The following is a 114,812-nucleotide window of genomic DNA, read 5'->3' as shown; positions in this document are numbered from 1 at the left end:
TCAGCAGGTTGTTCAGGTGCTGTCCCCAGGCCGGCGGCGCATAGACATAGACGAATTCGGCCGAGCGATACCCCAGCACCATCAGGACGATGGCAAGGACGGCGGCGACCGCGACCACCCCCTTGGCGGTGCCCTCGGACATCCCGGCGCGCAGGCCGGGGGTGTATTCCTTCATTACGTGGGGCCAGGTCCACAGGATCAGGCCGAGCAGGATGAGTGCCATGAAAGGTGCCTCTTGGTAGTGCATTCGACGCCCACACTGGTCTGCCCCGCCCGCCGGCGCAATGGCTGCTATGCGAGAGCCGGCTGTGCGATCGCCTCTGCCTTGGCCAGGGTCTTGCGTGCGGTCTCCACATGCAGGTTCTCGACGATCTTGCCGTCGACCACGGCGACCCCCTGGCCGGTCTCCAGCACCTCCTCGTAGGCGGCGATCTGCCGCCGGGCCAGGTCGACCTCGGCCTCCGACGGGGCAAAGACGCGGTTGGCGACTTCCAGCTGGGCGGGGTGGATCAGCGTCTTGCCGTCGAAACCCAGATCGCGGCCCTGCTCGCATTCGGCTTCCAGCCCGGCGTCGTCCTTGAACTGGTTGTAGACCCCGTCGGCGGCGATCACGTCATGGGCGCGGGCGGCCATCAGGATGGTCTGCAGCGCCATCTGCATCGGCAGACGGTCGGGCCGCGTGCGGCAGTTCAGCTCCTTCGCCAGATCGTTGGTGCCGGCGACGAAGCCCTGCACACGGGGGTGCGCCGCGATCTCCAGCGCGTTGAAGATAGCCCGCGGGGTTTCCATCATCGCCCAGATCGGCACGTCGCAGAGCGCGGCCAGCGCGTCGATGTCGGCGGCGGAATTGACCTTGGGCAGCAGGATCGCGTCGATGTCGGCGCCCTCCAGCGCGGCCACGTCCCCGCGCCCCCATTCGGTGTCCAGCCCGTTGACCCGCACGATCTTCGCCCGCGGGCCGTAGCCCCCTTCGGCCAGTGCAGCGGTGAGCGTGTCACGCGCGCCCACCTTGGCCTCGGGCATCACGGCATCTTCCAGATCGAACAGGATCGCGTCGACCGGAAGGCTCCGCGCCTTCTCCAGCGCACGGTCTTTCGAACCTGGAATATAGAGAAGGGAACGGTAGGGGCGCAGGGTGGCTTCCATGGGGACAACCTCGGCTGAGTAATTTTCTTGCGCAGAGGTGACACAAAGGGACCGATTGCTTCAAGCCCAAACCGCACCCTGCGGTGATTTTTCGCCGCAACGCCGCATCAGGGCGCCGCGGGCGGGGATCTTGTGACCAGGATAACGCCTTCGGCCGCGCTGTTAACCAGATTTCAGGATCTTCTCCCGCAGGCTGAACGCGCGACGGGCCGGAACGGGACCGCGCCGACAGGTGAGAGACGCCGGGGGCCAGGCCACCCGCGTGTCACCTGTCCGCGACCTGCCGGCGCCCGCCCGGGACCGGCTCCAGCTTGAAAGGGTCAGAATGCGCCATTCCCCGACCTGTCTCCGCCGTGCGCCCGGGCGCCGGGCCCTCACCCATCCCCCCCTGCACGCCCTTGTTGCGCTGCTGTGCCTGCTGCCGATGCTGCGCCCCGCCGCCGTCACGGCCCAGACCGCCACCAGCGGCGCCCGCGCCTGCGCGCCGCGTGACGTCGTGGTGGACCGGCTGGCCGAAGGCTATGGCGAGACCCGCAAGTCCATCGGCCTTGGCGCCAACAACGCGGTGATCGAGGTTTTCGCCTCCGACGACAGCGGCACCTGGACGATCACCGCCACCTCGCCCCAGGGGATCACCTGCCTGATCGCCAGCGGCCAGGCCTTCGAGCGGCTGAACGATGTCCTGCCCGTCGATGACCAGGACGCCTGACCCGATCCTGAAAGGACCTTGCCGCAGACAAAACGGAGCCGTGCGCAAGGTCCACCCCCGAACGCGGCCGCCGACCTGCGTCATGTTCCGAAAGAATCGCGCCGGGTGCCCTCCCCGGGCTGACCTGGCGCGCATCCTGCGACCGCTAACATGCCCGCAGAGGCAGCAAGCCGCACGCGGACAGGCTGTGCAGTCGCGCTCGGCCGCGCGTGAAGCGCATTGAATTCAGGCGATATTTCACCATTCCTTGACCGGCGGCACCCGCGTCACGCCCCCCTGCACCCTTGCGTCCTGACAGCAAAGGGCCTACGCCATCCCCGACGTTTCAACCGGACCGGAGACAGAAACAATGGCCAGACCCAAGATTGCCCTCATCGGCGCAGGGCAGATCGGTGGCACGCTTGCTCACCTCGCAGCCCTGAAAGAACTGGGTGACGTTGTCCTTTTCGACATCGCGGAAGGCACCCCCGAGGGCAAGGCGCTCGACATCGCCGAATCCGGCCCCTCGGAAGGCTTTGACGCCAAGCTGAAGGGCACCCAGTCCTACGCGGACATCGCAGGCGCCGACGTCTGCATCGTGACCGCCGGCGTGCCGCGCAAGCCGGGCATGAGCCGCGACGACCTGCTGGGCATCAACCTGAAGGTCATGAAGGCCGTGGGTGAAGGCATCAAGGAAAACGCCCCCGATGCCTTCGTCATCTGCATCACCAACCCGCTGGACGCGATGGTCTGGGCCCTGCAGAAGTTCTCGGGCCTGCCCGCGAACAAGGTCTGCGGCATGGCCGGCGTTCTGGACAGCGCCCGTTTCCGCCACTTCCTGTCGACCGAATTCGACGTCTCGATGAAGGACGTCACCGCCTTCGTGCTGGGCGGCCACGGCGACACCATGGTGCCCTGCGTGCGCTACTCGACCGTCGCCGGCATCCCGCTGCCCGACCTGGTCGACATGGGCTGGACCACCCAGGAGAAGCTGGACGCCATCGTGCAGCGCACCCGTGACGGCGGCGCCGAGATCGTCGGCCTGCTGAAGACCGGCTCGGCCTTCTACGCGCCCGCCACCTCCGCCATCGAGATGGCCGAGGCCTACCTCAAGGACCAGAAGCGCGTCCTGCCCTGCGCCGCCGCCTGCAGCGGCGAGTTCGGCCTGAAGGACATGTACGTGGGCGTGCCCACCGTCATCGGCGCCGGCGGCATCGAGCGGATCGTCAACATCAAGCTCAACAAGGAAGAGCAGGAGATGTTCGACAAGTCCGTGGACGCCGTGAAGGGCCTGGTCGAGGCCTGCAAGGGCATCGACAGCTCGCTGGCCTGATCCGGCCACGCCAACCACAGTTTCGGAAACGGGCCGTGCACCTGCGCGGCCCGTTTTCTTTTGCGCCCCAGCCTAACGCCGCGCGCCCGCGTCGGCGGCGTGACGTCCGGCAAAAGCTCTCCTCATTTGCGCGAACCCGCGATTTGAGACTAGGTTCAACAGGCAAACCGCCGACCTAGACGCCCCGCGATTCCCTGTGAAGCATGCGGCAAGGAGCGGTTTTGCCCCCTCCGCCGAACGTTGTGATCACAGCTTTTCCACGCGTGATCACAAACTCAAGAAAATAGGCAGAATTTCTCCCACCCCTGCAAAAATAGGTTCATCGGCGGGTAAGACTGTGCCACTACCGATGGCAATCGTAGCAAACGAGGGACGGAGTTCATGAATATCCATGAATATCAGGCGAAGGCGATCCTTCGCGAATATGGCGCCCCGGTTTCGGAAGGTCGCGCGGTTCTGAAGGCTGATGAAGCCAAGACCGCCGCCGGCGAACTGGACGGCCCGCTGTGGGTCGTGAAGGCACAGATCCACGCAGGCGGTCGCGGCAAGGGCCATTTCGTGGAAGAGAGCGCCGGCGAAAAGGGCGGTGTCCGCCTGGCGAAATCGGTCGAAGAGGCCGAAGCCGAAGCCAAGAAGATGCTGGGCAAGACCCTGGTGACGCACCAGACCGGCCCCGCCGGCAAGCAGGTCAACCGCATCTACATCGAAGCCGGCTCCGACATCGAGCGTGAGCTGTACCTGGCCCTGCTGGTCGACCGCGTGACCTCCTCCGTCTCCGTGGTCTGCTCCACCGAGGGCGGCATGGACATCGAGGAAGTGGCGGCATCGACCCCCGAGAAAATCCTCAGCTTCTCCATCGACCCGGCCACCGGCTACGCGCCGTTCCACGGCCGCAAGGTCGCCTTCGCCCTCGGGCTGAAGGGCCCGGCGATGAAGCAGTGCGTGAAGCTGATCGGCGACCTGTACCGTGCCTTCATGGAGAAGGACATGGAACAGCTGGAGATCAACCCGCTGATCGTCATGCCCGACGGCAACCTGAAGGTCCTGGACGCCAAGGTCGGCTTCGACGGCAACGCCGTCTACCGCCACGCGGACATCGGTGCCCTGCGCGATGAGACCGAGGAAGACGCCAAGGAACTGGCGGCCTCCAAGTACGACCTGAACTACATCGCGCTGGACGGTGAAATCGGCTGCATGGTGAACGGCGCAGGCCTGGCCATGGCGACGATGGACATCATCAAGCTCTATGGTGCGGAACCCGCCAACTTCCTCGACGTCGGCGGCGGCGCCACCAAGGAAAAGGTGACCGAGGCCTTCAAGATCATCACGTCCGACAAGAACGTGAAGGGCATCCTCGTCAACATCTTCGGCGGCATCATGCGCTGCGACGTCATCGCCGAAGGCGTGATCGCGGCCGTGAAGGAAGTCGGCCTGGAAGTGCCGCTGGTCGTCCGCCTGGAAGGCACCAACGTCGACCAGGGCAAGGAGATCATCGCATCCTCCGGCCTGAACGTCATCGCGGCAGACAACCTGTCCGACGGCGCCGAGAAAATCGTGAAAGCAGTGAAGGGCTAAGACAATGGCAGTTCTCGTTGACGAAAACACCAAGGTCATCTGCCAGGGCTTCACCGGCTCGCAGGGTACCTTCCACTCCGAACAGGCGATCGCCTACGGCACCAAGATGGTCGGCGGCGTGACCCCCGGCAAGGGCGGCACCACGCACCTCGACCTGCCCGTCTTCGACGGCGTGGCCGAGGCGGTCGAGAAGACCGGCGCCAATGCCTCCGTGATCTACGTCCCGCCGCCCTTCGCGGCCGACTCGATCCTGGAAGCCATCGACGCGGAGATTCCGCTGATCGTCTGCATCACCGAGGGCATCCCCGTCCTCGACATGATGAAGGTGAAGGCCGCGCTGAAGAACTCCAACTCGCGCCTGATCGGCCCGAACTGCCCGGGTGTCATCACCCCCGGCGCCTGCAAGATCGGCATCATGCCCGGCCATATCCACCAGCGTGGCTCGGTCGGCGTCGTGTCCCGTTCGGGCACCCTGACCTACGAGGCGGTCAAGCAGACCACCGACGCAGGTCTCGGCCAGTCCTCGGCCGTCGGCATCGGCGGTGACCCGATCAAGGGCACCGAGCACCTGGAAGTGCTGGAAATGTTCCTCAAGGACCCGGAAACCGAGTCGATCATCATGATCGGTGAAATCGGTGGTTCGGCCGAAGAGGAAGCCGCGCAGTTCCTGGCCGACGAGAAGAAGAAGGGCCGCTGGAAGCCGACCGCCGGTTTCATCGCCGGCCGCACCGCGCCTCCGGGCCGCCGCATGGGCCACGCAGGCGCCATCGTCGCCGGTGGCAAGGGCGGTGCCGAAGACAAGATCGAGGCCATGAAGTCGGCTGGTATCGTTGTCGCGGACAGCCCTGCCGGTCTCGGCGAGGCCGTGCTGAAGGCCATCAAGGGCTGATGCCCGACCGCGGGCATAGCCTGCGTCACGCCGGATAAAGGCGTGGGCCGCATCGCGTTTGCGTGATGCGGCCCTTGCCACCTGATGCTGAACCCCCAAGTGGTACGGGGGAAACGAGAAAACCGATGTCACGAGACCAAGCAGAACCGGATCCGTGCCTGCCCCGGGAGCTCCTGTCATGAGCTTCACCGAGGCCGTCCGCACCTGCCTGCGCAACTACGTGACCTTCTCGGGCCGGGCGTCTCGTCCGGAATACTGGTGGTTCGTCCTGTTCAATGTGGTCGCGTCGATCCTCCTTGGGATTGTCGACGGCATCCTGTTCGGCACCGCCGAGATCACCACGGGGCCGGGCAGCGTCAGCGCCTCTTCCGATGGCCCCCTGTCCTCGCTGTTCAGCCTGGCCATGCTGCTGCCCTGGCTCGCCGCCGGCTGGCGCCGGATGCATGACACGGGCCGCAGCGGGATCTTCCTGCTCTACCCCTTCATCGCCATCCTCGGCACGATCACCTACGCGGGCTTCATCGGCGCCTTCAACTTCGCCGACCCCTTCGGCGCCGGCATCGGCGCCGGGCAGCTGGAAGGGCTGGCCGGGATCGTCCTGGTGATCGCCCTGATCGTCTGCGTGCTGTCGCCCCTGATCGTGATCTGGTGGCTGACCCGGCCCAGCGACCCGCAGGACAACCGCTGGGGTCCGGCCCCCGCGCCGCGAGGTGCCGCATGAGACCGCTCGACTGCCACAGCCCGCCTTCCGCCGCCCCGCCCGGGGCCCCACCCCAGGCCCCCGCCCGCCACCAGATGACCCTCCGTTTCGTCCCGCAGGTGACATGATGAACGACCAGAGCCCCAACGACCTTTTCCACGCCTCCAGCTTCATGCAGGGGCACAACGCCGCCTACCTCGAACAGCTTTACGCCCGCTGGGCCAACGATCCCTCCGCGGTCGATGACGCCTGGGCCGAGTTCTTCGCCACCCTGGGCGACAGCGGCAGCGATGCCACGAAAGAGGCCGAAGGCCCCTCCTGGTCGCGCAAGGACTGGCCGCCGACGCCGAACGACGACCTGACCGCGGCGCTGGACGGCATGTGGCCCGCCCCGGCGGAAAGCAAGGACGCCGGCAAGAAGATCCAGGAAAAGGCCGCCGAAAAGGGCGTCGAGGTTTCCGACGATGCCGTGAAGCGGGCCGTTCTGGACAGCATCCGCGCCATCATGCTGATCCGTGCCTACCGGATCCGTGGCCACCTGGCCGCCGACCTGGACCCGCTGGGCATGAAGGACCCGGTCGAGCACCCCGAGCTGGACCCGAAGTCCTACGGCTTCACCGATGCCGACATGGATCGTCCGATCTTCATCGACAACGTTCTGGGCCTGCAGATCGCCTCGATGCGCCAGATTCTGGACATCGTGAAGCGCACCTACTGCGGCACCTTCGCGCTGCAGTACATGCACATCTCCGACCCGGAACAATCCGCCTGGCTGAAGGAACGGATCGAGGGCTTCGGCAAGGAGATCAAGTTCACCCGTGAGGGCCGCCGCGCCATCCTGAACAAGCTGGTCGAGGCCGAGGGCTTCGAGAAGTTCCTGCATGTGAAATACATGGGCACCAAGCGGTTCGGTCTCGACGGTGGCGAGGCGCTGATCCCCGCGATGGAACAGATCATCAAGCGCGGCGGCAACCTGGGCGCCAAGGAAGTGGTGATCGGCATGCCGCACCGCGGCCGCCTGTCGGTGCTGGCCAACGTGATGTCCAAGCCCTACCGCGCCATCTTCAACGAATTCCAGGGCGGTTCGTTCAAGCCCGAGGATGTCGACGGCTCCGGCGACGTGAAGTATCACCTCGGCGCCTCCTCGGACCGAGAGTTCGACGGCAACACCGTCCACCTGTCGCTGACCGCCAACCCCTCCCACCTCGAAGCCGTGAACCCGGTGGTGCTGGGCAAGGCGCGCGCCAAGCAGGCACAGCTGAACGATGCCGAGCGCACCTCGACCATCCCCGTCCTGCTGCACGGCGACGCGGCCTTCGCGGGCCAGGGCGTCGTGGCGGAATGCTTCGGCCTGTCGGGCCTGGTCGGTCACCGCACCGGCGGCACGATCCACATCGTCGTGAACAACCAGATCGGTTTCACCACCGCGCCGCACTTCTCGCGCAGCTCCCCCTACCCCACCGACATCGCCCTGATGGTCGAGGCGCCGATCTTCCACGTCAACGGCGATGACCCCGAGGCCGTGGTCCACGCCGCCAAGGTGGCCACCGAGTACCGCCAGAAGTTCCACAAGGACGTCGTGATCGACATCTTCTGCTACCGCCGGTTTGGTCACAACGAAGGCGACGAGCCGATGTTCACCAACCCGATCATGTACAAGAACATCAAGGGTCACAAAACGACCCTCTCGCTCTACACGGATCGCCTGGTCAAGGACGGCCTGATCCCCGAGGGCGAGATCGAGGACATGAAGGCCGCCTTCCAGGCCCATCTGAACGAGGAGTTCGAGGCCGGCAAGGAATACAAGCCGAACAAGGCCGACTGGCTGGACGGCAAGTGGTCGGGCCTGGAGCGCGAGAAAGAAGATTACCAGCGCGGCGAGACCGCGATCAGCGAAGAGCTTATGGCCGAGGTCGGCAAGTCGCTGACCACCGCGCCCGAGGGCTATCCGCTCCACCGCACCGTCGGCCGCCTGCTGGAAACGAAGGCCAAGATGTTCGAGACCGGCGAAGGTTTCGACTGGGCCACCGGTGAGGCCCTGGCCTTCGGCTCGCTGCTGACGGAAGGCTACCCGGTTCGTCTGGCGGGCCAGGACAGTACCCGTGGCACCTTCTCGCAGCGGCACTCGGCCCTGATCAACCAGGAGACCGAGGAGCGCTACTACCCGCTGAACAACATCAAGCCCGGTCAGGCCCGTTACGAGGTCATCGACTCGATGCTGTCGGAATACGCGGTGCTGGGCTTCGAATACGGCTACTCGCTGGCAGAGCCGAACGCCCTGGTGATGTGGGAAGCCCAGTTCGGCGACTTCGCCAACGGCGCGCAGATCATGTTCGACCAGTTCATCAGCTCGGGCGAATCCAAATGGCTGCGGATGTCCGGCCTGGTGATGCTGCTGCCCCATGGCTACGAAGGCCAGGGCCCGGAACACTCCTCCGCCCGCCTGGAACGCTTCCTGCAGATGTGCGGGGGCGACAACTGGATCGTGGCCAACTGCTCCACGCCGGCCAACTACTTCCACATCCTGCGCCGTCAGCTGCACCGCTCCTTCCGCAAGCCGCTGGTGCTGATGACGCCGAAGTCGCTGCTGCGCCACAAGCTGGCAGTCAGCAAGGCCGAGGATTTCACCACCGGCTCCAGCTTCCACCGGGTGCTGTGGGATGACGCAGAACGCGGCCATTCCGACACCAAGCTGGCCGCGGACGACAAGATCAAGCGCGTCGTGATGTGCTCGGGCAAGGTTTACTACGACCTGCTGGAAGAGCGCGATGCCCGCGGCATCGACGACATCTATCTGATGCGGATCGAACAGTTCTATCCCTTCCCGGCGATCTCGCTGGTGAAGGAGCTGGAACGCTTCAAGGGCGCCGAGATGATCTGGTGCCAGGAAGAGCCCAAGAACCAGGGTGCCTGGCACTTCATCGAGCCCAACATCGAATGGTGTCTGAACCGCATCGGCGCCACCCATCAGCGCCCGCGCTACGTGGGCCGTCTCGCCTCCGCTTCGCCCGCAACGGGCCTGGCGAAACAGCATAAAGCTCAGCAGGAGTCGATCGTCGACGAAGCGCTGACCATCGAAGGAAAGTAAGGACATGAGCACCGAGATCCGCGTCCCCACCCTGGGCGAATCCGTTACCGAAGCCACCGTCGCCACCTGGTTCAAGAAACCCGGCGACAGCGTGGCCGTCGACGAGATGCTGTGCGAACTGGAAACCGACAAGGTGACCGTCGAAGTGCCCGCGCCCGCCGCCGGCACCCTGGCCGACATCGTGGCCAACGAAGGGGAAACCGTGGGCGTCGATGCCCTGCTGGGCATGATCGCCGAAGAAGGCAACGCCGGCTCCGAGGAACCCGCCCCGCGCCACACCGAGGCCCCCGCCGAGGAACCCGAGGCGGCCGATGCCGGCGGCGAGACCATGCCCGTCATGGTCCCCACCCTGGGCGAATCCGTCTCCGAGGCCACCGTGGCCACCTGGTTCAAGAAGGAAGGCGACAGCTTCGAGGCTGACGAGATGCTCTGCGAGCTGGAAACCGACAAGGTCTCCGTCGAGGTCCCGGCGCCGGCCGCCGGCACCCTGACCAAGATCCTGGCGAAGGAAGGCGAAACCGTCGAGGCCGGCGGCCAGCTGGCCGAGATGACCTCGGGCAAGGGGGGCGCCGCCAAGCCCGCCAAGTCCGAAGAGGCGCCCGCCGCCTCCGCGCCCGCGTCGTCGGGTGGCAAGGACGTCGAGGACGCGCCCTCGGCCAAGAAGGCCATGGCAGAGGCCGGCCTCTCCGCCGATCAGGTCACCGGCACCGGCAAGGATGGCCGCATCATGAAGGACGACGTGGCCAAGGCCTTGTCGGCCGCCAAGTCGGCCCCCTCCGCACCGGCCGCCGCGCCGCGCGCCCCCAGCCCGGCCGATGACGCCGCCCGCGAGGAACGCGTGAAGATGACGCGCCTGCGGCAGACCATCGCCAAGCGCCTGAAGGACAGCCAGAACACCGCGGCCATGCTGACCACCTACAACGAGGTGGACATGACCGAGGTCATGGCCCTGCGTAAGCAGTACAAGGACGAGTTCGAAAAGAAGCACGGCGCCCGCCTGGGCTTCATGTCCTTCTTCACCAAGGCCTGCGTCCACGCCCTGAAGGAAGTGCCGGACGTCAACGCCGAGATCGACGGCACCGACGTGGTCTACAAGAACTACGTCCACATGGGCATCGCCGCTGGCACGCCACAGGGCCTGGTGGTTCCGGTCATCCGCGACGTCGACAGCATGTCCTTCGCCGAGATCGAGAAGGCGATCGCCGAGAAGGGCAAGCGCGCCCGTGACGGCAAGCTCAGCATGGCGGAAATGCAGGGCGGCACCTTCACCATCTCCAACGGCGGTGTCTACGGCTCGCTGATGTCCTCGCCGATCCTGAACCCCCCGCAGTCGGGCATCCTCGGCATGCACAAGATCCAGGACCGTCCGATGGTCGTCAACGGCGAGATCAAGATCCGCCCGATGATGTACCTGGCGCTCAGCTACGACCACCGCATCGTCGACGGCAAGGGCGCCGTGACCTTCCTGGTGCGCGTGAAAGAGGCGCTGGAAGATCCCCGTCGCCTGCTGATGGATCTGTAAGACACGACCGATGCGCCCGGGTCACACCCTGGGCGCATCCTTTCACTTCGGAACCTGTCCGATGAAACTTGCCCGCCTCTCCTTCTGGCTGATCCTGACCACCGGCGCCGTGCATTTCGTGCTGACCGGCGCGCGGATCGGTGCGGGGCGGTCCGACCTGATGGACATGGGACGCCTGCTGGTGGAAATGGCGCTGTGCGGCGGACTGCTCCTTGCCCTCTATCGCACGCCGCAGAGACGGGGCATCCGCGCGATGACCTTGACCCTCGGCGCCGCGCTCTACCTCTACGCCATCTCCGGCGGGTTCCTGTGGAGCAATATCGGGCAGCTGCTGATCGGCGTTCTCGCCTGCGTCGCCGTGCTTGATGCGCTGATCGGGCCACGCCGGGCCTCGCAACAGAAGGTGCCGTCATGACCCCCGAACTCATCGCCCTGGCCATCGTGGCCCTGGAACACGTCGTCCTGGTCTTCTGGTCGCAGATGCTGCTGACCCGCGATGTCGGCCCCGAAGGCAATGCCGGCCCCCGCGACGACCTGCCGGACTTCTCGCAACAGACCGGCCGCCTGCGCCGGGCGCTCGCGAACCACACCGAGAATTTTCCCTTCTTCATCGGCGCCGTCGCCGTCGTGCTGCTGTCGGACAGCGCCAACGGCGTGACCGCCACCTGCGCGCTGATCTATGCCGCGGCGCGGGCGGTCTACATCCCCGCCTATGCCTTCGGCTGGACCCCCTGGCGGTCCGTCATCTTCATGTGCGGCTTCCTGGCGACCTGCGTCATGTACGTCGCAGCCTTCTTCTGAGGTCCGCCCGATGACAACCCTGCCCATCGAAGCAACGATCCTCGGCCTCGCCGGCCTGCTGCAGGTGATCCAGATCGCCCTGATGGCGATCCCGGCCAATCTGGAACTGGGCCCGGGCAAGACGCTGGGCCCGCGCGACCCTGACCGGCTGGGCACGCCGCTGGATCAGCAGGTCTCGCCCATCACGGGCCGGCTGCACCGCGCCATGTCGAACCATTTCGAGGGGCTGATCCTGTTCACCATCGCCGTGGCGCTGGTGGTCTGGGCCGACGCCTCCTCGCCGCTCACCGCCGGCTGCGCCTGGACCTACCTCGCCGCCCGCGTCCTCTACATCCCGGCCTATGCCTTCGGATGGGTGCCCTGGCGCTCCGTCCTCTGGGCCATCGGCCTTCTCGCCACCGTTATCCTGATCTGCGCCGCACTCGTCTGATCATACGTTGGCCCGAAATACTCCGGGGGTGCCGCGACAGCGGCGGGGGCAGAGCCCCCTCCCCGACCCGAAACGAAGCACTCCCGGCGCCCGCGCGCGCCCCACGAAAAAAGGAGACCACCCATGGCCCAATATGACGTCATCATCATCGGCGCTGGCCCCGGCGGCTACGTGTCCGCGATCCGCTGTGCACAGCTCGGCCTGAAGACCGCCTGTGTCGAGGGCCGCGAGACCCTGGGCGGCACCTGCCTGAACGTCGGCTGCATCCCCTCCAAGGCGCTGCTGCACGCCACGCACCAGCTGCACGAGGCAGAGCACAACTTCGCCACCATGGGTTTGAAGGGCAAGTCGCCCTCCGTCGACTGGGACCAGATGAAGGCCTACAAGCAGGACGTGGTGAACTCCAACACCGGCGGGATCGAATTCCTGTTCAAGAAGAACAAGGTCGACTGGATCAAGGGCTACGGCTCCATCCCCGAGGCCGGCAAGGTCAAGGTCGGGGATGAGGTCCACGAGGCCAAGAACATCATCGTCGCCACCGGCTCCGTCCCCGCTTCGCTGCCGGGCCTGGAGATCGACAACGAGAAGGGCATCATCGTCGACAGCACCGGCGCGCTGGACCTGCCGAAGGTGCCGAAGAAGATGGTCGTCGTCGGCGCCGGCGTGATCGGCCTGGAAATGGGCTCTGTCTACGCGCGTCTGGGCGCCGAGGTGACCGTGGTCGAATTCCTCGACACCATCACGCCCACCATGGACGGTGAAGTGCAGAAGAACCTGCAGAAGATCCTCAAGAAGCAGGGCATGAATTTCATCCTGGGCGCCGCCGTGCAGGGCGCAGAGACCACCAAGACCAAGGCGAAGTTGACCTACAAGCTGAAGAAGGACGACAGCGAGCATCAGCTGGACGCCGATGTCGTGCTGGTCGCCACCGGCCGCCGCGCCTTCACCGACGGCCTGGGCCTGAAGGAGCTGGGCGTCGAGATGACCGAGCGCGGCGTGGTGAAGACCGACGGCCACTGGGCGACCAACGTCAAGGGCGTCTATGCCATCGGCGACGCCATCGACGGCCCGATGCTGGCCCACAAGGCCGAGGACGAAGGCATGGCCGTGGCCGAGGTGATCGCCGGCAAGGCGGGCCACGTGAACTACGACGTGATCCCCAGCGTGATCTACACCCACCCCGAGGTCGCCGCCGTCGGCAAGACCGAGGAAGAGCTGAAGAAGGAAGGCCGCGCCTACAAGGTCGGCAAGTTCTCCTTCATGGGCAACGCCCGCGCCAAGGCCGTCTTCGCCGCCGAGGGCTTCGTGAAGATCATCACCGACAAGGAAACCGACCGGATCCTGGGCTGCTCGATCATCGGCCCGGCGGCCGGCGACCTGATCCACGAGGTCTGCGTGACCATGGAATACGGCGGCTCCGCCGAGGACCTGGCCCTGACCTGCCACGCGCACCCGACCTTCTCCGAGGCCGTGCGCGAAGCGGCGCTGGCCTGCGGCGACGGCCCGATCCACATGTGATCCCGCTCTCGCGCTGATCTGGAGAAGCCCGTCGCCCCGCGCGGCGGGCTTCGTCGTTTCCGGCCCGCCCCGGTCCGCGTTAGGCGCCTGACCGTCGCACCGGCTTTCCTTGATCGGCGCGCAGGCTACATTCCTTCGGGTAGCCGCACAGCCGAAGGGAGGCCGCACCATGGCCCGCCCCACTGTCTCCGTCATCATCCCGGCCTTTCGCGCCGAGGCCAGCCTGCCCGGCGCCGTGGCCTCCATCGGGGCCTGCGGCCTGCCGCCGGAGGACGTGGAGATCGTGGTGGCCTCCGACGATGGGCAGGACTACCGCGCCCTGCTGACCGTGGGGCCGCGCTATGCCTTCCCGCCCGTCGGAGCGGTGCAAAGCGGCGCCGGCCCCGCCCGCAACCGGGCCCTTGCCGAGGCGCGCGGGCACTACATCGCCTTCCTGGACGCGGATGACAGCTGGGAACCGGACTACCTGACCTACCTGCTGCCCCTGGCACAGCGCCACGGCGCCGCCTTCGGGCGCACGGCGGTGATCGAGGACGGGACGGAAATCCTGCGCCTGCCCCCCGGACCCGGCGACGTGTTGCGGCTGGAGGATCTGGGCCGCACCGGCGCCTCCTTCCATCCCGTGCTGGCGCGACGCCTGGCGCGGGCCTTCACCACCCACCTCAGCCAGGACGTGCGCCACGCGGCCGAACTTCTGGCCCGGGTGGGTGGCACCGCGCCGCTGGGACGCGCCGCCTACCGTCTGCATCTCTCGGGGCGCTCCACCACCGCCAGTGACGACTTCTCCGCCCGTGTCGCCCGCGCCTATGACAGCCACCTGGCCGAGATCGAGGCCGGCAGCCCGGGCAACGCGGGCCTGACGCCACGACTGCGCGCGCGGCTGGCGGAGGTGTTCCGCGACAAGGCGCGGTTGAACGCGGCCTACGGCCGGGACGCCTCGCCGGGGCAGAGCTTCTACGCCTTCATCGCTGAACGGCTGGCGGCCGAGGCAGAGCGCGGCCGGGGCTGATCACCACATGGTCTGCGCGGCGCGCTCGGGCCAGGCGCGGTCATACTCGGTCCCGCCCACTTCGCCCTCGGTCATCGCCGCCAGGATCTCTCCCGGGGTCGGCAGACCAGCACTGTCGTCGCGCCCGTCCCAGAGGCCTGCGCGCATCACGGCGCGGGCGCATTGAAAATAGATCTCGTCGATCTGCATCACCACGACGCTACGCGGCTGCTTGCCCTTGAACGTGAATCGCGCGCGCAGTTCGGCATCCGCCGTCACCCGACCCCGGCCATTGACCCGCACTACGTTCATCGACCCCGGCACCATGAACATCAGCGCCATGCGCGGATCGCGGACGATGTTGCGCAGGGTGTCGATGCGGTTGTTGCCGTGCCAGTCGGGCAGCGCCAGGTGGCTTTCATCCAACTCGCGCACCACGGGGCCGTCATCGCCGCGCGGGCTGCCGTCGACGCCCTCGGGGCCGACAGTGGAAACGACGCAGAACCGCGACGCGGCGATCCAACGGCGATAGTCGGGGGTCATGCGTTGCGCCACCTTGCGCAGCGAGGCGGCGCCGGGGCTGTTGCCGTAGATCTCCTCGAGATCCTCAATCCGGTCGAGATACTCCATCGGGGTCGAACCCTCCTTCCCTCATCAGCGCATTCGAGGCGCTTTCCACCTCCTGCTGCAGCCGCGCGCGGAATTCCTCGCGCGGCAGATCCGCGGGGATCGGCGGCAGGAATTCCAGCACCGCCAGGCCCGGCTTGCGCAGCAGGCCACTGCGCGGCCAGAAGAGACCCACGTTGGTGGCCGCCGGCACGCAGGGCTGGTGCGTCTGTTCGTAGATCGCCGCCACGCCCACCTTGTAATCGGCCCGCTGGCCCGGGGCGACGCGGGTGCCCTGCGGATAGATGATCAGCTGCCCCGCCGGCGCATCGCCCGAGGTCACGCTGGCCATCATGTCGCGGATTGCCTCGGCCCGGCGGCCGCGTTTGACCGGCACGCAGCCGATGCGCAGGGCGTAGAACCCGACGATGGGGGTGAACCGCAGGATGTCCTTCATGATGAACTTCGGCTCGCGCACCGCCGAGACGATCAGGATCACGTCGAAGAAGCTCTGGTGTTTCGAGCCGATCAGCACCTGGCCCTGAGGCACGTCGCCCCGGATCTCGCTTTTCAGCCCGCAGATCCAGCGTACCGACCAGCGCACCCAGTGGCAGAAGACCCAGGCACCGGTATAGGCGCCACGCCGGCTGACCGCCGCCCAGGGCAGGAAGGCGATGCCCATCAGGGTCATCATCGCGAACATCTGAACCACAAAGATCAGGGAGCGGAGGTAGCCGAAGGTGGTTTTCATGCGAGGTTCCCCAACATGCGCCGGGCCGCGGCGCGGGTGGCGGCAAAGGACACGGCGGCGGCGACAGGCGGCAGGACGAAGGGCCAGATCCAGTGCCAGCCACGCAGGCCCAGGCCCGTCAGGAAGCCGCCCTCGGCCTGCGCCTGCGGCAGGGCCAGCAGCGCGGCGAGGCCAAGAGCCATGCCAAGCGCCGCGCCCCAGAAGGCCCGGAAGGTGAAGCGGCGGACGAAGGCACGGGCGATGAATTCATCCCGGGCGCCGACAAGCCGCAGCACGGCGATGACCTGGGCGTTGGCGGCCAGCGCCGAATTGGCGGCAAGGGTAATCATGGCCGCCATCACCCCCCCGATCAGCAGCAGCGACAGGAGGCCCAGGGCACGGATCCGCTCGGCGGCGCGCACCAGCGGCCGGCGCCAGCGTGCGTGATCGTCCAACACGGCGCCCGGCACCTCGGCCTGCAGGCGCAGGCGCAGGCCCGCGGCGTCGTAGCCCTCGCCGTCCTCGACGATCTCCACCAGTTGCGGGATCGGCAGGCTGTCCACCGGCAGGTCGGGGCCGAACCAGGGTTCCAGCAGGCCCTGCTGTTCTTCCGCCGTCAGGGCGCGCGCCCGCGCCACGCCGCGCGTGGTCTCCAGCACCTGCAGCGCCGCCTCGGTCTGGGCTGCGATCTGGTCCGCAGGCGCCGAGATCCGCAGGGTGGAGCTGCGCGCCAGTTCCTGCGACCAGTTGGCGGCCATGCGGCCCGTGGCCAGCGACAGCGCCAGGGCGAAGACGGCGAGGAAGGTCATGGCGGCGGCAGCGAAGAGGGTCAGTCGGGCGGTGAACCCGGTTGGCGGCACCACGCGGTCCGCCTGCGGTTCGCCCTTCAGCAGTGCCAGCGGGGAGATGGCGGCCAGGGCGCGGGGCGACAGGCGCTTGTTCACAGGTCCGCCCCCGCCAATTGCAGCCGCCGCTTGGCGATACGCAGGACGCGGGCCTGCACCCGGCTTTTGGCGGCGCGGATCAGACCCAGATCATGGGTGGCGATCATCACCGTCTTGCCCATGCGGTTCAGTTCCACCAACAGGGCCAGCAGGCGCTGCGACATCTCCCAGTCGACGTTGCCCGTGGGTTCGTCCGCCAGGATGACCTCCGGGCTCATGATCACGGCGCGGGCCAGGGCCGCGCGCTGACGTTCGCCACCCGACAGCTCCGGTGGCAAGGCGCCGGCCCGCTGGGTCAGCCCGCACCAGGCAATCAGCTCTTCCAGGTTCTGCTGCTCCGCCTCGACGTCTTGGCCCGAGACCATCAGCGGTAGGGCGATGTTTTCCGCCACCGTCAGGTGGTCCAGGAACTGGCAATCCTGGTGCACCACGCCGATGCGACGGCGGATCGTGGCCACGTCGTCGCGGCTCATCTCGCGCACGTCCTGGCCGAACAGCACCGCCTGCCCCGCCGTGGGGATCAGCGCGCCGTAGCAAAGTTTGAGGAAGGTCGTCTTCCCCGCGCCCGAGGGGCCGGTCAGGAAATGGAACGAGCCCGGGGTAAGCCTGAGGGAGATGTCGCTCAGCAACTCTCCGCCGCCATAGGAATAGGCGAGATTGTCCAGTTCGATCACGTAGAGCCCCCGCGTGTGCTGGTTCCTTTTGCAGGATCGCGGGGTCTGTTGCAATCGCGCTGCCCGGCGGAAATAGCACTTTTCCGCCATTGCCGAACCACATATGGTAGCCGCAAGAGCCAGCCGGCGCTGCCCCCGCAGCGATCCGGCCTGACCTGTCGAATGGGGCCTCATGCGGTTAACCTGCCCGAATTGCGGAGCGCAGTACGAAGTGCCTGACGCGGTGATCCCGGCGGCAGGTCGCGACGTGCAATGCTCCAACTGCGGTGACACCTGGTTCCAGGGTCCCGTTGACACCTCCGACGACGGCCAGGCCGCCGGGCGCCCGATCGGCGCGGCCGCGCCCCCCGCCCCGCGCGTGTCGCCCCGCCGGCCGCGCAGCGACAGCACGCGAGACGTCGAGGCGAGTGGTCCCGAAGCAGCCACGGCGCCAGAGGCCGCCGCCGAGCCGGAGCCCCTGCCCGAAAGCGAGGCCGAAACCGGTACCGAAAGCGCCCTGACCGGCGATGGCACCGGGTTCGAGAGCACCGATCCCTATGGCGCCGAGCCGACCGACACCGCCCGGCCCGAGCGCGACGAGGAGCCCGGATCGGAGCCCATGTCCTGGCCCGCCCCCCATGACGAGGCCGTCGAAGAGACCACGCCATCGCCCGACCACCTGCCCCGAACCGAACCCGCTGCCCCCCCGCAGAGCTGGACCGATGAGGACGTGGAAGAGGACGAAGACGATCTCGGCCCCGCCCCGATGAGCGGCGCCCGGCGGCGCGAGCTTGACCCCTCGGTGCGGGACGTCCTGCGCGAGGAGGCCGAACACGAGGCCAAAGTCCGCGCCAGGGAAGGCGGAGGGCTGGAAAGTCAGCCCGAGCTGGGTCTGAGCGACCCCGAAAGCGAAACCGACCGCCGCGAGCGCGAGGCCCGGGCCCGCATGGCCCGGCTGCGCGGCAAACCCGCCCCTGCCGAGGACAGCGGTGACGACGAGGCCCATGCCGCCTCGCGACGGGATCTCCTGCCCGACATCGAGGAAATCAACTCCTCCCTGCGCAGCCGCAACCAGCGGGTCGAGGACGAGGCCGAGTACGAGGAAGAAGATCCGGCCGTTCGCCGCAATTTCCGTCGTGCCTTCACGCTGCCTATCTTCCTCGCCGCCATCGGCGTGCTGCTTTACATAAACGCGCCGCGCATCGCCACGCAGATCCCCCAGGCCGCGCCGATCCTGCGCAGCTACGTGGGCGGCGTCGATCAGGGGCGCATCTGGCTCGACGCCAACGTGCGTGAGCTGATCGCCTGGATCGAAAACCGGACGGCCAGCTGAGGGGACGGTCTCGTCGCGCTGGTAAAGGGGGAGGTCCTGCAGGCTCCATCGTCCGGAACGAATGCCAATCGCTGAGCAAAGGCAAGCCCCTGGACGAGACCTATGTTTTGGCAAGGTCACCGCTGGAAAAGTCGCCCGCGGCCTGTGAGCCTGCCTTTGAGACAGCTCGCCGTCCCCAGATAGTTGACCGGGAAGTTCAGCCGGGCACCGAGATCAATGCCCCGTGATCGGCAGCTCGCCAGCTGGAGCGGGACATGGATGTTCTGCGAGGTCGGGCGATCCGGCTTACCGTGTCCCGGCGGGTCGGGGGGGCAAGCCACGGCGATCGGGTTCACCTTGTCGAAAAGCCTCACGCAATCAAGGGATGGGAGACCGACCCCTGCTCCCCTTCAGAACCGGTCGAGCAGGCGCCGCAGGTAGTCGAGTTCTTCTGCGCTGCGCTCCGCCTCGCCGGAGCGGCGGCGGATCTCATCCAGAAGATCGCGGGCGCGGCGCTGCACGTCGGGGTCCTGCAGCATCTCGCGGTCGTTGCCGAGCGCCCCGTTGGTGCCGGCGTTGCGGCCCAGCGGATCATTGCGTTGCCCCGGGTTGTCCCCCTCGGCCTCGCCCTGCTGTCCGGCCAGATCACGTTCCTGCTGCGACATGGCCTCGCCCAGGTTGCGCATGCCCTCGCGCAGGGCGTCCATGGCTTGGGATTGCTGGTCGATGGCCTCGGCCAAGTCGCCCTCGCCCAGGGCCTCCTCGGCCCCGCGCATCGCCTCGTCGGCCCGGTCAAGCGAGTCGCGCGCCGCGCGCCCCGCCTCGGTCCCGGCGCCGGGAAGGTTGCCGCGCTGCCGGTCCAGTTCCTCGCGCAGTTGCCGCTGACGGTCGGCAAGGTCCCCGGCGTCGGGGGCGCCTTCGCCCGCCTGGCCCTGCTGTTGGCCCTGGGACTGGCCACCGCCACCGCCCTGGCTCTGGCCGGGTTGCTGGCCCTGCTGTTGTCCCTGGCCACCTTGCTGCTGCTGGCCCTGGTTCTCCCCCTGCTGACCCTGCTGGCCGCGCTGGCCAGAGTTCCCATCCGGGTTGAACTGATCCTGAAGGTCACGGAAGGCCTCGTCAGACAACTCCTGCTGGTCGCGCAGGGTCTCTCCCAGTCCTTCCATCGCCTGTTCGCCCGGGCTTTGCTGGCCTTCGCCGCCGCCCTGACCCTCGGTCATCTGCATGTTCTCCAGCATCTGCTGAAGCTCTTCCAGCGCCTGCTGGGCCTCGGCCATGCGGCCTTCCTCCATCAGCTCCTGGATGCGGTCCATCATGCGCTGAATGTCGTCCTGGGTCATCCGCATGGCATTTTCCATGTCCATCGGCGGCTGGTTCGGATCATTGGCGCGGTCGCGGGCCTGCTGTTGCGCCAGCTGGCGCATGTAATCCTGGGTGGCGTCGCGCAACTCCTGCATCAGTCGGGCGATTTCCTCGTCCGAGGCGCCGTTGCGCATCGCTTCCTGCAGGCGGTCGCGGGCGCGCTCCATGCGGGCGCGGGCGTCATCCAGATCCCCATCCTCGATCTCCACCGCCATGTCCCAGAGCGCGGCGGTGACCTCGCTCACCTGCTCATCGGTCATCGGGCGGAAGCGCACGATCGTCTCCACCTTGCGCACCAGGCGCATCAGGCGCAGTTCCAGCGTCTCGGAGGGGAAGAACCGGTCGCCCTGCCAGCGCACGGCGCGCAGGACCTGGGCCACCCGCTCGGCATTGTCGCGGTTCCACAGCAGATCGCGGCGCATCTCGATCAGCGCAGCGGCCAGGGGATCGAAGAAACGGCGCGCATCCAGCAGCATGTCGTAGCCGTCGCTGCGCCCCGATTGCGCCGCCGCATCCTCCACCGTCAGGGAGACTGTGACGGGCATGTTGGCCCAGGGGTGCTGCGAGAAATTCTCCACCAGCGCCTCGGAAAACTCGGCGCGAGAGCCGGAGATCGGCATTGGCAGGGGCACCCGGATCGCCTCGCGCGGCTCGGGATCCATGGCCAAGCCATAGCGGCGGTCGACCGCGTCGAGGTCGAGGGCGATCACCGCCTCGCCCGCCACCACGCCGTAGTCATCCCTGGCAGAGAAGGGCATGGTCATCTGCCCTTCGACATCGGCCTCGCCCGGGCCGTCGACGGTGACGGCGGGCGCCTGGTCCGGCACCAGGACGACGCGCCATTCACGGCCCCCCGGGCCTTCGACGGCCAGCCGCCCATCCTGTTCGATGATGAAATCCTGTGCAGAGGCATCCGCCGGCGGCAGGTCCCCGACCCGACCCGAGACGGTCTCGCTGAGTTCCAGCCGGCCTTCGGGACCGTAGAATCGCACTGTCACCTCGGACCCGCGCGGCGCCGAAAGCTCCTCCCCCGCGATGTCGCCGAGGTAGAGCGTGGGCAGGCCGGTGTAGGGCGGCGGTGCCACCCAGCCTTCCCAGGAGGGACCGATGGCCGCCTGCGCGCCGCCCGGCGTCATGTCGCCCAGATCACCCAACCGCCAGAAGGAGCCGAAGAACAGCGCCACGACGACGCCCAGAAGGGCGACATAGCGCAGGCCGAAGGGGTCGCGGGACGAGAGCCGCAGATCAGGGTCCACCGCCCGCGCCTGACGTGCCCGGACCACCATCCGCGCCTGGTGGGCCTCCCACAGCGCACGGGTGCCCGGATCGCTGTCGCCGATGGCCGGGCTGTCGCGAAGGGCCTGCAAAGGCTGGCCTTTCAGCGTCGCATCCAGCCGTCGAAAGGCATCTTCGCGGGAGGGAAACCGCAGGCGCCGCAGCCCGAGGACCAGCAGCGCCAGAGCAACGACACCCGCCAGGGCGCCCAGGGTCCAGATCGCCTCCACCGGCAGGGCCGCGACGACCCCCAGCATCACCAGTGCCAGCCCGGTCAGCAGGAAGGTCCACAGCGGCCACAGCGCACGCACCACGCTCTCCGCCAGAATCCCGGCCCGTGTCAGGGCCAGCCGCCAGCGCAGCCGGTGCATCAATCGGGTGTATCGCGTCGGCTCAACCATGCTCCGTCCCGAAGGGGCAGCGCGGGGATCGCACTACATCCACTCGGGTAGCGTATCGCGGTTAATGATCTCCTCAAAGGAGGGTCTTTTCCGGATGACGGCGAATTGATCCCCCTTGACCAGCACCTCGGGGATCAGGGGGCGGGTGTTGTACTCGCTGGACATCACCGCGCCGTAGGCCCCCGCGGAACGGAAGGCGACCAGATCGCCCGCTGCCAGCTTGGGCATGTTGCGGCCCTTGGCAAAGGTGTCACCGGATTCGCAGACCGGGCCGACGATGTCGTAGGGGGTCTGTTCGCCGCCCGCTTCGGGTTCGACCACGGGCACGATGTCGTGGTGCGCCTCGTACATCGCGGGGCGGATCAGGTCGTTCATCGCGCCGTCGATGATCAGGAAATCACGGCCCTCGCCGTGCTTCACGTAGATCACCTCCGACAGCATGATGCCCGCGTTGCCGGCAATCAGGCGGCCCGGCTCGATCTCGATCTCGCAGCCGGTGTCGCCCAGCACTTCCTGGACCAGGGCACCATATTCGACGGGCAGCGGCGGGGCGGAGTTGCCGCGCTCGTAAGGAATGCCCAGACCGCCGCCCAGGTCGAGGCGGATGATGTCGTGGCCTGCGGCGCGCAGGGTCTCGGTCAACTCCTTCACCTTGGTGAAGGCGGCACGGTAGGGTTCCAGATCAGTCAGCTGGGAGCCGATATGCACGTCGATGCCCACGGCGCGAAGACCCGGCAGTTCCGCAATGCGGGCATAGACCTCGGGCGCGCGGGTGATCGGAATGCCGAACTTGTTCTCCGACTTGCCGGTGGCGATCTTGGCATGGGTCTTCGCGTCCACGTCTGGGTTCACCCGCACGGTGACAGGGGCCACGACGCCCAGGGACAGGGCGACCTCGTTCAGCACCTCCATCTCCGGCTCGGATTCGAGGTTGAACTGGCGCACGCCGCCTTCCAGCGCCGCGCGCATCTCTTCCCGGGTCTTGCCGACGCCGGAGAAGACGATCTTGTCACCCGGCACGCCGGCGGCCTTGGCACGGGCGTATTCCCCGCCCGACACCACGTCCATGCCGGCGCCCAGATCAGCCATGACCTTCAGGATCGCCTGGTTCGAGGCGGCCTTCATCGCGTAACAGACCAGGTGGTCCATGCCCGCCAGGGCCTCGTCGAACAGGCGGAAATGCCGTTCCAGCGTCGCGGTGGAATAGATGTAGCAGGGCGTGCCGACCTGGGCCGCGATCTCGGCCACGGGGACATCCTCGGCGTATAGGGCGCCGTCACGATAGAGAAAATGATCCATGGAAACCTCCGTTGGCCGCAAGGGATGCGCCAAGCGGCGCCGAGGCCCGCCTTACACCGGGCGGGCGCGCAGGAAAAGATAGAGAGGCAGACCGCAGCTGACCCCGATGCAGAAGGTGGCCGGGATCGCCAGCAGACCCAGCCGGTCGCCGCGCGCCCGGCTATCGGTCACGATCCACACGGTCAGCGCGATGGCAGAGATCACCAGATCCCAGAACAGTGCCGCCGGTGCCCATCCGGCCCGCCAGGCGGCGATCAGCCCGGTCAGGCTGACGCCGTTTTCGGCAAACCAGGTGAAGATCAGACCCAAGGGATGCAGGGTGCCCCAGACGGCCAGCGCGAGGAACAGCAGGCGCAGCGGCGGCATCCGCTCAGACCTCGGTCTCGGATCCGTAGATCGTGCCGCCCGTCGCGCCGATGCCGGTGGTGCCCATATCGCTGCGGTCGAGGCCGCTCGGCCCCTGCTCCGCCCCGGCCGGCGGGATCGGCGCGCCATCGACGCCGCAGCCGGCCAAGAGGCCGGTCAGCGCCGCCGCGGCGATCAGTTTCAGTCGTCCAGCCGTGCTTTCCATGCCGCCACCTGTTCGCGAACCCGTTCGGGCGCCGTGCCCCCGTAAGACATACGGGAGGCCACCGAATTGTGCACCCCCAGAACGCCGAAGACCTCCTCGGTGATGCGCGGCTCGACCGCCTGCATGTCCGCCAGTGTCAGGTCGGGCAGATCACAGCCCTGGCCCTCGGCCTTGGCCACCAGCGAGCCGGTCACGTGGTGCGCATCGCGGAAGGGCATGCCCAGCACCCGCACCAGCCAGTCGGCCAGATCCGTCGCGGTGGAGAAGCCGGCACCTGCCGCCGCTTCCAGCGCGGGCACGTTGGCCTTCATGTCCGACACCATGCCGGTCATCGCGGCCAGCGCCAGCATCAGGTTGTCGGCAGCGTCGAAGACCTGTTCCTTGTCTTCCTGCATGTCCTTGGAATAGGCCAGCGGCAGACCCTTCATCACCGTCATCAGCGCCACGTTGGCCCCGAAGATCCGGCCGATCTTGGCGCGGATCAGCTCCGCCGCATCGGGGTTCTTCTTCTGCGGCATGATCGACGAACCGGTGGAGAAGCGATCCGACAGAGCGACGAAGCGGAACTGGGCGGAGGACCAGATCACCAGCTCTTCGGCGAAACGCGACAGGTGCATGGCGCAGATCGAGGCGGCGCCGAGGAACTCCAGCGCGAAATCGCGATCCGACACCGCGTCCAGAGAGTTGGCGCAGGGCCGGTCGAAGCCGAGCGCCTCTGCCGTCATCTGCCGGTCCAGCGGGAAGGAGGTGCCAGCCAGCGCGGCGGCGCCCAGGGGGGATTCGTTCATCCGCTTGCGGGCATCGGTGAAGCGGCCCAGGTCGCGGCTGAACATCTCCACATAGGCCATCATGTGATGGCCCCAGGTCACGGGCTGCGCCGTCTGCAGGTGGGTGAAGCCGGGCATGACCCACTCGGCGCCCGCCTCGGCCTGCGCCAGCAGCGCCTGGATCAGGGCCTTCAGGCCGCCGATGGCCGCATCGGCCTGGTCACGGACCCACAGGCGGAAGTCGGTGGCGACCTGGTCATTGCGCGAGCGCCCGGTGTGCAGACGGCCCGCGGGCTCGCCGATGACCTCCTTCAGGCGGGCCTCGACGTTCATGTGGATGTCTTCCAGCGCGGTGGAGAACTGGAAGCTGCCGCCCTCGATCTCTGACAAGACCGTGAGAAGGCCTTCACGGATGGCCTCGGCATCTTTATCGGTGATGATGCCCTGTGCGGCCAGCATGGCGGCATGGGCGCGCGAGCCCTCGATATCCTGGCGGGCGAGCCGTTGGTCGAAACCGATCGAGGCATTGATCGCCTCCATGATCGCATCAGGGCCTTCGGCGAAACGGCCGCCCCACATCTGGTTCGCTTGGCTATCGGTCATCGGGACCCTCGGAGGAAGAATGAGAAAACTGCTGTCCGCGCTGGTTTATACGTCGCTGATGCTGGGCGCAATCGTCCGCCCGACCCTCGCCGCCCCGGACGGCATCGAGGATCTGCTGACCGGAGAGATGCGCAAGCTTCAGGTGCTCGACACGCCCAAGGCGCTGGACACCTCGCTGGAGTGGGTCGACGTGGACGGCTCCGCCGTGTCGCTGGGCGATTACGCCGGCAAATGGGTGGTGCTGAACTTCTGGGCCGTCTGGTGCGCGCCCTGCCGCGAGGAGATGCCGACGCTGGCCGCCCTGCAGCAGGACCGCGCGGGCGAGGATTTCGCCGTGGTCACCCTGGCCTCAGGCCCGAACGCGCCGGAAAAGGTCGCCCAGTTCCTGGAAGAGGAAGACGCCGCCACCCTGCCCCAGTACCGCGACCCGAAAAGCGCCCAGGCGCGGGCGGCCGCCGTGTTCGGCCTGCCGGTGACTCTGCTGGTCGATCCCGAGGGCCGCGAAGTGGCTCGCCTGGTAGGCGGCGCCGACTGGAACGCGCCCGAGGCCCATGCGGTCTACGATGCCTTCCTGGCCGAGGATGGCAGCTAAGACCGCGATCAGGCGGCGACCACGTCCACGCCCTGGCTGGTGCGCTGGCCCCCGGCCAGACGCATGGATCCCTTCACCGGCGCCACGTCGAAATAATCCCGCCCGCGCGCGATGACGATGTGATCGCTGCCTGCCAGCATGTCGTTGGTGGGATCGAACTCGACCCAGCCCATGTCCTTACCGCACCACGCCCGTACCCAGGCGTGCATGGCGTCCGCCCCTTCCAGGCGCGGCTGCCCCTCGGGCGGCAGGGTACGCAGGAAGCCCGAGACATAGCCCGCCGGAATGCCAAGTGACCGCAGGGCGCAGATCTGGATATGGGTGAAGTCCTGACAGACCCCGCGCCGCAGCGAGAACGCCTCATCCAGGGGCGTGTCGACCATGGTGGCCGTCGCGTCAAAGGTCATGTCGCGGTGCAACGCGCGGGTAAGCGCCATGGCGGCCCCGAAGGCGGTATCGGCCGGGCGCGCGACCTCTTCGGCCCAGGCGGCGATCTCGGCATTCACGGGCACGCGGGGCGAGGCCGGCAGGTAGGTCTGCGGCGCCTCCCCCAGGACCGAAGGCTGCGCCGCGATCTCGCGCATGAACTTCGCCCGGTCGGGCGACACGTCGAGACCCGGCTCCACGTCCAGTCGATCGACCTTCGCCTCCATCAGGAACTCGGTCGAGGGCAGCGGGTCGCGATAGGCGATCTCGGTGCAGATATTGCCGAAGAAATCCCGCCGCGACAGCTGTTCGGCGGGCAGCGGGCGGCAGGTCAGCCGCGCCTCCTGCACCTGCTGGACCCCGGGAATGCTGGGCGGCGTGACACGCAGCAGGTGACGGCCCACGTCGGCGGGGCTGTCGTACTGGTAGAGAATGCGCAGGCGAACCGAATAGAGCATTGCTACCTCAGGTAGGTATCGGCCAACAGGCCGGAAAAGGCTGCCGTGGCGTTGGAAATTTCAACCAGACGGGCCAGGGTTATCTGCTCCGCCGGGGTCGTGGCCAGCTCGGTCCGCAGTTTCATCACCTCGGCGCGGATCGGCGTCGGCTTGCCTGACAGGTCATGGGTCAGCTTCTCCAGCCAGTCGAGGTGGCCGAGGATGTCATCCAGTTGCGCCAGCACCGAGCGCGGGTAGTTTTCATCCAGCAGCAGCAGGTCCAGCACGGTTTCGCGGGTGAAGGCGGCGGAGAAGCGCATCCGGTGCGTCATCACCGCGTCCCCGGCCTCGATCGCGATCTCGTAGGTGCCATGCGGCGTGTCGGGCTGGGTGAAGCCGACCAGCATGGAGGCGGTGGACCAGGCGCGTTCGATCGCCCGCCCCAGCGACAGGAAGCGCCAGCCGGTTGCGTGGTACATATTCTCGTGCACCAGACCGGAGAAGCCGGAAATCTTGCGCAGCAGCACCGACAGGGCGCGGGCGGCGTCATCGCCGGGCTTCAGGCGCGGAGCGAGCTTGGTGGCCGTACGGCGCAGATCCGTCAGGGCATTCCAGCCATCGGTGGAGAAGCGGTCGCGGATGCGCCCCGCCGATCCCATGGCGGCATCGAGGTCGGCCATCAGCCCCGGCGGGAAGGGCTGCGTCGCATCCACCCCCTGCCCGGCCAGGTACTGGCCCAGGTATTGCACCAGCGGCAGGTCATCCCGTCCCGTCTCCGCCAGGCGCAGGTGATAGGCCCGTTGCAGACGGATCTTCTGTTCGACCCGTTCCGAATAGCGGCCCAGCCAGAACAGGTTGTCCGCGGCCCGCGTTGGCAGCGCCGCCAGCTGCGGCAGCGAGGGCCGCGCGCCGGTGGCCCCGGCCAGCAGCGTGTCGTCGGGCGTGGGCTGCGATCCCACGACCCAGATGTCGCAGACCGACCCGCCTCGCTGCACCGAAATATCGGCAGAGGCATCAGAATGCCCCACCCGGGCGAAGCCGCCGGGCATCACCTGCCACCCCTGCGAGGTCCGCGCCAGGATCACCCGCATCGAGAAGGGGCGCGCCACCAGCCGCCCGTCGTCCAGCGCGGGCGCGGTGGACAGCGACACGATCTGCTGCGCCGCCAGCGCCCCCGCCTCCTGCTCGATCATCGCCGGGTCGAAGGGCTGGCCGTCGGCCCTCTTGCCGCCGATCACCACCTCGGGGGAATGATCGAAAGGCAGGCTTGTCGACAGGGCCCGGTCGATCGTCATCCGCGACGCATTGGCCTTCACGTAGTCGCGGGCCGAGGCCGATCCGCACCACCAGGTGGCGATGTTGGGCAGCTTCAGCTCCCGCCCCAGAAGGCGCCGGGCGATGGCGGGGATGAAGGCCATCAGGGCGCGGGTTTCCAGCACCCCCGACCCGGGCGCATTGACCATTGTCAGCTGCCCCGAGCGCAGCGCCGACAGGATGCCGGGCGTGCCGATCTGGCTGTCCTCGTTCAGTTCCAGCGGGTCCAGCCAGGCGCTGTCCAGCCGCCGCCACAGCACCGAGATCGGCTTCAGCCCGCCCACGGTATGCACCATCAGCCGGCCATCGCGCACCACCAGATCCTCACCCTGCACCAGCAGGAAACCGAGATAGCGGGCAATGTAGGCATGTTCGAAATAAGTGTCGTTCAGCGGCCCCGGGGTCAGGATCGCCACGCGGCTGTCCTCCTCCGCGCGCAGGGCCAGCAGGGCATCACGGAAGCCGCGGAAGAACCCCGCCAGCCGCGCCACGTTGGCCTGGGTCACCTGTCCGGGGAAGCTGCGCGCGGCGGCCATGCGGGTTTCCAGCGCGAAGCCCGCGCCCGAGGGCGCCTGCGCCCGGTCCCCCAGCACCCACCAATGCCCTTCCGGGCCGCGCCCGATGTCGAAGGCCAGCATGTGCAGGTGATGGCCCGACCGCGGCGCCACGCCCACCATCGGGCGTAGCCATTCCGGGTTCGAGGTCAGCAGATCCGCCGGCAAGAGCCCGTCCGACACCAGCTGGTTGGGCCCATAGAGATCGGCCATGATCCGTTCCAGCAGGTCCGCACGCTCGATCAGCCCGGCGGCGATCCCGTCCCATTCCGACTGCTCGATCAAGAGCGGCAGATGCGCCAGCGGCCATTCCCGCTCTTCCTGGCTGTCGGGACCGTAGTGGCGGAAGAATACGCCGGCATCGCGCAGGTACTGGCTGCCCCGCGCACAGGCCAGGTCCAACTCCTCGCGCGGCATGGCGGCGATCTGATCCAGGAAGCCCTTCCAGACCGGGCGCACGACGCCGTTGCCGTCCAGCAACTCATCCGGCACGCCCTTCAACGGGGCATAATCGGCCAGCAGCGCGGCCAGCGGATCGGCCTGCGGCGCCGGTCCGGCCGCTTGGGCGGGGGCCGTCCCCGGACCTTGCGACTGGGATTGCGTTTGAGGCGGCGGCGGACCTGGCCGGGACGAACCGCCCCCGTTCCCGGGATCGGACGGGATCATCGCGAAGCCTCCTCGCGATGTCGCCTGCCGAACTGGGGCTGGCCGGTCATGCTGTCTCCTCCCGGGGCCTGGCTGCCCGGGCGAGCATCGCCCGGGTCAGGCCCCTCTAGATGCCCGGACCGCGCCGCAAATCAAGGGTCATCGGGAATTCGCGGTGATAAATTTCCTGCGGTGGCAGGTAGGCGCCGGGGTTGTGACCGAAGGGTTCGAAGCGGGCCAGGCGGCGCGCCTCGGCCTCGTTCGCGTTCACCGGGAAGGTATCATAGTTGCGCCCGCCGGGGTGCGCGACGTGGTAGGTGCAGCCGCCGATGGCGCGGCCCGACCAGGTGTCGAAGATGTCCAGCGTCAGCGGCGCATGCACCGGGATCACCGGATGCATCGCCTCGGGCGGCTGCCAGGCCTTGTAGCGCAGCCCGGCGACCGACACGCCCGCGCTGTCGGTCTTGGTCATCGGCAGGCGGCGGCCGTTGCAGGTCACCGCGTACCGCCCGGGATCGGCGCCCGACAGCTTCACCTGCAACCGCTCGGTCGAGCTGTCGGTGTAGCGCACCGTGCCGCCGATGGCGCCGGTCTCGCCCAGGACATGCCAGGGCTCCAGCGCCTGACGCAGCTCCAGGTGGACGCCCTCGTATTCGACCTCGCCACAGAAGGGGAAACGGAACTCCTGCTGGGCCACGTACCAGTCGGGGCGGAAGTCGAAGCCGTGGCGGCGCAGGTCGCCCAGCACGTCCATGAAATCCTCCCAGACGAAATGCGGCAGCATGAAGCGGTCATGCAGGGTGGTGCCCCAGCGGGTGAAATCCCCCCCCATGGGCGCATTCCAGTAGCGCACCAGCAGCGCCCGGATCAGCAGTTGCTGGGCCAGGGACATGCGCGGATCGGGCGGCATCTCGAAGCCGCGGAACTCGACCAACCCGAGGCGCCCCGTGGGGCCGTCGGGCGAGAACAGCTTGTCGATGCAGATCTCGGCCCGGTGGGTGTTGCCGGTGACATCGGTCAGCAGGTTGCGCAGCAGCCGGTCGGTCAGCCAGGGCAGCGGTTGCACCCCCTGCCCCGGCGCCGGGATCTGGGACAGCGCGATCTCCAGTTCGTAGAGGTTGTCGGCACGGCCCTCGTCCACGCGGGGCGCCTGGCTGGTCGGACCGATGAAGAGGCCGGAGAAGAGGTAGGACATCGCCGGATGCCGTTGCCAGTGCAGCACGAGACTGCGCAGCAGGTCCGGGCGGCGCAGGAAGGGGCTGTCGTTGGTGGTGGCGCCACCGACGACGACGTGGTTTCCGCCCCCGGTGCCAGTGTGTTTGCCGTCGATCATGAACTTGTCGGCGCCCAGCCGGGTCTGGCGGGCCTCTTCATAGACCGCCTCGGTGATTGACCGGCATTCATCCCAGTTGGCCGCGGGATGCACGTTCACCTCGATCACACCAGGATCGGGGGCCACGCGGATCACGTTCAGACGCGGATCATGGGGCGGTGCGTAACCCTCGATGTGCACCGGCAGGTCCAGCTCCTCCGCCGCGGCCTCGGCGGCGGCCAGAAGCTCCAGGTAATCTTCGACCGTGGTCACGGGGGGCATGAAGACGCACAGGCGCCCGTCGCGCGGCTCCACCGCCAGGGCGGTGCGCACGGCGCCGGCCCCGGATTCGCCCACCATCTGCTGTTCGCTGACCGATTGCTGTTCCGCGTCGGGGCGGAAGCTGGCGCGCGCCTGGTCGCTGTCGGCGCGCCCTTCCAGCCGGGCCTGGATCGCGGCGCGGGCCTCGACCCGGGCCTCGGCGCCCGAAGGGTGACCCTCTTCGCGCGCGTCCCGCTCAAAGTCCCCCTCCTCCGGCGTCTCCGTGGCCTCCTCGGCATCGAAATCGGGCAGTTCGCCCCGCTCGACCGTGGGATCGGCGGGATTGATGTAGGGATAGCGCGACTCCGGCACATGCGGCAGCGAGTCGAGCGGCATGCGGTAGCCCACCGGGCTGTCGCCGGGGATCAGGAAAATGTGGCCGCGCCGGAACTGCCACAGCTCCGTCTGCCAGCGGCCCGAGCTGGAGCGCCCCTGCCAGCGCTGGATCGGCAGGACGTGCCCCGAGGGTTTCGTCAGCCCCCGCTCGAAGACCCGCGCGATGCGGTTGCGCTCTTCCGGGTTCTTCAGCTTGGAGTTCTGCGGAGTGACGTTGTCGGGCAGCTGCGCCTCTTTCAGGATCCATTCCGCCGGATCCTCATAGGCGGGCTGCACGCAGTCCTCCTCGACCCCCAGAACCTTGGCCATGGCCTTCAGGAAGGCATCGCCCTTCTCGGGTGGCAGGTCCTGGTCGTCCTTTTCCCTGGCGATCAGGTCGGCGTTCTTCCACACCGGCTTGCCGTCCTGGCGCCAGTAGAGGGAGAAGGTCCAGCGCGGCAGGGTCTCGCCCGGATACCACTTGCCCTGGCCATAATGCAGGAAGCCGCCCGGCGCGAAACGGTCACGAAGCCGCCGGATCAGCCCGTCGGCCAGCCCGCGTTTCATCGGGCCCACGGCGGCGGTGTTCCATTCGGCGCTTTCGAAATCGTCGATGGACACGAAGGTCGGCTCGCCGCCCATGGTCAGGCGCATGTCGGCGGCGGCAATTGCCTCGTCCACCTTGCCGCCCAGGTCGTTCAGCGCGTCCCAGGCCTCCTCCGAGAAGGGTTTGGAGATGCGCGGATGTTCCGCCACGCGGGTAACGGTCATGTCGAAGTCGAAATCGACCTCCGGCGCGCCATCCGAGGAAAAGCCCCCGGCGATCGGGGCCGCGTTGGAATAATGCGGCGTGGCGGCCAGGGGGATATGGCTTTCCCCGGTCAGCAGGCCAGAGGTCGGGTCCAGGCCGATCCAGCCCGCACCGGGCAGATAGACCTCGGCCCAGGCGTGCAGGTCGGTGAAATCGTGATCGGTGCCCGAGGGGCCATCCAGCGCCTCCAGGTCCGGTTTCAACTGTATCAGGTAGCCCGACACAAATCGTGCCGCGAAACCGAGGTGCCGCAAGATGTCGATCAACAGCCACGACGTATCTCGGCAGGACCCCTTGCCGATCTTCAGGGTCTCTTCGGGGGTCTGCACCCCTGGCTCCATGCGGATGACGTAGCCGATCATCTCGGCCAGGTGGGCGTTCAACCCGACCAGCATGTCGACGGTGCGCTGCTCGCTGCGGTCGATGGTGGCCAGAAGCGCCTTCATCCGTTTTCCAGGGCGCAGCGGCTTGCGATAAACCTTCAGGTCGCCCTTGATGTCGTCGGGGTAGTCGAAGGGCCAGACCTCGGCCACTTCCTCGACGAAGAAATCGAAGGGGTTGTAGACCGACATATCGGCCACAAGATCGACCTCGATCTTGAACTCGCGCACCGGCTCGGGGAAGACGTAGCGCGCCATCCAGTTGCCGTAGACGTCCTGTTGCAGGTTCACGAAGTGCTTCTCGGGCGTGACCTTCAGCGAATGGGAAATGACCCGGGTGCGCGAATGCGGTGCCGGTCGCAGACGGATGATCTGTGGCCCCAGCGTGACCGGACGGTCGTACTTGTAATGGGTCAGGTGATGAATGGCCGCCTTGATCGACATGGGTCCGCCTTCTGGCAATTGCGTCCTGGAATGCTCCCGCTCAGGCTTCCATGCTTTACCGTCCGCTGGCAACGGATTGTGCGGGGTGCGCGCGGGTGACGTGGCAACCGTGGCGGATCTGCCCGCCCGCGAGGCAGCCCGGCAGGGCGCCGCCGGGGCGGGCAAATCCCCTTGGCGGTGCCCCGGCGCGCGGCTAGAAAGACGGTCCCACCAGACGAGGTCCCATCCGTGAGCACTGCCGCCCCCACCGACGCCGCCCCCCGTATCGCCCGCCTGATCGCGACAGAGATCAGCGCCCGGCCCGAACAGGTCAGCGCCGCCGTCACCCTGCTGGACGAAGGCGCCACGGTGCCCTTCGTCGCCCGCTACCGGAAGGAAGTCACCGGGGGCCTCGACGACACGCAGCTGCGCACCCTGGCCGACCGCCTGGCCTACCTGCGGGAGTTGGAGGACCGGCGCGGCGCCATCCTCAAGTCCATCGAATCACAGGACAAGCTGACGGATGAGCTGGCCCTGTCCATTGCCCGGGCCGAGACCAAGGCTCAGCTGGAAGACATCTACCTGCCCTACAAGCCCAAGCGCCGCACCAAGGCGATGATTGCCAAGGAGAACGGGCTGGAGCCGCTGGCCGAGGCGATCCTGGCCGATCACGCCGCCGACCCGGAGGCCCTGGCCGCCGCTTACGTCACCGAGGCCGTGCCGGACACCAAGGCCGCGCTGAACGGCGCGCGGGACATCCTGACCGAACGGCTGGCCGAGGATGCCGAGCTGGTCGGGTCACTGCGTGACTTCATGCAGCGCGCCGCCGTCATCCGCGCCCGCGTGGTCGAGGGCAAGGAACAGGAAGGCGCCAAGTTCTCCGACTACTTCGATCACACCGAAAGCTGGGCCAAGGTGCCTTCGCACCGGGCGCTGGCGATGCTGCGCGCCTCGAACGAGGGCGTGGTGACGGTGGAAATCGTCCCGGCCGAGGATCAGGCCGACCGCCCCGTCGACATGATCGCGGCCAAGCTGGGCGCCTCGGGCACCGGGCCGGGTGATGCCTGGCTGCGCAAGGTCGCCGGTTGGACCTGGCGGGTGAAACTGTCGCTGTCGATGACGCTGGATCTGCTGTCGGACATGCGCACCCGCGCCCATGACGAGGCGATCGGTGTCTTTGCCCGCAACCTCAAGGATCTGCTGCTGGCCGCGCCCGCGGGCGCCAAGGCGACCCTGGGTCTCGACCCGGGCATCCGGACGGGCGTCAAGGCCGCCGTGGTGGATGAGACGGGCAAGCTTCTGGCCACCGACACGCTTTACCCCTTCCAGCCGAAGAAGGACGTGGAGGGCGCCAGCCGCGCCATCCTGGCCATGGTCGCGAAACACAACGTCGGCCTGATCGCCATTGGCAACGGCACCGCCAGCCGCGAAACCGAACGGCTGGTGGCCGACACCCTGAAACGCCTGCCCGACAGCGTGGAAAAGCCCACCAAGGTCGTGGTCAGCGAGGCCGGCGCCTCGGTCTACTCGGCCTCGGAACTGGCGGCGCGGGAGTTTCCCGATCTCGACGTCAGCTTGCGCGGCGCGGTCTCCATCGCGCGGCGCCTGCAGGATCCGCTGGCCGAGCTGGTGAAGATCGAACCCAAAAGCATCGGGGTCGGCCAGTACCAGCACGACGTCGACCAGCACCGACTGGCCAAGTCGCTGGAAGCGGTGGTCGAGGATGCGGTGAACGCCGTGGGCGTCGACCTGAACACCGCCTCGGCGGCGCTTCTGTCTCATGTCTCGGGCCTCGGCCCGGGCCTGGCCGAGGCCATCGTGGCGCATCGCGAGATGGAGGGCGCCTTCCGCTCGCGCAAGGATCTGCTGAAGGTGGCGCGCCTCGGCCCCCGCGCGTTTGAGCAATGCGCGGGCTTCCTGCGCATCCGCGACGGGGCGGAGCCGCTGGATGCTTCCGCCGTCCACCCCGAAGCCTATGACGTCGCGCGCAAGATCGTCTCGGCCTGTGGTCGCGACCTGCGGCAGATCATGGGCAACGAACAGGCGTTGAAGGGGCTGCGGGCGGAGCAGTTCGTCGATGACCGCTTCGGCCTGCCCACGGTGCGCGACATCCTGTCGGAGCTGGAGAAACCGGGCCGCGACCCGCGTCCCAGCTTCAAGACCGCCAGCTTTGCCGACGGGATCGAGGAAATCTCGGACCTGCGCCCCGGCATGGTGCTGGAAGGCACGGTGACCAACGTCGCGGCCTTCGGCGCCTTCGTCGACATAGGCGTGCACCAGGACGGGCTGGTCCACGTCAGCCAGCTGGCCGACCGCTTCGTCAAGGATCCGCATGAGGTGGTGAAGGCCGGCGACGTGGTGAAGGTCACGGTGACCGAGGTGGACGCGCCGCGCAAGCGCATCGGCCTGTCGATGAAGAAGGACGGCGGCGCCTCGGCCCGCGATGCGAAACGCGAACGCGACGCCGGCCCCGCGGCTCCGCGCGGCAACGGTGGCGGGCGCGGTGGCCCCAAGGGGCGCGGCGGGGGCGGTGGCGCCCCGCGTGGCGGCCAGAGCGGACCGAAGAGCGACGCGCCCGGCGCCCTGGGCGCGGCCCTGATGGACGCGATGAAGAAACGCTGAGGCCCTGCCTCAGCCCTGCGGGAAGAAGCCGGTCATCAGCGGATCGGCGTAGTCGCGGATCAGCGCCGCGCGCGAGGGCCAGCGCCCGGCGCGCGCAGTCATGTCCACCGCCGAATTGATCAGCCCCATCACGCATTGCGAGGCGATGGCGGGATCGACGGCCCGGATCGTGCCCTCGGCGATCCCGTCCGAAATCATCCCGGCGAAACGCCGCGCCAGCCGGTCCGATCGGGCGATGGCCACGGGCCGGATCTCCTCCGGCAGGGCCAGCAGCGCCGTATCACGCAGAAGCGGTTCCTCCCCGCCCAGCTGGGCCTCCAGCAGCGTCGAGACGGCGGCGCCCAGCTTGTCCCATTCGCTCAACGGCAGGGCTGCGGCGCGGTGCTGGGCCGCCGTGACCCGGCTGAAGGAGCGGTCGAAACAGGCGCGCACCAGGTCGTCCTTGCCAGAGAGATGGTGGTAGAAACTGCCCTTCGACAGTTGCAGCTCGCCGGCGATACGCTCGACCGAGGCGCCGCGATAGCCCCGGTCGTTGATCAGCCGCGTGGCGACGCGCAGGTAGGCCTCGGGCGAGGCGCCCGGCGGCGGCGCCTCCTCTTCTTCGACCAGCAGGGGGGTGACCTGCCACCCCTGCCCCGAAGGCGCCAGCCCATACACCAGCAGATCCGCCAGCCGGGCCTCGACGCGGGGAAAATCCTCCACCGCGTAGAGGCGCTGCCAGGTCCGCGACCAGTGCAGCACATCGCAAAGCAGCTGCGCCCGGGCCAACGCGCGGCCCTTGCCGCCTGTCCCGCCCGCTTCCGACTCGGCCTCGCAAGGGCCGATCCGTTCGGCCACGCGGGCGACCAGCCCGAAATAGCGCGAGATCAGCCGACTGCGCGCCGGTTCCTCCAGCGCGCGCATGTCCGACAACACGGTCAGCGGCGCCTCTTCGTCCCGGCGGATCGCGGCGGCCAGGGCAAAGTTGCGGGCCAGCACCGCCTGCAGGTAGGCCCGCGGGCCCAGTTCCGGCGCGTCATCCGGGGCCAGGACACGGGCGAAACGGGCCAGCGCATCCTCGACCGCGGCCTCGGCCAGCAGCTCCTTCTTGCGGAAGTAGTAGGTGACGGAATTGGTGTTCAGCCCGACCATCGCGGCGACGCCCACAAGGGTCAGCCCCTTCAGGCCCCGTCCGGCGATCTGGCGGGCGGCGGCGGCGATGATCGCCTCGCGCTTCAATCGGTAGCGGTCGGTTTCGCCCTGGGCCTCGGCGGCAGGGCGTGGAAGGTCAGAGGCGTCCATCCCCCTCGATAGCAGCCGCCACGCGGGCTGTCATCCTGGCGTCACCGGCAACCGCCAGCGACACCTGCCTGTCCGGCTGCGCGACGCGGCGGTGGCGAAGACACCCCTGCCCCTGCTGATCAGGCCCTGTCCGAGGCGGCCCCGGTGACAGACGGGGCGCTGTAACGGTCGCGGCGGCGACCTTGCCAGCGCAGCCAGCCCGCGCCAGCCAGAAGCGCCAGCACCGGCGCCCCGATCAACCACACCAACGCCGCAAGCCCGAGCGGCGCCCCCAGAGAGAGCGCACCACCGGCGAGCCCCAGGGCCGCGGCACCGCCGAGCACCGTCAGGACGATCCCACCCCCGTCGGGCATCTGCGCGACGCCTTCGATATGCTGTTCAGCCATTTGACCCTCTCCTGTTGTCCACACGCGGACAGGATGGGCCAAAGGTCTTAATGCATGGTAACGCACCTCAGGCGTGATCGGGCGCCTGCGGGAAGAACCCCGAGACCCGGCGACCGAGCGCATCCATGTAGGTCAGGATCACCGGCACCACGACCAGCGTCAGCACCGAGGAGGAGATCAGCCCGCCGATCACCGCATGAGCCATGGGTGCGTTCTGCCCGGATCCGCCGTGCAGGTTCAGCGCCAGGGGCATCATGCCGAAGATCATCGCCAGCGTCGTCATCACGATGGGCCGGAACCGCGTCGCGCCCGCCTCGACCAGCGCATCGAACAGGTGCCAGCCCGCGCGCACGTGCTGGTTGGCATTGTCCACCAGCAGGATGGCGTTCTTCACCACCAGGCCCATCAGCATGATGAACCCGATCGCCGAGAACATGTTCAGCGTGGATCCCCCGACCAGCAGCCCCAGCATCACCCCGATCAGCGCCAGCGGCAGCGAGGACATGATGGCGAAGGGTTGCAGGAAGGACCCGAACTGCGAGGCCAGCACCAGGTAGATGAAGATCACCGCCAGCAGCAGGGCCGACCCCGCGGAGGAGGTGGTTTCGGCTATGTCCTCGGCGTCGCCCCCCATGGTGGCGCGGTAGCCCGGCGGCGTGGCCAGGGCGTCGATCTTCTCCTGCACCCCGGGGGTCACCTCGCCCGTGGTCAGCCCGTCGAGGTTCGCCGTGACCTGCACCGAGCGTTGCCGGTCCTCGCGGTTGATCTCGCCCGGTCCCTCGGTCCGCTCCACCTCGGCCAGCTGGTCCAGGCGGATCACCCCGCTGCCATCCGGCGCGGCGGCCACCGGCAGCGCGCCCAGGGCCGAGACATCGTCGCGGAACGCCTCGGGCAGGCGGATCGTCACGTCCACGGAATTGCCCTGCGGGTCGGTCCAGTCGGACACGGTGGAGCCGCTGAGCATCGGGTTCAGCGCATCGCCTACCTGGCGCAGCGACACGCCCAGGTCCGAGGCCGCGTCGCGGTCGATCCGGATGCCCACGGTGGGCTGCGGATCGTCGAGCGAGGTGCGCACGTCCACCAGCCCCTCGACCTCGCGCATGTCACGCGCCAGGTCTGCCGCCAGCCGTTCCAGCACATCGAGGTTGTCGCCGAAGATCTTCACCTGGATCGGCGCCTCGACCCCGCCCAGGCCACCGGCGGCGGAGACGATGTAGTCCGCCCCCGGCACGGCCTTCAGGCTCTCCCGTACGGGACCGGCCAGGTCATCTGGGGTCCTCTCCCGCTCCAGCGGGGGCGACATGCGGGCGTAGATCGTGGCGATGTTGCTGCCTGAGGCGGTGCCGGAGTTGACCGTGGCATAGGTGTCGATGATCTCCGGGAAGTCATCGCGCAGGACACGGTCGACCTGGGCGATCTTGCGCGCCGTGCGGTCGATGGTGGCGCCCACGGGCAGGGTCATCTCGATCTGGATTTCCGAATTGTCCGCAGGTGGCACGAACTCCGCCCCGACCATGGGGAAGGTCGCCAGCCCTGCCACGAAGGCCAGCACCGCCGACAGCAGGGTCATCTTGCGCCAGCGCAGGCAGATCCGCAGAAGCGCCACGTAGCGCCGCCCGATCCATTCGAAGAAGCGGTCGAACTGCGCCACCGCGCGTCCGACGATCCCACGTTTCGCATCCGGCGCCGCCGAGGGGTCGTACCAGACCGAGGACAGCATCGGGTCGAGCGTGAAGGAGACGAAAAGCGAGATCAGCACCGCGACCGACACCGTGACCCCGAACTGCAGGAAGAACCGGCCCAGGATGCCTTCCATGAAGGCCACGGGCAGGAAGACGGCGACGATCGACAGGGTGGTGGCCAGCACCGCCAGGCCGATCTCGTTGGTGCCGTCCAGCGCCGCGTCATGGTGCGTCTTGCCCATGTGCAGGTGGCGCATGATGTTTTCGCGCACCACGATGGCGTCGTCGATCAGGATGCCGACGGCCAGCGACAGCGCCATCATCGACATCATGTTCAGGGTGAAACCGAGGAAGTAGATCACCGCCATGGTGCCGATGATCGAGATCGGCAGGGTCAGCCCGGTGATCACGGTGGACCGCCAGGAGTTTAGGAACAGGAAGACGATGGCCGTGGCCAGCAGGGCGCCTTCGATCAGCATCGACTGCACCGACTCGAAGCTTTCCTCCACCGGCTTGGCGTTGTCGCGGATGACCTCCAGCGTGACACCCTCGAACTGGCTTTCGCGCGACATGCGCTCCAGCTCGGCGCGCACCTCCTCGGCCACGGCGACGGTGTTGGACCCTTGGGTTTTCACCACGTCCACGGCCAGCGCGCGGCGACCGTCCAGCATGGCCAGGCTTTCCTCGTCGGCCAAGTCCAGACCGATGTCGGCCACGTCGCCCAGGCGCACGGGCTGGCCGCCCCGCCGGGCGATGATGATGTCGCGGAAATCGCGCAGCTCGGGGATGCGGCCCTGCACCTGCACCGACTGCGCGCTGGCGCCGCCGGTCACCTCGCCCGCGGGCAGGTCGGTGTTGTCGGCACGCAGGGCGGCGATCACCTCGGACACGCCCAGCCCCAGGGCCGCCTGGCGATCCGGGTCGATCTCGATCTGCACCTCACGCGGCAGGCCGCCGACGACCGAGGCCCGCCCCACGCCAGAGATATTGGCCAGCCGGGTCGCGATCACGTCCTCGGCCAGCCGCGTCATCGTGCCTTGGGACATCTCGTCGGAGGAGATCCCGATGGACAGCACCGGCAGCTCGTTCGGGTCGAAGCGCAGGATCTGTGGCTCATCCGCGGCATCCGGGAACTCGCCCTCGATCTGGGCCAGCTTGTCGCGCACCTCCTGCGCGGCGGTGGCGCTGTCGACCTCCAGGTCGAACATCATCAGCACGAAGGAGGCGCTGGTCTGGGCGGTGGACTGGATGCTGTCGAGGCCGGAGATGGTGGACACCGCGTCCTCGATCGGTTCCACGATGTCGGCCTCCACCGCCTCCGGCGTGGCACCGGGGTAGGAGGTGACCACGGCGACCACCGGGAAATCCACGTCCGGCAGCTGTTCCACCGGCAGGCGCTGGTAGGAAAAGAGACCGATCACCAGCATGGCCACCATCACCATGGTGGCAAAGACCGGCTGGCCGACCGAGATGCGGGTGAGGATCATTGGTCCTCTCCCACCACCAGGATGCGGCTGCCGGCGCGCAGCTGATCCAGCGGTTGCGCGACGATCACGTCACCCGGTAGCAGGCCCCCGGCAATCTCCGCCACGGCGCCGGCCTCCCAGGTGCGGGCGACCTCGACGGGCTGGCGGACCACCCGGTCGCCCTCGCGTTTCAGGACGAAGGGGCCCTCGTCATCCTCGCGCAGGGCGTCGGCGGGGATGCCCAGGGCGTCCTCCTTTTCCTCCAGCACGACACGACCGGCGGCGAACATGCCGCCACGCAGCAGGGTCTCGGGGTTCTCGATCACCACGTAGACGGGCAGCATGCGAGTACCCTCGATCGCCACCGGGCTGATCCGGTCGACGGTGCCGGTGAAATCCCGGCCCGCAACCCCTTCGACCGACAGTTCGACCACCTGGCCCGGCGCCAGCTCGGGCGTGTAGCGGACGGGCACGGCGGCCTCGAATTCCAGCGTCGACAGGTCCACCAGCGACAGCAGCGCGGTGCCGGTGGCGACATAGGCGCCCGGATCGACCTCCCGCGCGGAGATCACACCGGCGAAGGGCGCCATGACGCGGGCGTGTTTCAGGCTTTCCTCGGCGTTTGCGACGGATTTCTCCTGCGCGGCCAGCGAAGCCGCAAGTTGATCCACCTCGGCCTGGCCGGCGTCCAGCTGGCTTTCGGGCGACAGGCCGCGACCGACCAGGGATTGCGTGCGCTCCAGCTGGGTCTGCGCCAGACGCAGCTGCGCGCGGGTGGCCTCTGCCGTGGCGCGCTGCTGGTCCAGCTGGTTGCGCAGGGTTTCCACGTCCAGCTGCACCAGGAGCTGGCCGGCCTCGACCGCGTCGCCCGCGCGCACCAGAACCTCGGTCACCCGGGCGGAAACCTCCGCCGGGATCGCCAGTTGCCGCGACGGCGACAGGGAGCCGGTGGCCTTCACCGTCTCGCGCAGGCGGGCGGGCTGTACCTCGGCCAGTTCGGAGGGCAGCAGTTGCATGACCTGATCGGCCGAGTCGGCGGCCTCCGTCGGCGCAGCCTCGCTCGCGACACCGTCTTCCGCGCTTTCTTCGCCGCGCAAGCTGGCCAGGGTCTCGGCCCCGCCGGAGATGTACCAGGCCGCGCCACCCGCCAGCGCCACGATCACCACCAGCCAGAGGATCCAGCCGCGCCGCTTCCGCGGCGGCTCGCCCGCTGCGGCCCGCGCCTTGGCGCGGCGCTCGCGGCGGCTCAGCGCCCAGTCGGGCTTCTCGGTTGCGTCCCGCGTCCCGGGCGCATCGCCGGTGCCGTCAGTCTTCGCCATCTGTCTTGCTCTCCCCCGGCTCGGCCTGGCAATCCTGCCCGACCCGCGCCGCCCATTCGTCCATGAAATCCGCCGAGCGGCGGTAGAAATCGGCGAAATCCTCGACCCGGCCCTGCGCCGCCGCCATGCCCTCCGGGAAGGCCCCGGCCAGCCGGGTGATCGCATCCGCGCTGGTGCGGAATCGCCGGGTCACCGTCTGCAACAGGGCCAGGCTGGGGTTCGGCACCGCCAGCCAGGCGTCCTGCCGCGCGCCCAGCGGGCGCACGCGGCGCAGCGCCCCGGTGTCTTCCAGCAGCCGTGCGTTGGTGGAGGCCGATCCCTTGGAGATCTGCAGCGCGTCGCACATCTGTTGCAGGCTGCGCGGCTCTCCGGCGACGATCAGGTAGGCCAGGACCTGCCCCGCGATGCGCGGACGCCCTTCGGAGTGCCAGAGCTGGCCCATGGCCTGGATGAATTCGTCAATCGCCGTATCGTTCATGCCGCCCGTGGTGACACGAGCGGCGATTCCGTTCAATCAGGAATGAACGCACTGAACGCAATGTGAACTCGCCTGGGCGGAGACCTGCCCCTAGTGGTGGGCGTCGCTGCTTGCGGCGCGGATCGTCTCGGCCCGGGCGATCAGGGTATCGGGGGCGGCGGCCAACGCCGCGCCCTCCACCTGCGACAGCGCCTCCGCCTCGTCGCGCGGCACGCCGAAACTGCGCAGCACGGCGGCGACGGACAGGCAATCATCGCCCGGCTGGTCGACCCCGGTTTCCTCGCGGATCAGCACCGATAGCACGGCGGTCTTCAGGATATTCTTCACCAGCCAGTCCGGCAGTGCGCAGAACCGCCCCGAGGCCGTGCCCTCCGCCAGGTAGCGCGGCAAGGGCTCCTCCAGCAGCTCGGCCGGGCCCAACCCCGTGCGGGTGGAGAAACAGCCGATGATCCGGTAGCGGCGACAGGTCTGGATGAACCGCTTGATGTCATGGGCCAGCGCCCGTGCCGGATCCTCGGAGACGCGCGGCTCCTGCAGCACCATCTCCAGAATCTCGTGGCCCATGGTGATCTTCGCGGCCTGCAGCAGCGCCTCCACCGTATCGAAATACTTGTAGAAGGTGCCCCGCGCCACGCCGGCCTCGGCGACGATGTCCTCGATCACCACGTCGCCATGGGGCTTGGCCGCGAAGACCAGCACCGCCGCCTCGATCAGGCGGTGGCGCATCTTCTCGCGGCGCTGCGCGGCGACGACCTTCCTGTGGTCCCCGGCCTTCCTGTGCTCTCCGGTCATGTCGCGCGCGCCTTCGTGGTGTCGTCACCCGCCTCGGGGCGCTTCACCCCGAAGACGGCGCAGTAGAGCGCTGGCGCGAACAGCAGGGTGATCAGCGTCCCGGCGATGATGCCGCCCATCATGGCGTAGGCCATCGGCCCCCAGAACACCTGGCGCGAGATCGGGATCAGCGCCAGCGAGGCCGCGGCCGCCGTCAGCAGGATCGGCCGGGCGCGACTGTCGGAGGCCTCGAACACCGCTTCCCAGCGGGTGCGGCCGCGATCCAGCAGGTCCTTCACCTCCTGGAAGAGGATGATCGAGTTGCGGATCAGGATGCCGATCAGGGCCAGGACGCCCAGGATCGCGACGAAGCCCAGGGGCGCGCCGGCGGGCAGCAGGGCCGCCACCACGCCGATCATCCCCAGGGGTGCCACGGCAAGCACCACGAACATCAGGCGGAAGCTCTGCATCTGGACCATCACCAGGGTCAGCATGATCAGCACCATGATCGGCACGATCGCCGCGATCGGCTCCTGGCTCTCGGCCGAGCTTTCGACAGAGCCACCCACCTCGACGCTGTAGGCCGCGGGCAGATCGGCGGCGAAGGCGTCGATGGCCGGGGCCAGGTCGGCAACCACCGTGGCGGGCTGATCGCCGTTGGTGATCGCGGCCTTGACGGTGATCGTCGGCACCCGGTCTTCCTGGTGGATGACGGGCTGTTCGGTGGTCCATTCCAGCCGGGCAAAGGCCGACAGCGGGATGGGCGTGCCCTGTGCATTGCCCAGCTGCAGGTTTTCCAGCGATTCCAGCGTCGTCCGATCCGCCTCCACGCCCCGTGCCAGCACCGAGATCAGCTTCGTCCCGCTGCGCAGGTCGGTGATCGGCGCCCCCTCGAAGAGGGAATAGAGGGCCTGGCCGACGTCCTGCTGGGTCAGCCCCAGCTGGCGCAACCGCGCTTGGTCCAGCACCACGCGCACGACGCGGGCCGGTTCGTTCCAGTCCAGAGAGATCGCCGTCAGGCGCGGGTCCTCGGACAGCGTCGCGGCCAGGTCGCGGGCGTGATCGCGCAGGGTTTCATAGTCCGGCCCGGCGACCCGGTATTGCACCGGCTTGCCCACGGGCGGGCCCATCTCGACGAACTTGGGGAAATACTCCGCCGCCGGGCGCGTCTTGTCGAAGGCCGCGATCTTGTCGCGCAGCCTGTCCCGTGCCTCGTTGGTCTCGGTCATCAGGATGATCTGGCCGATGTTGGGCGTCGCGGTCAGCGCATCCAGCGTCAGCAGGAAGCGCGGCGCGCCCCGGCCCACGTAGGTCGACCAGTACTGCGCCTCGGGCTGCTCGGCCAGCCAGGCCTCGAAGACCTTGATCTCGGCATTGGTGGCGTCGAAATCCGCGTTCTGGCGCAGGGTCACGTCCACCATGATCTCGTTACGGTCCGAGGTCGGGAAGAACTGCTGTTCCACCTTTTGCAGCCCGACGATGGAGACGCCGAAGGCCGCGACGGTCAGCACGATGGTCAGCCACTTGAACCGCATCGCCCCGCGCAGCACCACGTGGAAGGTCCGGCGGATGCGGCCCGCCTTGTGTTCCTCGTGCTTCATCTTGCGGGGCAGGAAGGTTGCCCCCAGCACCGGCGCGAACAGCACCGCCACCACCCAGGAGATGACCAGCGAAATGGCGATCACGTAGAACAGCGACCGGGTGTATTCCCCCGCCTGGCTGGCATTCAGCCCGATCGGGATGAAGCCCGCCACGGTGACCAGCGTGCCGGTCAGCATCGGGAAGGCGATGGAGGTCCAGGCATAGCTGGCGGCCTTGCCCAGGCTTTCGCCCAGTTCAAGACGGCTGATCATGGTCTCGATGGCGATCATCGCGTCATCCACCAGCAGGCCAAGCGCGATGATCAGCGCCCCCAGCGAGATCCGCTGCAGGGTAATCCCCATGGCATCCAGGATGACGAAGGTGATCGCCAGCACCAGCGGAATCGACAGCGACACCACCAGCCCCGCACGCAGGCCCAGCGACACGAAGGAGACGGCCAGAACGATCACCACCGCCTCGACCAGCGCCTTGACGAAGTGGTTGATCGATTCCTCCACCACATGCGGCTGGTCGGCCACCTTGTGCATCTCAATCCCCACGGGCAGCTCCTCGGCGATCCGGTCCATCAGACCGTGCAGATCCTCGCCGAAATCGAGGATGTTCTCGCCCTCGCGCATGCCGGTGATCAGCGCGATCCCCTCATCTCCGTTGAAGCGGAAGAGGGAGGACGGCGGATCCTCGTAGCCTGCGGTCACATCCGCCACGTCGGCCAGGGTGAAGAAGGTCTCGCCCGCGCGCAGCGGCGCATAGGCCAGGTCCTCGGCGGAGGTGAACTGGCCGGTGACCCGCACCAGGATCTGCTCCTCCCCGGTGTGGATGAAGCCCGAGGGCACGATGGCGTTCTGCGCCGCCAGGGTGTTCATCACCGTCTGTTTGTCGAGGCCAAGCGCGGCCAGCCGCGCGGTGGAGAACTCGACATGCACCACCGGGTCGCGCACGCCCAGAAGCTCCACCTTGCCGGCGGCATCCAGTTGCAGCACGGCGGAGCGCACCTCCTCCACCCGCTGTTCCAGTTCACGCGGGCTGAAGCCGTCGGCGGTGAAGGCGTAGATCGACCCGTAGACGTCGCCAAAGTCGTCGTTGAAGAAGAAGCCGCCGAATTCCTCCGGCATGTCGCCGCGGATGTCGGACATCATGTTGCGCACCTTCAGCCAGTTGGCCTCCACCGCCGGCCCGCGCACCTCGGGCAGCAGGTCGACGTAGACTACGGTCTGGCCCGGGTAGGTGACGGAGCGGGTGGTATCGAGAGTGTCCAGCTCCTGTAGCTTCTTCTCGATCCGGTCGGTGACCTGGGTCACGGTTTCCTCGGCCGTGGCGCCGGGCAGCGCGGCGGAGACGACCATGGTCTTGATGGTGAAGCTGGGATCCTCCTCGCGGCCCATGGAGGCGTAGGCGAAGGCGCCCGCGGCAAGGCTGATGATCATCAGGAACCACACGAAGGAGCGGTGGTTCAGCGCCCAGTCGGACAGGTTGAAGCCCTTTTTCATTGCTCACGCTCCCCGACCGGCTGGCCGTCTTCCAAGGACTGTGCCCCACGCACGATGATTTCGTCGCCCACGGCGATGCCGCTGCGAATCTCGACCCGGTCGCCGATCACGGCGCCCAGGGTGACCGGCACGCGATGCACCCGCCGGGCCCCCGGGCCCACGCGCCAGACCGCCGGATCGCCGTCGGCACCGATGACGGCGGCGCGCGGCAGGGTCATCACCGCCTCCGCCTCGGCCTCGTAGGTGGCGGAGATCAGGCTGCCGATGCGAAAGACGCTTTCGTCGCCGGTGATGGTCAGACGCAGGCGGCGCGCGCGCAGGGCCTCGTCGGCCACGGGTTCCACCAGGCGCAGGCGGGCCGGCACGGCGCGCTCGCCGCCTTCGTGGCGGCGCAGTTCGAATCGGGCGTCCTCCGGCAGCAGCGTCAGGAAATCGCCGGGCACGTCGATCACCGCCTCGCGGTCGGTCAGCCCCGCCAGCACGACGACCGTGGTGCCGGCCGACACGACGGTGCCGGTCTCGACGGGGGTGTCCAGCACAACGCCGTCCATCGGCGCGGTGAGGCTGCCGTAGGTCAGCGCCTCTTGGGCGGCGGCCAGATCGGCCTCCGCGGCGGCGACCTGGGCGGCGGTGGCATCACGGTTGGCCAGCGCCTGTTCCACCTGCGCCTGGGCGGCGATGTCGCGATCCGCCAGGGCGCGGACGCGGGAATAGCTCTGCTCGGCGAAATCGGCCTCGGCCTGCGCCGAGGACAGGGCGGCCTCGGCGGCGCGCAGGTCTTCCTGCAGGCTGACCCGGTCGAGCACCGCCAGCACCTCGTCCCGGGCCACGACATCGCCCGGCGCCACATCCAGCCGCGCGATGCGCCCGATGGTCTGGAAGGCCAACTCGGCCTGGTGCTTGGCCTCGATGGTGCCGGGGAAGGCACGCTGCCGGGTCGGGTCGGCGGAGACGATTTCGGTCACCACCGGACGCGGGGCACGGGCCTCTGCCGCCCCATCGGCAGCCTCCTCGGCGGCGCGGGATGGCAGGGGGGCGATCAGCAGAAGCAGCGCCGCCAGCAGCAGGGCCACCGGGGCGCGCCGGACATTAGCTTGATGGGTCATTGCGCATCCTCCAGCACGATCACCTGGCGCCCGGGGAACAGCGCATGCGACCCTTCGGCCACCACGCGATCCCCGCCGGTCAGCCCCGAGGCGACCTCGACCCGGTCCCGGGTGAAGCCCTCGATCTCGATCCGTTGCAATGCCACTTGGTCCGATCCCTCCGGCAAGCGCCAGACGGCCGGCGCGCCCCCTGCGGAGGTCAGCGCCGTCCAGGGCACCGAAATCACGGGCCGTCCGGTCAGGCGCAGCTCTCCGATGACGGCCTCGCCGATGGTGAATCCATGGGCCACCTCGCCGGTGATCGCGGCCTTGGCCGTCACCGTGCCGGTCTCGGCCACCACGGGGGAGACCTCGGTCACCGGCACGCGCAGGCGCACCTCGCCTTCAAGCGGGCGGATGGCGACCTCCTGGCCGAGGATATCCGACAGGCGCGGATCATCCGGCGTCAGGAACACCGCCTCGCGCCCTTCCAGCGAAGCAAGGGTGACGATCGGCTGCCCCTCCCCCACGACCTGGCCGGGTTCGGCGCTGCGGTCGGTGACGATGGCATCGTCCACGGCGGTCAGAATGGTATCCTCGAAGGCGCGGCGCGCGGTGGCCAGTTGCGCCTCGGCCTGGTCACGGGCGGCGCGGGCGGTCAGGTAGGCCTCGGTCGCGCTGTCCAGGTCCGCCTGGGTGCCCGAGCCGCGCTCCAGCAGGCTTTCGGCGCGGGTGCGGGCCTGATCTGCCTGGTCCAGCGCGGCCTGCGTGGCATCGACGGAGGCGCGGGCGGCGCGCAGGGCCGCCTCGGTGCGGGTCGGGTCGACCCGGGCGATCTCATCCCCCTTCTGCACCTCGTCGCCCACGTCGACGGCAACGGAAATCACCCGCCCGCCATCGCGGAACCCGGCCGGATAGCTGTCCAGCGCCTCGATGGTGCCGGTCAGGCGGATGCTGCGTTCGGGCGCGGTCATGCGGGCATCGACGACGGTCACCGGCAGGGCCGAGGCCGGGGTCGAAGCCTGGGTCGCCTCCTCCGCCGCGCGGGCGACGGGCGGCAGGGCCAGGGTGATGAGAGCAGGCAGGGCAAGCAGGGCCAGTGCCCCGCGCCGGGTCGGTGTTCCTGTCATGCAGGCCTCCTGAAACGCGCCGGTTCGAGGCGAAGGGATTCACCGAAATGACACGAATGTCAAGATGACATCAGTGTCACCGTTCTGTCGTACGCCGGTGCGGCCCCCTTCCCCCGCCCTGTACGAAAAGGGCCCCGCGCGATGGCGGGGCCCAGGCTGGCCCGAACGGTTCGGGCCGATGTGGTCTGATGATGCGGCGATCAGAAGGTCTTCGCCAGCGTGACCTTGAAGGTGCGGCCGGCAGCGTTGCGGGCCGACAGGCGGGGCCCGTAGGTTTCATCCGACAGGTTTTCCACGCCGAAACGCACCTCGGTGCCGTCGAAACCGCCCATCTGCGGCTTGTAGGTGGCCCGCAGGTTGTAGAGCGTGTAGCCGTCCGCCTCGGTGCCACGATCGATGTCATCGACGAAGACGGTTTCCAGCGACATGTCCAGCGTCTCGCCGAACTTCTGCCCGAGGGTCAGGCGCAGCTCGTCTGCCGGCGCCATGTCCGACCAGCCGCGCGTGCCATCGTCATACTGCGAACGAGAGCGCATCATGTTGGCGTTGGCGTCGACGTAGAAGCCGCTGTCCATCGAATAGGCCGCTTCCAGTTCCAGACCCCAGGTGTCGCCGCCGACCTTGCTGGCAAGGAAGGAGGTCATGTCCCAGAAATGCTGGTTGTAGGCGGTGGCCTTCAGCGCCAGCGCATCGCCCGGGGCAAAAACGTCGAAGCCGTCGTAGCTGACGCCCAGCTGGACCTCGGTCGCCTTCTCTTCCTGCACGATGTAATCCGCGTCATCCAGGTCGTCGATGATGGGCAGGGCCTCGCCGTAATAGGCCGAGCCGAAGACCGACACGCCATTGTCGAAGCTGTAGAGGGCCCCGATACCGGCGCTGTAGGAGACGTTGTCGTACTCGCCGTAGCCGCCGGCAGTGAAACGATCCTCGCTGCCGTCGATGGTCTGGGTCTCGATCCGAAGTTCCGGGGTCAGGGTCAGCCGGCCGATCTCCATCTCGTCGGACAGGAACAGGGCCGCGACGGTTTCCTTGCCCTCGGGCGCAGATTCCACGACATCATCGGTGGTCCGGTGGGCACGCGAGTATTCAACGCCCATCTGCAGCGTATGATCCACGCCGCCGGAGGCGAATTCCGCCGTGTTCTTCAGCACCAGCTTGGTGGTCCGGGTCCGGTAGCCGGTGTCGGTGAAGGCCAGGTTGCCGGGCACCGGACGCGCCAGCGCATAGTTGTCGATGTAGAGCTCGGAATAGGACAGGTCTGCCTCGAAGTGGATCAGGTCCGAGGTCGGGCTGTCGTAGTCATAGGACAGGACGATGGTGTCGTCTTCGGTGTCGCGGTCGACATAGCCGAAGATGAAATCGAAGAACTGTTGGCCCACCTGGTTGAAAGGCACGTTCTTTTCCGAGGCCTCGGTGTGCTGCAGCAGCACGCCGACCTGGTGTTCATCGCTGTCACCGAAGGTCAGGCGCCCGTTGATCACCCAGGACGGTTCCTCGTAGCCCTCGTCGTTGATCGGCTCACCGTCCCCGTCCTCGATGATGTCCACCTCGCGGTAGGTATAGTTGCCGAGGATCTCGATGTTCTCGGTCGGCTGCCAGGCCAGGGTCGTGGAGGAGGCCCAGTAGTCGTTGGAGGAGAACTCCAGCATCTGGCGGACCTTGAACCCGGGTTCGCCGCCGGTCATGTCGGCGGCCTGGATCGGCTCCATTTCCAGCAAGCCACCGAAGAGGCCGGAGCCGAACGACAGCGTGCCGGCCAGGCCACGGGTCACCGCAACCTCGCGGAAGAGGGCGGGGTCGGTGAACAACTGGGTGCCCATGCGGTAAAGCTCATCCGCGCCCTTGGTGGAGCCGCCGATGCTGACACCGATATGGCTGGAGGCGCCGTAGGATCCGTTGGGCCCGTAACCGCGGATGTTGATGCCCGAGCTGAGCGGCGTGCGCGCGCCGTAGACGCTGACGCCGGGGGCGGATTCCACCAGTTCGGCCACGGTGGAGGCCTGGCGGTCGCGGATCTCTTCCTGATCGACGACGGTCACGGAATTGGCGGTATCGGTCTGCACTTCACGTTTCGAGTCGACGGTGATCGGCGCCAGGACGATGCCGGTATCGGCGGTCTGGGCGTGAAGCGGGGTGGATAGCAGAGTGGTCGCGGCACTGCACAGAAGCAGCGCGCGCACGGAGGGTCGTGCGGGCATGGGGTGTCCCCTTGGCTGAGTGAATACGGGAGGCTGGCCAAGAGGCTGGCTGATCTTTTTTTCGGGCTTGCGTCGGACTCCCCTCCGACGAGCTCTTGCGCCGCCTAGGATATCTTATTAATTCTGTCAACTAACCTGAGAGACGCCAGCCGGCCCCTGTTGCCAATGCGCCAGCCCCTCACCTTTCCCACCGGGACACCGAGAGGACACCGCATGACAGAAGTCGCCGCCGCGCCCGCACGCGCCGAAACCGGCACGCCGCCCAGCCCCGAAACAATCCGCCAGGCCCTGGCCGACAGCACCCTGCGTCCGCGCGACCTGGCAGAAAGCCTCGGGATCGGCGAAGCCAGCCTGCTGGCCGCGCAGGTCGACGGCGAGCGTGTCACCCGCATCGACGCCGATCCGGACACCCTGCTGGCCGCGATCCCCGAGCTGGGCGAGGTCATGGGCCTGACCCGCAACGAAAGCGTGGTCAGCGAGATCAACGGCGTCTACGGCGGTTATCGCCGGTCCGAACGGGCCGGGCTGGTGCTGAACGGGCGGATCGACCTGCGCTTCTTCCCCTCCCACTGGGTCTATGGCTTTGCCGTGGTGGCCGAAACCAAGGCCGGACCGCGCCACAGCTTCCAGGTCTTCGATGCCGCCGGCGACGCGGTGCACAAGATCTACCTGGCCAAGGGTGCCGATCCGGCCCCCTGGGTCGCCCTGCGTGACAAGCTGGCGCTGGAGGACCAGAGCCGGGACCTGCCCGTCGGCCCCCGCGACACCGTGGAGCCCGCGCAGGAAGCGCCGGAGAAGGCCGAGGCCATGCGCGCCGCCTGGGCCGAGCTGGGCGACACGCACAAGTTTCCGGCAATGTGCAGGACCTTCGGCGTGAACCGCCTGGGCGCCTACCGCACCGTCGGCGCCCCCCACGCCCGCAAGCTGGAGCCCGCGTCGGTCGGACGCATCCTGAACCGGCTGGCCGAAACGGGCACGCCGTCGATGATCTTCGTCGGCAACGCCGGCTGCATCCAGATCGTGTCGGGCCCCATCGGGCCGATCAAGGAAATGGGCCCCTGGCTGAACGTGCTGGACGATGATTTCAACCTGCACCTGCGCGGCGATCACATCGCCGAGGTCTGGGTCGCCAACAAGCCCTCGCGCCGCGGCCCCGCCGTCTCGGTCGACTTCTTCGATGCGCGCGGCGGGCTGATCGCCCAGATCTTCGGGCACCGCACGTCGGAGGTGGATCACAATGCCGCCTGGATGGAGCTGGTCGAGGAAGAGATTGCCCGCTGCGCAGATGAGGTGCCGGCATGACCCTGACGCGCCGCACCCTGATCGCCGCGGCCCTGGCCCTGCCGATGGCCGCCGCCCTGCCCCTGACCGCCACAGCCCAGCCGGCAGAGCGTATCGTCTCCATCGGCGGCGCGGTGACCGAGATTGTCTTCGCCCTGGGACAGGAACACCGCCTGGTGGCCCGTGACACGACCTCCGTCTTTCCGGCAGAGGCACAACTGCTGCCTGACGTGGGCTACATCCGCCAGCTGTCGCCCGAAGGCGTGCTGTCGGTCGGCCCCGACATGATCCTGACCGAGGAGGGCGCCGGCCCGCCCGAGGCGGTGGCGCTGCTGGAAAACGCCGGCCTGCCCTTCACCGTGGTGCCCAACGGGTTCGACACCGAGGCGCTGAAGACCAAGGTCCGCACAGTGGGCCACGCCCTGGGTGTCGAGGCTGAGGCGGAAGCCCTGGCCGAGGATCTGGGGCAACGCATGGCGGAGGCCCGGGCCGAGGCCGGCGCCGACGGGATCCGCGTGCTCTTCGTGCTGTCGGCCCAGGGCGGGCGCGTCATGGCCTCAGGCTCCGGCACGGCGGCGGATGCCATGATCGGCCTGGTGGGCGCCGAGAATGCCGTCAGCGGCTTCGAGGGCTACAAGCCCCTGACCGACGAGGCGATCACCCAGGCGGCGCCGGACGTGATCCTGCGCATGTCGGGCGGCGGCGCGGATCACAGCACCGGCCCCAACACCCTGCTGGAAAACCCGGCGGTGGCCGCGACACCTGCCGGGCAGGACAATGCCTTCGTCACCATGGACGGCATGTACATGCTGGGCTTCTCCATCCGGACACCGGAAGCGATGCACGACCTGGCCGCCGCCCTGCGCGCCGCCGCCGCGGGCGAGGCACAGCCCGCGTCCCACGACACGGACGACAGCGCCGAGGAGGGCTAAGCCATGGCCGCGATGACCAGCGCGGAGGGCGCCCCCGGCGCCCCGTCGCACGCGCGATCCGACATCGGCGAGGTGCTGCATGCCGGCGACCGGCGCCAGCGCGCCCGGCGCCTGCGGCTGATTCTGGTGGCCGTCCTGCTGTGCTGCATCGCGGCCAGCCTCGCCACCGGCGCGGCGGGCACAAGCCTCTGGGCCGCGCTCTGGGACGGTCTGCGCGGGCAGGAGGTGGCCCTGTCGGACCGGATCGTGCTGTGGCAGATCCGCCTGCCCCGCACCCTGATGGGCATGGGCGTGGGCGCCGCGTTGGCCGTCTCGGGGGCGCTGATGCAGGGGCTGTTCCGCAACCCGCTGGCCGATCCCGGCATCGTCGGCGTCAGCGCCGGCGCGGGGCTGGGGGCCATTGCGGCCATCGTCCTGGGCGGGCTCCTGCCCGCCGCGCTGGCGGTGCCCCTGGGCATCTACACCGTGCCGGTCGCGGCCTTCGTCGGGAGCTGGGCCAGCACCATGCTGCTTTACCGCGTGGCCACGCGGGCGGGACGCACCTCGGTCGCGGTGATGCTGCTGGCGGGCATCGCCCTGGGCGCGCTGACCGGCGCGGCCTCGGGCGTGCTGGTCTACCTGGCCGATGACAACCAGCTGCGCGACCTCACCTTCTGGGGCATGGGATCTCTGGCCGGCGCCACCTGGACCAAGGTGGGAGCGGGCATGGCCATCATCCTGCCGGCGCTGATTGCCGCCCCCTTCCTGGCACGCGGATTGAACGCCCTCGCCCTGGGCGAGGCCGCCGCCTATCACCTCGGGATCCGCATCCAGCGGGTGAAGAACCTGGCGATCCTGGCCGTGGCCGCCGCCACCGGCGCCGCCGTCGCCATGTCCGGCGGCATCGGCTTCATCGGGATCGTGGTGCCGCACCTGCTGCGCCTGGCCTCCGGGCCCGATCACCGCGACCTGCTGCCCAATGCGGCCCTGCTGGGGGCCTCGCTGCTTCTGCTGGCGGACATCATCAGCCGCGTGGTCATCGCGCCCTCGGAACTGCCCATCGGCATCGTCACCGCCATCCTGGGCGGCCCCTTCTTCCTGTGGATCCTGCTGCGGCAGAGAGGAGTGCTGGACCTGTGACCCTGTCTGCAAGCCTGAGCGCCACCGACATCACCCTGCGCCTGCGCCGCACCACCATCCTCGACCAAGTGGATTTCACGGCAGATCCGGGGGAGGTGACCGCCATCGTCGGTCCCAACGGGTCGGGCAAGACAACCCTGCTGCGCGTGCTGACCGGCGAGATCGCGGGCCAGATGGCGCCTGGCGGCCAGGTGCGCATGGGCGGGCTGGACGTGGTGGATGCCGATCCCTGGGTTCTGGCCCGCCGCCGCGCCGTCCTGGCCCAGCAGACCGCGCTGAGCTTTCCCTTCACCGTGCTGGAGGTCGTCCGCCTGGGCGCCGAGGGCCCCGGTGGCGCCGCCCGCGCCCTGGCCGCGCTGGCGCGGGTCGACCTGGCGCACTACGGCGGGCGCCTCTACCAGGAACTGTCGGGCGGTGAACAGCAGCGGGTGCAGCTGGCCCGCGTGCTGGCGCAGTTGGACGAACCCGTGGGCCCGCACGGCCCGCGCTGGCTGTTCCTGGACGAACCCGTCTCGGCGCTGGACATCGCGCACCAGCTGCAGGTGATGGAGATCGCCGCGGATTTCGCCCGCCGCGGTGGCGGGGTGATCGCGGTGATGCACGACCTGAACCTGACGGCGATGTATGCCCGCAAGGTCGTCCTGCTGCAGCAGGGCCGTTGCATCGGCGCCGGCCCGACGGAGGAGGTCCTGACCGACAGCCTGCTCAGCCGCGCCTACGGCTGCGACCTGCGCATGGGCGTCGCCCCCGGCAGCGGGCTGTTCCTTTTGCCACAGTCCGCACAAATTCCTCATGAAAGCAGTGACCTAGAACTACGCAGTTAGATCAACTTTCCTCAAGGTTGTGCGTTTCAGCTTCCCTTTCGCGACCGGCATGCTATCGACAGTGGATCGCTGACGCAGAAGCGTCGGCGGCACGTAACGCGGGTCAAGGGGTCGCCCGATGCCGACGAGAGAGCTGCGTGGAGCAGGCGGATGGCGTGGGCGTCTCGTGGCGGCCCTGCGCATGCCGCGTGTCCGCATCGCCCTGGCGGCGGCGATGGTGCTGTCGGTGCTCGCGGTGCCCGCGCTCTGGCTTCTGACCCAGGACAGCGACCGGGCACAGCGCGAGGCCGCGCGCGACCTGCCCTCGGCCCTGCACCGCCTGGAACGGGCCATCGGCTATTCCGGCTTCATCCACCATTTCAAGAACGCTGTCCTGCGCCCGAACGAGCCCGCCTACTACGCCCTGGCGGAAGAGGATTACCAGGAGGCCGTGCAGGCCCTACGGCAGATCCATGAACTGGGGATCACCATCGGCACCGACCTGCCCATGTCGGCGCTGCATGCGACCCTGGCGGAATACCACAACCGCCTGCAACTGGCCCGCGCCGCGGCGGATGAGGGCATGTCGATTGCGGATGTGGACATGCTGGTGCGCATCTCGGACGACGATGCGACCTTGAACCTGCTTGCGCTGGAAGAGCAGATCACTGCCGCCATCGCCAGTTGGCAGACGCGCGAGGCGAGCATCGCGAGCCAGGAACGGATCCTGCTGAGCGGCCTGTTCCTGCTGCTGGCGATCAGCCTGGCGCTGATGATCCTGACCGGCAGCGCGGCGCAGCGCGACCGCGACCGCCGCGCGCAGGAGCTGAACGACCGGCTGGCCGCCCTGGGGCAGGTGACCGCCGGGCTGGCCCATGACGTGAACAACTTGCTGGCCACGATCTACTACGCGCTGGAACTCAGCCAGGACCAGGAGCTGCCCCCGGCGGCACAGCGCTACCTGCAAAGCGCCACCCGCGCCGTGGCGCGCGGCAAGGAACTGACCGGACGGCTGCTGAGCATCGCGCGCCCGACCCGCGGCACCCCCGAAAGCCGGGCCGTTGCGTCCCTGTTCCTGGAGGTGGAGGCCCTGGCCGCGCCGCAGCTCGAAGACAGCGGGATCGACCTGCACTTTCACGCCGCCGAACCGGGGCTGATGGTCCATTGCGACCCCGGGCTGCTGATCGATGCCCTGCTGAACCTGATCCTGAACGCACGCACCGCGATCGAACGCTCTGGCCAGGGCGGGCAGATCCGGGTGGAAGCCCGCGGCGCCGGCGCCCAGGCCGTCCGCCTCAGCACCGCCCGCGCCCCTGACATGACGCTGGCCGCCGCCGCCGACAGCGCAGGTGTGCCGCTCGATCCGTCCCGCCGCTACGTGGAACTGTCGGTCAGCGATGATGGCCCGGGGATGACCGCCGAGGTCCGCCAGCATGCGCTGGAACCCTTCTATACCACCAGTGACGACGGCACGGGCGTCGGGCTGGGCCTGTCCTCGGCCTTCTCCTTCGCCCGCGGCGCAGGGGGCGATCTGCGTCTCGACGCGGCCCCGGGGGCCGGGACCGTGGTGCAGATCCTGCTGCCCCGCGACCCTGCGCAGGACGCGGCGGAGGCCGAGACGCCGAACACGTCGGCCGCGCCTCGTGGGCCAGTGCGCGGTGGCCCCGTCGGCCCCCTCCAGGCAGAGCGCCGGACGCCCTCCGCCCGCAGCCGTCCGATCAACCCGCGACGCCACGGCCTGGCCGCCGACCACCTATCGGGCAGGGACGCACCGGCAACCCTGGCCTCCTCCTCGACCAGCGTGCTGCCGAAGGTTGCCCGCCCGATCTCGGTGCCGTCCAGCCCGGCGGAGGCACCGTCGAAGCCGCTCGCGGACACCAAGCCGGGCGCCCCCGCGCAAGGCGACATCGTTGATGTCCCCACCCCGCAAGACCCCGCCCCGCGAGATGCCACACGGACCGAGACACCGGCCCGGACCGCTGCCCGCCGGGTGCTCCTGGCCGAGGACGAGTCCGGTCTGCGCCTGATGCTGAGCGAAACCCTGCGCAGCGCCGGCTACGAGGTGCTGGAAGCCGAAAACGGCGCCGTGGCCCTGACCCGATTGCAGGAAGCCGGCGCAGAGAGCCTGGACCTGCTGCTGACCGACGTGATGATGCCGGAACTGGGCGGCTTCGGCCTGGCGCAGGCAGCGCGCGAGATGCGCCCCGACCTGCCCGTGGTCTACCTGACCGGCTATGTCGGGGATGAAAGCGATGAGACGATGCGCCCCTCGGTGCCCGGGCCGGTGCTGCGCAAGCCCTGCCCGCCCGACCGGCTGCTGCGCACCCTGACCGAAAGCATGGCAGGACGGCCCGACCCGGCCTGACGCCGGATCCGCCGCCCCCTGCCCGCCCCTTGGCGCAGGATCACTCTGCGGCGCGGGTCTCGGCCTGGGCCACCGCGCAGGGGGCCAGCTTCCGCCAGGCGTCATATTGTGACAGGAAGACCTCGCCGTTCATCTCGTCCAGGAAATGCGAGGTCTTCAGCCGGTCCATCACCGGCCCCTTCACCTCGGACAGATGCAGGCCGATCCCGCGTGAGGTCAGCACCTCGTTCAGCGCCTCCAGGCTTTCCAGCGCCGAGAAGTCGATCTCGTTCACCGCCGAGCACATCAGCACGACGTTCTTCACCGGGCTGTCCTCGGCGATGCGATCCTGCACGCAATCCTCCAGGAAGCGGGCGTTGACGAAATAGAGGCTTTCATCGACGCGCAGCGACAGCAGCGCCGGGTCCGTGGTGACCTGGTGGCGGTTCACGTTGCGGAAGTGGTGCGTGCCCGGGACCAGCCCGACCTCGGCCACATGGGGCTTCGACGTCTTCAGCAGGTGCAGCACGACGGAAATCAGCACCCCCGCCGAGACACCGGTTTCCACCCCGAAGGCCAGGGTCAGCAGGATGGTGGCGGCCACGGCCCAGAAGTCGGACCGCGAATAGGCCCAGGTCTTCTTCAGGATCTTGAAATCGACCAGGCCCAACACCGCGACGATGATGGTCGCGGCCAGCGTGGCTTTGGGCAGGAAATGCACCAGCGGCGTCAGGAAGGCCGCGGCAATCGCCAGGCCCACGGCGGTAAAGGCCCCGGCGGCAGGCGTTTCGGCGCCTGCGTCATAGTTCACGACGGAGCGGGAGAAGCCCCCGGTGACCGGGTAGCCGCCGGTGAAGGCCGCGCCCAGGTTTGCCGCGCCCAGGCCGATCAGTTCCTGGTCCGGGTCGATGCGCTGGCCCTTCTTCGCGGCCAGCGTCTGGGCGACCGAGATGGATTCGACGAAGCCGATGATCGAGATCAGCAGCGCGGGCACCGCCAGCTGGCCAATCAGCGCGGGCGAGAAATCTGGCAGGGTAAAGGGCGGCAGGGATTGCGGCACCTCCCCCACGATGGCCACGCCCCGGTCCGCCAGCCCCAGGCCCCAGGTGGCGACCGTGGTGACCACGACCGCGGCCACCGGGCCGGCCTTGGCGGCGAAATCAGCCGCCATGGGCGACAGGCCAGCGCGGCGCAGCAGCGGCTTCAGCCCCTTGCGCACCCAGAAGAGGAAGGCGGTGGCGGCGGCGCCGATGACCAAGGTGTAGAGGTTGGTGTTGGCCAGCGTCGTCACCAGCGACTCGACCAGTTCCACCAACGTATCCCCGCCCGCCGTGATGCCGAAGATATGCCGCAGCTGCGAGGCTGCGATCAGGATGCCCGAGGCGGTGATGAAACCCGCGATGACCGGGTGCGACAGGAAGTTCGCCAGGAAGCCCAGGCGCAGCACGCCCATGGCAAAGAGCATCGCCCCCGACAGGAAGGCCAGCGTCAGCGCGGCGGTGGCATAGCCCATGGTCCCCTGCTCGGCCACTTCCGAGATTGCCGCCGCCGTCAGCAGCGAGACCACCGCGACCGGCCCCACGGCCAGCGCCCGCGAGGTGCCGAAGACCGTGTAGAGCAGGATCGGCACGATCGAGGCATAGATCCCCGCCTCGGCCGGCAGCCCCGCCAGCAGCGCATAGGCCAGCGACTGCGGGATCAGCATGATCGTCACGATCACCGCCGCGACCAGGTCGTTGGACAGCGCGCCGCGGGAATAGCTGCGACCCCAGTCGAGAATGGGAAGATAGTGGCGGAGACTTTGCAACATGGGTCTATCCTGGGCTGGCACGGCGCGGACCGCACCGGGGTGGCATCAGTTGCCCGAACGGAACCGGGCAAAGAGCGGACGGGACACCCGGCCCCGCCCGCGAGGTGGTTCCGGCCGGGACGCTGGCCGGAACGGGGAGAGAATGTCCGGGCCCCATGGTGGGGTCCTGGGAAGCCCGGACGCCGGGATGGGGACCCCCGGCAGGTCTCGGCCTAGTCGGCCTTGACCGTCACGTCGGCAGGCTTGGCCATCCATTCATGGCCGCGCAGCATGCCTTTCCAGTAAATCGGCGGCAGCATCCGTTCCTTCAGCCACCAGGCGGCGCGCGTGGGCTTGGTGCCGTCCAGCAGGATCTTCGGGAAGGAGGGTTTCAGCACCCCGCCGTAGCCGAATTCGGCCAGCACGATCTTGCCGCGCTCCACCGTCAGCGGGCAGGAGCCGTAGCCGTCGTAGGCCGCGCGGGGGCCCTGCCCCTTCAGATCGGCCACGATGTTCTCGGCCACCACCGGCGCCTGCATACGCGCCGCCGCCGCCGTCTTGGCATTGGGCGCGTTCATCACGTCGCCCAGAGACCAGACATTGGCAAAGCTCTTGTGCTGCAGGGTGACCTGATCGACATCGACCCAGCCCGCCGCATCCGCCAGCGGCGAGACACGGATGAAATCGGGCGCCACCTGCGGCGGCACGACGTGGATCATGTCGAAATCGACCGTCACCCTTTCGGCCTCGGTGTCGGGCGCCTTCACCTCGAAGGTCGCCTGTTTCGCCGGGCCGTCGATGGCCACGAGGTTATGGAAGAAGTTCAGCGTGGCGCCGTATTTCTTCACGTATTGCTCCAGCGCGGGGACGTAATCCTTCACCCCGAAGAGAACGCCGCCGGCATTCATGAACTGGATGTCGATGTCCTTCAGCCGGCCCTGGCGGAACCAGTGGTCGCCCGACAGATACATCGCCTTCTGCGGGGCGCCGGCGCATTTGATCGGCATCGGCGGCTGGGTGAACAGCGCCCGGCCCGCCTCCATGCCCTGCACCAATTCCCAGGTGTAAGGCGCCAGGTCGTAACGATAGTTGGAGGTGACACCATTACGGCCCAGCGTCTCTTCCAGGCCCGGGATCGCCTCCCAGTCAAGCTTCAGCCCCGGGCAGACCACCAGGCGGTCGTATTTCACCACCCGGCAGCCGTCGAGGATGACAGCATTGGCCTCGGGCTCGAACGCCGCGACGGCGGCCTTGATCCAGGTGACCCCGCGCGGGATCACGCTGCCCATGGTGCGGGCGGTCTTCTGCGGCTCGAAGATGCCGCCGCCGACCATGGTCCAGCCGGGCTGGTAGTAGTGGATGTCGGCCGGGTCGATGATCGCGATCTCCAGGTCCGGCTCGCGCGATTTCAGCGAGGCGGCGACGGAGATGCCGCCTGCGCCCGCGCCCACGATCACCACATGGTAGCTGGCATCGGCCTGATCGGTCGGGGTCCTGCCGCCATTGGCGATGCGCCGCGCCACACCGTTCAGGTCATAGCCCGCCGCCTTGGCCATGCCGAGGATCTCCGACACAGGGCGTTCGGTCGCCTGGCCGAGGGCCCAGAGGGTCGAGCTGCGCGTGCCGGACCGGCAATAGGCCAGCGTCGGTCCGGGCAGTTCGGTCAGCGCGGCACGGAAGGCCGTGGCGGTCTCCTCCGTCACCACGCCGGGGGTGACGGGCAGATAGCGGAATTCCATCCTCTGTTCCGCCGCGGCTCGGGCCATCTCCTCCTGGCTGGGCTGATCGGCGGCCTCCCCGTCGGGGCGGTTGCAGATGACGGACTTGAACCCGGCAGCCTTGGCGGCGGCCAGCTCATCTGGCTGGATCTGGGGACTGACGGACAGCCCGTCGTCGATCTTGCGAATGTCCATGGTGTCTCCTCCTGAGGGCGGTGCAGAGGTTGCGGGGTCCGGGGGGCTCTGCCCCCGTCGCGGCAGGCCGCGACTCCCCCGGAGTATTTCGACCAAGGTGAAGAGCAGGCGCCCCTCCCCCTGGCGGAGATACCCCGGCCGGTCGTGCCGGCGGACGGGGGATGCTGCGCGCGCCGCAACCGGCGCGCGCAATCTGCGATCAGAGAGCGTTGATCGGCACCTTGAGGAAGGTCTTGCCGTCATCGTCCTTCGGCGGCAGTTCCCCGGCGCGCATGTTCACCTGCAGCGAGGGGATGATCAGGCGCGGCATGTCCAGCTGCGCGTCACGCTCGGTGCGGAACTTGACGAATTCCTCCTTCGTCTTGCCGCCGCCCACGTGAATGTTGTGGGCCTTCTCCTCGGCCACGGTGGTTTCCCATTTGATCTCGCGACCGTTGGGGCCGTAGTCGTGGCACATGAAGAGGCGCGTCTCGTCCGGCAGGGCCAGCACCTTCTGGATGCTGTCGTAGAGCACACCGGCATCGCCCCCGGGGAAGTCGGCCCGGGCCGAGCCGCCATCGGGCATGAAGAGCGTGTCCCCGACGAAGGCTGCGTCGCCCATCACATGGGTCATGCAGGCCGGCGTGTGGCCGGGGGTGTGGATGGCCAGGCATTCCAGCTCGCCGATCTTGTAGGTATCGCCGTCGTCAAACAGACGATCGAACTGCGAGCCGTCGCGCTGGAACTCGGTGCCTTCGTTGAAGACCTTGCCGAAGGTCTCCTGCACCACGGTGATGTTGCGGCCGATGCCCAGCTTGCCGCCCAGTTTCGACTGGATGTAGGGCGCGGCAGAGAGGTGGTCGGCGTGGACGTGGGTCTCGATCAGCCATTCCAGCTTGTAGCCATTGCCCTTGACGAAGCCGATCAGCTCATCCGCGGCATGGTAGGAAATGCGGCCGGCGGCATAGTCGATGTCCATGACGGAATCGACGATGGCGACGGAATTGGAGGCCGGGTCCTTCACCACGTAGGAAATGGTGTTGGTCGCTTCATCGAAGAAGCCGGTGACCTCGGGTTTCACCTCGGGGTGGGTCGTATAGGACATGGAAGTCTCCTTTCTTCCGGTCGATGCACGGCGGTCAGAGCGCCGGAAAACGTGGGGGGACGCCAGCCTGATGCAGGCGGCCCCGATGGGTCAGGCGGTGCGCGCCGCCCCGGCGGGGCGGGTGATCGCCCGGTTCAGAAGGCGGGCCAGCAGCAGGCCCGCGATGAGGGCGACGCCGAACAGCAGGACCTCGGTCCGGCCGGTGCCCATGGCGGGCAGAGCGCCACCCGGGCAGAAGCCGGCGATGCCCCAGCCGACGCCGAAGGTCAGCGAGCCGAGGACCAGGCGCTTGTCGATCAGCTTCGTCGCGGGCAGTTGGAAACCGTTTTCGAACAGGGGCTTCGGGCGGCCCAGCACCAGCAGGTAGCCGGGGATGGTCACCGCCAGGGCGCCGCCCATGACGAAGATCAGCGACGGATCCCAAGTGCCCGCGATGTCGAAGAAGTTCAACACCTTGGCGGGGTTGCCCATGCCGGCGATCAGGATGCCCGTGCCGAAGATCAGGCCGATGAGGAAGGCAGTCAGCAGTTTCATGGCTCAGACTCCGATGACGTGGCGAATGACGAAGACGGTGACGAAGGCGCCGATCATGAAGCTGATCGTCGCGGTGATCGAGCGGCGGGAGAAGCGAGCGTTGCCGCAGATCCCGTGGCCCGAGGTGCAACCGCCCCCGAAGAAGGTGCCGAAGCCCACGATCACGCCGCTGAGCAGGATGGCCGGGGTCGACACGGGGATGTCGATGGTCGGGCCGGTGCCGGTCACCAGCAGCAGCGCCGTAGGCGCGGCCAGCATGCCCAGCAGAAGCGCCGCACGCAGCGCCCAGTCGGAGGCATTGTCGAACCGCATCAGCCCGCCGACGATGCCCGTGGCGCCCAGGATACGGCCATGCAGCGCCATCAGCAGGACGGCGGAAAGGCCCACGAGCGCCCCGCCGAAGGCGGAGGTGAGGGGGGTGAATTCAGTGATCATTGGCGCACCTCCGGGAAGCGGAGGGCAGCGGAGGAACGGGTCATGGGGATCTCCTGCGGGGTCTTGCGGGTCATCTGAGGGCGTCCGTCTGAAGGACAGGAAAGTATATGCCACAGGAGGGTTGCCGACTTCCGTGACTAGGTCACAGAACTCGGAAAAACTGCACGCATCCGCATACAGGACTTTGATTTAAATGATTTTTTAAGATGCGAATTTTCTCGGGGAGCCGCGCCACGCCCCTTGAAAGACAGGACCGGGCCGGCCAGGGCGAGTCGCTCGTGGTCCGGGGCCGCATCTCTACCGGCGTCGAATTGTATCCCCGGCTCAGGCCGCCGTGGAGGCGCGGGCCAGGCGTTCGAGGCCCGAACGGCCGGTCAGGCGCACCTCGCCACGGGCCAGTTCGACCCAACCACGACGCTGGAACTCCGCCAAGGTGCGCGAGATCACCTCGCGCGCCGTGCCCAGCTCGTTGCCCAGAACCTGATGGGTAGCGTGGACGACACCCTTGTCGTCGGCCAGCTCCAACAGCCGGGCGGCCAGGCGCACGTCCATCCGCTGGAAGACGATGTCGTCGATCAGCGTGAACAGATCGGTCAGCCGCCGGGAATAGGCCTTGAACACGAAGGAGCGGAAAATCGGCGAGCGCGCCACCAGGTCGTCGAAGGTGCGGCGCGGGATGGCCACCGCTCGGATGTCGGTCTCGGCGATGCCGTCGGCGGCGTAATCCTCGAAAGCCAGCATGCAGGCGGTGGTCAGCACGCAGCTGTCCCCGGCGTGGACACGATAGAGGAACACCTCACGCCCGGTTTCGGATTTCTGCTGCACCCGCACCGTGCCTTTCAGCAGCAGCAGCAGGTTGTCCGCCGACTGCCCGGGAGCAAAGACCTGGGCGCCGGCGGGCATCTCGACGATCTTGCTGCCTGCGACCAGCTCCTCCTTCAACTCGGCCGGCAGCTTGCCCAGCCCTTCAAAGTTGTCGATCCAGTTCTCGGTTGTGGTGGCCACTGTCATCCGCACAGATCCCGTCTCGTTCCGCCCAGGCCAAAGTGGCATCTGAGGGCCGTCTTTTCCAGCGCCTATACCCCCGCCCGCCCGAGGTCCCTGCGCGAAAACGCCGCTGCGCCGCCGTGGCGGGCGGCCCTGATCAGGCCGGCTGCGCCGCGCGGGCCTGGGACGGGGTCATGCCGGTCCAGGCGTGGAACGCGCGGTAGAAGGAATTGGGATCGCGATAGGCCAGCAGGTGCGAGATCTCCTCGGTGCTGAGGTCCCCGCGCGCCAGGTAGAGCCGCGCCAGCCGGGCGCGCACGCGGTCCAGTTCGGCCTGGAACGAGGTCTCTTCCGCCTGCAGGCGACGCTGCAGCGAGCGATCCGACAGGCCCAACCGTTCGGCAGCCGCCGCGACGGAGACCTGCCCCGCCGGCAGCAGATCCTCCAGCACCCGCGCCAGCCGCTGTGTCGTCGTGGCGCCACGGGCGGCCGCGTCGCTGGCGGCCAGGCGGCTGTGCAGCTCTCGTTCCACCACCGCGGCAAAGGCCGTGTCCTCGGAAATCAGTGGCAGGCGCGCGTCCGTCTCCGACAGCACCAGGGTCATCACCGGGCCGGGGCGCGGCACGCAGCCGATGTCGGCGGCGACGTGGGGCGTCACCATTTCCGGCGCCGGCAGCACCAGGTCCAGCGGGCGGATCGGCTGGCCCGAGAAGGTGCGCGCACAGGCCAGCAGGAAAACCGCCTCCACCGCCGCCAGCAGGTCCGGCAGCGGCTCTCTCGGATCGGCGGTCTCGCAGGTGATCGTGTAGCGCCCCGAGGCCAGCCGGGTTTCCATCCGGAACGGCCCCATCAAGGGCTTGAACACCGCGACCCGCTCGATCCCCGTGGCAATGTCGGGCGAACAGGAGAAGGCAAACAGTGACGGGGTGAACGGTCCCTTTGCGGCCTCCCGCGCAGCCAGCAGCAGCGTTTCCGTGCCCGGCACCTCCGCCTCGATCGCCCGCCACAGCGCGAAGAGGGTCGCGCCGTCGACCGGCACCTCCGCTCCCTCGAAGAAGGCCGCATCCAGCCCGGCCCGCGCCAGGATCCGCGGCACCGACAGCTGCAACAGGGCGGCAACCTGGCGGATCGTCGCGCGGACCGGATATTTGCGACCGTGACTCATGGCGTACCTCTCCCTGATGGCCGGCGTCGGTGTCCCTGCAATCCTGCCGTGTATCAGCCAGCCCGGCCAGAGGCCGCGCGCGTGCTGGCGTGCTTCGATAGCGGATTGGCGGGATCGGCAGATGAAAAAACGCACAACGCAGGCGGGAAACACGTTAGGCTGGGTCCAAGGACAGGCTCGGAGGCGCACCGGCCACCTGGGCCGGCGCCGTCAGCGAGGGCGAAGGAATGAAGATAGGCTTCACGGTCAACGGCACCCCGCAGGAGGTCGAGGTGGCAGCGGACATGCCGCTGCTGTGGGTGTTGCGCGATGTGCTGGGGCTGACCGGCACGAAGTACGGCTGCGGGGCCGCGCTCTGCGGGGCCTGCACGGTGCATATGGACGGAGAGGCCGTGCGATCCTGCCAGGTCTGGGCGGAGGAGGTGGCAGGCCGCGAGGTCGTGACGATCGAGGGGCTGGGCCGCCCCGAGGCCCTGCACGCGGTACAGGAAGCCTGGGTGGAGCAGCAGGTGGCGCAATGCGGCTACTGCCAGTCGGGGCAGATCATGCAGGCCGCCGCCCTGCTGGCCGAGACTCCCGCGCCCAGCGACGCCGAGATCGACGCGGCGATGGAGGGCAACCTCTGCCGCTGCGGCACCTACCCCCGCATCCGCGCCGCGATCCACGCCGCCGCCGCCAAGCTGGAGGGCTGAGCCATGTCGAAAGCCACCCGCCTGACCCGCCGCGCGGTCATCGTCGGTTCGCTGGCCGTCACCGGCGGGCTGGCCGTGGGGATCTACGCGCTGAACCGCGACTGGCCGAACCCGCTGGAGGAGGACCTGCCCGAGGGGGCGGTCACCTTCAACCCGTGGATCCTGATCTCGGAGGCGGGCATCACCCTGATGGCGCCGCATACCGACCTGGGCCAGGGCATCCGCCACCTGCAGGCCGCCCTGATCGCCGAGGAGCTGGACGTGGACCTGGACCAGCCGGAGGTCACGGTGGAGCCCGGCCCCGCTGCGCCCGCCTATGCCAACCGCGCCCTGGCGGCCGAGGGCCTGCCCTTCATGTCACAGGACCAGGGGACCGTGGCCACCATCGCCCGCGCGGCCTCCGCACGCCTGATGGGGGCGCTTGGCCTGCAGGGCACCGGGGGATCCAGCTCGACCCCCGACAGCTACGTGAAGCTGCGCGAGGCCGGCGCCATGGCCCGCGAGATGCTGAAGGCCGCCGCCGCCTACCGCGAGAACCTGGCGATGACCGACCTGCGCACCGAACGCGGCACGGTGATTTTGCCCGACGGTCGCGCCCTGCCCTACGCCGAACTGGCCGAGGCCGCCGCGCGGGAGTTGCCACCGCGTGAGATCGCCCTGCGGGCCCCCTCGCAATGGCGCCTGCTGGGCCGCCCGATGCAGCGGCTGGACATCCTGGCGAAATCCACCGGCACGCTGGACTATGGCATCGACCTGACGCGCGAGGGCATGGTCCATGCCACGGTGAAGCTGAACCCGCGTCCGGGCGGCGATGTGCTGTCCCATGACGACAGCGCGGCGCTGGCGGTGCCGGGGGTGTCCCGCGTCCTGCCGGTCTCCAACGGGCTGGCGGTGGTGGCCGACAGCACCTGGACCGCCTTCAAGGGGGCCGAGGCGCTGGTCTGCGACTGGGGCCCCGCCCCCTTCCTGCCCGAGCAGGCGGATCACTGGGCGGCGCTGGCCACCGCGCTGGAGGGGCCGCCGGAGAAGGTCTGGCGCGACACCGGCGCCCAGCCCGACCGCCCCGGCATGCCCCCGCGCGACTACCGCGCGCCCTATCTCGCCCATGCCCCGCTGGAGCCGCTGTCGGCGCTGATCCATGTGACCGAGGCGCGCTGTGACATCTGGGTCTCCAGCCAGTTCCCCGGGCTGGCCGAACAGAAGGTCGCCGCGATAACCGGCGTGCCGCGCGAGGCTGTGCATCTGCACAACCAGTACAGTGGCGGCTCCTTCGGGCACCGGCTGGAGTTTGAGAACATCATCCGCGCCGCCGAGATCGGCACCGCCATGCGCGGCACGCCCGTCAAACTGACCTACACGCGGGAGGAAGACATGGCCCATGACTTCCCCCGCCAGATCGCCATGGCCCGCGCCAGCGGACAGGTGGCGGACGGCCAGGTGCAGGCGCTGGACCTGGCGATCGCCGCGCCCTCGGTCACCGCCTCGCAGATGGGCCGGATCGGATTTGCCTCCGCCGGGGCCGACAGCCAGACCGTCGCCGGCGCCTGGTCGATGCCCTATGCCCTGCCCGCCCTTCGGGTCGCGGGCCACGCGGTGGCGGATCTGGCACCGGTCAGTTCCTGGCGGTCGGTCGGCGCCTCCACTGCCGGGTTCTTCGCCGAAAGTGCGCTGGACGAGCTGATCCACGAGGCGGGCGCCGACCCCTTGGCCGAACGTCTGCGCCTGTGCGACTACGCCCCGGCCCGTGCCTGCCTGGAGGCCGTGGGGGAAATGTCCGACTGGGGCAGCCCCCTGCCCGAAGGCACCGGACGCGGGGTCGCCATGGTGCTGTCCTTCGGCACGCCGGTGGCCGAGGTGGTCGAGGTGCACCAGACCGACGCCGGGCTGCGCATCGCCAAGGTCTGGGTGGCCGCCGACGTGGGCCGGGTGCTGGACCCGGTGAACTTCGAGAACCTGGTGCAGGGCGGCGTGATCTGGGGGCTGGGCCACGCGGTGAACTGCGAGGTGACCTATGCCGATGGCATCGCCGAGCCGACGAACTACTATGCCCACGCCGGCCTGCGCATGCCCCAGGCGCCCGAAATCTTCGTGCGCGGATTGGAGACCGGCGCGGAGGTGCGCGGCATCGGCGAACCGCCGGTGCCCCCGGCCGCACCGGCCCTGGCCAATGCCATCTTCGCCGCCACCGGGCAGCGCCTGCGCGAGATGCCATTCGCCAACTTCATCGATTTCGCCTGAGCCGGGACGAGACAGGAGACCGCAGATGATCCGAGCCAGCAGCGCCAGTGACGGCTTCTTCCTCGCCGCGATGTGTTTCTACGTCGCGACGCTTCTGCACCTGGCGGTCATCGCGCTGAGCCTGGCTGAATACCTGTGGTCCATGCTGCTGGCGGCGGTGTTCTGGGGCGTGCTGGCCACGGCCCTGCTGCGGCGCCTGCGGGTGCTGGCCTGGCTTGGCTTCTTTGCCGGGCTGGGCGCCGGCCTGGCTGCCCTGGGCCACGGCATCCCGATGCGCAGTCTCGATGCCGCGGTCTTCGTGATGATCGCCGCCGTGCTGTGGCTGGGCTCGGTGACCCTGGGCGTGCACCTGTGGCGCTACCGCGGCGCGATCCGCAAGGTCTGACGCGCTCCGCAAGCGGCGGCGCAAGACGTGAACCCGGACATGAAAAAGGGCCCCGCGTTGCCACGGGGCCCACTGCACTGGCAACCGGAGGGGGTCAGAAAACCCGGAAATCCCGCTGCACGTCGACCTGCCGGGCGGAAGGGACACCATCCAGCAGGAACCGCGCGTGATCGCCAGCCTGGACCATGACCCCGTCCTCATGATCGGCCAGGGCGATGTCGCGCGCGGACAGACCGGGCAGCACGAGATCGATCACGTCCTGACCCGGAATGAAGTTGCGGATGACCGGACCAGGCGCGGTGCCTGCGGTCTTGCCGAAGACGAACTTGTCCGTGCCGATCCAGCCGATCATCTCGTCAGGCTGTGCGGCGCCGACCAGACGGTCGTCCTCCGCGGTCTCGGCCCGCAGGACACGGTCCTGCTGCGCCAGGGACCGACCGTGACCGGCATTGCCACCGTCCAGCAGGCGCATCGACCGGCGAACCTTGTCGGGGTGAATGTCCCCTCCGTCCCCCAGCAGGAAGGTGACCTCGACCGCCTCGAAGGGGGCAAGCTCGACATCCAGCAGGGGTCCGTCCATCTCGACCACATCGAGCGCCCAGGGCTGCGCAGCGGGAGCAGACTGCGCCAGACGCAGGGCATTCCCGACCCGAACCGAACGGGAGACGGAGGGGTGCGCGGCGCCGGAGGGGGCGGCACCGATGCGCAGGGCCTCTGCCCGGGCCGGAACCCGGGGCAGCAGCGACGCGAAATCCACGTCCAGCCGGATCGGATGATCCAGGCGCGAGCGGACATAGGCGACCAGGCGGTCCTCGCCCTCATGGGCGGTGATCTCGATCGCGCCATCCTCGGCGGTGAAGCTGGTGTCGATCGCGCGAAGCCCCTGCAGGCTGTGCGCCTTGCGTGCGGCCAGGGCCGCCTGCAGGGCGTTCTGGCTGACACGGGCGACCGCGCCGCGATCGTCACGGCCCGAAGGCGGCGTCGGCGGCAGGGGGCGTTGCACCATGATGTCGGGACGTCGGGCGGGATGCAGGTTCAGGGCGTCCATCCCGGTTTCAAGGGCGCTGATGACCATGCGCGCCTTGGCGGCATATTCATCCGGGCTGACCAGATCCCAGTCCTCGTTGCCGATCTCGAAGGCCGCCACGACGTCAGGGTAGCGGCGCAGCACCAGCGCGGTGAACAGCTCCAGCTCGCGGGCATAGGCGCGGAAGGCCTGGAAGGGCAGGTGCCGGACCGGCAGCACCAGCGTCAGGCGCTGACGCGCCTCCGGCCGGCCCTTGCCTTCGGGGTCGCGCGCCCAGTCGAGCGCCACGAGAAGCGCTTCGCGCAGGCGCGGGACCCCATCATCGGCGCGACGAAGCCGGGTGATGTCCAGCCAGAACCGTCCTTCCTCCTCGGCCGCGCCGTCGCCCAGGTGGGCGGGAAAGCGCAGGGTATCGAGGCACAGACCATCGACGATGAGCTTCATCTCCGGGCCGGCGGCCCGGGCGGAGGGTGCGGCGGCACGATCCTCGGCAGCGCTCTCCTCAACGCGGCCTGCGGTCATCCCGGCGCTGTCATCCGCCGTCTCGGCGACGGCCATCTCGTCGGGCGCACCCGACAGGCTGTCGTCTGCCACGCGGCTGAGCACCCGGGCCGGTTGATCCGGCACGGCGGTGGCCGCCTCCCAGGCGCGTTTCCGCGCGTCATTTCGTCGATCCTGATTGCCGTGACCCAGGCCCGCCAAGGCCAGACCATTTCCAGAAATCCGTCCCATCACGGCAAGGGACAGACACACACACACGGCGGCGACACACACCAGCTCCATGGAGCACCCCACTTATTAACTTCAGACACACACGACTTTCGTCTTAGAAACGGTAGCAACTGGATACCGTTCTGCAAAGCATACGTGCCGGGATTGACCCGCGATTCAGGGGTTTTTCGCGAGTTTCACCCGGCAAGACCGGCTATGCAAAAATAACAGGTGCCCACAATTTTGAGGCGAATAGCCCCTTTAGAGCCCCTGATTAACTTGTCCACCAATAAAATTTTCGAAAAAAGCGATTCGCTCCTAGATTGAGCGCGCCCGGCCCGCTGCATGGCGGACCGGGCCCGGACCAGGCTCAAACCAGCCGTGGATCAGGCGCCGACCAACTGCGGATCAGCGGCCGCGGGCTGGCTGACGCCCATCGACAAGCGATGGCCCTCGGTCGCATGGAAGAGGTGCAGCTCCTCCAGCGGCAACTCGGCGTGCATCTCCGCCGACAGCTCCTGCGCGAGGTCGGTCTGGGCGATGATGCGCTGTGCCCCGATATGACCGTGCACGATGCGCGAACCGCCCAGTTCCTCGACATAGTCCAGGCGGAAGTTGCCCCCCGGCGCGGGGCGCAGGCGCAGGGCCTCGGGGCGGATCCCGGCGGTGACGCGGCCCGCCTCTGCCTGCAGCCCGCGCGCCAGCGCGGTCCCGGCCAGCATCAGGGCGCCACCGGACACCTCCGCCTCGATCAGGTTCATCGCAGGTGCCCCGAGGAAGCCCGCGACGAAGGTCGAGGCCGGGCGGCGGTAAAGATCCAGCGGGCGGCCCACCTGTTCGATGCGGCCATGGTTCAGCACCACTAGCCGGTCGGCCAGGGTCATCGCCTCCAGCTGGTCATGCGTGACGTAGACGCTGGTGGTCTTCAGCCGCTGGTGAAGCTGCTTGATCTCGCCGCGCATGTGCAGGCGCAGTTTCGCATCCAGGTTCGACAGCGGTTCATCGAAGAGGAAGGCGGCCGGGTCGCGCACGATGGCGCGGCCCATGGCGACCCGCTGACGCTGTCCGCCCGACAGGGCGCGCGGCTTGCGGTCGAGGTAGGGGGTGATCTCCAGCACCGCCGCGGCCTCGTCGATGCGCCGGGCGATCTCCGCCTTCGGCATCTTCCGGTTCTTCAGCCCGTAGGACATATTCTGCCGCACGGACATATGGGGGTAGAGCGCATAGTTCTGGAACACCATGGCGATGTCGCGCTCCGCCGGTTCCATCTGGTTCACGACCTTGTCGCCGATGGCGATCTCCCCGTCCGAGACGGTCTCCAGCCCCGCGATCATCCGCAGCAGGGTCGACTTGCCACAGCCCGAGGGGCCGACCAGCACGACGAACTCGCCGTCCTGGATGTCCAGGTCCACACCCTTCACCGCCGGTTCGGCGGCCCCGGGGTAGATCTTCTTCACGGCGGAAAGCTTGATACCGGCCATGATTACTTCTCCTGTTCCACGAGGCCTTTGACGAAAAGCCTCTGCATGAAGATGACGACGAGCACGGGCGGCAGCATGGCCAGCATGGCCGAGCCCATGACGAAGTTCCATTGGGGGTCGCTGTCGGCCACGTCGGACATCCTCTTGATGCCCATGACGACGGTGTAGAATTTCTCGTCGGTGGTGATCAGCATCGGCCAGAGGTACTGGTTCCAGCCGTAGATGAAGAGGATGACGAAGAGCGCCGCGATGTTGGTCTGCGACAGGGGCAGCACCATGTCGCGGAAGAACTTCATCGGACCCGCGCCGTCAATGCGCGCCGCCTCCACCAGCTCTTCCGGGATGGTCAGGAAGAACTGCCGGAAGAGGAAGGTGGCCGTGGCCGAGGCGATCAGCGGGATCGACAGGCCGGCGTAGCTGTTCAGCATCCCCAGATCCGCCACCACCTTGAAGGTGGGCATGATGCGCACCTCGACCGGCAGCATCAAGGTGACGAAGATCAGGCAGAAGATCAGGACCCGGCCGGGGAAGCGGAAGTAGACGATGGCGAAGGCCGACAGGATCGAGATGGCGATCTTGCCCACGGTGATGATAAGCGCCATCACCAGCGAGTTCTTCAGCATCAGGGTCAGCGGCGGCGCCCCCGGCACCGGCGCGCCGGTGCCCAGGATGGTGCCGTAGGTTTCCCAGATATTGTCGCCCGGCCACATCGGCATGGACCCCGACAGGAAGGTCGACTGGTCATGGGTGGAGGCGACGAAGGCGATCCACACGGGCAGCGCCACGAAGGCCACGCCCAGGATCAGCACCGCATGGGCCAGGAAAGTCAGGAAGGGACGGTTTTCAACCATGGTGCGGCCTCCTCAATACTGCACGCGCCGCTCGATGAAGCGGAACTGGATGAAGGTCAGCGCGATCACGATGGACATCAGGATCACCGATTGCGCGGCGGAGGAGCCGAGGTTGAGGCCCTTCACCCCGTCCTCGTAGACCTTGTAGACGAGGATCGTCGTGGCCTGGCCCGGCCCGCCCGCGGTGGAGGCGTCGATGGTCGAGAAGGTGTCGAACATCGTGTAGTTGATGTTGACGACCAGCAGGAAGAAGGTGGTCGGCGACAGCAGCGGGAAGACCACGGTGAAGAAGCGTTTCACCGGCCCCGCCCCGTCGATCGCCGCCGCCTCGCGCAGCGACATCGGGATGGATTGCAGCCCGGCGACGAAGAACAGGAAGTTGTAGCTGATCTGCTTCCAGGCCGAGGCCAGCACGACCAGGGTCATGGCATCCTCGCCGTTCAGCCGGTGGTTCCAGTCATAGCCCACCATCTCCAGCACGTAGGTCAGGATGCCGAAGGAGGGGTTGAACATGAACCACCACAGGATACCGGCGATGGCCGGAGCCACGGCATAGGGCCAGACCACCAGGGTGGTGTAGACGCTGGCGGTGCGGATCATCCGGTCGACGGCCACGGCCAGCAGCAGCGACAGACCCATCGACAGCGTGGCGGTGCAGACCGTGAAGATCACCGTGGTCTCGAAGGACGCCAGGTATTCGGCGCTGTCGAACAGGCGGATGTAGTTGCGCAGACCGACCCAGGTGGTCGACAGGCCGAAGGGATCTTCGCGCAGGAAGCTCTGATAGACGGCCTGGCCCGCGGGCCAGATGAAGAAGACGAGGGTGATCGCCAGCTGCGGCGCCACCAGGAGGTAGGGCAGCCACCAGCTGCGGAAGGTCGTGCGTTTGGTCTGCATGGGAAACCCGGGGTGCCGGAAAAAGGGAACAGGCCCGCGCGGGGGCGCGGGCCTGTCGAGATCGGATCAGGTTCAGCCGTTGGCTTCGACGAAGTCCGCGATCAGCGAGTTGCCGCGCTCGACCAGGTCGTTCAGCGCCTCTTCGGCGGTCTTGTCGCCCGACAGCAGGTTCTCGAACTCTTCGTCGATCACGCCGCGGATCTGCACGTAGTTGCCGAAGCGCAGGCCCTTGGAGTTGGCGGTCGGCTCGTTCAGCGTGATCTGCTTGATCGCGATGTCGGCGCCGGGGTTCTCGTCGTAGTAGCCTTGGCTCTGGCTCAGCTCGTAGGCGGCGTTGGTGATCGGCAGGTAGCCAGTGAACTGGTGCCAGTCGGCCTGGACCTCGGCGGAGGACAGGTAGGTCAGGAAGGAGGCGACACCGTCGTACTGGGCGTCCGACGCACCGGCCAGGGTCCACAGGGTGGCACCGCCGATGATCGAGTTCTGCGGCGCACCCTCGACGTCGGCGTAGTAGGGCAGCATGCCCAGGCCCAGGTCGAATTCGGTGTTGGCCAGAACGCCGGCGCGCGAGGCGGAGGAGTTCATGTAGATGGCGCATTCACCCGAGTAGAAGGCCGGCGCGCTGTCGGCACCGCCACCGGGGCCACCGTATTTGAACAGGCCTTCGTCTTCCCACTTGGCCAGGTTTTCCCAGTGACGGATCTGCACCGGGCCGTTGACGGTCATCTCGCTGTCGATGGAGCCAAAGCCGTTTTCATGCGTGCCGATCGGCTGGTTGTGCCAGGCCGACAGGTTTTCCAGCTGCACCCAGGAGATCCAGCCGGTGGTGAAGCCGCATTCGGCCGCGCCGCTGTCGACGATCTTGCGCGACATCTCTTCCACGTCGGCCCAGGTTTCCGGCGCCACGTCGGCGTCCAGGCCGGCCTCGGCGAAGATGTCCTTGTTGTAGTACAGGATCGGGGTGGAGGAGTTGAAGGGCATCGACAGCATCTGGCCGTCGGTGTTGGTGTAGTAGCCGGCCACGGCGGGCAGGTAGACCGAGGGGTCGAAGTCCTGACCGTGATCTTCCATCAGCTGGTAGACCGGATAGACGGCGCCTTCGGCGGCCATCATGGTGCCGGTGCCCACTTCGAAGACCTGCACCAGGTTCGGCTGTTCACCGGCGCGGAAGGCGGCGATGGCCGCGGTCATCGTCTCGGTGTAGCTGCCGCGGTAGGTGGCGGTCAGGTGATACTCGTCCTGAGAGGCGTTGTAGTTGGCGACGATCTCGTCGACCTTCTCGCCCAGGGCGCCGCCCATGGCGTGCCACCAGGAAATTTCGGTCTGGGCCGAGGCGGCCAGCGGGGCCACCAGGGCGGTGGTCAGGGCCAGGCCTGCGATCAGGTTGCGCTGCATCGGATGCTCCGTGAAAGGAAGAAAAGGATGCCCCTCGCCTAGGCAGCTTTCATGACAGTTCGGAGTCAGTCAGATGAAGATCGATTGAAACTGCGCGTTCAACCGCCCCACCCTGCGCATCGAAGCAGATACGGACGGCGATTTGCGCGAATGAGCGGATCAGGCGCCTCCCCGGCCCGCAAATGCGAAAGACCTGCGCAAAGGCGCGCAGGTCGAAATCACCCGACAAAGCGGGTTGAACGGCTCAGAGGTAGGGCGGCGTGCAGGCGGAAATGACGACGGTGCGGCCCTCGTGGGGGTTGCGGAACCGATGCGGAATGCGGCTGTCGAACAGGTAGCTGTCCCCGGGCTTCAGGATCCGCACCTCGCCGCCCACCGTCAGCTCCAGCTCCCCCTCGATGACGTAACCGCCCTCGTTGGAGAAATGCTCCAGCATCGTCTCGCCGGTGTCGGCGCCGGGCTCATAGACCTCATGCAGGATCTGCAGGTTGTGGCGATGCGCGTCGCCGATCTGGCGGAAGGCGATGCGCCCGGCCACGTCCGAAACCCCCGTGACGGGCAGTTTCGAGGTCAGGTCCAGCAGGTCCTCGGGGCTGAAGAACGGGCCTTCTGGCGCCTGCCGCTCGCTCTCGAAGAAGTCGGCCATGGTCATGCCCAGCCCCGACAGGATCTTGCGCAGGGTGGCGATGGAGGGCGAGGACTTGTTCTTCTCGATGATCGAGATCTGCGCATGGGGCACGCCCGCGCGTTCGGCCAGCTGCCGCTGCGACAGCTGCGCCGCCTTGCGCATGGCCAGAAGCCGCGCACCGATGTCGAAAGCCGCGTCGGTCATGACGCCCCCCTTGCCTGACAGGACCCGAGACGTACCGTGTTTCCGCAAGGCACGCCAGTGCCCTGCGGTGCCTGTCGCCACGTCGCCGGTCACATCGTCACTTCGATCAGGTGGGGGCCGGCCTCGCCCTGCGCCCAGGCCAAGGCCTCGGTCAGTTCGGCGGCGGTGCCCGCGCGGCGGGCCGGCACGCCCTGCCCTTCGGACAGTTTCACCCAGTCGGGCGCCGGATCCTCCAGCGACATCAGCGGGCCGGTGGCCTCGGTCGCCTCCCCCGCCCCGATCTTGGCCGTCTCGTTTGCCAAGATCTTGTAGGAGCGGTTCGCGAGGATCATCACCGTCACGTCGCGGGCATCCCGCGCCATCGTCCACAGCGCCTGAAGGGTATAGAAGGCCGAGCCATCGCCGGTGATGCAGAAGACCGGCCGATCCGGGCAGGCCGTCGCCGCGCCAAGCGCCACGGGCAGGGAATAGCCGATGGAGCCGCCCCGGTTGTTCAGCCAGTCATGCGCCGGCCCCTCGCCGCACATCGGGAAGAGGGACAGCCCGTTGGTGATGCTTTCGTCCACCACGATGGCGCCCTCGGGAAGGGCATGGGCAACGGTGCGGCCCAGCACCTCGGCATTGATCGCCGCGTCCGGCTCCGCCGGGGTCGCGGGGGTCTGGGTGTGGCCGGTGACCCGGGCGCCAAGCAAGTCCGCCAGGGCCTCCAGCGCGGCCTCGGCATCGGCGCCGGGCGCACAGAGCGGCAGGCATTCCGCCCCTTCGGCCAGCAGGCGCGAGGGGCGACCGGGATAGGCGAAGAAGGCCACGGGTTCGCGGGCGCCGACCAGCACGGCGGTCCGGATGTCCTTCAGCGCCTCGGTGGCGAAATCGACGTGGAAGGGCACGCGCGTCATGGGTGGAGTGCCGCCGCCGCGCTCCATCCGCGCCACGGCGGCCTCGGCCCGTACCATGGCCCCGGTGCTGGCCTCGATGGCCGCGGCCAGTTCCGCCATGCGGCGGGTGATGCAGGGGGCGCCGACGATCAGCGCGGCCCCCGGCGCCCGCAGCCGCGCGGCGGCATCGGCCAGCAGATCGGCATCGAAGCCTGGGCGCGGCGTGTGGATGGCCGCGACGGTTTCGGCGTCGGTTTCCGCCCAGGCGACGTCATTGGGCACGATCAGCGTGGCGACGCCGCCGTGGGACGTCTCGGCCAGCAGATGCGCGGTGGCCCCTGCGGCCGCCTCGGGCGTGTCGGGGGTGGCGACGGCGGCGGAGACCGTATGCGCCATGCCGGCGATGTCGGCGGTCAGCGGCGCGTCATAGGTCAGGTGATAGGTCGCGTGTTCGCCCACGATATTGAACACCTGCGTCTCGGCCTTGCGGGCATTGTGCAGGTTGGCCATGCCATTGGCAAAGCCCGGCCCCAGGTGCAGCAGCACCGCCGCCGGCGTACCCATCATCCGCGCGTAGCCATCGGCGGCCCCGGTCGCGACCCCCTCGAAAAGGCAGAGCGACAGGTCCATCCGCGGCTCCCGCCCCAGGGCGGCAAGCATGTGCATTTCCGTCGTTCCGGGATTGGCAAAACACATCCGCACCCCGTTTTCGGCCAGCGTCTGCACCACCAGATCGGCACCGTTTCTTGTCATCACTCTCTACCTTCCTGACGTGTCCGGCCCCGACGTCTGAACGTTCGTCCTTCGCACGTCCCAGGGCCCCGGCCCCACAGAATGCGTGGACCCGCGTTTCGCCTGATCCTCCCGATCTCGGCAGATGTGTCAATAATAATGAGCACCACAAATCGCCATGACGGCGAAAATCGGCAAGCATGGCGCCAACGAGCACCCCGGGACGACGACGTTCGCACCCCGCAGCGCGCAAGAAATGTATTTAATTTCAATACAGAAGGCCTGTGCGCCGACTCGGGAACAGCCCTTCACCCCACCTCCCTCCGAGACCGCGCACAGAGCCAATTCCGGCAAAAGCAGCGAAATTGCCCCGCCTTGCTCAAAAATTGATACAGAAATCGCAAAATTTTCTTCGCGAATTTTCAAGGACTTGACCTGCGACACCCCAAAACCTGCACCTGAGACGCCTCTATTTCCTTTGACAGAACGCGAAATGCTTCACAGGATATTTCATATGGATCATTCATATTCAGATAGAATACAGACCGAAACAGCGCCCAAGGATGGCGGCGTCCGCCCGCTGTCGACCGCGCTCAAGGTTCTGGACGTGTTGCGCTTCTTCGGGGACAAGCGCCGGCCGCAACGGCTGGCCGAGGTGGCCGAGGGGCTGGGCCTGTCGCGCGCCACCGCCTATCAGCGGCTGCTGACCCTGGTCGCCGCCGGCTGGCTGGAACAGGACGATGGCGGCGCCTATCGCCTGTCGATGCTGACCACCCGCATGGCCTCGGCCTCGCTCGACCAGGCGGACCTGGGCACCCGGGCCGACCCGGTGCTGCGCGCGCTGGTGGACGACACCGGCGAAACCGCCTCGCTGTCGATCATCGACCGCGGCCTGCCCTGCATCGTGGCCCGCGTGGAATCCGACACCCTGCTGCGCGCCGAACAGAAGCTGGGCACGATGATGTCGCTGGAAGGCTCCGCCTCGGGGCGGATCCTGGTGGCCTATGGCGATGCGCAGATGCTGGACCGGCTGCGCAAGGGCGACCACCCGCTGCCCGACGAGGCGACGTTGCCGGCGATCCGCGAGGCAGGCTATGCGCTGTCCAGCGGCTATACCCAAAGCGGCGTGCGCGCCATCGCGGCGCCCGTTTTCGATCTGCATGGCCGCTGCACCGCCACCCTTTCCCTCGTCGTGCCGGAAATCCGCTTCGACGAGGCCCGCTTCCGCGCGCCGCTGCTGAAAGCGGCCGCGGACCTCTCCCAAATCCTGCAAGGAGGCGCCTCGTGACGCTTTCATCCCTTCACACCCGGGACGCCGACGGGCGCCCCGGCCTGCGCGACTGGCGCGGGCTGATGAAACCCGAGCGGCTGGCCGCGATGCAGCCCTCGCGCCTCAGCGGCACGCGGGCGATGATGAACCGGATGAGCCGCGAGCGCTGGCAGATCACCTGCGACCGCTTCGACGTGGATGACGAGGCGCGCGGCACGATCGTCTATTCGATCAAGACGCCCCGGCAAGAGTTCAGCTTCATCGCCTTTTCGCTGACGCCCAAACGCGAGGGGCGCACGGGCCGCATCATCGGCCGCGCCTGGGACATGATGGGCACCCTGAACGAGGGCCCGGCCACCGAGGAGGCCATCGAAAGTGCCCGCGAGGAGCTGCCGAAACTCTACCGCGGCCGCGCCAGCGACACCGCGCTGGTCTGGTGCCGGTCGAACCGGTCCATGCGGGTCTTCGAGACGGTGCTGGAGGCGCTCGCCGACGGGCGCCAGCCCTCGGTCGAGGATCTGAACACCGTCTGCTACCTGATGCGCAACACCGGGCTGGACGGCAACGGCACCTTCGGCACCCGCTCCTTCCCGTCGATCAACACCGAGGCGCACGACCTGGGCGGCATGCTGGAGGCGCAGCTGCTGCTGGCCTACCTGATGCGCGAACTGGCCTGCGACCTGGTGGAACACTTGGCCAGACTGCGTTCGGACAAGGCGGTGAAACTGGACCCGGCCCTGCGCAGCTACCTGGGCGTCGGCAACGGCTCGGCGCTCGGCCTGATCTTCTTCGTACAGAAGCACCCGCGCCTTCTGGACAGCTGGCTGACGGCCCGCGAAACCGCCATCGCCGCCGCCCTCGGGCTGGACCTGGGCCGGGGCGACGCGCGGATCGAGCGGCTGATCACGCTGATCCGTCGGGCGCAGACCTTCCGCGCCCAGGACCGGATGATGTACGAAACCTTCGCCGCCTCCGCCACCGTGGCCGAGGAGGTCGCCAGCCTGATCCCCGCCCTGGAGGAGCTGCTCGACGCCGGAACCATCGACGGCACGGCCCATGACTTCCCGCTGGATGTCCTGGCTCGCCGGGCCGAGGCGACCCTGGCCCCCGAAAGCTACGAGACCTTCCTGTCGCTCATCATGGAACTGGTCCCCGACCTGGCCGACGAGCTGGCCGCCGGCGTCGCGGGCGCGGATGAGCTGGAGGTCGATCCCGTGATGACCACCGGCGCCCTGCGCGCGCTGCTGGAGGAGGACTATGCCTGGGCGCTGGAGATGGACATGACCGCGCCCGATGCCCAGGACTACGTCTGGTACAAGTCCGAGACCGCCGAGGAACCGCGCCGCGGCCTGCGGGACGAGATCCCCGAGGCGCGCGAGTTGGGCCTGGACATCCCCGGCAACCTTCAGGCGCTTCACGCCGACCTGGGCGAAGTGGCCCCGGACACGGCCGTCGCCCGCTTCCTGCTGGCCCATCCCGAACACCGGCTGATGGTGGCCCGCGCGCAATCCCTGGCCGGGCGCCATTTCCACACGCCGCACGCCAACATCAACGCCGGATCCTTCGTGCCCATCGACCTGGTGCGGCTGATGAACGTCGGCCTGCACGGCATCGACAAGACCCGCGACTACCTGCAACGCAACCTGCGCGGTGTGCTCTACCACGGCGCACCGACCCGCGACGCCATCGCCGCGGGCCAGGTCGGCGACTGGTTCTACCCCGAGGAGCCCCGCGCATGACCCCCTCCCAGACCCTGCGCGTGATGCCGCGCGAAATGCGCCTGATGAGCGAACGCATTCTGTCGCTGACCGCCCTGCCCAAGGGCTTCGCGCTGATGATCACCGACGTGGTGATGTATTCCCAGGCCATGGGGCTGGGCGGCTTCCCCCTGCTGGAGGCGCGCCTGCCCGACCTGATGGAGGCGACCCCCACCCCGCTGGCGCTGATGGCGGAGGTGGGAGACCGCCTGGTCCTCGACGCCGGCGGCCAGCACGCCTGGATCGCCCTGCCCTCCGCCCTCGACCTGCTGGAACTGACCCTGGCGCAGCATGACAGCGCCCGGATCGAGGTGACCGGCGCCACCGACGCCGCGGAACTGGCCATCGCGGAGGGCCTGGGCGCCCGGCACGGGCTGGAAGTGTCGCTGTCCGGCACCACGCTGACCGCCACGCGCGGCCCGGTGGCCGATCCGGTGCTCACCCGTGTCCTGCAGGACGGCGCCCGCATCGAGGCGGCGCAGTGGTGGCGCATCTACGAGCTGGCCCAGACCGCCCTGACACCGGATTCGGTCGTCTCGCGCCGCCACGCGGGCGTGAACATCGTGACCGAAGACGGCCAGATCATCGGCCGCACCGACAATGACGACGACACCGACCCGAACTTCATCAATTCGGTCGGCCTCAAGACCCAGGAAGCCACCCAATGACCCCTGACATGATCATCGACGGCCTGCAATGCGGCCATTTCGACCGCGACAGTTTCGTCCGGCTGCAGGCCGCCAAGGTGCACGGCGTCGTGGTCACCTGCGGCTTCTGGGAAGGCACGCTGGAAAGCCTCGACAGCCTCGGCCGCTGGCGCGACCTGATCCGCGAAAACGACGACGTGGCCGCCTTCGCCTATACCCCCGCCGATATCGAAAAGGCCGCCGCCGAGGGCAAGGTCGCCGCGATCCTGGGCTACCAGAACTCGAACCTCTTCGAGGGCCGCATTCGCCTGGTCGAGATGTGGGCCGAACTGGGCGTGCGCGTGGTGCAGCTGACCTACAACAATCAGAACGAGTTGGCCGGTTCCTGCTATGAGGCCGAGGACTCGGGCCTGGCGCGCTACGGCAAGGAAGTCATCAAGGAGATGAACCGCGCGGGGATCCTGGTGGATTGCTCCCACGTCGGCAACCTCTCGACCCTGCAGGCCATCGAGGCGTCGGAGAAACCCATCGCGGTGACCCATGCCAATGCCGACAGCCTGTTTCCGCACAAGCGCAACAAGACCGACGACGTGCTGCGCGCGCTGAAGGAAACCGGCGGTGTCATCGGCTGCGCCGCCTATCGCAACATCACCGGCGACTACTATTCCGGCCCCATCGAGCAATGGTGCGAGATGGTGGCGAAGACCGTCGACATCGCCGGCATCGACAGCGTGGCCATCGGCACCGACCGCAGCCACAACTTTACCGCCCCCGACTACGCCTGGATGCGCATGGGTCGCTGGACCCGTGGCGTCGACTACGGCGCAGCCTCCGCCGCCCGTCCGGGAAAGGCCCCGCCCCCGGACTGGTTCCAGGCGCTGGAGGACATGGCGGTCATCCCAAACGGCCTCCGCAACGTGGGCTTCTCGGAAGAAGAGGTCGCAAAAATCACCCACGGCAACTGGTTGCGTCTTTACGGCGAGACCTTCCCCAACTCCAACAGCTGAGGTTCCCATGACCATCAACAACAAGAAGAAGACGTCGCTGATCCGCCCCAATCGCCGCCTGTTCCTGCAGGGCACCGCGGCGCTGGCCGGCGCGTCGGCCCTGGCCGCGCCCTCCATCGGCCGGGCCCAATCGAAAGAACTCTACATCAACTCCTGGGGCGGCCCCTGGCTGGAAGCCGCGACAGAGAACCTGTTCACCCCCTTCACCGAGGCGACGGGAATCGAGATCCGCACCGTCTCCCCGGTGTCCTTCGCCAAGCTGGCGGCCCAGGTCCGCACCGGCGTCTACGAATTCGACGTGACCACCCTGGGCGGCGGTGACATCGTGGCCGCCAACAACGCCGGCCTGCTGGAGCCGATCGAAGAGTCCTACCCCGGCGGCCTGTTCCAGAACGGCGTCGGCAGCCATGCCTTCGCCACCATGATGGCCTGGCGCACCGATGCCGGCTGGGACGAGACCCCGCAAAGCTGGGCCGACTTCTGGGATGTCGAACGCTTCCCGGGCGGCCGGTCGCTGCAACGCTACCCCGCCCGCGTCCTGCCCCTGGCCCTGCTGGCCGACGGCGTGGCGCCCGAGGATCTCTACCCGCTGGACATCGACCGGGCCTTCGCCAAGCTGGACGAGATCAAGGAGCATGTCCGTGTCTGGTGGACCGGCGGCGCGCAGTCGACGCAGATCCTGCGCGACGGTGAGGTCGACATGATCGGCATCTGGCACGGTCGCTACTTCGAGGCGGAAGACGCCGGCGCGCCGGTCGATTTCACCTGGAACCAGGCGGAGCTGGACAATGCCTACTGGGTCGTCGCCAAGGAGACGCCCAACATGGAAGCGGCCAAGATGTTCGTCGAATTCGCCACCTCTGCCGAACCGCTGGCCGGTTTCGTCAGCCAGGCGAACTATGGCGCGCTGAACCCGGCGGCGGACGCCTTCGTCCCCGACGCGGCCAAGCCCCGCATGCCCACGGCGCCCGGCAATGTCGAACAGACCTTCGGCCAGGACATGCTGAACTGGGGCGGCGACCCGCAGGAAGTTGCCATGCGCTTCGACGAGTGGCTGGCCTCCTGATCCCGACCACAGCGACGGACGCGTGACGCTTTCCCCCGTCCGCGTCCCCTCTCGGGGCGGCATGTCCCCTGCCGCCCCGACCCTCACCCGTGTGCCTGCACCTGCGGGCACCATCGACTTTCCGCACCATCAAGGGAGCGACATCCCATGGGGTTCAAGCTTTCGACCCTGCCGGACCGGCAGAACATCTGGCCATGGCTGCTGCTGGCCCCGCTGGCGATCTACCTGGCGCTCTTCTTCCTCGTGCCGTTGGTCGAGGTGGGCATCATGTCCGTCACCGAACCGCCCCCGGGCCTGGCCAACTACGAACGGGTGCTGACCGGCTCCCTCTACCGCAAGGTCTTTCTCAACACCTTCGGCACCGCCCTGCTGGTGACTGTCTGCTGCCTTCTGGTCGGCTACCCGCTGGCCTACCTGATGTCGACGGTCAGCAAACGCGCCGCCATGGCGATCCTGTTGCTCATCACCATGAGCTTCTGGACCTCCTTCCTTGTGCGCACCTATGCCTGGATGGTCCTTCTGGGCAACAACGGCCCGGTGATCTGGCTGATGCAGACGCTGGGCATCCAGGATCCGCCGCCGCTGCTGTTCACCCGGTTCAGCTCGACCCTGGCCATGGTGCATATCCTGGCGCCCTACATGATCATGAACATTTACACGGTCATGCAGAAGATCGACCCCTCGCTGATCCGCTCGGCGGAAAGCATGGGGGCCTACGGCCGGTCGCTGTTCCGCCATGTCTACCTGCCGCTGACCGCGCCGGGCATCGCCAATGGCTCGGTCCTGGTCTTCGTCATCTGCCTGGGCTTCTACGTGACACCCGTCCTGCTGGGATCCCCGCGCGAACAGATGGCCGCGGGCCTGATCGGCAACCAGATCGAACAGTTCCTGGCCTTCGGCCTGGGCTCGGCCATGGCCATCGTGCTGCTGGTGGTGACGCTGATCATCCTAGGGCTCTACCACCGCCGTTTCGGCCTCGACAAACTCTACGGATAAGGACGCCCGCCATGAACACCTTCATCCGCTGGATCGGCATCGCCGTCGTCGCCTTCATCGCTGCGCCCCTGCTGATCGTCGTGCCGATGTCCTTCTCCACCGCCGCCTCCCTGCAGTTCCCGCCGCCGGGCTGGGGTTGGCAGTACTACCAGGCCTACTTCTCCGATCCCTCCTGGCTGCGGCCCACCTGGAACTCGGTCTTCATCGCCGCGATGAACACGCTGCTGACCATGGCGCTGGTGGTCCCGGCCACCTTCGCCCTGGTACGGCACAAGTTCTGGGGCAAGTCGGCGGCCAACCTGATGATGATGATGCCCATGGCGGTGCCCCATATCGTCATGGCGATCGGCTACTACTCCTACTTCGGCGAGCTGAAGCTGGTGCACTCCAAGCTGGGCGTGATCCTGGCGCACACCTGCCTGTCGGTGCCGATCACCTTCCTGGTGCTGTCGGCCAACCTGAAGGGGTTCGACCGGACCCTGGAACGCGCCGCGCGCTCGCTCGGTGCCACACCGCGGCAGGTCTTTCTGCACATCACCCTGCCGATCCTGCGCCCCGGCCTGCTGATCTCGGCGCTCTTCGCCTTCATCCAGTCCTTCGACGAAACCGTCGTCGCCATCTTCATCTCGGGTCGCAACGCGGAAACCCTGCCGCGCAAGATGTTCGACTCGATCCGCGAAGAGGCCGACCCGGTCATCGCCGTCATCTCGACTCTGCTCTTCGCCATCGTCTTCGCCGGCCTGATCGCCCCCTCCGTGATCAAGCTGATCCGCCGCATGACGGCCAAGACGGCCCAACAACGATAACCTTCGGGAGAAACCATGAGCTCCTATCTGCAGCTGTCCGGCGTCAACAAGACCTTCGGAAACTTCACCGCCCTCGGCCATATCGACCTGGAGATCGAGAAGGGCGAGTTCGTCACCTTCCTCGGGCCGTCCGGGTCGGGCAAGACCACCACGCTGATGGTCATCGCGGGCTTCGAGGATGCCACCCGGGGCGAGATCACGGTGGACGGCCAGTCGCTGTCGCACCTGGCGCCCCAGGAACGCAACATCGGCATCGTCTTCCAGAACTATGCCCTCTTCCCGCACAAGACCGCGGCCGAAAACGTCTATTTTCCGCTGCAGATGCGCAAGGTGGGCAAGAAGGCCGGTCTGAAGAAGGCCGAGGAAATGCTGGAACTGGTCGGCCTCTCGGGCTTTGCCCATCGTCTGCCGAAAGAGCTGTCGGGCGGCCAGCAGCAGCGCGTGGCCCTGGCCCGCGCGCTGGTGTTCGAGCCCGACCTGCTGCTGCTCGACGAACCGCTGGGTGCGCTGGACAAGAACCTGCGTGAACAGATGCAGATCGAGATCAAGCGAATCCAGAAGCGCCTGGGCGTGACCACGATCTTCGTCACCCATGACCAGACCGAGGCGATGTCGATGTCCGACCGGATCGTCGTCTTCTCCGACGGGGCCATCGAACAGGCCGATGCGCCGCTGGAGATCTACCACCGCCCCGCCACCCGCTTCGTCGCCGACTTCATCGGCGAGAGCAACCTGCTGCCCGCGACCATCACCGATGCCGGCACCCGCCGCGCCACCAGCCCGGTGCTGGGCGACGTGACCTTCGGCGCCGAGGGCTGTCCGCAGGTCAGCGACGGCCAGACCGTCGACCTGCTGATCCGGCCCGAGCACCTGAAGCTGTCGCGCGACCCCAAGGAGGGCCGCCAGAATGCGCAGATGCAGATCGAGACGATCGTCAACTACGGCGACAATGCCGTGGTCATCGGTCATGCCAGCGACCAGCAGATCCGCGTGCGGGTGCCTGGCGCCGACGTGGTGATCCTGAAGGAAGGCGACACCTGTCATTTCAGCTGGACCGAAGACGCCGTCTTCGTCCTGACCGAGTAAGCGAGGCCCCATGTTCGACGACATCATCACCCGTTTCGGGACCGGCGCCCGCGCCTCCATCGCCACGGTGGCAAATGGCACAGGCTACTTCGCCGTGACCCCCAAGGCGCCCTACGACGGCAGCCTGTCGACCGCCGAGCAGGCCGCGCAGCTGCTGGAGAAGGCTGAGGCCCGGCTGACCGAGATCGGTTCGACCAAGGCAGGGCTTCTGTTCTGCGCAATCATCCTGAAGGATGTGGGCGACGTGGCCGCCTTCAATGCCGTCTGGGACGAGTGGGTTGCCGACATCGCCCCGCCCGCCCGCGCCTGTTTCGAGGCGAACATGGCCAACCCCGATCTGAAGGTCGAGATGATCATGATCTGTGCCGTGCCCGATCCCACCGATGGCTGAGGCCCTCGCCCCTGCCACCAGCGATCCGTTGCAGACCGCCCTGGCGGCCACCGGGCTGGATCTCGGGCTGGTGACGGATCCTGACCAGCTGGCGCGCTTCACCACCGACGCGACACGCCGCGTGGCGGCCACGCCCAGCCTGGTGATCCGCCCGGCCGACACCGCCGGGGTCTCTGCCGCGCTGCGTCTCTGCCAGGAGGCGGGGCGCCGGGTCGTGCTCCAGGGCGGGCTGACGGGCCTGTCGGGGGGCGCCAGGGTGCAGCCGGGAGAGGTCGTCCTGTCGCTGGAGCGGATGACCGCCATCGGCCCCGTCGACGATCTGGCCGCCCAGATCGAGGTGGGCGCCGGCGCGACCCTGCAACAGGTGCAGGAGGCGGCAGCTGCCAGTGGCCTGATCTTCGGCGTCGATCTTGGCGCGCGCGGATCCGCCACCATCGGCGGGATGATCGCCACCAATGCCGGCGGCATCCGCGTGCTGCGCTACGGCATGATGCGCGCCCAGGTCGCGGGGATCGAGGCGGTGCTGGCCGACGGCACCGTGATCACCGCCATGAAGGGCCTGGAAAAGGACAACGCCGGGCCGGACCTGCGCCAGCTCTTCATCGGATCGGAAGGCACGCTGGGCGTGGTCACCCGCGCCCTGCTGCGCCTGCACCCGGCGCCGACGGTGGAAACCAATGCGCTCTGTGCCGTGGACAGCGTCGAGGCGGCCCAGGCCCTGCTGCGCCACCTGCGCGCCCGGTTGGGCCCGCTGCTGTCGGCCTACGAGGGCATCTGGCCCGAGGTCTACGAGGGCGCCTGCGCCCTGACCTGCAACCCGCCGCTGCCCACGGGCGCCGGTCTCTACGTGCTGACCGAGATCCAGGGAATGCGGGAGATCCTGCAGGAAGACGCCTTCGAAGCCGCGCTGATCGAGGCCTACGAGGCCGGGCTGTGCCGCGACGTGGTGGTGTCGCAATCAGCGCGGGATCATGACCGGCTCTGGGCCCTGCGGGAGGCCTGCGTGGATTTCACCTTCTCCCTGGGCAACCTGCTGCCGCATGACCTGTCACTGCCCGCCCGCGCCCTGCCCGCCTTCCTGGCCGAGGCCCGCACCCGGCTGGCCGAGGTCGATCCGCAGGCCGGCGTCTACATCTACGGCCACCTGGGCGACGGCAACCTGCATTACATCGTGAAGACCGAGGCCCGCACCGAGGTCTCGGCGGCGCTGAACGGGCTGGCGGCGCGTCTTGGCGGCTCGATCACCGCCGAACACGGGGTCGGTCAGGACAAGGCGCCCTACCTGTCGATGGTACGCAGCGAGCAGGAACGGCTGGTGATGACCCGGTTGAAGGCGGCCATGGATCCCGCGGAGCTGCTGAACGCGGGCCGCGTCCTGGGCTGATCCTGGTCAGCGGGCGTCCCGCCCCGAAAGGGTCAGAACAGACCGGCTTCCTTGGCGATCATCGCCGCCTGGGTGCGGTTCGAGGCGCCGATCTTGCGATACAGCGTCTTCACGTGCAGTTTCACCGTGGGTTCGCGGATATCCAGATCCCGGGCGATTTCCTTGTTCGCCTTGCCCTGGGTCAGCCCCTCCAGCACCTGCAACTCGCGCTCCGACAGCATCTCGGCCAGCGGGTTCGCATCCTCTTCCTCGGCGGGCGCGCGCATGAATTCGAGGGGCGCATACTGCTCCCCCATGGCCATGAAGCGCACCGCATTGATCAGCGACTTGGCCGAGAGAGTCTTCGGCACGAAGCCCGCGGCGCCCACGGCCAGGGCCTCTTCGGCGATCTCGCGGCTGGCAGTGCCCGAGATGATGGCGACGCGGTTGTGCCCCGCCAGCTCCATCATCCGCTTCAGCCCGTCGAGACCGCGCATGCCCGGCATCGAATAGTCCAGCAGGATCAGATCATAATGCGCCCCGGCTTCGACCTGCGCCACGGCCTCGTCGAAGGACGCGACCGTGCCGGCATCGAAGCCGCCCTCGGCGTTCAGGAACGCCTGAAGCGTATCCCGCAGCAAATCATGGTCATCGGCGATGAGGACACGCATCGCCCCGGCGGACACACCGCCCATGTCGCGTTCATCATGAAGAGTCCGAGCAGTAATCACCGCTTTGTCCCGCCTGCGAATCAAGTTCATTCCGTTTCGTAAGGATGAACCTAAAAATGTGACCAAATCGGGGAGGATCGGCCGCTATCCCGTCATATGACCCTTAAACCATTAGTAGGTCCAGTAACTTGCGAGTCATTTCCCGTGGTTGCGCGGGCCCTCCGTCCGGCCCCGCCCTGCAGCGGCGTCCTATCCATTCGGATAGGGGCGGTGGTCCGATGCGTCACTCCCGCGCAGGGCGAGTTCTGTGCGAAGGTTAAAATCGATAACAATCAGATTCGGCCCTTGCAGATGCTCCCGTTCCGTCTCCGTCTATCCCTGGTGCCCGCCCTGCTCGCGGCCGCGACCGCCGCGCTGCTGGCCGCCCCGGCCGCCGCCACGGATGCGCGGGGGGCAACCCTGTTGACGGTGACCTCCGAAACCGGAGAGGTCCTGGCGGAGCTCGACCTCGAAGCCCTGCAGGAAATGCCGTCGCAGGTCTATGAAACGACCACCATCTGGACCGACGGGGTGCAGGAATTCACCGGCGTTTCCCTGGCGGACCTGATCAGCGAAGTGGCCCCGGACGCGCAGCGCATCTCGGCCAAGGCGATCAACGACTACGAGATCGAGATGCCCCGCTCCGGCTGGGAAGACGGCGCCCCGATCGTGGCCTACCTGAACCATGGCGAAGAGATGTCCCTGCGGGACAAGGGGCCGCTGTGGATCGTCTACCCCTTCGATGCCGACCCCGCCTTCCGCCAGGAGGTGATCTACGCACGCAGCATCTGGCAGCTCGACCGCATCACCGCGTTCGAATAGACCGGCCGGTGCCCTCAGGAGAGACACGACGATGTTGAGCGTATCCCGTAACAGCGGGCGGTCCCCTCTCTGGCGGCAGCCAATCGCCGCCCTGACGATCCTGATCCTCTGCGTGACACTGGTGGTCGGCCTGGCCTGGCTCGTATTGCATGAAATCGAGACCCTCACCTCCTCCAATTCGGACAACCTGCAATGGAGCTTGGCCCAGGCCGAGGTCGATTTCCTGCGGTACGAGGCGGCCCTGGCACAGGCCGAGGCAAGCATCGACGACGGCGACGCCGAGACCACTGGCCCCGCGATCGTCGAACTGCGTCGCGCCTTCGATATCTTCTACAGCCGCATGGCCCTGATCGAGGACGCTCCGGCCTTCCGTGCCATGCAGGACAACCAGGATTTCAACGCCCCGCGCCTGCGTGTCGATGCCTTCCTGCAGGAGACGGTGCCGCTGATCGACGGCAGCGAGCCTGATCTGCTGGCGGCCCTGCCGGACCTGAGAGAGACCGCCGACCGCATCCACCAGGACGTGCGGTCCTTCTCGCTGTCGGGCCTCGATGGCTTTGCGCAGATCACCGATGCCCGCCAGGCCAGCCTGATCCGCACCCTCGGCCTGATCGCCACGGTGATGTTCCTGTTCATCGCCGGGCTGTCGCTGCTGGCGCTGGTGCTGGTGCGCATGGCGCGTCAGTCGCGCAACAGCGCCAGGCGGGCCGAGGCCCATGCCGCGCGGATGCACACCATCGTCGAAACCTCACTGGATGCGGTGGTGGTGACCGATTCCGACGGGTTCATCCACGAGTTCAACAGCGCGGCCGAACGCATGTTCGGCTATAGCCGGGCCGAGGTCGTGGGTAGGCGCGTGCGGCATCTGCTGATCCCCGAAACCGAAGCCGAGGAATTGCGCCGGATGGGCGACAGCGTGCTGGAGGCCCGAGAACGCGGCGACAGCTTCCTGCATCCGTTCGAGTTCACCGCCCGCGACCGATCGGGCCGTCGCTTCCCTGCCGAGGTCTCCTTCGACCGGGCCGCCGACAACGAGCACCTCTTCGTCTCCTTCGTCCGCGACATTTCCCTGCGCAAGGCGCAGGAAGAGATGCTGACCCAGGCGCGTGACCGCGCGCTGGCCGGTGAGCGGTCGAAGTCCGAGTTCCTGGCGGTGATGAGCCACGAGATGCGCACGCCGCTGAACGGGCTGATCGGCTCGATGCAGCTGCTGCGCGATCACTCCCTCTCCGAAGAGCAGAGCGAACTTCTCACACTGATGGACAGTTCGGCCCAGCTGTTGCTGAACCTCGTGAACGACGTGCTGGACCTGGCGAAATTCGAAGCCGGCAAGATGAAGCCCGAGGCGCGGACCTTCTCGGTGCCTCGCCTTCTGGACGGTGTGGTGGAGACCTCGGCCACCCTTGCCTCGACCAATGGCAACGACCTGACCTGGAACTGGGTCGGCACCCCGTCCGGCCCGCTGGTGGCCGACGCCCGGCGCCTGCGGCAGGTGCTGTTGAACCTGGTGACCAACGCGGTGAAGTTCACCCGCGGGGGGGACGTCGAGATCGAGGTGGAACTTGTCGGTCCGCAACGCAGCCAGCTCGAATTCCGGGTGATCGACAGCGGGATCGGCATCGAAGAGGACGACCTGGACCGGATCTTCAACGATTTCGAGACGCTTGACAGCTCCTACGCGCGCCAGGCCTCGGGGACCGGGCTAGGCCTCGGCATCGCCCGACGGCTGGTGCAGCTGATGGAGGGCGAGATCGGCGCCGAAAGCGTGCCCGGGGACGGCAGCCTGTTCTGGGTGCGCATCCCCGTCGCCCAGGCCGCCGGAGAGGAAACCCTGCCCGACGCCGAGACGGACAGTACGACCAAAGGCACCACCCCGCCGATGGAAGTCCTGCTGGTCGAGGACAACGAGATCAACCGTTTCATCGCCCGCGAGATGCTGGAAAGCGAAGGCCACTACGTGACCGAGGCGGTCGATGGCCAGGCCGGGGTCGACTGGGCCGATGCGCAACGCTTCGACCTGATCCTGATGGACATCTCCATGCCCGTGATGGATGGCACCGAGGCCGCCTTGCGCATCCGCTCCGGCCATGGTGCCTCGGCGGACGTGCCGATTGTCGCGCTGACCGCCCATGCCCTGCCCGAGGAGCTGAAGAAGTTCCGCAGCATCGGCATGGATCACTGCCTGTCCAAGCCCATCGACCGCAAGGTCCTGAGCCGCCTGCTGCAGGACCTGGCCAACGGCGCGCTGCCGCTGGCCGCACAGGACAGCCGTGACCGCGCGGCCCCGTCCGAGCTGATCGACGCCACCCAGATCGAGACCCTGTTCTCCGGCACCGGCACCGAGACCGCGCGCAAGCTGCTCGACCGGTTCTGCGCCGAAACCGACGGCTGCATCGCCGCCCTGGCCGCCTTCCCCGGCAGCAAGCAGGAGATCGCCCGCCTCACCCACGCCTGCGCCGGCACCTGCGGCACCTTCGGCCTGACCGCCCTGCGCGAGGCGCTGGCCGCGATCGAGACCAAGGCCAAGCGCGGCCAGGAGATCGAGGCCGCCGAGCTGCAGGCGCTGGAACCGCTGTGGAAGGCCAGCCGGGCGGAACTGGACGCCCTCGACACGCAGGGAGTGGACGCCTGACCGCGCGCCCCCCCTTGCCGCCGGGCTGGCACCCCGGCGATGTCGATGCCAGCGGGCATCCACGGTGGCCCTTTGTCCCAGGCACGACGGATCCGGCGCCGGCCTGCGCCGGTACGATCTCCGCCGTAGCCGAACCGCTCATCAGACCCCGGGACAGCACTGCGGGCTGGGGCGCACTGGCCGGCAGCGCCGTCGAAGGTCTGGAGCCCCGGTTCTCGATCCTGTTGCCCTACGGCGATGCCAGCGCCAGCCTCGCGATCACGCTGGAGGCCCTCCTGAGCCAAACGGAGACCGATTGGGAAGCCCTGCTGATCGACACCGGGGCGCGCGACGACAGCCCCCAGGTGGCAGCGCAGTATGCCGCGCTCGACCGTCGGTTCCGCCTGCTGCGCGGGGCACGGCGCGGGGACGGCGGCGCGCCCTTCGCCTGCGCGCGCAATATCGGCCTGGCCGAGGCGCGCGGCGAGATCCTGGCTTTCTGCGAACCGGGGGCCCTGTGGATGCCCGACAAGCTCGACCGGATCACCGCCGCCTTCACCGACGTGACGCTTGATGCCTGCTATGCCCCCGGTGCCGAGGTGGGATCGGAAGCGGACGCCGCCCCCGGCCCGCAGCCCTCGGGGGACCTCACTGTCGCCCGGCTGATGGCCGAGAACCCGGTGCAGCGGCTGTCGAACCTCGCCCTGCGCGCCGAGCTGGTGAATACCGTGGGCACCTTCGACAGTCGGTTGCCCCATGGCGATGACCTGGAATGGCTGGTGCGGCTGGTCGGCGAAGGCTACCGACTGGCGCCCCTCGACCAGCCACTGGTTCTCTACCCCCGGGGCGACGCCGCGCCGGGCGCCTCGGGCGAGACCCCGCCGAGCCTGGCGGCGATCTGCAGCGGGCGACTGGCGGCACTGGTCACGGCGGCCCGCTACACCCGTGCGCCCACGGCCCGGGACAAGGCGACCCGCCTTCGCCGGCTGGCCCGCCGCGCCCTGCGCGCCGGTGCGCCGCGGCGCCAGGCCCTCGGGCTTGCCCTGCGGGGGCTGTGGGCCAGCCCCGCAGGCTGGTTCGCCGACCGCCGCAGCGGCCTGAAGGTCCTGACCGCTGCCCTGGTGAACCTGCTGTTGCCGAAGTCGATGGCCCGCACCCTCTTCAGTTCCTGATCCCCGGCTGCGACCGCCCGAGCGGACGCACCAGGCGCGGCCCGGAGGGGCCGCCTTTGACATCGCCTCGCGTCCGCCCGACACTGGCCCCCTCCGCCACCGCTCAGGGCCGACCACATGACCGAGACCATTTCCACTCCCAGCCCCGACGCCAAGGCCTCCCCGACGTTCAGCGGCCCGGATCTCTGCGCCCTCTCCGCGCATGAGGCGGTGTCGCTTCTGCGCCGTGGAGAGATCGCCCCCGACGCGCTGATCGATGCGGCGATGACACGGATCGACCAGGTGGAACCGGCGGTCAACGCCCTGCCCACCCTCTGCCGCGCCCGGGCCGAGGCGACCGCCGCCGCGCTGGACGGGCCGCGCGAGCATCCCGGCTGGCTGGCAGGTCTGCCGCTGGCCATCAAGGACCTGGCGGAGGTCTCCGGCGTGCGGTCGACCTTCGGCACGCGTGGCATGACGGCCCATGTGCCCGACACCTCCTCGCCCATCGTCAGCCGGATCGAGGCGCGCGGCGGGATCGTCCTGGCCAAGAGCAACACGCCCGAATTCGGCGCCGGGGCCAATACGTTCAACGATGTCTTCGGCTTCACCCGCAACCCCTGGGACACGACCCGCAACGCCGGCGGCTCCTCGGGCGGGGCGGCGGCGGCGCTGGCCACGGGCGAGGTCTGGCTGGCCCATGGATCGGACCTGGCGGGGTCGCTGCGCACCCCGGCGGCCTATTGCGGCGTCGTGGGGTTCCGCCCCTCCCCCGGTGTGGTGCCGGGCGCACCGGCCCATTCGCGGTTCCACACCGAGGCGGTGCAGGGCCCCATGGCCCGTTCGGTCCTTGATTGCGCCCTCTTCCTCGATGCCATGGCCGGGTTCGACCCCGCCGAGCCGCTGTCCTACCCCGCCCCCGACGCGCCCTATCAAGAGGCAGTGGCCCGCGCCGACGGTCGCATCCGCATCGCCTTCTCCCCCGATCTCGACGGGCTGGCGCCGGTGTCGCAGGAGATGGAAGCGCATCTGCGCGCGGCGCTGTCGCGGATCGAGGCGGCGGGCGCCACGGTGGAGGAAACCTGGCCGCCGCTGCCGGATCTCGACCGGACCTATCGCACCCTGCGCGGCATGCTCTGGGCCTCCGGCCCCGGGCGCGCCGACCCGAAGCTGCAGCGCAACTTCAAGCAGACCCTGCGCGAGAACATCGACTATGGCCGTGCCCTGACGATCACCGACGTACTGGACGCACAGCAGGCGCGGTCGCGGCTTTTCGACATCGTGCAGGGGTTCATGACCGGCTTCGACGTGCTGGCCTGCCCGGTGGTCGGGCTGATGCCCGGCCCGGTGGAGGAGGAATACCCGCGCGAGATCGACGGGCTGCCGCTGACCGACTACATCGCCTGGCTGCGCTTTTCCTACCTCTCGCCGGTGACCGGCCTGCCCTCCGTCTCGGTGCCCGTCGGCCTGTCGCCCGAAGGCCTGCCCGTGGGCCTGCAACTGATCGGCCAGCCGCGTGGCGAGGCGGCGCTGCTGGCGGCCGCCCGCGCGGTGGAGATGGCCTGCGGCGGGCCGCTTGGCCCCATCGACCCGGTGACGCCGGGCGGCTGAACGCGCAGGGGGGCGCGGCGCGGGCCGACAGGCCCGTCAGGTCTCGCGGTTGCGGTTCTCCCGGTAGAGGCCGACGAAATGCAGCGTCAGGAGGGCCAGGATCGCCAGCCCGAGGATCGCCGCAATCGGCCGGTCAAAGAAATCCGCGAAGGTCCGGACGCGGGCCATGCCCGAGCGCAGCTTCACCTCCATGATCCCGCCCAGCACCATACCCAGCACGATCGGCACCACCGGCAGGTTCTGCCGCTTCAGCACCAGCCCCAGCACGCCGAAGCCCGCCGCCAGGGCGCAATCCACCGTGGAGTTGCGCAGCGAGTAGACCCCGACGAAGCTGAGGACCAGGATCATCACGCCGAGGAACCGCGTGGGGATGCGGATGATCCGCAGAAGCCCGTTCGAGGCCACCAGCAGGAAGGCCACCACGATCACGTTGAGCAGCAGCATCGCCGCGTAGAGCGCATAGACGAAATCGATCTGCCCCTGGAAGAGCTGCGGGCCGGGGATCACGTTGTGCACGTAGAAGACCGACAGCATCATCGCCGTCAGCGCCTCGCCCGGGATGCCGAGCGCCAGAAGCGGGATCATCGCTGCCGCCGGCACCGCGTTGTTGGCCGCCTCGCTGGCGACCAGCCCCTCGGGGCTGCCCTTGCCGAAGGCGTCCGGGTCCTTCGAGGTCTTCTGCGCGTAGGTATAGCTGAGGAACTGGGCGGTGAACTCTCCCACGCCGGGGATCATCCCCATCAACACCCCGAAACCCGCGCCGACGCCCGCGATGCGCTTGAACCCCAGGACCTCTGTCATGGCGCGGCCCATGCGGCCACGGATCGGCTGGGCGTCCGGGGCGCTTTCGGGGCTGGAAAGCAAGTCGAAGGCCTGGCTCAGCGCGAAGAGGCCCAGCACCACCACGATCAGGTCGAAGCCAGATCCCAGCCAATCTTGCCCGAAGGTAAACCGTTGCGTGTATTTGACCGGCTCCAACCCGACGGTGCCCAGGAAGATGCCCAAGCCCGCCAGGGCACCCGCGGCGAAGGTCTGTCCGCGATGCGCCAGCACCACCAGAACCAGCCCCAGCAGTGCGGCCAGGAAGATCTCGCGCGAACCGAACATCGGCGCCACCTTGGCCAGCACCGGCGAGAAGAGGATCAGCGCCAGGATCGACAGGACGCCGCCGGTAAAGGAGGCCCCATAGGCCAGGCCGAGCGCCCGCAGCGCCTCGCCGCGCTTCGTCATCGGGTGGCCGTCATAGGTGGTCAGCGCGTTGACGGCGGTGCCGGGCGTATTGATCAGGATCGCCGGCAGCGCGCCGCCGAACATCGAGGACCCGTAGATCCCCAGCAGCATCACCAGGCCCACCAGCGGCTCCATCGCGAAGGTGGCGGGCAGCAGGATGGCGATGGCCACCGCCGGGCCGACCCCGGGGATGGCGCCGATCACCACGCCGCCCACGGATCCCACCAGCAGCGCCAGCAACACGTCCCAGTGCATCAGCATCCCGATGCCGGACATCAGCATATCCATGCAGACCTCAGAAATTGACCATGGCGAAGGTGCGGATCCCGTCGGGCAGGTAGGCATAGACCGCCCCTGCCGGGATCTTCACCTGCAGGAAGGATTTGAACCCCACGACGACTCCCAGGGCGAAAAGCCCCGACAGCCCCATCCAGCGCCAGCTGCGATAGCCCATGCGGAAGGCCAGCGCGCAGGTGAAGAGGATGGTGACGGGCAGGTAGCCGCCCAGGGGCACCAGCCAGACGTAGACCAGGAACCAGCCCGCGAATTCCAGGCTGCGCGCCCAGCCCAGCAGTTCCGCCTGCCAGCCCGGGCGGCGGTCCGACAGCAGCGCGCCCAGCAGGTGACCGGCGCCGAACAGGACCATGCAGGCAATCGCCACCCCCGGCCAGAACCCCGGCTGCATGTAGAGCCTGGTGCGCGGCGCCCATACGACCTGCCAGGGCAGGGCCAGCAGCAGCGCCAGAGCCAGAACCATGAAGCCGCTGGCGAAAATCAGGTCCCCGGGCCGCCCGAACCGCCCGAACAGCGCCTGGAAGTTGCGGATGCGGATGACGTTCCGGAACCGGCTGCCGGCGCGCGGCAGTTTCTCCGCGCGCCGGCCGTTTTCAGGGGCTGGGGTCATTCCAGCAGCCCGGAGATGGTGCCGAGCGTTTCCATGTCGGCCTCGATCTGGGCCTCCGCCTCTGCCGTGTCCTGCCAGTAGATCAGCGCACCGGTGTCCGCCGCCAGCGTCTTGGCCGCGTCGGAGGCGATGACCGTCTGCGCCACCGCCGCGATCTTGTCGCGCGCCTCCTGCGGCACGTCGGCCTTGACGAACAGACCGTTCCACAGCGCCATGTTCAGATCCGGCTGCACCTCTGCCACGGTGGGCACCTCGGGCGTGACGGGGATGCGCTCGGCCCCAATAGAGGCCAGCACCTTCACCTCGTCGAGGCAGGGGAAGATCTGTTGCAGGGTGGTGTTCATCACGTCCACGTCGCCCGAGGCCAGCGTGTTGCAATCCAGCGCGTCGAAGGCCGCCTCATAGGCGAAATCGAACCCCTTGGCCTTGGCCAGGGCAAAGGTGATCTGGGTGGGGGTCAGCATGGCGCCGAAGTGGCCCAGGGCGACCTCGTTCTCCTGCGCGTAGGCGGCCAGTTCGTCGATGCTGTCGTAGGGGGCGTCACCACCGGCGGCGATGACGAAGGGATAGGTGACGAAGACGCCGATCGGCTCGAAGGGGTTGGGCGACAGCGCCGGGATGCCGATCTGCGGCCCGGTCAGCACCACGTCCGACACGAAGGAGCCCACGGTGTAGCCATCGGCCTCGGCATTGGCGACCTCGACCGCGCCGGGGAAGGGTCCGCCGCCGCCGCCGGGCTTGTTCACCACCGCCGCCGGGACGCCGTATTCCTTCTGGAATTCATCGGCGATCATCCGGGTCAGGATGTCCTCCAGGTCGCCCGGGGGGAAGGGCACGACAAACTCGACCGGCTGTTCCGGCCATTCGGCCAGGGCGGCGGTCGGAGCGATCAGCGGCACGCTCAGCGCAGCCGCCGCGGCAAGGGGGAAGAGGGTGAGGGTCTTCATGGGTGCGTCTCCTGTTGGGTCCGGTCTGAACGCCGGTTTCGGGGTCATGTCCTTGGCCGTGGTAGACTTGGTCGGCCCGGCCCGCCGCACCACGGCCTGCGGCGGGGTCGGGGCGGTGCGGGTCTCAGGTGATCCGCACCGCCATGCCGATGGTCGCGAGGCTCATCGGCAGGATTTCCATCAGTGCGGCGGCCCGGCCCCGCTCCAGCACGCCCCAGGAAATCCTGAGGCTGAGAAGGGCATAGAGCATCAGCGCCAGCGCGGTGCCCTGCACGAAAAGGGCCGATGCCCGCGACATGGGCAGCAGGGTCACCCCCTCTGCCGTCAGAAGCGGCAGCGCCGCATCGCCGCACAGGGCCGGGCCGTTCAGCGCGTAGAGCGCCAGCAGCACCGCGGCCATCACCAGGTTGGAGGCCGCCCGGTGCAAGCACATCGCCCGCCCCTGCCGTCCGGTCGCGGACCACAGAAGCGGCGGCAGCGCCAGCAGGGCCAGCACCGTGACGCCGCCGTAAAGCAGCGCCGGCACGCCGGTCATCGCAAGCCCCATGGCGCCCAAACCCACCACCGCCTCGACCCGGTCAGGGCCGCGGGTGGCGGTGACGCAGGCCAGGGTGCCAAGGGCCGCGACGCCCAGCAGGGCCCAGTGATAGGCCGTCATCGTTCAGCAGCTGCCGCAGCCGCCCTCGGCGGCGCGGGTCTTGTTGGACTGGCAGCATTCCTTCCCGTTCGGATCCTCGGGCACGTCCAGCGTCGGGTTGCGGTCGAAGAAGTTCTCGGGCCGCAGCTTGAACCCGGCATAGTCCACCGGCATCACCGGCCAGTCCTCGGTGCGGGGGAAATGGGTCAGGCCGAAGGTGTGCCAGACGACGATGTCCTCGCCATCCACCCCGCGATCCGCCGCCGCGTAGCTGGGCAGGCCCGCGCCGCCCGGGTGCTGGTTCGGGGTATATCCCGCCGCCCACAGCTCATCGCGGTCGAACTGCGTCACCCAGAGGCTCTTCGTGGCAAAGCCCGCCCGCCTGGTGATCGAGGCGTCGTCGTCGGCCAGCAGCAGCGGCAGCCCTTCAGGCATCAGCAGGAAGGCCGGCGGTTCGCCCACGTGGTTGGTCGTCTCGGCCGAGGAGATGCGCCAGGTCCGCAACACCTCGTTCTTCGCCACCCGCTGCGCGTCGCTTTCGCGTTCCAGCCGGGTGATCTGGCGGGTGAAGGCATTGCCCAGCGGGTTGCCCGGCCCTTTCGGCACGCGGGCCACGTCGATCTCGTCGACGAAGTTCTTCTGCCCGTCCACCGCCATGTCGAGGCGGGCCGAAAACAGGTGCTGGTGCTGCGGCGCACCCAGGCGCGGCGCCATCTCGGTCGCCCATTCGTAGTCCCCTTCGGGCCGGCCGGAGGTGAAGACGATGCCAGTCGCCTTGCACTCCAGCTCGATCTTCCCGTCGAGGTAGAAATACCAGTAGAAGCCGTAATCGTAGTTGCCCACGGTCACGAAGAAGCTGACGACGAGCCGCCGCTGCCGCCGCACGTCGGAGCGGCCCGAGAAGACGCAGGTGTGCTTCCACAGGGTGCCGAAGTCCTCCTCGTGGATGCAGATCGCGTTCTTGATCTCCATCGGGTTGCAGAAGTCATCGACGACGGTGGCGTCGACATAGTGGATCTCGCCCAGGCAGTCGCAGCCCAGCACCAGCGAATTGGCCAGGCGCCCGAACTGGTATTCGCCCGCATCGAAGTAGTTCTGCCATTCGTGGGTCGGCTGCGGCTCGCCGTAGGGCACCACCATCTCGCTGACCGAGGCCCGGTTCATGATCGGCCGCTTGCGCCCCCGGTCGTTGAAGCTGATGTCGTGCAGGGTCAGCCCCTCACGCCCGTTGAACCCGACCCGGATCTCCCAGTTCTGCCAGCGCAGGATATTGTCCTCCATGGTGAAGGACCCGCCCTGCGGCTGGGTGATGTTCAGCGGCTTCATGTCCTCGCGCAGCGGCCCGCCCAGGTCGCGGTCCATGTAGTCGCCGCTAGTCTGGGGGATGTCGGTGTAGCCGGTATCGACGAAGCGGATCACCTCACGGGTCAGCAGGTCGACGTGACAGACCACCCCCTCGATCGGATGGGCCCAGAGCTCATGAATGGCATCGGGGTTGGGCGCGTGGAAGCTGAGGACGCGCAGCATGCGCCGCCCCTCTTCGCCGTCCCAGCCGTAGACACCGGCGGACAGCGGGCAGCAGAAGACCTGATCGAGGTCGGTGATCCCCCGCTCGGCCAGCGCCGCGACAAAGCGCGGGTCGGCCTTGGAAATCTCTTCGGCGGCCACGTAGTCCTCGTCCAGGACCGGGCCCCAGCCGTCCCTTGCCGGATCCAGCGCCTTGTCAACGACGATGGCGCCGGCAGGGATGTCGACGACCATCTCGCGCAAGGTTTGCGCCACGATGTCCATCACCAGCACGCCGATTTCCCGCGGGACCGGCTGGCCGGGGGACCAGGCGGCCAGCACCTCGCGGGCGGGTTCGCGCAGCATGACGTAGCTGAACCGCAGGGTTTCCCCCGCGACGCCGGCCTCGGCCAAGATCTGCTTCAGGCGCACCACCTCGGCGGCGCTGATCGGGTCCAGCGGATGGGTGATCGGGGTCTCGGCAACGGGTTCTGTCATGGCGGGGGTCCCTCCTGTCGCATGTCCTTTTGCGATCAGGGTAAGAAGCGCCTCAGCTGCACCTATTGCGATCAACGCCAAAAATTCGATAATCTGCGCCAAACGGCAAAGGAGGGTCGGAAATGTCGGATTTGCCGCCGCGCACGCGGCCCCTGCCGGAAATCCCGTCCCTGCGGGCGTCTGCTCTCGCGCCGGTTCTGGCGCATTTTGCCGAAGAGACAGGCAGGATTGAAACGGTGCTGCACCGCCACGGCCTCGACCCGGCCCGGGTGCGCGATCCCTACGAGGTGATTCCCCTGCCCGCCTACCTCCAGGTCTTCGAGGATGCCGCGGAGCTGGCGGGCGATCCGGTGCTGGGCGCGCGCCTGGGTCAGCGCATCCAGCCCGCCGATCTGGGCCCCACCGGGCTGCTGCTGCTGCAATCGGGCACGATCCGGCGCGGGCTGGAACGGTTCGCCGGGGCCCTGTCGGCGCTGCAAAGCGCCACCGACATGCAGATCACCCGAACGGGCGCGCTGCTGTCGATCAGCTATCACATCCGCGCGCCCCGCGTGCGTCCCCTGCCCCAGGACAGCGAGTTTTCCCTCTCGACGCTGGCGCGGATGATCCGAATCGCCTTCGATCCGCGCTGGCAGCCGCTGGAGGTGCATTTCGAACATGCGCCCTCGCGTCGCGCCGACCTGCTGGAACGGATCTTCCGCGCGCCGGTGCGCTTCGGCCAAAGCTCGGCCCGGCTGGTCTTCGCCCCCGAGGGTCTGGACCATCAGCACCGGGCGGAGGATGCGGGGCTGATCCGGGTGATCGAACGGCATGTGGCCGACCTCGGCCTGGAACAGGACGCGGACCAGGCGCTGGCCGACCGGGTGCTGTCCGTGGTGGTGCGCAACCTGGGCCAGCGCGCCGTGGACCTGCCGGGCATCGCGGGCGAGCTGGGGATGGCGCCGCGGTCCCTGCAACGGGGGTTGGCCGCCGAGGGGACCTCGCTGCGCGCCATCGTGCAGGGCCACCGCCGGCAGATCGCGGAAACCTACCTGGCCGATCCGCGCCTCAGCCTGAAACAGGTGGCGCAGGCCCTGGGCTATTCCGACGGCACCGTGTTCTGGCGCGCCTACCAGGGGTGGACGGGCGAGGCCCCGTCGCGGCGGCGGCAGGGGCGCTAGGGCGGCGCGGGATCAGAAGGCGTCCGAACCGTCGCGCAGGCTGCGGAAGCGTTCCAGCGCACGCATGGTGCGCCCCTCGTCGATGGAGGCCAGGTCGAGGATCACCGTGTTGGCGATGGTCATCGGCACCACCAGCGACTGGCTCTCCCCCGCGCCCCCGCGCGAGGCGCAGATCTCCGCCTCGGGCGCAGGCTCGAACGGGGCGCCGCGCGGGTCGCGCAGGGCCAGCACCTTGGCGCCCCGCTCGGCGGCCAGGGCGCGCAGCGCGTGCATCTTGTCGCCGGTCTTGCGCAGCGAGATCAGCCAGACCACGTCGCCCGCGTCGAGGAAGGCCAGCTGCTCCCAGATCCGCGCCTGTTCCGCGCCCAGGTCCACCGCGTCATAGCCCGAGCGGCGCAGGCGCATGGTGACCAGGTGCGACAGGGCCGCCCCGTGCGATGTGCCGAAGACGAAGATGCGCCGCGCGCCCAGCAGAGCCTCGGAAAAGGCGCGGATGCCGGCATCGGTCAGGCTGGCGCGAAGACCCTCCAGCGCCGCGATCTCGCTGTCCAGCACGGTGGACAGCAGCTGCCCTTCCTCCGCCCGCGCCAGCCGCGCGGCGATACGGGCACCGGGGGCCTCGAACTCCCCCTGCCCCTCCACCAGGTTGGATTGCAGGAAGGCGCGGAACTCGGGGTAGCCCTTGAACCCCAGCCGCCGCGCCAGGCGGACGGCGGAGGCCGGGTGGACGCCGGCGCGGAACGACACCTCCTTGCCGTTCTCCATCGCCGCGCGGATCGGGTCGCGCACCATCACGTCCAAAAGGCGGGTGTCCGCCTCGGTCAGCTTCGCCGAATGGCGCGAGATCAGATCGCCCAGGAAGGGCGGCGTGTCGGTCATGTCCTGTCCCCCGGGGCGCGCGCGCGCCTGCGCGCGGCGCCCGCTGTCCCTCACAGGCCTAAACCAGACGCGCGGCCCGGTCCATGGGCGCGCGCCTTCAGGCCCGCGCGCCGCTGTCGCGGTCGAAGAGATGCGCCGCGCCCGCGTCATATTCCAGCCAGATCGCCTCGCCCGGGCTGGGCAGCCCCTCGGCGCGGGGCGCCACGGCGGTCAGACGGCCCAGGGGGCTTTCGCAATGCAGCACGAACTCGGACCCGGTCATCTCGGTCAGCGCCAGCCGCGCCTCGATGGCGGGGGCCTGGGGGCGGGCGCGGTGCAGGCGCAGGGCCTCGGGGCGCAGGCCCAGTTCGACCTCGCGCGGGCCGGTCCAGCCCTCCAGCGCCTCGGCGGGCACGAAATTCATCGTCGGCGCCCCCAGGAACCCCGCGACGAAGCGGTTGGCGGGCCGGTCGTAGATCGCGCCGGGGGTGTCGAACTGTTGCAGGTGGCCGTCCTTCATCACCGCGATCCGGTCGGCGAGGCTCAGCGCCTCGGTCTGGTCGTGGGTGACGAAGACGATGGTGGCGCCCAGCTGGCGGTGCAGCTCCTTGATCTCGGTCCGCATGGCGACGCGCAGGGCGTTGTCGAGGTTCGACAGCGGCTCGTCCATCAGGAAGGTCGAACTGTTGCGGGCCATGGCGCGGCCCATGGCGACCCGCTGGCGTTGCCCACCCGACAGGGCGCCGGGCTTGCGGTCAAGATAGGGTGTCAGTTGCAGCATCTCGGCCACTTCGCGGGCACGGGCCAAGCGTTCGCGTTTCGGCACCCGGCGCAGCTCCAGTCCGAAGGCGATGTTCTGTTCCACCGTCATATGCGGATACAGCGCGTAGTTCTGGAAGATCATCGCGATGTCGCGGTCCTGCGGCGCCAGGTCATTGGCCCGGGTGCCGCCGATCATGATGTCGCCCGAGGAGGCGCTTTCCAGCCCCGCGATCAGGCGCAGGAGCGTGGACTTGCCGCAACCCGAGGGGCCGACGATGACCACGAACTCGCCCGCGGCGATGGACAGATCGACCCCGTGCAGCACCTCCGGCCCATTGGCATAGGATTTGCGGATCTGGGTCAGCTCGATCGAACTCATTGCGCGGCCTCCATCTGGCGGGCGGTCTGGTGGGCGGTGCGGCGGGCGATGGCCAGGCTGGGACGATCTGTGGTGAAGACCTTCACCCCCATCTCCAGCGCGCGGTCGATCCGGGCGGCGTCATGCGCCCCCCAGCAGCCGAAGTGGATCCCGGCGGCGCGCACCTGGGTCATCAATTCCGCCGTGGCGCTGTCGATGTTCATGCCGATCTCGGCGATGCCATGGGCCGCGCAGACCTCCAGCACCCCGGCGGCGCCCAGCTGGGTCAGCACGGGCGGGCTGACCAGCCACACGCAGGGCCGGTCGGAGGCCGCCTGCAGCGCGTCCACCGTCTCGATCAGGAAAGAGGAGAAGCCGGTGCGATGCAACATCCCGCAGCGGGTCAGCTCGGCCACGACCTTCGGCGCGAAGCCGGGATAGGCCAGGCCGCCCGGCCCAGGCTTCAGCTCGCAGCGGAAGGTAACCGCACTCTCCCGGAAGATCTCGCACAGCTCGGCGAGCGAGATGGGGTGGCCGCCCGCGCCATAGTCGATGGTGGCGGCGCGCACCTGGGCCTCGGTCAGGTCGCGGATCGCGCCGGTGGCATCGGTGGTGCGGTCCAGCGTGGCGTCGTGGTGCACCATGATGGCGCCGTCCGCCGTAGGGTGGACGTCGAACTCGACCTCCTCCAGCGCCATCGCGGCCGTGGCGCGGAACCCCTGCGGGGTGCTGTCGCCGAACTCCAACGTGCCGCCCCGGTGCGAGGCGATGCGGGTCACATCATAGGTCATGGTCATCTTCTTCTTGGTCTTGTCGTCGGAGGGTATGCCGGTCATTTCACCGCCCCCATGGTGATGCCGCGCACCAGGTGGCGTTCCACCAGTACGAAGCCCAGCAGGACGGGCAGGATGGTGATCGTCGAGGCGGCCATTACCAGCGGCCAGTCGATCACGTCTTCACCCGGGTTGATCCGGTAGAGCCGCGCCAGCCCGACCTGGAGGGTGTAGAGATCCTCCTTGCCGATGGCGACCAGCGGCCAGATGTAGTTGTTCCATTCGCTGATGAAGAGGTGCAGCCCCATGGAGAAGATCGCCGGTTTCGAGATCGGCACGATCACCCGCCACAGCACCTGGAACGCGTTGGCGCCGTCCATATAGGCGGCCTCGTCCAGCGCGCGCGGAATGCCCCGGATGTACTGGCGCAGGAAGAAGGCGGCGAAGCCCGAGGAGATGGCGGGCAGGATCAGCCCGGCGTAACTGTCCAACAGCCCGGCCTTCGCCAAGGTCAGGTAGTTGGGGATCAGGGTGATGTGGCTGGGGATCATCAGCGTCGCCACCACGGCAGCAAAGGCCAGGTTGCCGCCCGGAAAGCGGTAGCGCGCGAAGGCATAGGCGGCCATGGTCGCCACGGCGATCCCCGCAAGGGTCACCACCCCCGACACGATCAGCGAATTCAGCAGGTAGCGGGCGAAGTTGTATTCGGCCACCGCCAGTTCGTAGTTCGACAGGGTGAAATCGAGGTGCCCGGCGTAATAGGCATCCGCCGTCTGGAAGCTCATCCAGATGGAATAGAGGACGGGCGACAGGAACATCAGGCCGGCGGCCAGCACGAGGGCGTTCATCACCCACATGCCGCGGGAGGAGGTCAGGTCAGGCTTCATAGTGCACCTTACGGCCGATCACGCGGGCCTTGAGGACCGCCAGGGCGATCAGGAAGACGAAGAGGATGACCGCCAGCGCCGAACCCTGCCCGATGTCGAACAGCGTGAACCCCACGCGGTAAAGCATGTTGACGATCATGTCGGTGGCCCCCGCCGGGCCGCCCTTGGTCATGACGTTGACGATGGTGAAGACCTGGAAGGCGTCGATGACCGAGACCACCAGCAGGAAATAGGTGGTGGGCATGACCAGCGGCAGGGTCACCCGTCGGAAGACGTGGAGCCGCCGCCCGCCATCGACCGAGGCGGCATCATAGAGCTCGGTCGGCACGGCCTGGAGGCCGGCGATGTAGATGATGATGTCGTAGCCCAGCTGTTTCCAGGTGTTGACGAAGATGATGACGTATAGCGCCAGCTGCGGGTCCTGCATCCATTGCACCCGCTCGAACCCCAACCAGGCGAGGCCCGCGTTGATCATCCCGTAGTCGGTCGAGAAGACCCAGGAAAAGACCACGGCGATGGAGACGGTCGAGGTGACCGAAGGCAGGAACAGCGCCCCGCGCATCAGCCGCGACACGATGGTTTCGCGCACCAGGTAGCTGGCGATCGCCAGCGCCAGCGCCAGCCGCAGCGGCACCGAGATGACGGCGAAGATCGTCGTCACCTTCACCGCGTTCCAGAAATCGCGCGAGCTCAGCAGCAGCTGGTAGTTCTCCAGCCCGACCCAGAGTTTCGTCGGCGACATGAAGTCCCACTCGCGGAACGACAGGTTCACGCTTTGCAGGATGGGCACGTAGGTGAAGACCGCGAGGAAGGCCATCAGCGGCAGGATGAAAAGATAGGGGGTCAGTTTGCGCAGCATTCGGGCGGACCTCGGGGGAAGGGTCACGGGACAAAAGGGGCCCGGTCCGGCCGGGCCCCTTTCGATGGTCTGGGCGGCTTACTTGGCCAGGCGTTCGGCCTCGGCGCGGGTGCGCGCGGCGAAGTCGTCCAGCGTTTCGGTCACGTCGCGCTGGCCCAGGGCCATGGCCTGCCACATGTCGTATTCGGTGGCGCGCATCCAGGTGACGACCGGGGGACGCGGGCGGCCCTTGGCGAAGCCCAGCTGGTCGATGGCGACACGGATGCCCGGCTTCGTCTCCAGCGCCTCGGCGGCCAGGGGCTGCTCGGCGGTGTGCTTGTTGATCGGCATGTAGCCGGTGGTGGAGAACCAGATGGCGTTGGATTCGGCGGAGGCGGCGTAGGAAATGAACTTCCACGCGGCGTCCTTCACCTCGTCCTCGGCGGAGGACAGGATGCCGATACCCGCGCCGCCGATCGGCACGCGGCAGACCTTGTTGCAGGGCATGGGAGCCACGACCAGGTCGTCGCCCAGGGCGGCGACGGAACGGCCGTAGTTGCCGGTCGAGTTCATCATCATGCCGACCTTGCCGGCCAGGAAGGCGTCACGCCCCTGGTTCTCGGTGGTCACGCCATCAGCCGAGGCCACGCCATGTTCATGCACCAGCGAGGCCATCCATTCGTAGGCTTCCACGGTGTTGGGCGCATCCAGCAGGATCTCGCCCGAGACGCTGTCGATCATATCGCTGTCGTTGTCCATGATCAGGCCCCAGCGGGCGAACTGACCCGGCGCCGCGATGCCGCTGATGCCCTCGTCGCCGAGCTCCGCCTGGACCTGCTGCGCCACGGCCAGGACGTCGGCATAGGTTTCCAGCTTCGGCTCTTCGGGCACGCCGGCCTGCTCCAGGATGGCCTTGTTGTAGTAGAGAACCGGCGTGGAGGAGTTGAAGGGCACGATGTAATTCTTGCCGTCGAACACGCCGACCTCGCGGGCGAAGTCGAACAGGTCGTCCTTCAGCGGGTCGTTTTCCACGTAGTCGGTCAGGTCCATCAGCACGCCACGATCGGCGAAGAGGCCGTAGCGGGTCACCTCCATGATCACCGCGTCGGGTTCGCGGCCTGCCGGGATCGAGGCCTGCAGCTTGGCCACGATATCGTTGTAGTTGCCGATGTGCTGGGCATCGATGGTGATGCCGGGGTTCTCGGCCTCGAAGTTGTCGATGATCTGGTCCAGCGCCTCGCCCGCGTTCTTGGAGAAGCTGTGCCAGAATTCCACGGAGACATCCGCCAGCGTCATCGAGGTGGAGCCCAGCAGGGCGACCAGGCCCAGGCCGGTGAGTTTGGGAAGTTTCGCAACCATGTCAGGGTCCTTTGCAATTTGGATTGCACTATCTTCACCCCGAGACCTAGGCGGCGAATGTGACGCCCCGCCGAAAGCCGCGTGAACCTTTTACAACATGGGCGCCATACTTCCTTATTTAAATGGTCACAGATGGCATTTCAGACGCCACACGGCATCACTTTTGCGACGCCCCAAAACTGCAACACTGATTGCAAACCATCCGGCAAGCCTTCCTCCCAAGACCCTCCATTCCACCCGCCGGACAGGACGTCACCCGTGCTATGATGGCCTCACGCGCCAGAATTTCGGCGCTGCCTACTCATTGCCCTTACCCTGCCTTTTCATCCGAGGAGCCTGCTCCATGGCCTTCTACCAATCCCTGAAACACGACCGCAGAACCTATCCCCCGGGCCGTGCCGCGCCCGGCCAGGCCGGGTGGATCGCCGACCGGCTGCTGCGCCTGCGCGCGCTGCTGAACGGGCAGATCACCGCGCGCCGCCGCCCCGACAGCCTGATCATCGGGTCGTGGAACATCCGCCATTTCGACGGTGGCCGCCCGCGCCTGCATGAAAGTTTCCACTACATCGCCGAGATCATCGACCATTTCGACATCTGCGCCGTGCAGGAGGTGAAGAACATCGAGGCGGTGGACCGGCTGATGCGCCTGCTGGGCCCGAACTGGACCTATTTCATCAACGACAGTTCGGGCGCGGGCCGGGGCAACCACGAACGCATGGCGTTCCTCTACAACCGCAATCGCGTGTCCTTTCGCCACCTGGTGGGGGAGCTGGTTCTGCCGCGCGACGCGCTGCCGGGCGGCGAACAGATCGCCCGCACGCCCTTCTTCGCCGCCTTCCAGGCCGGCTGGTTCCGCTTCACCCTCTGCTCGGCCCATATCATCTTCAAGGAAGTGGCAGGCCGCCCCCTGCGGGAGGACGAAATCCGGGTGATCGCCGAGGAGATGGCGAAACGAGCCAGGGCGCAGGACGAGGTGCATGTCTTCCTCGGCGACATGAACATCGACGACCGCGCCGCCCCCGGCATGCGGGCGCTGCTGGACGCGGGCTTCGACGTGCCGGATCTGGGGCCGACCTCTCTGTCGGGCGACAAGTACTACGATCAGATCGCCTTCGTCGGGCCGGATCAGAAGACGCGGATGCTGGAACGCGGCGTGCTGCGCTGGCCCGATGCGGTCTTTCGCGACGAGGAGGTCGGGGACTACGAACAGATCGCCCGGCTGATGCGCGGAGTGGAAGACCAGGCTGAGGTCGCGCGCCTGCTGGTAGAGGATCCGGACGGGGGCGAGCCCTATGCCAACTGGGCGCGCAGCTATTCCTCCTGGCGCACCCATGAGATGTCGGACCACCTGCCGGTCTGGATCGAGCTGGAGGTGGACTATTCCAACGAATACCTGCGCGGGATCAGCGACCCGGTCTGAACTGCCTCAGGCGAGGGCGTGGCGCAGATCCAGCGCGGCGATCATCTCGCTGCGCTCGCCGCCCATGGCGGCGGCCAGGATTTCGGCGGTGACGGGACCGAGGGTGAAGCCCTGGTGGCCATGGCCGAAATGCGCCCAGAGACCGGGCTGATCCGGGACCTCGCCCAGCACCGGCAGCATGCCGGGCAGGCAGGGGCGTGTGCCGAACCACGGCTCGGCCTCCACCGCATCGCCCAGCTCGAACATCTCGCGTGCCCGGGCCTCGGCCTTGATCAGCTGGCTGCGGTTCACCGGCGCGTCCATCGGCACCAGCTCCGCCCCCGTGGCCACACGCAGCCCGTCGCGCATGGGCGACATGACGGCCGAAACCTCGGTGTCCATGAAGGGCAGGTTCAGCGTCCGCTCGCCCTTGAAATGCAGGTGGTAGCCGCGCTTGCCCACCATGGGCACCCGCGCGCCGAAGGGTTTCAATGCGGCCGGCGTCCAGGGGCCCAGGGCCAGCACCACGCGGGCGGCCTCGGTCGGGCCGGTCTCTCCGGTGACGCGCCAGCCGGCGCCGGCGCGGGTCAATGTGGTGGCATCGGCGCGCAGCACCGTGCCGCCGCGCGCCTCGAACAGCGCGGCGTAGGACGCCACCAGCCCACCCGGATCGGCACAGGCCCAGCAATCCTTCCAGTCGATGGCGCCCGCGTAGCGCGCCGTCAGCCCCGGCTCGGCCCGCGCCAGCGCATCGCCATCCAGCGCCTCGATCTCGATCCCATAGGTCTTCACGATACGCTCCGCATCCGCCAGCGCCGCGTCAAAGCTGTGCTGCCCGCGCCAGCCCTGGCGGAAGCCCCTGGGGCGCATCAGGTTGCCGGCTCCCGCGGCCTCGACCAGCGGTTCGTGCCGCGCCACGGCGTCGCGCACCAGCTGGGCATAGATGGCGGAGATCGCCGCGTGCCGCGCGGGCCGGGAATTGCCCAGATAGCGCATCAGCGCCCCCGCCTGCCCCAGCACGCCGCCCAGGGTCCAGCGGACGGCGTTGTCGGCCCCCAGCCCCAGCCGGATCAGCTCCACGGGATTGGTGGGCAGGGCATAGGGCTCCATCGCCTCGCCCTGGATGATGCCTGCGTTGCCATAACTGGTCTCGCGGCCCGGCTCCCGCCGGTCGGCCAGCACCACGTCCAGCCCCCGCGCCTGCAGCGCCAGGGCGGTGGTGGTGCCGACCATGCCGGCCCCCAGAACGATCACATCTGACAAAACGGCCTCCCTTCGATCCTGTTGGCCCCGCACGCAGAGGCGCCGAACCCGCCTCGACCGTAGGGTTTGCCTGCGGGATCGTCCAACAGCTTTCTTTGCGGTCCGGCAGAACGAAGGAAAGGGCCCCGCGTGGAGGCCCCTTTACTCGCATCCTGGTACTCGACGTGGGCAAAGGCACCTGCCCTGGGCTCCGCCCGTTCGGCCCTGAAACGCTCCCCCGGAGCGTTTCCGAGACGCCGCTCGACCCCTGGGCTCCGCCCGTTCGGCCCTGAAACGCTCCCCCGGAGCGTTTCCGAGACGGGCCTCACCCCATGCTGGACCGATGTGCCCAGCCGGTCATGCGGCGTTCGATCCAGGCCATGATCGCGTACATCACGATCCCCTCGATCGCCAGCATCACAAGGCCTGCGAAGACCAGCGGCACGTTGAACCGGCTTTGCGCGGCGGCCATCATGTTGCCGAGGCCGGTGTTCGAGCCCACGGTTTCCGACAGGACCGACCCCACAAAGGCCAGCGTGATCGCCACCTTCAGCGAGGCGAAGAAATAGGGCATCGAGCGCGGGATGCCGACCTTGATCATGATGTCCATCTTCTTCGCGCCCAGGGCGCGCAGGATGTCCTCGGTTTCCGGCTCGATGGTGGCGAGGCCCGTGGCCACGTTCACCACGATCGGGAAGAAGGAGATCAGGAAGGCGGTGATGATCGCCGGGATCGAGCCGATGCCGAACCAGATGATCAGGATCGGCACCACGGCGACCTTGGGAATGGCGTTAAAGCCGATCATCAGCGGGTAAAGCCCCGCGTAGATCGACCGCGACCAGCCGATCAGCAACCCTATGGCCAGACCGCCCACCATCGCCAGGACGAAGCCCAGCAGGGTGGTGTAGAGGGTCTGGATCGAGTTCGACCAGATCGGCCCCCAGTACTGCACGATGGCCGCGGCGATGCGCGACGGCGCGGGCAGGAAGGTGACGGGGAGGTTGAAGATCCAGACGGCCGCTTCCCAGATGGCGAACAGCGCGGCGGTGTAGATCCAGGGCGCCAGCTTGACGAAGTTCAGTCCCTTGGCGTCGGTGCTCATGCGTTGTCCCTCGCGCGGGCGATCTCGGAATGCAGCTCCTGCACGAGATGGTTGAAGTCGTTGTCGTAGAGCAGGTCCAGCTGGCGCGGACGGGCGAAGGGGACCTCGTGATCGGCCAGCACCCGGCCCGGGCGCGCCGACATCACCAGGATACGGTCCGCGAGAAAGGCGCTTTCGCGCAGGTCGTGGGTCACCAGCATCACCGTCACGTCGGTATTGGCATGCAGGTCGCGGATCACGCACCACAGCTCTTCGCGGGTGAAGGCATCCAGCGCGCCGAAGGGTTCATCCAGCATCAGCAGCTCGGGTTCATGGATCAGCGCGCGGCACAGGTTGGCGCGCTGCTGCATGCCGCCCGACAGCTGCCAGGGGAATTTCTCGCCGAACCCCTTCAGGCCGACCAGCTCCAGCAGGTGCTCGGCCCGCTCCACGTATTCCTTACGGTGCGTGCGAATGCGCTTGCGGTGCTTTTCGACGATTTCCAGCGGCAGCAGGATGTTGTCCAGCGTCGTGCGCCAGGGCAGCATGATCGGGTTCTGAAAGGCCATGCCGACGATGGAAATGGGCTTGGTCACCTCCTTGCCCGCCACCACCACGGCGCCCTTCTGCGGGCGTTGCAGGCCGGTCGTCAGCTTCATCAGCGTGGACTTGCCGCAACCCGAGGGACCGACCACGGCGACGAACTCGCCGCGGTCCATTTTCACGTTCAACCCGGAGACCGCCAGGGTGCCTTCAGGCCCCCCGTAACGCATCTCCACGTCGTCGATATTCACAAGATGCATCAGGCAGTCTTTCCGGGCCAATTACCTTGAAAAGGTCGGTATTACTGCAGCATCCGCTCTTCGGCGGGCGGCAGGTAGGAGCTGTCGAAGACATCCTCGGGCGCGATCGCATCGGAAATGCCCATCGACACCTTCAGCTGCTCGATGGAGGACGCCAGGCGTTCCTCATCGACGCCACCCATGCCGTTTTCCTGCACGTAGGGGGTCAGGATGTTGCCGTCGATGGCCATCTGCAGGCGCTCCTGCTCCACCTCGACGTCCAGCGTGCCGTCCCGCTTGGCGACAGCCGCGGCGCCGGCGGCCGGATCCTCGATGGCCGCGGCGAAGCCCTTTATGACGGCGCGCAGCAGGCCGGTGACGGCCTCGGGGTTCTCGGCGGCGAAGTCCTCGTTGGCGAGGATGGCGTTGCCGTAGAGGTTCAGACCGTGGTCGGCCATCAGGATCTCGACGATGTCATCCTCGGGGGTGCCCTGGGCCTTCAGGTTCAGGATCACCGAGAAGGTGAAGCCGAAGACGCCATCGACATCGCCGTTGGCCAGCATCGGTTCACGCACCGGGAAGCCGATGGATTCGATGGTGATGTCGCTGTCGTCGATCTCGGCCACGTCCTTGAAGATCGGCCATTGCGCCCAGGCACCATCCGGCGGCGGCGCGCCCAGCACGTGCCCTTCGACGGACTTCGGATCCTCGGTGATGCCCAGCGACTTCCGGCCCACGATGCCGAAAGTGGGCTTGTCGTAGACCATGCCGACGCCGATCACCGGCTGTTCGGGATCCTCGTCGAGGAATTTCACCAGGGAGTTCAGGTCGCCGAAGCCCATGTCGTAGAGGCCCGAGGCCACGCGCGGGATGGTGTTCACGGAGCCGGTGCCGGTGTCGATCGTGACGCTCAGGCCTTCCTCTTCGAAATAGCCCAGGTCCTCGGCCAGCAGGAAGCCTGCGGCGGGGCCTTCGAAACGCCAGTCGAGGGCGAACTTGATGTCGGTTTGGGCCTGGGCACCAAGGGCACTCGCCCCCAGGGCCAGGGCGGAAATCATGGGGATGGCTTTGCTGCCCAGATACATGTGATGTCCCGTCCGTTGATTGGATGTCCTCGTTTCAGCCCCGGCGGCACCCCGAAGGGCGGGCCATGGCCTCGCATGGATCAGACAGATCACCCGTGCGGCAACGCATCCAGACCAGAAATTGGGTCGATGCGTTCTGATTTTGCGAACACTCTCGCGAAGGCAGAGTGGCGGGGGCTGACGCTCAACCCGGCCCGCGACGATGGCAGTTCGGATGCCGCACAGGGCCTCACCTCAGCCCGGCTCCCCGCCGGTTTCCGCCCATTCCTGCAAATACCCCCGCAATTGCTGGGAGAAATTGGCCGCCGCCACCGAAACGGCGGCATCGGCGGCCCCCGCGATCAGGCGCTGCGGGCGGATGCCGGGGTCCATCAGGGGCACGAAAACCAGCTTTCCGTCGCGCAGATGGTCCTCGATCCCCACCGGCGTCATGATCCCCAGGGCCCCGCCACGGGCCACATGCGCAATCATGTAGGCAACCGAAGAGCTTACAAATTGTGCATTTATCCGCAGGTCCCGCGTCTCAAGCACGTGGTCGATCTCCCGCGCGATGGAGGTGGAGCCATCGGGCAGCACCAGGTCATAGCCCAAGAGGTGGTCGAGCTTCACCGACCGGCGCTGCGCGATCGGATGGTCGGGCGCGGCGATCACGCCAAGCGGGAAATCGGCGGCGGCCACCTGGCGCAGCGACAGGCGCGGCGGCGGGTTGAAGATCAGGCAGAGGTCGGCACGATCTTCCGCAACCTCGCGCACGCATTGGTCCATGTCGAATTCACGCACCTGGAATTCGACCCGCGGGTAGCGTTCGGAAAAGGCATGGATCGCGGCGGGCAGCAGCCCCCAGAGCGGGCTGGCGACCGAGGCGATGGTCACCTTGCCGCGCGTGCCGGTCTTCAGCTGGCCGATCTCCGACACGGCGCGGTCGTACTCGCGCAGGGTGCCCCGGATGTGCATCAGCAGGATCTCCCCGGCGGCCGTGGGCCGCATGCCGCGCGGCAGCCGCTCGAACAGGGGCACACCCAGGTCCGCCTCCAGTTCCAGCACGTAGCGGTTGATGGCCGAGGGGGCGATGTTCACCGCCTCCGCCGCCGCCCGGATCGACCCGTGGCGGGCCACCGCATCAATGTAGCGCAGGGCGCGGTTGTGCATCTGTCTTCCCCCTTGTCCGTCGCGGCAGAGCCTAGGCCCACCCCCACGTTGCGTACACATTTTTCGATGCGGTTCGCCGCAAAACGGCACTTTTTCCGCACGCATGGGCCGGGCCATATCCGGACCAGACCAAACAGGAGACCCCCATGGCCCCGCGCACCCAGATCTTCGAGGACCGCCCCAGTGACGAGGCCATCGCGGGTTTTCGCGCCGGCATGGCGCCCTTCTGGCATCCGGTGATGGAAAGTGCCGCGCTGACTGAGGCCCCGTCCCCGGTCGAACTGTTGGGCCGCCGCCTGGTGCTGGCCCGGTTCGATGGCGCGGTGCATGTCTTCCCCGACACCTGCGCGCATTTCCAGGCGCAGCTGTCGCTGGGCAAGGTGGTTGTGGTCGACGGCAAACCGGCGCTGCAATGCCCCTATCACGGCTGGGCCTTCGGCGCGGACGGGCGCTGTGCCCGCATCCCGCAGTTGCCCGAAGGGCGCGCCATTCCCGCCGCCGCCGACATCCCGGCCTTCCGCGCACGCGAGGCCTATGGGCTGATCTGGGTCTGCCTGGAGGCGGAAGCGACCTTCGACCTGCCGCCCTTCCCGGAATATGACGACGACACCTTCCGCAAGGTGCGCCTGGCGGAACCCGAGGATACCGCCACCTCCTCCACCCGGATGATCATGGGCACGCTGGACGACACCCATTTCCCCTGGGTGCACGAAGGCATCCTGGGCGACCAGGACCACCCGGAGCCGCCCGATCACGAGGTCTGGCGCGAGGGCAGCCAGCTGGTGCTGCGCTACGAGGCGGAACAGCCTGCGGGCCTTTTCAACGGCGGCGCGGGGAACGGGTCGGTGAAGCTGCTTTACACCGACTACGTCGGCATGCCGAATGTCATCCGTCTGGTGAAGGACAGCCCCGGCGGGCGCTACGTGATCTGGCTGGCCACCTGTCCGCTGGACTGGAACCGCACCCGCAACTTCTGGATCTTTGCCCGCAACTACGACATGGCGCCCGAACGCGACGCGACCTTCACCGAGATGGCGGCCCATGTGCGGATGCAGGACAAGCCGATCATCGAGAGCCAGCGGCCCTGGCTGCTGCCGCCCTTCTGGAGCAAGGTCGAGCTGCCGATCCGCCCGGGCGACCTGCCGCTGATCCAGTACCAGAAGTGGCTGGAAGAGCTGGGCATCGTCACCGCGATCTGACGCAACGACCTGCTGTCCTTTCGCCGATACGTGCAAGAGAGACTTGCGTCGCGCGCCTGCCTCCGGAACAAACTGTCCCGGAAGACAGGAGGATTACCATGAAACTCATGCGCATCGGCGCCCCGGG

General features: G+C 68.1%; 97 protein-coding genes (2 of these 97 cut by a window edge). 41 read left to right on the top strand and 56 right to left on the bottom strand.

Translation table 11 applies throughout. From position 1 onward, the window contains the following. On the bottom strand, positions 1-223 hold the beginning of the coding sequence (locus LC066_RS17860; RefSeq protein WP_224901871.1) for an NnrU family protein. 326 nt of this gene lie to the left of the window's left edge; only the first 223 of its 549 coding nucleotides appear in the window; the start codon lies at positions 221-223; its stop codon lies off the left edge, out of view. A 68-nt stretch (positions 224-291) separates the two neighbouring features. Beyond that, positions 292-1,146 (bottom strand): HpcH/HpaI aldolase/citrate lyase family protein, encoded by an 855-nt coding sequence (locus LC066_RS17855; RefSeq protein ID WP_224901868.1) that lies wholly within the window; start codon positions 1,144-1,146, stop codon positions 292-294. A 424-nt stretch (positions 1,147-1,570) separates the two neighbouring features. Between LC066_RS17855 and LC066_RS17850 the strand changes: the two genes are divergently transcribed. The 12 genes from LC066_RS17850 to LC066_RS17795 all read left to right on the top strand — a co-directional run bounded on the left by LC066_RS17850 (position 1,571) and on the right by LC066_RS17795 (position 14,699). Next, positions 1,571-1,855, top strand: coding sequence for a hypothetical protein (locus LC066_RS17850; protein WP_224901948.1), 285 nt, complete (start codon positions 1,571-1,573; stop codon positions 1,853-1,855). 349 nt (positions 1,856-2,204) lie between these two features. Then, positions 2,205-3,167: a malate dehydrogenase gene (gene mdh / locus LC066_RS17845; RefSeq protein ID WP_222479785.1), complete on the top strand. Its 963-nt coding sequence runs from the start codon at positions 2,205-2,207 to the stop codon at positions 3,165-3,167. A 381-nt stretch (positions 3,168-3,548) separates the two neighbouring features. Beyond that, complete coding sequence (gene sucC, locus LC066_RS17840; protein WP_224901865.1) at positions 3,549-4,742, top strand: ADP-forming succinate--CoA ligase subunit beta; 1,194 nt, start codon at positions 3,549-3,551, stop codon at positions 4,740-4,742. A gap of 4 nt (positions 4,743-4,746) precedes the next feature. Further along, positions 4,747-5,631, top strand: coding sequence for a succinate--CoA ligase subunit alpha (gene sucD / locus LC066_RS17835; RefSeq protein WP_222479781.1), 885 nt, complete (start codon positions 4,747-4,749; stop codon positions 5,629-5,631). A 178-nt stretch (positions 5,632-5,809) separates the two neighbouring features. After that, the gene (locus LC066_RS17830) at positions 5,810-6,352 is read left to right on the top strand and encodes a DUF805 domain-containing protein (protein ID WP_224901862.1); all 543 of its coding nucleotides are present in this window, start codon (positions 5,810-5,812) and stop codon (positions 6,350-6,352) included. A gap of 106 nt (positions 6,353-6,458) precedes the next feature. Further along, on the top strand, positions 6,459-9,419 hold the full coding sequence (locus LC066_RS17825; RefSeq protein WP_224901860.1) for a 2-oxoglutarate dehydrogenase E1 component: 2,961 nt from the start codon (positions 6,459-6,461) through the stop codon (positions 9,417-9,419). Between the two features lie 4 nt (positions 9,420-9,423). After that, the gene (gene odhB, locus LC066_RS17820; protein ID WP_224901856.1) at positions 9,424-10,941 is read left to right on the top strand and encodes a 2-oxoglutarate dehydrogenase complex dihydrolipoyllysine-residue succinyltransferase; all 1,518 of its coding nucleotides are present in this window, start codon (positions 9,424-9,426) and stop codon (positions 10,939-10,941) included. 61 nt (positions 10,942-11,002) lie between these two features. Next, entirely contained in the window at positions 11,003-11,356 is a 354-nt protein-coding gene (locus tag LC066_RS17815) for a hypothetical protein (protein ID WP_224901853.1), read from the top strand. Then, entirely contained in the window at positions 11,353-11,742 is a 390-nt protein-coding gene (locus tag LC066_RS17810; RefSeq protein WP_224901850.1) for an MAPEG family protein, read from the top strand. Before LC066_RS17815 ends, LC066_RS17810 begins: the two co-directional genes overlap by 4 nt. Before the next feature lie 19 nt (positions 11,743-11,761). Then, complete coding sequence (locus LC066_RS17805) at positions 11,762-12,172, top strand: MAPEG family protein (protein WP_224901945.1); 411 nt, start codon at positions 11,762-11,764, stop codon at positions 12,170-12,172. A 123-nt stretch (positions 12,173-12,295) separates the two neighbouring features. Continuing rightward, on the top strand, positions 12,296-13,690 hold the full coding sequence (gene lpdA / locus LC066_RS17800) for a dihydrolipoyl dehydrogenase (protein WP_224901847.1): 1,395 nt from the start codon (positions 12,296-12,298) through the stop codon (positions 13,688-13,690). Positions 13,691-13,859: 169 nt separating this feature from the next. Beyond that, on the top strand, positions 13,860-14,699 hold the full coding sequence (locus LC066_RS17795) for a glycosyltransferase family 2 protein (protein WP_224901845.1): 840 nt from the start codon (positions 13,860-13,862) through the stop codon (positions 14,697-14,699). Here LC066_RS17795 and LC066_RS17790 read toward each other — a convergent pair whose 3' ends face one another. Genes LC066_RS17790 through LC066_RS17775 form a run of 4 tightly spaced genes read right to left on the bottom strand, consistent with a single transcriptional unit; the run spans position 14,700 to position 17,632 of the window. Beyond that, entirely contained in the window at positions 14,700-15,308 is a 609-nt protein-coding gene (locus LC066_RS17790) for a pyridoxamine 5'-phosphate oxidase family protein (protein WP_224901843.1), read from the bottom strand. Continuing rightward, complete coding sequence (locus LC066_RS17785; RefSeq protein ID WP_224901841.1) at positions 15,286-16,035, bottom strand: lysophospholipid acyltransferase family protein; 750 nt, start codon at positions 16,033-16,035, stop codon at positions 15,286-15,288. The genes LC066_RS17790 and LC066_RS17785 overlap by 23 nt, the downstream gene beginning before the upstream one ends. Beyond that, positions 16,032-16,958, bottom strand: a complete 927-nt coding sequence (locus LC066_RS17780; RefSeq protein WP_222479765.1) for an FtsX-like permease family protein — start codon at positions 16,956-16,958, stop codon at positions 16,032-16,034. The genes LC066_RS17785 and LC066_RS17780 overlap by 4 nt, the downstream gene beginning before the upstream one ends. Continuing rightward, on the bottom strand, positions 16,955-17,632 hold the full coding sequence (locus tag LC066_RS17775) for a cell division ATP-binding protein FtsE (RefSeq protein WP_224901839.1): 678 nt from the start codon (positions 17,630-17,632) through the stop codon (positions 16,955-16,957). Before LC066_RS17775 ends, LC066_RS17780 begins: the two co-directional genes overlap by 4 nt. Positions 17,633-17,804: 172 nt before the next feature. Between LC066_RS17775 and LC066_RS17770 the strand changes: the two genes are divergently transcribed. Next, positions 17,805-18,944, top strand: coding sequence for a zinc-ribbon domain-containing protein (locus LC066_RS17770; protein ID WP_224901837.1), 1,140 nt, complete (start codon positions 17,805-17,807; stop codon positions 18,942-18,944). Between the two features lie 389 nt (positions 18,945-19,333). Here the strand turns inward: LC066_RS17770 and LC066_RS17765 are convergent, their stop codons facing one another. From LC066_RS17765 to argH, 5 genes are read right to left on the bottom strand one after another with little or no spacing between them, the layout of a single operon-like run. Further along, a complete protein-coding gene (locus LC066_RS17765) occupies positions 19,334-21,958 on the bottom strand; it encodes a TIGR02302 family protein (RefSeq protein ID WP_224901836.1) in 2,625 nt (874 codons plus the stop codon). A 33-nt stretch (positions 21,959-21,991) separates the two neighbouring features. After that, positions 21,992-23,257 carry a diaminopimelate decarboxylase gene (gene lysA, locus LC066_RS17760; protein WP_224901834.1) on the bottom strand — a complete coding sequence of 422 codons (1,266 nt, stop codon included), beginning with the start codon at positions 23,255-23,257 and terminating at the stop codon, positions 21,992-21,994. Between the two features lie 51 nt (positions 23,258-23,308). Next, a complete protein-coding gene (locus tag LC066_RS17755; RefSeq protein WP_224901831.1) occupies positions 23,309-23,623 on the bottom strand; it encodes a DUF2834 domain-containing protein in 315 nt (104 codons plus the stop codon). 4 nt (positions 23,624-23,627) lie between these two features. Continuing rightward, a complete protein-coding gene (locus LC066_RS17750; RefSeq protein ID WP_224901830.1) occupies positions 23,628-23,828 on the bottom strand; it encodes an argininosuccinate lyase in 201 nt (66 codons plus the stop codon). Further along, positions 23,804-25,198 (bottom strand): argininosuccinate lyase, encoded by a 1,395-nt coding sequence (argH, locus tag LC066_RS17745; RefSeq protein WP_224901827.1) that lies wholly within the window; start codon positions 25,196-25,198, stop codon positions 23,804-23,806. The genes LC066_RS17750 and argH overlap by 25 nt, the downstream gene beginning before the upstream one ends. Positions 25,199-25,217: 19 nt before the next feature. Between argH and LC066_RS17740 the strand changes: the two genes are divergently transcribed. Further along, positions 25,218-25,790: a TlpA disulfide reductase family protein gene (locus LC066_RS17740; protein WP_224901824.1), complete on the top strand. Its 573-nt coding sequence runs from the start codon at positions 25,218-25,220 to the stop codon at positions 25,788-25,790. An 8-nt stretch (positions 25,791-25,798) separates the two neighbouring features. Here LC066_RS17740 and LC066_RS17735 read toward each other — a convergent pair whose 3' ends face one another. The 3 genes from LC066_RS17735 to LC066_RS17725 all read right to left on the bottom strand — a co-directional run bounded on the left by LC066_RS17735 (position 25,799) and on the right by LC066_RS17725 (position 32,749). Then, on the bottom strand, positions 25,799-26,674 hold the full coding sequence (locus LC066_RS17735; RefSeq protein WP_224901821.1) for a transglutaminase family protein: 876 nt from the start codon (positions 26,672-26,674) through the stop codon (positions 25,799-25,801). Between the two features lie 2 nt (positions 26,675-26,676). After that, positions 26,677-29,187: a circularly permuted type 2 ATP-grasp protein gene (locus tag LC066_RS17730; RefSeq protein WP_224901818.1), complete on the bottom strand. Its 2,511-nt coding sequence runs from the start codon at positions 29,185-29,187 to the stop codon at positions 26,677-26,679. A gap of 106 nt (positions 29,188-29,293) precedes the next feature. Then, the gene (locus LC066_RS17725) at positions 29,294-32,749 is read right to left on the bottom strand and encodes a DUF2126 domain-containing protein (RefSeq protein WP_224901815.1); all 3,456 of its coding nucleotides are present in this window, start codon (positions 32,747-32,749) and stop codon (positions 29,294-29,296) included. Positions 32,750-32,977: 228 nt separating this feature from the next. Here LC066_RS17725 and LC066_RS17720 point away from each other — a divergent pair, with 228 nt between their 5' ends. Further along, a complete protein-coding gene (locus tag LC066_RS17720) occupies positions 32,978-35,350 on the top strand; it encodes a Tex family protein (protein WP_224901813.1) in 2,373 nt (790 codons plus the stop codon). A gap of 9 nt (positions 35,351-35,359) precedes the next feature. Here the strand turns inward: LC066_RS17720 and LC066_RS17715 are convergent, their stop codons facing one another. The 10 genes from LC066_RS17715 to LC066_RS17670 form a co-directional block, all read right to left on the bottom strand. Next, a complete protein-coding gene (locus LC066_RS17715; protein ID WP_224901810.1) occupies positions 35,360-36,631 on the bottom strand; it encodes a TetR/AcrR family transcriptional regulator in 1,272 nt (423 codons plus the stop codon). 119 nt (positions 36,632-36,750) lie between these two features. Further along, the gene (locus tag LC066_RS17710; protein ID WP_224901807.1) at positions 36,751-37,017 is read right to left on the bottom strand and encodes a hypothetical protein; all 267 of its coding nucleotides are present in this window, start codon (positions 37,015-37,017) and stop codon (positions 36,751-36,753) included. A gap of 67 nt (positions 37,018-37,084) precedes the next feature. Continuing rightward, the gene (locus tag LC066_RS17705) at positions 37,085-40,186 is read right to left on the bottom strand and encodes an efflux RND transporter permease subunit (protein WP_224901804.1); all 3,102 of its coding nucleotides are present in this window, start codon (positions 40,184-40,186) and stop codon (positions 37,085-37,087) included. Continuing rightward, entirely contained in the window at positions 40,183-41,484 is a 1,302-nt protein-coding gene (locus tag LC066_RS17700; RefSeq protein WP_224901801.1) for an efflux RND transporter periplasmic adaptor subunit, read from the bottom strand. The genes LC066_RS17705 and LC066_RS17700 overlap by 4 nt, the downstream gene beginning before the upstream one ends. Then, entirely contained in the window at positions 41,471-41,962 is a 492-nt protein-coding gene (locus LC066_RS17695; protein ID WP_224901798.1) for a GbsR/MarR family transcriptional regulator, read from the bottom strand. Before LC066_RS17695 ends, LC066_RS17700 begins: the two co-directional genes overlap by 14 nt. A gap of 90 nt (positions 41,963-42,052) precedes the next feature. After that, on the bottom strand, positions 42,053-42,754 hold the full coding sequence (locus LC066_RS17690; RefSeq protein ID WP_222479728.1) for a TetR/AcrR family transcriptional regulator: 702 nt from the start codon (positions 42,752-42,754) through the stop codon (positions 42,053-42,055). Further along, positions 42,751-45,822 carry an efflux RND transporter permease subunit gene (locus LC066_RS17685; RefSeq protein WP_224901795.1) on the bottom strand — a complete coding sequence of 1,024 codons (3,072 nt, stop codon included), beginning with the start codon at positions 45,820-45,822 and terminating at the stop codon, positions 42,751-42,753. The genes LC066_RS17690 and LC066_RS17685 overlap by 4 nt, the downstream gene beginning before the upstream one ends. Next, entirely contained in the window at positions 45,819-46,928 is a 1,110-nt protein-coding gene (locus LC066_RS17680) for an efflux RND transporter periplasmic adaptor subunit (protein WP_224901790.1), read from the bottom strand. The genes LC066_RS17685 and LC066_RS17680 overlap by 4 nt, the downstream gene beginning before the upstream one ends. Beyond that, positions 46,925-48,037 (bottom strand): efflux RND transporter periplasmic adaptor subunit, encoded by a 1,113-nt coding sequence (locus LC066_RS17675; protein ID WP_222479722.1) that lies wholly within the window; start codon positions 48,035-48,037, stop codon positions 46,925-46,927. Before LC066_RS17675 ends, LC066_RS17680 begins: the two co-directional genes overlap by 4 nt. A gap of 200 nt (positions 48,038-48,237) precedes the next feature. Continuing rightward, positions 48,238-50,235, bottom strand: a complete 1,998-nt coding sequence (locus LC066_RS17670) for a TonB-dependent receptor plug domain-containing protein (protein ID WP_224901788.1) — start codon at positions 50,233-50,235, stop codon at positions 48,238-48,240. A 213-nt stretch (positions 50,236-50,448) separates the two neighbouring features. Between LC066_RS17670 and LC066_RS17665 the strand changes: the two genes are divergently transcribed. From LC066_RS17665 to LC066_RS17645, 5 genes are all read left to right on the top strand, one after another. Continuing rightward, the gene (locus LC066_RS17665; protein WP_224901785.1) at positions 50,449-51,537 is read left to right on the top strand and encodes a hemin-degrading factor; all 1,089 of its coding nucleotides are present in this window, start codon (positions 50,449-50,451) and stop codon (positions 51,535-51,537) included. Continuing rightward, positions 51,534-52,448: a heme/hemin ABC transporter substrate-binding protein gene (locus tag LC066_RS17660; RefSeq protein WP_224901783.1), complete on the top strand. Its 915-nt coding sequence runs from the start codon at positions 51,534-51,536 to the stop codon at positions 52,446-52,448. Before LC066_RS17665 ends, LC066_RS17660 begins: the two co-directional genes overlap by 4 nt. A 12-nt stretch (positions 52,449-52,460) precedes the next feature. Further along, a complete protein-coding gene (locus LC066_RS17655) occupies positions 52,461-53,567 on the top strand; it encodes a FecCD family ABC transporter permease (RefSeq protein WP_222479850.1) in 1,107 nt (368 codons plus the stop codon). Beyond that, a complete protein-coding gene (locus LC066_RS17650; RefSeq protein WP_224901780.1) occupies positions 53,564-54,391 on the top strand; it encodes a heme ABC transporter ATP-binding protein in 828 nt (275 codons plus the stop codon). Before LC066_RS17655 ends, LC066_RS17650 begins: the two co-directional genes overlap by 4 nt. A 118-nt stretch (positions 54,392-54,509) precedes the next feature. Then, positions 54,510-56,735, top strand: coding sequence for an ATP-binding protein (locus tag LC066_RS17645; protein WP_224901777.1), 2,226 nt, complete (start codon positions 54,510-54,512; stop codon positions 56,733-56,735). A 40-nt stretch (positions 56,736-56,775) separates the two neighbouring features. Here the strand turns inward: LC066_RS17645 and LC066_RS17640 are convergent, their stop codons facing one another. The 7 genes from LC066_RS17640 to LC066_RS17610 all read right to left on the bottom strand — a co-directional run bounded on the left by LC066_RS17640 (position 56,776) and on the right by LC066_RS17610 (position 64,621). Further along, positions 56,776-58,524 (bottom strand): SulP family inorganic anion transporter, encoded by a 1,749-nt coding sequence (locus tag LC066_RS17640; protein ID WP_224901774.1) that lies wholly within the window; start codon positions 58,522-58,524, stop codon positions 56,776-56,778. A gap of 212 nt (positions 58,525-58,736) precedes the next feature. After that, positions 58,737-60,416 carry a bifunctional protein tyrosine phosphatase family protein/NAD(P)/FAD-dependent oxidoreductase gene (locus LC066_RS17635; protein WP_224901770.1) on the bottom strand — a complete coding sequence of 560 codons (1,680 nt, stop codon included), beginning with the start codon at positions 60,414-60,416 and terminating at the stop codon, positions 58,737-58,739. Between the two features lie 199 nt (positions 60,417-60,615). Beyond that, positions 60,616-61,500: an MBL fold metallo-hydrolase gene (locus tag LC066_RS17630; RefSeq protein ID WP_222479705.1), complete on the bottom strand. Its 885-nt coding sequence runs from the start codon at positions 61,498-61,500 to the stop codon at positions 60,616-60,618. 90 nt (positions 61,501-61,590) lie between these two features. Further along, positions 61,591-62,034, bottom strand: coding sequence for a DUF6691 family protein (locus LC066_RS17625; RefSeq protein ID WP_085887662.1), 444 nt, complete (start codon positions 62,032-62,034; stop codon positions 61,591-61,593). Between the two features lie 3 nt (positions 62,035-62,037). Beyond that, positions 62,038-62,469: a YeeE/YedE family protein gene (locus tag LC066_RS17620; protein WP_224901767.1), complete on the bottom strand. Its 432-nt coding sequence runs from the start codon at positions 62,467-62,469 to the stop codon at positions 62,038-62,040. A 324-nt stretch (positions 62,470-62,793) separates the two neighbouring features. Continuing rightward, positions 62,794-63,480: a Crp/Fnr family transcriptional regulator gene (locus tag LC066_RS17615; protein ID WP_222479701.1), complete on the bottom strand. Its 687-nt coding sequence runs from the start codon at positions 63,478-63,480 to the stop codon at positions 62,794-62,796. 133 nt (positions 63,481-63,613) lie between these two features. Beyond that, positions 63,614-64,621, bottom strand: a complete 1,008-nt coding sequence (locus LC066_RS17610) for an AraC family transcriptional regulator (protein ID WP_224901764.1) — start codon at positions 64,619-64,621, stop codon at positions 63,614-63,616. 227 nt (positions 64,622-64,848) lie between these two features. On the opposite strand from LC066_RS17610, the gene LC066_RS17605 reads away from it, so the two are divergent. The 3 genes from LC066_RS17605 to LC066_RS17595 are packed head-to-tail and all read left to right on the top strand — an operon-like array spanning position 64,849 to position 67,936. Further along, positions 64,849-65,313 carry a (2Fe-2S)-binding protein gene (locus tag LC066_RS17605; RefSeq protein ID WP_224901762.1) on the top strand — a complete coding sequence of 155 codons (465 nt, stop codon included), beginning with the start codon at positions 64,849-64,851 and terminating at the stop codon, positions 65,311-65,313. A 3-nt stretch (positions 65,314-65,316) separates the two neighbouring features. Beyond that, positions 65,317-67,551, top strand: coding sequence for a xanthine dehydrogenase family protein molybdopterin-binding subunit (locus LC066_RS17600; RefSeq protein WP_224901759.1), 2,235 nt, complete (start codon positions 65,317-65,319; stop codon positions 67,549-67,551). A 25-nt stretch (positions 67,552-67,576) separates the two neighbouring features. Then, positions 67,577-67,936 (top strand): hypothetical protein, encoded by a 360-nt coding sequence (locus tag LC066_RS17595; protein ID WP_224901757.1) that lies wholly within the window; start codon positions 67,577-67,579, stop codon positions 67,934-67,936. A 94-nt stretch (positions 67,937-68,030) separates the two neighbouring features. Here the strand turns inward: LC066_RS17595 and LC066_RS17590 are convergent, their stop codons facing one another. The 8 genes from LC066_RS17590 to LC066_RS17555 all read right to left on the bottom strand — a co-directional run bounded on the left by LC066_RS17590 (position 68,031) and on the right by LC066_RS17555 (position 77,163). Next, positions 68,031-69,695, bottom strand: coding sequence for a hypothetical protein (locus LC066_RS17590; RefSeq protein ID WP_224901754.1), 1,665 nt, complete (start codon positions 69,693-69,695; stop codon positions 68,031-68,033). A gap of 365 nt (positions 69,696-70,060) precedes the next feature. Continuing rightward, positions 70,061-71,155, bottom strand: a complete 1,095-nt coding sequence (gene ugpC, locus LC066_RS17585) for a sn-glycerol-3-phosphate ABC transporter ATP-binding protein UgpC (RefSeq protein WP_224901751.1) — start codon at positions 71,153-71,155, stop codon at positions 70,061-70,063. Between the two features lie 2 nt (positions 71,156-71,157). Continuing rightward, positions 71,158-72,006 carry a sn-glycerol-3-phosphate ABC transporter permease UgpE gene (ugpE, locus tag LC066_RS17580; RefSeq protein ID WP_222479687.1) on the bottom strand — a complete coding sequence of 283 codons (849 nt, stop codon included), beginning with the start codon at positions 72,004-72,006 and terminating at the stop codon, positions 71,158-71,160. Positions 72,007-72,018: 12 nt separating this feature from the next. Continuing rightward, on the bottom strand, positions 72,019-72,903 hold the full coding sequence (gene ugpA / locus LC066_RS17575) for a sn-glycerol-3-phosphate ABC transporter permease UgpA (RefSeq protein WP_224901747.1): 885 nt from the start codon (positions 72,901-72,903) through the stop codon (positions 72,019-72,021). A gap of 72 nt (positions 72,904-72,975) precedes the next feature. Further along, positions 72,976-74,298 carry a sn-glycerol-3-phosphate ABC transporter substrate-binding protein UgpB gene (gene ugpB / locus LC066_RS17570; RefSeq protein WP_224901744.1) on the bottom strand — a complete coding sequence of 441 codons (1,323 nt, stop codon included), beginning with the start codon at positions 74,296-74,298 and terminating at the stop codon, positions 72,976-72,978. A gap of 244 nt (positions 74,299-74,542) precedes the next feature. Then, positions 74,543-75,130, bottom strand: coding sequence for a cupin domain-containing protein (locus LC066_RS17565; protein WP_085887674.1), 588 nt, complete (start codon positions 75,128-75,130; stop codon positions 74,543-74,545). An 89-nt stretch (positions 75,131-75,219) separates the two neighbouring features. Continuing rightward, on the bottom strand, positions 75,220-76,758 hold the full coding sequence (locus LC066_RS17560; protein ID WP_224901739.1) for an acetolactate synthase large subunit: 1,539 nt from the start codon (positions 76,756-76,758) through the stop codon (positions 75,220-75,222). Between the two features lie 129 nt (positions 76,759-76,887). Continuing rightward, a complete protein-coding gene (locus LC066_RS17555; protein ID WP_224901737.1) occupies positions 76,888-77,163 on the bottom strand; it encodes a hypothetical protein in 276 nt (91 codons plus the stop codon). 88 nt (positions 77,164-77,251) lie between these two features. On the opposite strand from LC066_RS17555, the gene LC066_RS17550 reads away from it, so the two are divergent. The 10 genes from LC066_RS17550 (at position 77,252) to LC066_RS17505 (ending at position 87,147) form a co-directional block, all read left to right on the top strand. Then, positions 77,252-78,025 carry an IclR family transcriptional regulator gene (locus LC066_RS17550; RefSeq protein WP_224901734.1) on the top strand — a complete coding sequence of 258 codons (774 nt, stop codon included), beginning with the start codon at positions 77,252-77,254 and terminating at the stop codon, positions 78,023-78,025. Next, on the top strand, positions 78,022-79,746 hold the full coding sequence (locus LC066_RS17545) for a hypothetical protein (RefSeq protein ID WP_224901732.1): 1,725 nt from the start codon (positions 78,022-78,024) through the stop codon (positions 79,744-79,746). Before LC066_RS17550 ends, LC066_RS17545 begins: the two co-directional genes overlap by 4 nt. Beyond that, positions 79,743-80,432 (top strand): hypothetical protein, encoded by a 690-nt coding sequence (locus LC066_RS17540; RefSeq protein ID WP_224901729.1) that lies wholly within the window; start codon positions 79,743-79,745, stop codon positions 80,430-80,432. The genes LC066_RS17545 and LC066_RS17540 overlap by 4 nt, the downstream gene beginning before the upstream one ends. Beyond that, the gene (locus LC066_RS17535) at positions 80,429-81,418 is read left to right on the top strand and encodes a membrane dipeptidase (protein WP_224901726.1); all 990 of its coding nucleotides are present in this window, start codon (positions 80,429-80,431) and stop codon (positions 81,416-81,418) included. Before LC066_RS17540 ends, LC066_RS17535 begins: the two co-directional genes overlap by 4 nt. A gap of 7 nt (positions 81,419-81,425) precedes the next feature. Beyond that, the gene (locus LC066_RS17530) at positions 81,426-82,484 is read left to right on the top strand and encodes an ABC transporter substrate-binding protein (RefSeq protein WP_224901723.1); all 1,059 of its coding nucleotides are present in this window, start codon (positions 81,426-81,428) and stop codon (positions 82,482-82,484) included. Between the two features lie 147 nt (positions 82,485-82,631). After that, the gene (locus LC066_RS17525) at positions 82,632-83,480 is read left to right on the top strand and encodes an ABC transporter permease (protein ID WP_224901721.1); all 849 of its coding nucleotides are present in this window, start codon (positions 82,632-82,634) and stop codon (positions 83,478-83,480) included. 11 nt (positions 83,481-83,491) lie between these two features. Continuing rightward, the gene (locus tag LC066_RS17520) at positions 83,492-84,286 is read left to right on the top strand and encodes an ABC transporter permease (protein ID WP_222479670.1); all 795 of its coding nucleotides are present in this window, start codon (positions 83,492-83,494) and stop codon (positions 84,284-84,286) included. A 15-nt stretch (positions 84,287-84,301) separates the two neighbouring features. Continuing rightward, entirely contained in the window at positions 84,302-85,372 is a 1,071-nt protein-coding gene (locus tag LC066_RS17515) for an ABC transporter ATP-binding protein (RefSeq protein ID WP_224901718.1), read from the top strand. 10 nt (positions 85,373-85,382) lie between these two features. After that, positions 85,383-85,763, top strand: coding sequence for a Rid family hydrolase (locus tag LC066_RS17510; protein WP_222479668.1), 381 nt, complete (start codon positions 85,383-85,385; stop codon positions 85,761-85,763). After that, positions 85,756-87,147, top strand: coding sequence for an FAD-binding oxidoreductase (locus tag LC066_RS17505; RefSeq protein WP_224901715.1), 1,392 nt, complete (start codon positions 85,756-85,758; stop codon positions 87,145-87,147). The genes LC066_RS17510 and LC066_RS17505 overlap by 8 nt, the downstream gene beginning before the upstream one ends. Before the next feature lie 32 nt (positions 87,148-87,179). Here the strand turns inward: LC066_RS17505 and LC066_RS17500 are convergent, their stop codons facing one another. Continuing rightward, positions 87,180-87,797: a response regulator transcription factor gene (locus LC066_RS17500; protein ID WP_224901712.1), complete on the bottom strand. Its 618-nt coding sequence runs from the start codon at positions 87,795-87,797 to the stop codon at positions 87,180-87,182. 381 nt (positions 87,798-88,178) lie between these two features. Here LC066_RS17500 and LC066_RS17495 point away from each other — a divergent pair, with 381 nt between their 5' ends. The 4 genes from LC066_RS17495 to LC066_RS17480 all read left to right on the top strand — a co-directional run bounded on the left by LC066_RS17495 (position 88,179) and on the right by LC066_RS17480 (position 94,031). After that, entirely contained in the window at positions 88,179-88,658 is a 480-nt protein-coding gene (locus LC066_RS17495) for an oxidoreductase (protein WP_224901709.1), read from the top strand. A 31-nt stretch (positions 88,659-88,689) separates the two neighbouring features. Continuing rightward, positions 88,690-91,290 (top strand): PAS domain-containing hybrid sensor histidine kinase/response regulator, encoded by a 2,601-nt coding sequence (locus tag LC066_RS17490; protein ID WP_224901706.1) that lies wholly within the window; start codon positions 88,690-88,692, stop codon positions 91,288-91,290. A gap of 14 nt (positions 91,291-91,304) precedes the next feature. After that, positions 91,305-92,441: a glycosyltransferase family 2 protein gene (locus LC066_RS17485; protein ID WP_224901704.1), complete on the top strand. Its 1,137-nt coding sequence runs from the start codon at positions 91,305-91,307 to the stop codon at positions 92,439-92,441. Between the two features lie 117 nt (positions 92,442-92,558). Then, complete coding sequence (locus LC066_RS17480) at positions 92,559-94,031, top strand: amidase (RefSeq protein WP_224901701.1); 1,473 nt, start codon at positions 92,559-92,561, stop codon at positions 94,029-94,031. A gap of 36 nt (positions 94,032-94,067) precedes the next feature. On the opposite strand, the gene LC066_RS17475 is transcribed toward LC066_RS17480, so the two are convergent. The 5 genes from LC066_RS17475 to LC066_RS17455 form a co-directional block, all read right to left on the bottom strand. Further along, positions 94,068-95,549 (bottom strand): tripartite tricarboxylate transporter permease, encoded by a 1,482-nt coding sequence (locus LC066_RS17475; RefSeq protein ID WP_222479661.1) that lies wholly within the window; start codon positions 95,547-95,549, stop codon positions 94,068-94,070. 7 nt (positions 95,550-95,556) lie between these two features. Next, positions 95,557-96,165, bottom strand: a complete 609-nt coding sequence (locus LC066_RS17470; RefSeq protein ID WP_224901698.1) for a tripartite tricarboxylate transporter TctB family protein — start codon at positions 96,163-96,165, stop codon at positions 95,557-95,559. Continuing rightward, a complete protein-coding gene (locus LC066_RS17465; protein WP_224901695.1) occupies positions 96,162-97,112 on the bottom strand; it encodes a tripartite tricarboxylate transporter substrate binding protein in 951 nt (316 codons plus the stop codon). Before LC066_RS17465 ends, LC066_RS17470 begins: the two co-directional genes overlap by 4 nt. 124 nt (positions 97,113-97,236) lie before the next feature. Next, positions 97,237-97,770: a hypothetical protein gene (locus tag LC066_RS17460; protein WP_224901693.1), complete on the bottom strand. Its 534-nt coding sequence runs from the start codon at positions 97,768-97,770 to the stop codon at positions 97,237-97,239. Positions 97,771-97,773: 3 nt separating this feature from the next. Then, positions 97,774-99,753, bottom strand: a complete 1,980-nt coding sequence (locus tag LC066_RS17455) for a primary-amine oxidase (protein WP_224901691.1) — start codon at positions 99,751-99,753, stop codon at positions 97,774-97,776. Positions 99,754-99,875: 122 nt separating this feature from the next. Between LC066_RS17455 and LC066_RS17450 the strand changes: the two genes are divergently transcribed. Then, complete coding sequence (locus tag LC066_RS17450) at positions 99,876-100,913, top strand: AraC family transcriptional regulator (protein ID WP_224901689.1); 1,038 nt, start codon at positions 99,876-99,878, stop codon at positions 100,911-100,913. 12 nt (positions 100,914-100,925) lie between these two features. Here the strand turns inward: LC066_RS17450 and LC066_RS17445 are convergent, their stop codons facing one another. The 6 genes from LC066_RS17445 to LC066_RS17420 form a co-directional block, all read right to left on the bottom strand. After that, positions 100,926-101,792: a MurR/RpiR family transcriptional regulator gene (locus tag LC066_RS17445; RefSeq protein WP_224901687.1), complete on the bottom strand. Its 867-nt coding sequence runs from the start codon at positions 101,790-101,792 to the stop codon at positions 100,926-100,928. A gap of 97 nt (positions 101,793-101,889) precedes the next feature. Further along, positions 101,890-102,912 (bottom strand): ABC transporter ATP-binding protein, encoded by a 1,023-nt coding sequence (locus LC066_RS17440; protein ID WP_224901685.1) that lies wholly within the window; start codon positions 102,910-102,912, stop codon positions 101,890-101,892. Then, positions 102,909-103,727 (bottom strand): glycerophosphodiester phosphodiesterase family protein, encoded by an 819-nt coding sequence (locus LC066_RS17435; protein WP_224901684.1) that lies wholly within the window; start codon positions 103,725-103,727, stop codon positions 102,909-102,911. The genes LC066_RS17440 and LC066_RS17435 overlap by 4 nt, the downstream gene beginning before the upstream one ends. Continuing rightward, on the bottom strand, positions 103,724-104,551 hold the full coding sequence (locus tag LC066_RS17430) for a carbohydrate ABC transporter permease (protein ID WP_222479646.1): 828 nt from the start codon (positions 104,549-104,551) through the stop codon (positions 103,724-103,726). Before LC066_RS17430 ends, LC066_RS17435 begins: the two co-directional genes overlap by 4 nt. Next, entirely contained in the window at positions 104,541-105,410 is an 870-nt protein-coding gene (locus LC066_RS17425; RefSeq protein ID WP_224901681.1) for a carbohydrate ABC transporter permease, read from the bottom strand. Before LC066_RS17425 ends, LC066_RS17430 begins: the two co-directional genes overlap by 11 nt. Positions 105,411-105,488: 78 nt before the next feature. Continuing rightward, positions 105,489-106,748, bottom strand: coding sequence for an ABC transporter substrate-binding protein (locus tag LC066_RS17420; RefSeq protein ID WP_224901678.1), 1,260 nt, complete (start codon positions 106,746-106,748; stop codon positions 105,489-105,491). A 343-nt stretch (positions 106,749-107,091) separates the two neighbouring features. Between LC066_RS17420 and LC066_RS17415 the strand changes: the two genes are divergently transcribed. Next, the gene (locus LC066_RS17415) at positions 107,092-108,168 is read left to right on the top strand and encodes an endonuclease/exonuclease/phosphatase family protein (protein ID WP_224901675.1); all 1,077 of its coding nucleotides are present in this window, start codon (positions 107,092-107,094) and stop codon (positions 108,166-108,168) included. A 6-nt stretch (positions 108,169-108,174) separates the two neighbouring features. Here LC066_RS17415 and LC066_RS17410 read toward each other — a convergent pair whose 3' ends face one another. The 5 genes from LC066_RS17410 to LC066_RS17390 all read right to left on the bottom strand — a co-directional run bounded on the left by LC066_RS17410 (position 108,175) and on the right by LC066_RS17390 (position 113,486). Then, complete coding sequence (locus LC066_RS17410; RefSeq protein ID WP_224901939.1) at positions 108,175-109,401, bottom strand: NAD(P)/FAD-dependent oxidoreductase; 1,227 nt, start codon at positions 109,399-109,401, stop codon at positions 108,175-108,177. Positions 109,402-109,714: 313 nt separating this feature from the next. Beyond that, complete coding sequence (locus LC066_RS17405; protein WP_222479636.1) at positions 109,715-110,491, bottom strand: ABC transporter permease; 777 nt, start codon at positions 110,489-110,491, stop codon at positions 109,715-109,717. Next, positions 110,488-111,273 (bottom strand): ABC transporter ATP-binding protein, encoded by a 786-nt coding sequence (locus LC066_RS17400; RefSeq protein ID WP_224901673.1) that lies wholly within the window; start codon positions 111,271-111,273, stop codon positions 110,488-110,490. The genes LC066_RS17405 and LC066_RS17400 overlap by 4 nt, the downstream gene beginning before the upstream one ends. A gap of 41 nt (positions 111,274-111,314) precedes the next feature. Continuing rightward, positions 111,315-112,337 carry an ABC transporter substrate-binding protein gene (locus LC066_RS17395; protein WP_222479634.1) on the bottom strand — a complete coding sequence of 341 codons (1,023 nt, stop codon included), beginning with the start codon at positions 112,335-112,337 and terminating at the stop codon, positions 111,315-111,317. A gap of 234 nt (positions 112,338-112,571) precedes the next feature. Continuing rightward, positions 112,572-113,486 carry a LysR family transcriptional regulator gene (locus tag LC066_RS17390; RefSeq protein ID WP_224901670.1) on the bottom strand — a complete coding sequence of 305 codons (915 nt, stop codon included), beginning with the start codon at positions 113,484-113,486 and terminating at the stop codon, positions 112,572-112,574. Positions 113,487-113,632: 146 nt separating this feature from the next. Between LC066_RS17390 and LC066_RS17385 the strand changes: the two genes are divergently transcribed. Together LC066_RS17385 and LC066_RS17380 are read left to right on the top strand one after the other, a co-directional pair. Next, positions 113,633-114,685, top strand: a complete 1,053-nt coding sequence (locus tag LC066_RS17385; RefSeq protein ID WP_224901667.1) for an aromatic ring-hydroxylating oxygenase subunit alpha — start codon at positions 113,633-113,635, stop codon at positions 114,683-114,685. A gap of 98 nt (positions 114,686-114,783) precedes the next feature. Further along, positions 114,784-114,812, top strand: partial view of a fumarylacetoacetate hydrolase family protein gene (locus LC066_RS17380; protein ID WP_224901664.1) — the beginning only. Its footprint extends 826 nt past the window's final position; only the first 29 of its 855 coding nucleotides appear in the window; the start codon lies at positions 114,784-114,786; the stop codon falls past the right edge of the window.

Origin of the sequence: Pseudooceanicola marinus (assembly GCF_020177265.1) — a bacterium.
Classification (GTDB): Bacteria; Pseudomonadota; Alphaproteobacteria; order Rhodobacterales; family Rhodobacteraceae; genus Pseudooceanicola; species Pseudooceanicola marinus_A.
This window is presented reverse-complemented; position numbering and strand designations above follow the sequence as displayed.

What these genes read in the sequence shown, in the direction of transcription:
- odhB (WP_224901856.1), top strand. Translation starts at nt 9,424, where the DNA reads ATGAGCACCGAGATCCGCGTCCCCACCCTGGGCGAATCCGTTACCGAA.
- LC066_RS17670 (WP_224901788.1), bottom strand. Translation starts at nt 50,235, where the DNA reads ATGCCCGCACGACCCTCCGTGCGCGCGCTGCTTCTGTGCAGTGCCGCG.
- LC066_RS17825 (WP_224901860.1), top strand. Translation starts at nt 6,459, where the DNA reads ATGAACGACCAGAGCCCCAACGACCTTTTCCACGCCTCCAGCTTCATG.
- LC066_RS17790 (WP_224901843.1), bottom strand. Translation starts at nt 15,308, where the DNA reads ATGGAGTATCTCGACCGGATTGAGGATCTCGAGGAGATCTACGGCAAC.
- LC066_RS17615 (WP_222479701.1), bottom strand. Translation starts at nt 63,480, where the DNA reads ATGACAGTGGCCACCACAACCGAGAACTGGATCGACAACTTTGAAGGG.
- LC066_RS17560 (WP_224901739.1), bottom strand. Translation starts at nt 76,758, where the DNA reads ATGACAAGAAACGGTGCCGATCTGGTGGTGCAGACGCTGGCCGAAAAC.
- LC066_RS17390 (WP_224901670.1), bottom strand. Translation starts at nt 113,486, where the DNA reads ATGCACAACCGCGCCCTGCGCTACATTGATGCGGTGGCCCGCCACGGG.
- LC066_RS17675 (WP_222479722.1), bottom strand. Translation starts at nt 48,037, where the DNA reads ATGACAGGAACACCGACCCGGCGCGGGGCACTGGCCCTGCTTGCCCTG.
- ugpB (WP_224901744.1), bottom strand. Translation starts at nt 74,298, where the DNA reads ATGCAGCGCAACCTGATCGCAGGCCTGGCCCTGACCACCGCCCTGGTG.
- LC066_RS17735 (WP_224901821.1), bottom strand. Translation starts at nt 26,674, where the DNA reads ATGCTCTATTCGGTTCGCCTGCGCATTCTCTACCAGTACGACAGCCCC.
- LC066_RS17700 (WP_224901801.1), bottom strand. Translation starts at nt 41,484, where the DNA reads ATGGCGAAGACTGACGGCACCGGCGATGCGCCCGGGACGCGGGACGCA.
- LC066_RS17645 (WP_224901777.1), top strand. Translation starts at nt 54,510, where the DNA reads ATGCCGACGAGAGAGCTGCGTGGAGCAGGCGGATGGCGTGGGCGTCTC.
- LC066_RS17680 (WP_224901790.1), bottom strand. Translation starts at nt 46,928, where the DNA reads ATGACCCATCAAGCTAATGTCCGGCGCGCCCCGGTGGCCCTGCTGCTG.
- LC066_RS17770 (WP_224901837.1), top strand. Translation starts at nt 17,805, where the DNA reads ATGCGGTTAACCTGCCCGAATTGCGGAGCGCAGTACGAAGTGCCTGAC.
- sucC (WP_224901865.1), top strand. Translation starts at nt 3,549, where the DNA reads ATGAATATCCATGAATATCAGGCGAAGGCGATCCTTCGCGAATATGGC.
- LC066_RS17500 (WP_224901712.1), bottom strand. Translation starts at nt 87,797, where the DNA reads ATGCGTGTCCTCATCGCCGATGACCATGATTTGCTGCGGGATACGCTT.
- LC066_RS17725 (WP_224901815.1), bottom strand. Translation starts at nt 32,749, where the DNA reads ATGTCGATCAAGGCGGCCATTCATCACCTGACCCATTACAAGTACGAC.
- LC066_RS17525 (WP_224901721.1), top strand. Translation starts at nt 82,632, where the DNA reads ATGGGGTTCAAGCTTTCGACCCTGCCGGACCGGCAGAACATCTGGCCA.
- LC066_RS17765 (WP_224901836.1), bottom strand. Translation starts at nt 21,958, where the DNA reads ATGGTTGAGCCGACGCGATACACCCGATTGATGCACCGGCTGCGCTGG.
- LC066_RS17785 (WP_224901841.1), bottom strand. Translation starts at nt 16,035, where the DNA reads ATGAAAACCACCTTCGGCTACCTCCGCTCCCTGATCTTTGTGGTTCAG.
- ugpE (WP_222479687.1), bottom strand. Translation starts at nt 72,006, where the DNA reads ATGGTTGAAAACCGTCCCTTCCTGACTTTCCTGGCCCATGCGGTGCTG.
- LC066_RS17815 (WP_224901853.1), top strand. Translation starts at nt 11,003, where the DNA reads ATGAAACTTGCCCGCCTCTCCTTCTGGCTGATCCTGACCACCGGCGCC.
- LC066_RS17855 (WP_224901868.1), bottom strand. Translation starts at nt 1,146, where the DNA reads ATGGAAGCCACCCTGCGCCCCTACCGTTCCCTTCTCTATATTCCAGGT.
- LC066_RS17705 (WP_224901804.1), bottom strand. Translation starts at nt 40,186, where the DNA reads ATGATCCTCACCCGCATCTCGGTCGGCCAGCCGGTCTTTGCCACCATG.
- ugpC (WP_224901751.1), bottom strand. Translation starts at nt 71,155, where the DNA reads ATGGCCGGTATCAAGCTTTCCGCCGTGAAGAAGATCTACCCCGGGGCC.
- LC066_RS17660 (WP_224901783.1), top strand. Translation starts at nt 51,534, where the DNA reads ATGACCCTGACGCGCCGCACCCTGATCGCCGCGGCCCTGGCCCTGCCG.
- sucD (WP_222479781.1), top strand. Translation starts at nt 4,747, where the DNA reads ATGGCAGTTCTCGTTGACGAAAACACCAAGGTCATCTGCCAGGGCTTC.
- LC066_RS17400 (WP_224901673.1), bottom strand. Translation starts at nt 111,273, where the DNA reads ATGCATCTTGTGAATATCGACGACGTGGAGATGCGTTACGGGGGGCCT.
- LC066_RS17730 (WP_224901818.1), bottom strand. Translation starts at nt 29,187, where the DNA reads ATGATCCCGTCCGATCCCGGGAACGGGGGCGGTTCGTCCCGGCCAGGT.
- LC066_RS17405 (WP_222479636.1), bottom strand. Translation starts at nt 110,491, where the DNA reads ATGAGCACCGACGCCAAGGGACTGAACTTCGTCAAGCTGGCGCCCTGG.
- LC066_RS17695 (WP_224901798.1), bottom strand. Translation starts at nt 41,962, where the DNA reads ATGAACGATACGGCGATTGACGAATTCATCCAGGCCATGGGCCAGCTC.
- LC066_RS17430 (WP_222479646.1), bottom strand. Translation starts at nt 104,551, where the DNA reads ATGAAGCCTGACCTGACCTCCTCCCGCGGCATGTGGGTGATGAACGCC.
- LC066_RS17600 (WP_224901759.1), top strand. Translation starts at nt 65,317, where the DNA reads ATGTCGAAAGCCACCCGCCTGACCCGCCGCGCGGTCATCGTCGGTTCG.
- mdh (WP_222479785.1), top strand. Translation starts at nt 2,205, where the DNA reads ATGGCCAGACCCAAGATTGCCCTCATCGGCGCAGGGCAGATCGGTGGC.
- LC066_RS17505 (WP_224901715.1), top strand. Translation starts at nt 85,756, where the DNA reads ATGGCTGAGGCCCTCGCCCCTGCCACCAGCGATCCGTTGCAGACCGCC.
- LC066_RS17595 (WP_224901757.1), top strand. Translation starts at nt 67,577, where the DNA reads ATGATCCGAGCCAGCAGCGCCAGTGACGGCTTCTTCCTCGCCGCGATG.
- LC066_RS17755 (WP_224901831.1), bottom strand. Translation starts at nt 23,623, where the DNA reads ATGCCGCCGCTGCGCCTGCTGTTCCTCGCGCTGGCCGTCTGGGGCACC.
- LC066_RS17740 (WP_224901824.1), top strand. Translation starts at nt 25,218, where the DNA reads ATGAGAAAACTGCTGTCCGCGCTGGTTTATACGTCGCTGATGCTGGGC.
- LC066_RS17630 (WP_222479705.1), bottom strand. Translation starts at nt 61,500, where the DNA reads ATGTCCTATACGACCCACCCCGAGGTGAAACCCGAGGTCACCGGCTTC.
- LC066_RS17620 (WP_224901767.1), bottom strand. Translation starts at nt 62,469, where the DNA reads ATGATCACTGAATTCACCCCCCTCACCTCCGCCTTCGGCGGGGCGCTC.
- LC066_RS17455 (WP_224901691.1), bottom strand. Translation starts at nt 99,753, where the DNA reads ATGACAGAACCCGTTGCCGAGACCCCGATCACCCATCCGCTGGACCCG.
- LC066_RS17625 (WP_085887662.1), bottom strand. Translation starts at nt 62,034, where the DNA reads ATGAAACTGCTGACTGCCTTCCTCATCGGCCTGATCTTCGGCACGGGC.
- argH (WP_224901827.1), bottom strand. Translation starts at nt 25,198, where the DNA reads ATGACCGATAGCCAAGCGAACCAGATGTGGGGCGGCCGTTTCGCCGAA.
- LC066_RS17550 (WP_224901734.1), top strand. Translation starts at nt 77,252, where the DNA reads ATGGATCATTCATATTCAGATAGAATACAGACCGAAACAGCGCCCAAG.
- LC066_RS17510 (WP_222479668.1), top strand. Translation starts at nt 85,383, where the DNA reads ATGTTCGACGACATCATCACCCGTTTCGGGACCGGCGCCCGCGCCTCC.
- LC066_RS17530 (WP_224901723.1), top strand. Translation starts at nt 81,426, where the DNA reads ATGACCATCAACAACAAGAAGAAGACGTCGCTGATCCGCCCCAATCGC.
- LC066_RS17540 (WP_224901729.1), top strand. Translation starts at nt 79,743, where the DNA reads ATGACCCCCTCCCAGACCCTGCGCGTGATGCCGCGCGAAATGCGCCTG.
- LC066_RS17810 (WP_224901850.1), top strand. Translation starts at nt 11,353, where the DNA reads ATGACCCCCGAACTCATCGCCCTGGCCATCGTGGCCCTGGAACACGTC.
- LC066_RS17425 (WP_224901681.1), bottom strand. Translation starts at nt 105,410, where the DNA reads ATGCTGCGCAAACTGACCCCCTATCTTTTCATCCTGCCGCTGATGGCC.
- LC066_RS17590 (WP_224901754.1), bottom strand. Translation starts at nt 69,695, where the DNA reads ATGGGACGGATTTCTGGAAATGGTCTGGCCTTGGCGGGCCTGGGTCAC.
- ugpA (WP_224901747.1), bottom strand. Translation starts at nt 72,903, where the DNA reads ATGCAGACCAAACGCACGACCTTCCGCAGCTGGTGGCTGCCCTACCTC.
- LC066_RS17565 (WP_085887674.1), bottom strand. Translation starts at nt 75,130, where the DNA reads ATGACCGACGCGGCTTTCGACATCGGTGCGCGGCTTCTGGCCATGCGC.
- LC066_RS17795 (WP_224901845.1), top strand. Translation starts at nt 13,860, where the DNA reads ATGGCCCGCCCCACTGTCTCCGTCATCATCCCGGCCTTTCGCGCCGAG.
- LC066_RS17830 (WP_224901862.1), top strand. Translation starts at nt 5,810, where the DNA reads ATGAGCTTCACCGAGGCCGTCCGCACCTGCCTGCGCAACTACGTGACC.
- LC066_RS17470 (WP_224901698.1), bottom strand. Translation starts at nt 96,165, where the DNA reads ATGACCCCAGCCCCTGAAAACGGCCGGCGCGCGGAGAAACTGCCGCGC.
- LC066_RS17515 (WP_224901718.1), top strand. Translation starts at nt 84,302, where the DNA reads ATGAGCTCCTATCTGCAGCTGTCCGGCGTCAACAAGACCTTCGGAAAC.
- LC066_RS17665 (WP_224901785.1), top strand. Translation starts at nt 50,449, where the DNA reads ATGACAGAAGTCGCCGCCGCGCCCGCACGCGCCGAAACCGGCACGCCG.
- LC066_RS17475 (WP_222479661.1), bottom strand. Translation starts at nt 95,549, where the DNA reads ATGGATATGCTGATGTCCGGCATCGGGATGCTGATGCACTGGGACGTG.
- LC066_RS17385 (WP_224901667.1), top strand. Translation starts at nt 113,633, where the DNA reads ATGGCCCCGCGCACCCAGATCTTCGAGGACCGCCCCAGTGACGAGGCC.
- LC066_RS17535 (WP_224901726.1), top strand. Translation starts at nt 80,429, where the DNA reads ATGACCCCTGACATGATCATCGACGGCCTGCAATGCGGCCATTTCGAC.
- LC066_RS17420 (WP_224901678.1), bottom strand. Translation starts at nt 106,748, where the DNA reads ATGGTTGCGAAACTTCCCAAACTCACCGGCCTGGGCCTGGTCGCCCTG.
- LC066_RS17610 (WP_224901764.1), bottom strand. Translation starts at nt 64,621, where the DNA reads ATGAGTCACGGTCGCAAATATCCGGTCCGCGCGACGATCCGCCAGGTT.
- LC066_RS17685 (WP_224901795.1), bottom strand. Translation starts at nt 45,822, where the DNA reads ATGAAAAAGGGCTTCAACCTGTCCGACTGGGCGCTGAACCACCGCTCC.
- LC066_RS17655 (WP_222479850.1), top strand. Translation starts at nt 52,461, where the DNA reads ATGACCAGCGCGGAGGGCGCCCCCGGCGCCCCGTCGCACGCGCGATCC.
- LC066_RS17435 (WP_224901684.1), bottom strand. Translation starts at nt 103,727, where the DNA reads ATGACCGGCATACCCTCCGACGACAAGACCAAGAAGAAGATGACCATG.
- LC066_RS17465 (WP_224901695.1), bottom strand. Translation starts at nt 97,112, where the DNA reads ATGAAGACCCTCACCCTCTTCCCCCTTGCCGCGGCGGCTGCGCTGAGC.
- LC066_RS17440 (WP_224901685.1), bottom strand. Translation starts at nt 102,912, where the DNA reads ATGAGTTCGATCGAGCTGACCCAGATCCGCAAATCCTATGCCAATGGG.
- LC066_RS17750 (WP_224901830.1), bottom strand. Translation starts at nt 23,828, where the DNA reads ATGGAAAGCACGGCTGGACGACTGAAACTGATCGCCGCGGCGGCGCTG.
- LC066_RS17715 (WP_224901810.1), bottom strand. Translation starts at nt 36,631, where the DNA reads ATGGACGCCTCTGACCTTCCACGCCCTGCCGCCGAGGCCCAGGGCGAA.
- LC066_RS17690 (WP_222479728.1), bottom strand. Translation starts at nt 42,754, where the DNA reads ATGACCGGAGAGCACAGGAAGGCCGGGGACCACAGGAAGGTCGTCGCC.
- lysA (WP_224901834.1), bottom strand. Translation starts at nt 23,257, where the DNA reads ATGGATCATTTTCTCTATCGTGACGGCGCCCTATACGCCGAGGATGTC.
- LC066_RS17640 (WP_224901774.1), bottom strand. Translation starts at nt 58,524, where the DNA reads ATGTTGCAAAGTCTCCGCCACTATCTTCCCATTCTCGACTGGGGTCGC.
- lpdA (WP_224901847.1), top strand. Translation starts at nt 12,296, where the DNA reads ATGGCCCAATATGACGTCATCATCATCGGCGCTGGCCCCGGCGGCTAC.
- LC066_RS17395 (WP_222479634.1), bottom strand. Translation starts at nt 112,337, where the DNA reads ATGTATCTGGGCAGCAAAGCCATCCCCATGATTTCCGCCCTGGCCCTG.
- LC066_RS17450 (WP_224901689.1), top strand. Translation starts at nt 99,876, where the DNA reads ATGTCGGATTTGCCGCCGCGCACGCGGCCCCTGCCGGAAATCCCGTCC.
- LC066_RS17710 (WP_224901807.1), bottom strand. Translation starts at nt 37,017, where the DNA reads ATGGCTGAACAGCATATCGAAGGCGTCGCGCAGATGCCCGACGGGGGT.
- LC066_RS17480 (WP_224901701.1), top strand. Translation starts at nt 92,559, where the DNA reads ATGACCGAGACCATTTCCACTCCCAGCCCCGACGCCAAGGCCTCCCCG.
- LC066_RS17520 (WP_222479670.1), top strand. Translation starts at nt 83,492, where the DNA reads ATGAACACCTTCATCCGCTGGATCGGCATCGCCGTCGTCGCCTTCATC.
- LC066_RS17635 (WP_224901770.1), bottom strand. Translation starts at nt 60,416, where the DNA reads ATGGACATTCGCAAGATCGACGACGGGCTGTCCGTCAGTCCCCAGATC.
- LC066_RS17445 (WP_224901687.1), bottom strand. Translation starts at nt 101,792, where the DNA reads ATGACCGACACGCCGCCCTTCCTGGGCGATCTGATCTCGCGCCATTCG.
- LC066_RS17605 (WP_224901762.1), top strand. Translation starts at nt 64,849, where the DNA reads ATGAAGATAGGCTTCACGGTCAACGGCACCCCGCAGGAGGTCGAGGTG.
- LC066_RS17490 (WP_224901706.1), top strand. Translation starts at nt 88,690, where the DNA reads ATGTTGAGCGTATCCCGTAACAGCGGGCGGTCCCCTCTCTGGCGGCAG.
- LC066_RS17850 (WP_224901948.1), top strand. Translation starts at nt 1,571, where the DNA reads ATGCTGCGCCCCGCCGCCGTCACGGCCCAGACCGCCACCAGCGGCGCC.
- LC066_RS17460 (WP_224901693.1), bottom strand. Translation starts at nt 97,770, where the DNA reads ATGACGGCCTATCACTGGGCCCTGCTGGGCGTCGCGGCCCTTGGCACC.
- LC066_RS17415 (WP_224901675.1), top strand. Translation starts at nt 107,092, where the DNA reads ATGGCCTTCTACCAATCCCTGAAACACGACCGCAGAACCTATCCCCCG.